Origin of the sequence: Luteimonas sp. gir (assembly GCF_037198055.1) — a bacterium.
GTDB classification, from domain to species: Bacteria; Pseudomonadota; Gammaproteobacteria; order Xanthomonadales; family Xanthomonadaceae; genus Luteimonas; species Luteimonas citri_A.
The window spans coordinates 170,406-285,748 of the sequence record NZ_JBBAXQ010000003.1 but is presented as its reverse complement, the minus strand read 5'-3'; the positions used below and the strand labels follow the sequence as shown (position 1 = coordinate 285,748).

Below are 115,343 nucleotides of genomic sequence, written 5' to 3'. Positions count from 1 at the left end.
GTCGCTCGACCGCAACCCAGACCGCGACCTCGTCGCCCACGGGCACGCGCGTCGCACGCGCATCGCCGGCCAGCGCCGCCAGCAGCGCAGGCCAATGCGCGAGGGCCGCTGCCTCATCCTCGGCGATGGCGCCCAGCATCATCAGCGCGTCGTGCATCTCGTCGGGCGTCGCCGCTTCCGGCCACGCCTCCTCGCGTACCCGCGCGATCGCCGCCGGGTCGAGCCGCCCCAGGTCGTCCGCCGCCGGATCGTCCCAGCGACGCCGCTGCACCGCCTGGGTCCGACGTTCCTCCAATGGCGCATCGTCGAGAAAGGCATAGGGGCGCGCGTTGATCGCCTCGGCGGCCAGCGGCGACGGCGCGGTCAGCTCGCAGGCGCGCACTGCGATCCGGCCGGCCTCAATGTCGCGCAGCACCGCCAGCCAGCCTGACGCGTCCATCGCGACTTCCAGGCAGTCATACAGCGTCTGCGCGACCAGAGGATGTTCGGGAATCTCGCGCTGGCCGACGATGTTCTCCAGGCACGCGACCTGGTCGGGGAATACTGCCGCAAGCAGGTCCTCGCTCTTCATCCGCTGCAACTGCGGCGCGACCTTGCGGCCGCCGGCAAAACGCGGCAACGCGAGCGCGGTGGTCGCATTCCAGCGCCAGCGCACGCCGAACAACGGCGCGTCCAGCAACGCCTGCACCAGCACCTCACGCGCGCGCGCTGCGCGCAGATAGTCCATGACCTCGGCCAGCGGAAAACTGTGGCTGGTCGAGAGCGACAGCACGATCGCGTCCTCGGTCGCCGCCGCCTGCAGTTCGAAATTGAACTTGCGGCAGAAGCGCTTGCGCAGCGCCAGGCCCCAGGCACGGTTGATGCGGCTGCCGAACGGCGTATGCAGCACCAGTTGGGTGCCGCCGGTGGCGTCGAAGAAGCGCTCGAGCACCAGGCACGACTGGGTCGGCAGCGCCCCGAGGGCATCGCGTGCACGCGCCAGGTAATCGACCAGTTGCGTGGCCGCTTCGGCCGATAGACCCGCCTCATCCTGCAGCCAGGCGCAGGCACGCGGATGTCCCGATGCCTCGCCCGGCGCGTCGAGCAGGGCCTCGACCTGCGCACGCAGCCGCGCCACACCCGCCGACAACGCGTCCGTGCGACCGGGTGCCTCGCCGATCCAGAACGGGATGTTCGGCGGCAGGCCCTGCGCATCCTCCACACGCAACCGCCCTGCTTCCACCCGCAGGATCCGGTAGCTGGCATTGCCCAGCTGGAACACATCGCCGGTCAGGCTTTCGACCGCGAAGTCCTCGTTGACGGTGCCGATCGACTGCGACTCTGGCTCGAGCAGTACGGTGTAGTCGCCGGTGTCGGGGATCGTGCCGCCGGACATCGTCGCGACCATGCGCGCGCCCTTGCGCCCACGCAGCCGACGATGCACCGCGTCGCGATGCACGTGGCCGGCGCGCGGTCCGTGGCGCCCGACAAAGCCCTCGGCGAGCATGCGCACAACCGCGTCGAAATCCGCGCGCGCCAACTCGCGATATGGCCACGCCCGGCGCACCAGCGCGAACAGCGCGTCCTCGTCCCAATCCTGCATCGCAGTTTCGGCGACGATCTGCTGCGCCAGCACGTCGAGCGGCGCCGGCGGGATGCGCAATGTGTCCAACTCGCCGCGGCGCACGCAGTCGAGCAAGGCTGCGCACTCGACCAGCTCGTCGCGTGTCGTCGCCAGCAGCCTGGCCTTCGGCACGCCACCGACCTGATGTCGTGAACGGCCCGCCCGCTGCAGAAACGCGGCGATCGAACGCGGCGAGCCGATCTGGCACACCAGGTCGACATCGCCGATGTCGATGCCCAACTCCAGTGACGCAGTCGCCACCAGCACGGTCAGCTCGCCGCGCTTGAGCCGTTGCTCGGCGTCGAGCCGCGCCTCGCGCGCGAGGCTGCCGTGGTGCGCCGCGACGCGCTCGCGGCCCAGCAGTTCGCCGAGGTGACGCGCCGCCCGCTCGGCCATACGCCGCGTGTTGACGAACACCAGCGTCGTCCGGTGCGCCTGCGCCAGGTCGGCGATGCGCCGATAGAGCTGCATCGCCTGGTCGTTGGACAGCACCGCCGACAGCGGCGTCGGCGGCAACTCCAGCGCCAGGTCGCGCGGCCGGTCCAGTCCGACCTCGACGATGGTGCAGCCGCTGTTCTCCGGCTCCACTGTGCTAGCCACGACCTCGCCCTCCCCCGCATGCGGGGCCGAGCCAGGCTGGGCCTGCGCAGTCGCTGCGCGATCCCCACCGCGCTCGCCGACCAGGAACCGGGCCACCGTGTCGATCGGCTTCTGCGTCGCCGACAACCCGACCCGCTGCAATCGCCTGCCGCACAGCGCCTGCAGGCGTTCTAGCGTCAGTGTCAGATGGCTGCCGCGCTTGTCGCCGGCGACCGCATGGATCTCGTCGACGATGACGCTACGCACGTCGCCGAGCATCGCCCGCCCCGAGGCCGAGCCCAGCAGCACGTACAGCGACTCGGGCGTGGTCACCAGGATGTGCGGCGGCCGTCGGCGCATGCGCGCGCGCTCGGCCTGCGGCGTATCGCCGGTTCGCACCGCTGTGCGGATCGCCACCTCCGGCAGCCCCATCGCCGCCAGCGCCGCGCCGATGCCCGCCAGCGGCGCCTCGAGGTTGATGCGTACGTCGTTCGACAGCGCCTTGAGCGGCGACACATAGACCACTCGCGTCGCGTCCGCCAGCGTGCCGCCGGCCTCGAGGCCCTCGCGCACCAAGCCATCGATCGCGACCAGGAATGCGGTCAGGGTCTTGCCCGAGCCTGTCGGTGCCGACACCAGCACATCGCGCCCGACCGCGATCGCCGGCCACGCCGCGACCTGCGCCGGCGTCGGCGCCGCGAACGTGTCGCCGAACCACTGCGCGACCGCGGGATGGAGGGTGTCAAGGGGCATGGCGCACATGATCGCGGTGGCGACCGGGCGGACGGGTCGGCGGCTACAAGATCCACGATATGCGCCCGCCGCGCGCCTGCTTCAACCGGCGCCGCAGTGCGTGTTCAGCAGTGCCGCAGGATGCCCAAGGGCTGCTGTGCAGCGGGTCTGCTCATCGCGACCCGTGCACCGCGCCGGCGATCGTTTTCTGGATGCTGTCACTGCGTGTACCCCAGTCGGGGTGATCACCATCGCTCTCGTGACCGGCCAGCGCCTGCCTTGCGCCATCCAGGATCGTCTCGCACGACAAGCCCAGTACGCACAGCGCCAAGGCGGCGAATGCATCGGCGAACAGCTCCGCAGCGCGCATGTCCGTATGGTCCGAACGCCGGATCGCTTGCTTGACTGCAGCGGGGACCGTCGCCTCATGATCGATCGCGTGCCCGAGCTCGTGAAGCATCGCGAACCGCGTCGTCGTCGGCCCTTGCTCGATCACGTCCCGGGCGATATTGATCCGCCCGTTCTCGATTCGAGTGCTACCGCCGATCTCCACCACCAGGCGTTCGGACAACGTGGCCAGCACGTCGGCCAGGGCATCGCGATCCTCGGGCAACAAGTCCTCGAATACCGACAACCCGTCGATCGCCGAGCAGATCACACGCAGGTCGTCCTGCCATCGGTCGACCACATGCTGCGACCCGACCACTGCCTGCGCGATGGGCAGATAGTCGTCGACGATGTCGTCGATCGTGAGCGTGTCGTCGCAGAGCGTCTCGCGAAAGTAGTGGACGATATCGTCCAACGCGGCCTCGCCAACCACGCCTCCCTGGTAACGCACGTAGGCGGCCAGCGCATCGACGGCGGGCTGACGGGAATCGGAGGTGTCTTGTCGGCGGGGCATCTCGGCGTCTCCATGGCAGGTGGAAACAGCCTGAGCGCAGGCGACAGCGGATACGATCGGACCCGAACTGATTCGGCCCTCGGTCGTTGTCCGATCTGCGCGGCGTCAACAGCACGCATCGCGCTGCATCCAGACGGCCAGAACGTTTCCAGAGCGCCGGAGATCTCGTCGACGGAATGGTGGGTCGTGATGGATTCGAACCATCGACCAGCGGATTAAAAGTCCGATGCTCTACCGACTGAGCTAACGACCCATCGACGGGCGGTGTACCACCCGGTCAGCGCCTCCTGGCCACCAGGGTGGCGGAGGATGCCTGCCGCCTGTGGCGGCACCGGCACCAGGCCGGAGACGCATTGTACCGGACAGGAGCCGCCGTCTGCAGCGGTGCGCCACCGGGCGTGCTCTAGGCGTGCGGACCGCCGACGAGCTCGCGCCCCTGCTCGGTCAAGTCGATGTCGCCGTCCTCGGCCAGCACCGCGTAGCCGGCACGCACGGCCCAGTCGGTCTCGGCCTCGGTGATCGGCGTGGTGGCGTCGATATCGCGCAGGATCCGCAACTGGTCGTCGGTCAGGGGCATCGGGGGGGTGTCCGTGTGTGGAGTTCATGCCCACGGTACGCACGCGCCGTGACAGGCACGTCGCGGTTGCATAGCGTGGAGCATGCGGACGCGGCGGCATCCCCCGCTCGTCGGTCCCTGCAACGCAGCCGAGGAATGCGCGCATCGGCGATACCCACATGCCGTCAGGATCGGCGAAGACCTCGCCGACAGGCCAGCAAGACGCCGCGGATTGGCGGCTCAGCCGGCCACGGTGGGCACGTAATGGGTCGGATCAGCCGCGCCCGCGGCGGCGAAGCCATCGGCGCGCAATCGGCAGGCATCGCAATGGCCGCACGCCCGGCCCTGCGCATCGGCGCGGTAGCACGACACGGTCAGTCCGAAGTCCACGCCCAGCCGCAGGCCCTCGCGGACGATATCGGCCTTGCTCATCTGCTGCAGCGGCGCGTGGACGCGGATGCCGGCGCCCTCGACGCCAGCCTTGGTCGCAAGGTTCGCCAGCCGCTCGAACGCAGCGACGAACTCCGGCCGGCAGTCCGGATAGCCCGAGTAATCGACCGCATTGACGCCACAAAACAGGTCGGCCGCGCCGATCACCTCGGCCCAACCCAGGGCCAGCGACAGCATGATCGTGTTGCGGGCCGGCACGTAGGTCACCGGAATGCCGGCACTGCCGGCCTCGGGAACCTCGATGTCGTCGGTCAGCGCCGAGCCGCCGAACGCACGCAAGTCGACATCGACGGTCTTGTGCGCGACCGCGCCCAGAGCGGTGGCCACGCGCGCGGCAGCGTCGAGCTCGGAGGTATGCCGCTGCCCATAGCGCACGCTCAACGCATGCACGGCGAAACCCTGCTCGCGGGCGATGGCGACGACGGCGGCGGAATCCATACCTCCGGACAACAGGACGACGGCGTTTTTCATGGCGTTTGTGTTTCGTACTTCGTGAGTGATCACAGGCTAGCGCATCGAGCACATCCCACGGCTGCGGATCGCCCTGCCCCGTCGCGATAAACGGCGCCGGCTACCGCCCCGGCTCGTCGTTCCACAGCAGCTTGTGCAACTGCATCTGGAACTTGACCGGCAAGCGGTCGGCGACGATCCAGTCGGCGAGGTCGCGTGCGGAAATCTCGCCCTTGCTCGGTGAGAACAGCACATCGCAGCGCTGATGCAGGCCCCGCTCAAGGACAAGATCGCGGGCCCATTCGTAGTCGGCGCGCGAGCAGATCACGCACTTGATCTGATCGTGCGCAGTCAGCAGCGCGAGGTTGTCCCACAGGTTGCGGTGCGCCTCGCCCGAGCCCGGCGTCTTGATGTCGACGACACGGCTCACGCGCGGGTCGACGTCGGAGACATCGAGCGCGCCCGAGGTTTCGAGCGAGACCTGGTAGCCGGCATCGCACAGCCGCTCGAGCAGGCCGATACAGCGCTTCTGCGCCAGCGGCTCGCCGCCGGTCACGCAGACATGCCGCACGCCCTGGCGCGCGACCTCGGCGAGGATCGCGTCGATCGTCCACCACTCACCGCCGTGGAAGGCGTAGGCGGTGTCGCAGTAGCCGCAGCGCAGCGGGCAGCCGGTCAGACGGACGAACACCGTGGGCCAGCCCGCGTCACGGGCCTCGCCCTGCAGCGACAGGAAGATCTCGGTGAGCTTGAGCCGGTCGGCCGCGGATGCGGCGACCGCATCGGGCGCGACGGCGGTCATCGGGTCAACGCAGGCGCGAGAGCTGGATCGCGCGCAGCCGGTCGGCTGCCGTGCGGGCCGCATCGGTGCCCGGATACTGTGTGCCGACCTCGGCCAGCGTGGCCTCGGCCGCGTCCAGATTCTTCAGCCCGTACTGCGACAGGCCGACCTTGAGCAGGGCGCCGGGCGCCTTGTCGCTAGTGGGATAGCGCTGCAGCAGCGCGCGGAACTGCTCCTCGGCCAGGGCGTAGTTCTGGGTGACGTAATAGCTCTCGCCCAGCCAGTACAGCGCATTGGGCGCATAGCTGCCCTGCGGATGCTGGGCCAGGAAGGCCTGGAACAAGGTCGCCGATTCGGCGTAGTCGCCATTGCGCAGCGCGGCGAACGCCTGCTCGTAGGCGCCGCGCTCGTCGGCCGGCGCCTGCGCCGTCGTCGGCGTGGCGGCAGGCGGCGGCGTGACCCCACCTTGTGACGCCGGCGCGGGCGCGGACCCGACGGCCCCGCGCCCAAGCTCGGGCAGCTCCATGCCGCCGGCACCACCGGTGCCACCCGCACCGCCTCCAGCGCCCTCGAGCCGGTTGAGCCGGCCGTCGATATCCAGGTACTGGCTACGGTTGCTGTTCTTGAGCTGTTCGTTCTGCTGCTGCAGTTCCTCGACCTGCGAACGCAGGGCGACGAGTTCCTGCCGCAACTGGTTGACCTGATTGAGCAGGTCCATGTTCGCGCTGGTGTCTCCCGAGCGGGCCTCGAGCGCGGCGACGCGGTCGGCCAGGCTCGCGCGCTGCGCGGACGCGGGCGCGGCGACCACGAGGGTCGCCGCGAACGCAACTGGGAGTACCAGCCATTGACGCATCGAAAGCATCAGCGGGCGGTGTAGATGATCTCGACGCGACGATTGCGGGCCCAGCAATCCTCGTTCGACTCGGTGCACACCGGACGCTCTTCGCCGTAGCTCACGACAGCCAGCTGGGCAGACGAACCACCGTTGGCCTGCAGCGCCGAGGACACGCCGTTGCCACGGCGCTCGCCCAGGCCCTGGTTGTACTCGCGGCTACCGCGCTCGTCGGCGTGGCCTTCGAGCGAGATGCGCGCCGAGCTGCGGTCACGCAGGTACTTGGCGTGGCAGCTGACGATGGCCTGGAACTCCGGACGCAGCGAGTCCTGATCCAGATCGAAGTACACCACGCGCTGGCGCAGGCAGGCATCGCTGTCCAGGTCGGCCGGCGTGTAGGCACCTGCGGTCGACGGGGTCGGCGCGACCGTGCCGGTGGACGGACCGGTGTCGACCGGCGCTTCTTCCTTCACCTTCTTGGAACACGCGACGGCGGCGGTGCAGAGCAGCGCTGCCAGCATCACACGGGTGGTCGTCTTCATCTCGTCGATCCTTGGTTATGTCGAATCAGGGCAGTGAGTATTGTTGTTAAGGACGTGCAGGCAGCGTCAGCGCTGTTCCCGGAACGGACCCCATGCCGGTTCGCGCACATCACCATCGGCGAGGACGAGGCGCTGGCGTACCCGGCCATCCGAAGAGACCGCGTACAGCACACCCCTACGCCCCTCGCGCGCCGCGTACAGGACCATGCCGGCGTTCGGAGCGAAACTCGGCGATTCGTCGAGCGATCCGGGCGACAGCGTGGACCAGCGGGGCGACCCCAGGCTGCGATCCAGCAGTGCAATACGGTACACGTTGCCCGACCCTTGCGCCACGACGATTTTCTTGCCATCGAAAGAAACCGACGGGTCGGCGTTGTAGCTGCCCTCGAAGGTCACCCGGGTGGCGTTGCCGCCGCTCGCCGGCGCCTGATAGACCTGCGGCCGGCCGCCCCGGTCGGAGATGAAGTACAGGCTGGCACCATCGGGCGCCCAGACCGGCGAAGTGTCGATCGCGAAGTGGTTGGTCACCTGGGTCAGCGCCTTGCTGCCCAGGTCCATCACGTAGATCTCGGGGTTGCCGCTGCGCGAGAGCGACAGCGCCAGACGCCGGCCATCGGGCGAGAACGCCGGGGCGCCGTTGATACCGCGGAAGCTGGAGACCAGCTCCCGGCCGCCGGTCGAAATGTCCTGGATGTAGATCGCCGAATTGCCGCGCTCGAAGCTCACGTAGGCGATGCGGCGACCGTCCGGGCTCCAGGCTGGCGAGAGCAGCGGCTCGTTGGAGCGCACCACGGTCTGCGGGTTGTGGCCATCGGAATCGGCGACGACCAGCGCATACCGGGCGCTCTGCCCCAACCCGGTCTGGGTCACGTAGGCGATCCGGGTCCAGAACGCGCCGCGCACGCCGGTGATCTTCTCGTAGATCGCGTCGGCCATCTGGTGGGCGACGTCCCGCATCGCGTTGGCGCGGGCGGTCATCGCCAGGCCGAGCATGCGTTCCTGCTTGGCGACGTCGAACAGCTCGTACTCGACCCGGTAGCCACCGCCGCCGGCGTCGACGACCCGGCCCACGACCAGGAAGTCCTGGCGCAGCGCGCGCCACGTCGGGTACTGGACCTCGCTGCCGCGGGTCGGGCGCTCGACGATGTCGCGGTCGGGCAGCGTACGGAACTGCCCGGAGCGGTCGAGGTCGGCGCGGATCACTGCGGCCACGTCGGTGTCGGGCGCGGTGCCACTGCCCTGGTAGGGCATCGGGACGACCGCGATCGGCATCGCCTGCGCGCTGCCGCCGGTGATATCGATCTCCAGACCCTGCTGTTGCGCGCTGGCCATCATCGGCAGTGCGAGCGCGAACAGGGCGATCAGACAACGGATCAGGATGGGTTTCATCGGCCTACCGGACATGGAAATGGAGAGAGACCCGCGCAGCTTGGCCGCTGCACGGCGCAACAGGATGAATCCGGGCGCAATCATGGCGCGCCGCTGGTGAAGGTGATGACGAGCTGGCGCTCGAACACCCGCTCGAAACCCGCGTACGGCAATGGGGAGGCCCGGTACACCGCCTCGAGCAAGGATTGCCGGGCGGTTGCATCGAATCCGCACTCGAGCACGGGCTCGACCGACACCACGTCACCGCCGGGCAACTGCCGGACCAGTACCCGGCAGCGCACATCCTCGGCGATGTCGGGCTTGCGCCACTGGCTCTGCACGGCCTGATGCAGCGCCATCCGATAGCGAGTCTCGAGCGCGTCGTCAGCGCGGCCGGCGCCCGGTGTCGCCAAGCCGCACAGCGCCAGAGCACCCGCTACGAAGGCCGCCTTGGCCGTCGAAACCGCAGCCGGCATCGGTCAGTCCTGCGCGGTAAAGTTGAAGTTGAGGCGGCGGTTGAAGACCGATTCGAAGCCGGCGTACGGCAGCGGTTCGGCGGCACGCACCGCGGCCTCGACCGAGCGCCGCCCCTGGGCGTCGTACGGGCACGATGGGTCGAACTCGACGCTGATCACCTCGCCGCCCGGCAACTGGGTGATGTACAGGCGACAGCGCTGGCCCAACTGGACATTGTCGGGCCGGCGCCAGTTGCGACGCACCGCTTCCTGGATCGCCGCCGCGTACTTGGCGGCCAAACCGCTGTCGCCCTCGGGACGGCCGGGCGGCGGGCTCGCCGCCGACGACGCTGCAGACGCGGCCGCACGCTCGGCCGCCTGACGCGCCTCGCGGTCGGCGATCTGCTTGAGCCGCTGTTCGGCCAGGCGCGCCTCGCGCTGGGCCTTCTCACGCTCGGCGCGCAGCTTCTCCAGTTCCTGACGGGCAAGCCGGCGCTTCTCTTCGGCTTCCTGCTGCTTCTGCTGTTCGGCCAGCTCGATCTGCGCCTGCCGGCGCTTCTCTTCCTGCTCTCGTTCACGCGCCTCGGCAGCCTGCGCTTCGCGACGCACGGCATCCTGGGACACGGTGTCGGGCTTGGGCACGACCTCCTGCGGAGCCGGCTGGCGGGGCTCGACCGCATCCTCCGGACGCGGTTCGGGCAGCGGCTGCGGCGGCGCGGCGACCGGTTCGGGCTCTGGTTCGGGCAGCGGCTCGACCACGGGTTCGGGCGTGGGCTCTTGCGCCGGCTCCGGTTCGGGCACGGGCTCGGCGACCGGCTCGGGGCGACTGGCAAGCGCGCGCCGGTCGGCCGCGCTCAGCGCGTTGGGGTCGATGACGTCCGCCGAGACCGGCGAGCCGGCGGCCGAGGTCGGGCGCGACGACGCGCTCCACAGCGCGCCGAGCAGGATCAGCCCGAACAGCAGCACGTGGACCAGGATCGCCAGTCCGACTGCGATCGCGTCGTCGGAGCGCGATTCACGCATTCAGTTCGCGCCCTCCTGCGGGCGGCTGATCAGACTGACCTTGGAGATCCCGGCTTCGTTGATGAGGTCGATGGCGTTCATGATCCGCTGGTAGCTGGCGGCGCCGTCGCCGTTGACCAGGATCGTGGCTTCCGGGTTCTGGGTGTGGATGCCGCGCAGGCGCGCGACCAGATCCTCACGCGTGACCGAGGTGTTCTGCTGCTCGACCATCAGTGCCAGCTGGCCGTCGGGATAGACGCTCACGACCACCGGGTCCTTCGGCGTGCCGAGCGACTTGGCGCGCGAATCGGGCAGGTTGATGTCGGTGCCCAGGTTCATCAGCGGCGTGGTGACCATGAAGATGATCAGCAGCACCAGCATCACGTCGATGTAGGGCACGACGTTGATTTCGTTCTTGAGCTTGCGCCGCTTGGCACGGCGAAGGGAGATCGACGACATGGTGGGGTCCGGGTTCGTGGACGGTCCAGCGACCGCCCGGCGCGGCTGGGGTCAGTCGGCGCCGGTCTGACGTTCGAGGATCGAGGAGAACTCGTCGGAGAAGGCCTCATAGCGCGTGGCGATGCGCTCGACCTTGGTCGCGAAGCGGTTGTAGGCCCACACCGCCGGGATCGCCGCGAACAGGCCCATCGCGGTCGCGATCAGCGCCTCGGAGATACCGGGCGCGACGGTGGCGATAGTCGCCTCCTTGACGCTGGCCAGGCCGTGGAACGAGATCATGATGCCCCACACCGTGCCCAGGAGGCCGACGTACGGCGCGATCGAGCCGACATTGGCCAGGAATTCCAGGTTGCGCTCCAGGCCGTCGAGCTCGCGGGCACCGGCCACGCGCATGCCGCGCTGGGCGCCCTCGAGCTGGGTGCGGCTGTCGATGCCGCGGCGCTGGCGCTGGCGCGAATACTCGCGATAGCCGGCCTCGAAGATCGCTTCCAGGCCTTCGATCTCACGGCTGCGTTCGGTCGCCGAACTGTAGAGCTTGCCGATCTCGGCGCCCGACCAGAAGCGTTCCTCGAAGCGGTCGGCCTCTTTCTCGGCGCGGTCGAGCATGCGCTTCTTGCGGAAGATGATGACCCACGAGGAGATCGACGCCAGCAACAGCAGCAGCATCACCAACTGGACCGGGATCGAGGCATGCACGATCAGGTCGAGGATGCTCAGGTCGTTGGGCAGCGGCGCGGTCGCGGCGGCAGCCGCACCGGTGTTCGCCAGATCGGTGGCGCTGGCGGCCGCCTCCTCGGGCAGCGCCTGCACCTGGGTGGCGGACTGCAACAGCACGGGCATGGGGCTCATCCAGGATTACTCCGCTGACGTTTCGAGTGACTTGAGTTGGGTGTACAGCGCATCGGGCAGCGCGCGCGGACGGAAATCGGCCGTGCCCAGCGCCGCCACGCGCACCTCGGCATCGACCAGCAGCACGCCGTCCCGGCGGATCCGCTGGACGAACACCGCGCTCGCGCGTCGGCACTCACGCAGTACCACCTCGACCTCCAGCGCATCGTCGAGGCGTGCGGGGCTGCGGAAATCGATCCGCATCGCGCGCACCGCGAACAACGTGCCGTGCGCCTCCTGCAATGTGCTCTGGCCATGGCCGTGGGCACGTAACCACTCGCTGCGTGCGCGCTCCATGAAGGCGACGTACTGCGCGTGATAGACGACACCGCCGGCGTCGGTATCTTCCCAGTAGACGCGTGTCGGCCAACTGAATGCAGGCGAACCGGAATCGGGCATTGGTGATGGGGCGCTCATTGGGTCGGCTGACGGTTGGTGGCGTGCGGATGGCTGGCGGACACTCAGAACAAGGCCCCGGATTCCCCACTGCCCAATGCAGGTTCCTTGGGCTTGAGCCCCAGATGCAGGTAGGCCTTACGGGTGGCCATGCGGCCACGCGCAGTGCGCACCAGAAAGCCCTGCTGGATCAGATAGGGTTCGATCACGTCCTCGAGCGTGCCGCGTTCTTCGCTGAGCGCGGCGGCCATCGACTCGACGCCGACCGGGCCGCCGTCGAAATTCTCGATGATCAACTGCAGCAGGCGCCGGTCGAGCTCGTCGAAGCCCTCCGGATCGACCTTGAGCATCTGCATCGCGGCATGCGCGACGGCATGATCGATGCGGCCGCCGGCCCGGACCTGGGCGTAGTCGCGCACCCGCCGCAGCAGGCGGTTGGCGATGCGCGGGGTGCCGCGCGCGCGCCGCGCGATCTCGGCCGCGCCTTCCGGCTCGCAGGCCATGCCCAGGATCTGCGCCGAACGCCGGACGATGCGGGTCAGTTCCTCGGTGCTGTAGAACTCCAGGCGCTGGACGATGCCGAAGCGATCGCGCAGCGGGGCGGTCAGCAGGCCGGCGCGGGTCGTCGCGCCGATCAGCGTGAACGGCGGCAGGTCGATCTTGATCGAGCGCGCAGCCGGCCCCTCGCCGATCATGATGTCGAGCTGGAAGTCCTCCATCGCCGGATACAGGACTTCCTCCACGACCGGCGACAGGCGGTGGATCTCGTCGATGAAGAGCACATCGTGCGGCTGCAGGTTGGTCAGCAACGCGGCCAGGTCGCCGGCCTTCTCGATCACCGGGCCCGAGGTCACGCGCAGCGCCACACCCAGCTCGTTGGCGATCACATGGCTGAGCGTGGTCTTGCCCAGACCGGGCGGCCCGAACACCAGCACATGGTCCAACGCCTCACGGCGCTGCCGGGCGGCTTCGATGTAGATCGCCAACTGCTCGCGGACCGGTTGCTGGCCGAGATAGTCGTCGAGCCGCTGCGGCCGGATGCTCGCCTCGACGGCGTCGTCCTCGCGGGTGGCGTCGGCGGCGATGATGCGATCCTGGGTCATCCCGGCATGATCGCACGCCGCCGCCCCGAACCAGAACCGGGGTCAGTGTGCATTTTTCCTCGGGCCTCGATCAGCCCAGGCCCAAACCGGGGTTGGAGCGCGTTTCTTCAAAAAAATGCACGCTGACCCCGGTTCTTGAGGTCAGCGGCGCATGGCCTCGACGGCCAGGGCGAAGCTGTGGCGACGGGCGTCGTGGTCGAAGATGTTGGCGGTGAGCATCAGTTCGTCGGGCCGGTGCCGGGCGACGAAGTCGGCGATGCCTTCGCGCACGTCGGCCGGATCGCCGACCACCGAGCTGGCCAGAACCTGGGCCACCATGGCTTTTTCCGCCGGGTTCCAGAACGCCTCGATGTCGTCGATCGGCGGCGGGATCAGGCCCGGCATGCCACGGCGCAGGCGCACGAAGCTCTGCTGCTGGGTGGTGAACAGCCGCTGGGCCTCGGCGCGCGTATCGGCGGCAACGACGTTGAGCGCGAGCATCGCATGCGGCTGCTGCAGCCGCTTGGACGGGCGGAAGTCCCGGTGATAGAGCGCGAGCGCCTCGGTCATCGCGGCCGGTGCGAAGTGCGAGGCGAACGCATACGGCAGGCCGAGCGAGGCGGCCAACTGCGCGCCGAACAGGCTTGAGCCGAGGATCCAGACCGGTACGTCCAGCCCGGCACCAGGCACGGCCTGCACCGGTTGACCCGGCTTGGCGGGCTCGAAGTAGCGCAGCAGCTCCATGACGTCGGACGGGAACGCGTCGGCGCCCGCGTAATAGCGCCGCAGCGCCTGGGTGGTCGCCTGATCGGTGCCCGGTGCGCGCCCCAGCCCCAGGTCGATACGCCCTGGATACAGCGAGGCGAGCGTGCCGAACTGCTCGGCGACCTGCAGCGGCGCGTGGTTGGGCAGCATCACGCCGCCAGCGCCGACCCGGATCGTCGAAGTCCCCCCGGCAATATGGCCGATCAGCACGGCGGTCGCGGCGCTGGCGATGCCGGGCATGTTGTGATGCTCGGCCAGCCAGTAGCGTCGGTAGCCCAGCGCCTCGGCGTGACGGGCGAGATCGAGCGAGCGGGCGAACGAGTCGGCGGGCGTCGAGCCCTCGGTGACAGGCGCGAGGTCGAGAACGGAATACGGAATCATCGGTGGGCCTGGAGGGGGCATGCCCAGAGACATGGGGCCAGGGTCGGCGAACTCCATGGAAGGCAGGTGGAACGCTGCCGTGCGGTTGCCGTAACGGCTGTCGGCTGGGTACCGCGTGCTGCATCCGGCCGCATCGCGGGCCCTTTTCTCAGGCCCGACGCAGGACGAAGTGCGCGAACCGCGCCGCGAGCGCATCGGCGGCATGGAGCTGCCATTCCTCGGCCGGGTAGCCCGGACCACGGCATTGCTGCAGCGACCAGTGGCGCACGCCGCGCGCAGCGAGCGCATCTGCCAGCCGCAGCAGTTCGTCTTCCGGATACAGCCGCGGGTGCCAGGTCGTGCGGCACTCGTAGGCGATGCCGCTGTCGAGGACATGATCCAGCGACCGCCAGACGCGCTCGCCGCTGCCGGCAGCCGTTGTGACCTCGGCATTGCGCGCTGGCAGGGCCTTGATGTCCAGACCGATCCAGTCCAGCGCCGGCAGCAACGCAGCCAACCGCGCCGGATACATGCCACCGGTATGCAACGCGGTCTGGAACCCCAGACCGCGGACCGCGGCGACCGCGTCCCCGAGTGCCGGCTGCAGCGTCGGTTCACCGCCGGAGAAGACCACGCCGTCGAGCAACCCCCGGCGGCGATGGAGGAAGGCCTCGACCGTCGACCAGGGGATCTCGACATCGCCACGCGCCGGCAGCAGATCCGGGTTGTGGCAGTACCCGCAGCGCCACGGGCAGCCCTGCAGGAACAGCACAGCCGCCAGCCGACCGGGAAAGTCGATCCCGGTCATGGCGGTCATGCCGCCGATGCGGATCACGCGGCGCGCGCCGGGCGTCCAGGCTCGGCGAAGAAGCGGCGCTCGGCGTGCTCGCCGCGCTTGCCGATGTTGAAGCTGGACACGGGCCGGTGATAGCCCATCACGCGGGTCCAGACCTCGCAGCGCTGGCGCTCGTCGTCGCGCAGGGAGGTGGTGGCAGCAGGGGCGACATGGGACATACAAAACACTCCTTGGAGGTCATGGGTAGGCAGTGGTGCAACGAGGTTAGGAAGCGGGGTCAGAGTCGATTTTTCGATGCCCGGACATCCCGCTGACCCGGTTCTGGTATTTGAAATTCGACTCTGACCCGGTTTTGGGGTCAGGCGGTGGCGCGGCCCCTCTCGGCCAGGCGTTCGTCGTCGCAGCGCGGGCAGAACGGATGCTCGCCGGCGAGGTAGCCGTGGGTCGGGCAGATCGAGAAGGTCGGGGTCACGGTGACGTAGGGCAGCCGGAAGCGGCTCAGCGCGCGCCGCACCAGGTCCCGGCAGGCATCGCCGCTCGACAGTCGCTCGCCCATGTACAGGTGCAGCACGGTGCCGCCGGTGTAGCGCGACTGCAACGCCTCCTGGCGCTCCAGCGCCTCGAACGGGTCGTCGGTGAAGCCGACCGGCAACTGCGAGGAATTGGTGTAGTACGGCTGGGCATCGGTGCCGGCCTGCAGGATGTCCGGCCAGCGGCGGCGGTCTTCCTTGGCGAAGCGGTAGGTCGTGCCCTCGGCCGGCGTGGCCTCGAGGTTATACAGGTGACCCGTCTGTTCCTGGAACTCCACCATCCGTGCACGCACGTGATCGAGCAGGCGCACGGCGAATGCATGACCCCAGTCGCTGGTCAGGTCGTGTGCATCGCCGGTGAAGTTGCGGATCATCTCGTTGATGCCGTTCACGCCCAACGTCGAAAAGTGGTTGCGCAGCGTGCCCAGATAGCGCTTGGTGTACGGGAACAGACCGTCGTCGATCAGCCGCTGGATCACCTCGCGCTTGATCTCCAGGCTGCGCCGGCCCAGCTCGAGCAGGGCGTCGAGCCGCTCAAGCAGCGCTGTCTCGTCGCCGCGATGCAGGTAGCCCAGTCGCGCACAGTTGACCGTGACCACGCCCAGACTGCCGGTCTGCTCGGCGCTGCCGAACAGGCCGTTGCCGCGCTTGAGCAGTTCGCGCAGGTCGAGCTGCAAGCGGCAGCACATCGAGCGGATCATTCCCGGATCGAGCTCGGAGTTGATGAAGTTCTGGAAGTACGGCAGGCCGTACTTGGCGGTCATGTCGAACAGCCGCTGCGCGTTCTCCGACTCCCACGGGAAATCGGCCGTGATGTTGTAGGTCGGGATCGGGAAGGTGAACACCCGGCCCTTGGCATCGCCCGCGCTCATGACCTCGATGTAGGCGCGGTTGATCATGTCCATCTCGACCTGCAGCTCGCCGTAGGCGAACGGCATCGGCTCGCCGGCGATCACCGGCACCTGCGTGCGCAGATCCTCGGGGCACACCCAGTCGAAGGTGAGGTTGGTGAAGGGCGTCTGCGTGCCCCAGCGCGAGGGCACGTTGAGGTTGTAGATCAGTTCCTGGATGCACTGGCGCACGTCGTCGTAGGACAGCGCGTCCTTGCGCACGAACGGGGCCATGTAGGTGTCGAACGATGAGAACGCCTGCGCGCCGGCCCATTCGTTCTGCAACGTGCCCAGGAAATTGACGATCTGCCCGACCGCCGAGGACAGGTGCCGGGGCGGGCCGGCTTCGACCCGATTGGGCACGCCGTTGAGGCCTTCATGCAACAGCGTGCGCAGCGACCAGCCGGCGCAATAGCCCGACAGCATGTCGAGGTCATGGATGTGCAGGTCGCCCTCGCGATGGGCGCGGCCGACCTCGGGCGGGTAGACCTGCTCGAGCCAGTAGTTCGCGGTGACCTTGCCGGCCACATTGAGGATCAGTCCGCCCAGGGAGTAGCCCTGGTTGGCATTGGCATTGACCCGCCAATCGGCCCGGCTCAGGTACTCGTCGATCGAAGCGACCGGATCGATCAGGGCGGGCGCCCGGGTGCGTGCCATCGGCATTGCTTTCTTCCTCAACCACAAGATGTGGTGCGTATTTTGATTTTGATCACCACATATTGGATTGACCTGGATCAAGCACCGCACAGATCGCCTGTTCCCGCATGACTGGGTTCGGATCGGACACGTACCTGACGCGGATCAAGGCGGCGACCGCGTGGCGGTGGCACCGTGGCTCGCCTGGCGGCCCCTGACCGCCCCGTCGGATCGAGGAGCCTTGCGATGTCCGTGTCGTTGCAGCGGGTTGCGCCGCCACCGGTGCCGGGCGCATGAGTGGCGACATCGCCATGCCCAACAGCCATGGCCGCCCTGCTCCGCCACTGGCCGCGATCGCATTGGAGGCGGCGCGCCACGGCATCGACCGCATCGATGCAGCCCTGATCGCATTGCTGGCCGCGCGCCGCGGCGCTGCGGCACTGGCCGGTGGCATGAAGCGCGCGCTGGACCGCCCATTGCGCGATGCCGGCCGCGAGGCCCAGGTCCGGGCGCACGCACATCGGATCGCCGCGCGCCTGCACGTGCCCGGCGACACGGTGGACCGGCTGGCCACGCTGCTGATCGCCGACGCCTGCGACCGGCAGTCCCGCTCCACCTTTCCTCCTTCCCCACCGGCCCCCGCCATGACCGCGACCGCTTCTGCCTTCGATCCAACCAATCCCTCCCCGGCCGCCGCGCTGCTGCGCCTGCTCCCCCCGCCCGCGCGCTGGAAGCCGGTGCTGCGGCGCCTGCCACAACCGGTTGTCGAGGCCCCGCTCGAACGCGCGTTATCTCAGGTGTTGCAGACCGCGCAGATCGGGCCTGCGCTCGACCTGGTCGCCGGTCGGCGGCTGGGCATCGAGGTCGAGGATCTCGGCATCGCCGTGGTTCTGAGCTGGACGCAAGGCCGACTGCGGGCCGTACCTGGTCCGGCCGAGGCCAGCGTCCGCGGCCGCGCAACCGACCTGATGTTGCTCGCCAGTCGCCTGGAGGATGCCGACACGCTGTTCTTCCAGCGCCGACTAGTGCTCATCGGCGATGTCGAGCTCGGGCTGACCGTGCGCAATCTGCTCGACCGCATGCCCTGGGACACGCTGCCACTGGGCCTGCGCATCGCGCTGCAACGCAGCGCCCGAATCGCACGCGCCGCCCGCAAGGCGCATCGCTCGGCCTGAGGCGACAGCGCGCTGCCACGCAAACACAAGCCGGGTGAGCGATCCGCCCCGCGCGACGGGCCGAACGGCTGTCCTGCGGCACGTTGCAGGCGCTGCGCGCATGCGCACCCCGCAACGAGATGCGCCGCACGGCAGCGGCGCGATCGCGCGTTGACAAGAATCGGCATCAGGCCGGCTGTGCGGGCAGCGTCCCCAGGCCCGGCATGCCGTGCCAGTAGCCGTTACGGGCGCCCATGGGCGCGGGTGGCTCTGGTGCGTCGAGCATCGTGCGGAAACGCTCGACGATGGCTGCCATATCGCCGACCTGCGGTGACAGGCGCAGTACATCGACACCACAGGCGTGCAGCGCGTCACGCTCGGGCGCCATGTCGATCACATCGGTGCCCTGGATCTGCACGCCGTTGATCGTCAGGAACGGGTCACCCTCGCGCGTGTGCAACGGCAGCCCGTCGGGATGCTCGATGCAACGCAGGCCGCAGCGGTCCTTGGGCAGGTCGAGCGCGCGGGCGGTGAAGCAGCGCGCCGAGTACGACAGCGGCAGCCGGCCCCAGGCCAGCACCTCGAGTTCCGGCATTGTGCCGCCGTCGGCCTGGAGCGCGGCACGCAATTCGGTCAGCAGCGTGCGCCCCTGCTCGACACCCGGTACCCAGCGCTGCAGACCGTCCTCGACCAGCATCGCCAGCGCACGATGGTTGTAGACGTTGAGCGTCGGGCCACCGACGAACGGCAGTCCACGCTCGCGGCACAGTTGCACGGCTGACAGATCGTTGGCCTCGATCATGAAACGGCCGTTCTCGACCAGGCGCTGCATTGCACCGAGCTCGGACTCGGCCTCCAGCAACGCCAGCGTCGACAGCACGACCGCCTTGCCCGCCTCGGCCAGCGTGCCGGCCAGCGCCAGCCAGTCGGCGCCGCGCAACTCGCGGCGCTTGCTGCATACAGTTTCGCCCAGGTAGACGATGTCGACCGGCCAGGCAGTAACATCTCGATAGAACGCGAGTGTGGTCGCGCGCGGCCAGTAGTACTGCAACGGTCCAAGGCTGAGCTTCATCGAATCAATGCCAGGCACGGTGATAAGGCCCCAACGTGGTCTGCTGGCCTTCGGCATGCGCTGACAGCGCACGTTGCCAGTCGGGCTCGGTACGCCAGCGCTGCGGATCGTCGCGGTGACGGTCCAACGCCCGACGCCAGGTCTGCGCCACTGCGCGCACATACGCCACACCACGCTGGCGCCCCTCGATCTTCAGCGCCGCGACGCCGGCCTGCGCCAGCCGCGGCAGCAGTTCCAACGTGTTGAGACTGGTCGGCTCCTCGAGCGCGTGGAAGATCTCGCCGCCGACGTCGTAGCGGCCCTTGCACACGGTCGGATAGCCGGCCGGTTCGCCGTCTGCGAAGCGGTCGATCAGCATGCCGTTCACCCGCACGCTGCGGCTGAGGTCCGCGTGTTCGTCCCAGCGCACGAAGGCCGCGGGCGAGCACACACCGTGGCGGTTGGGCGACTGCCCGGTCACATAGCTCGAGAGCTGGCAGCGGCCCTCGACCATGATGCACAGGCTGCCGAACGCGAAAACCTCCAGCGGCACTGGCGACGCCGCGCACAGGCGCTCGACCTGCTGCACCGACAACACGCGCGGCAGCACCGCGCGCGCGATGCCGAAGCGCTCGTGGGCGTAACGCAACGCGGCCGCGGTGGTCGCCGATCCCTGCACCGACAGATGCCGGGCAAGCTGCGGATAGCGGCGCGCGGCGTAGTCGAGCACCGCCATCTCGGCCGCGATGATGGCGTCTGCGCCGAGCGCCGCCGCGCGGTCCACCGCGCGCAGCCACTGCGGCAGCCGAATGCTGTCTGGATAGGTGTTGAGTGCAAGGTAGACCTGACGACCGCGCGCATGCGCATAGGCGATGCCTTGGCCCAGTTCGGCCTCGTCGAAGTTCAGCCCCGGAAACGCGCGCGCGTTGGTCTGGTCGCGCAGGCCGGCGTACACCGCGTCGGCGCCGGCATCGATCGCCGCCTGCAGCGCGGGCAGGTTGCCCGCTGGACACACCAGTTGCATCGCTCGTCCTCGTCATTGCGCAGGGGCTTGCATGCTAGGCGCCGCCCCTGCACGGCTCATTGACCCAGGTCAGGCGCTGCGTGCATCGCGCAATGCCTCCCACAGCCGCCCCACGCGTGCGGCGACCTGCGGGTCGGGCACGATCGGTCGGCCCCAGTCGCGTGCGGTCTCGCCGGGCCACTTATTGGTCGCATCGAGCCCGAGCTTGGAGCCGAGCCCGGCGACCGGGGATGCGAAGTCGAGGTAGTCGATCGGCGTGTTGTCGACCAGCATCGCATCGCGCGCAGGATCGACCCGGGTCGAGATCGCCCACAGCACCTGGCCCCAATCGCGCGCGTCGATGTCGTCGTCGACCACGATCACGAACTTGGTGTAGGTGAACTGGCGCAGGTACGACCAGATGCCCATCATCACCCGCCGCGCATGGCCAGCGTACTGCTTGCGGATCGAGACCACCGCGACCCGGTAAGAGCACGCCTGCGCCGGCAGGTGAAAGTCGACGATCTCCGGAAACACCTTGCGCAGGATCGGCACAAAGACCTCGTTGAGCGCGATCGCCAGCACCGAAGGCTCGTCCTGCGGCGCACGCCCCATGTAGCTGCCGTGATAGATAGCACCGCGACGCAGACGCATGCACTCGATCGTAAACACCGGGAACGCATCGCGCGCGTTGTAGTAGCCGGTGTGGTCACCGAATGGGCCCTCGGGCGCGGTGTCGCCGGGATGGATGAAGCCTTCGAGCACGATTTCCGCACCTGCCGGCGCGTCGAGCCCGGTCAGCGCGCTGCGCCACACCCGCGTACGCGCACCTCGCAGCAGACCGGCGAACTCGTACTCCGACAGCGTGTCGGGCACCGGCGCGACCGCGGCAAGCAGCGTCGCCGGATCGGCTCCGATCGCGACCACGACCGGAAATGGACGGCCGGGGTGCGTGCGCTGCCAGGCTGCATGATCCTGCGCACCGCCGCGATGCGGCAGCCAGCGCATGATCACGCGGTTGCGCCCAATCGGTTGCTGGCGGTAGATCGCCACGTTCTGCCGCGCCTGTTCGGTGCCGCGCGTGACGACCAGGCCGAAGGTGATCAGGCGGTCGACGTCGCCGGGCCAGCAGCGCTGGATCGGCAGCCGTGCCAGATCGATGTCGCCACTGTAGACGACCTCCTCGCAGAACGCCGCCTCCTCCACGCGGCGCGGCGCGACATGCGCCAGTTGCGCCAGCCCCGGCCAGGCCTCGAGCGCGCCCCGCAGCGACGACGGCCAGCGGGGTTCCTTGAGCTCGGCGAGCAGTTCGCCCAGTTCGCGCAGCGAAGCCAGTGGCCGCTCACCGAGCGCCAGTTCGATGCGTCGACGATGCCCGAACAGGTTGCCGAGCATCGGGTGTGCCGATCCGACCGACCGGCGCATCAGCAGCGCCGGCCCCTGTTCGCGAAGCGCATGGAGCGACAACGCCGTGCTCTCGAGCTCAGGATCGACCGGCGCGCCGACCTCCCACAGCTGGTCGTGCCGGGTCAGGCGGTCGAGGAACTGACGCAGATCGTGCAAACGGGGGCTCCGGCGCGGACGCTCCCGGCCGGGAGACGATGCCGGCAAGGCTAGGCAGCGGCCGCAGCGGCTGCGATGACGCAGGTCAAGCGCATCGAATGCAGCATTGGCGCGCCTGCATGGCGCGCCGCGCAATCAGCCGGCCACCACCACTCGGTTGCGGCCGCCGGCCTTGGCCAGATAGAGACGACGGTCGGCCTCGGCCAGCAGCCGGTGCAGGTCGTCGCTGGTGGAGGCCGCGCACACGCCGATGCTGACGGTCATCCGTAGATCGCCGCCGCGCACCGGCACCCGCAGATCCTCGACGCTGGCGCGCAGGCGCTCGAAGTACGCGGCCAGCGCGTCGGCATCGAGCCCGGGCACCAGCAGACAGAACTCCTCGCCACCGAAACGCGCGATCAGGTCCTGTGGGCGCGCGTGCGCCGACAGCGCGGTCGCCAGCGCACGCAGCGCATGGTCGCCGGTCTCGTGCCCCCAACTGTCGTTGATGTGCTTGAAGTGGTCGACATCGAGGATCGCCATCGCCACCGGCGTGCCGCCGTCCTGCAGTGCCGGCAGTTGCTGCTCGGCGCGCTCGAGGAAGCAGCGCCGGTTGGGCAGGCCGGTGAGGAAATCGCGCGTCGCCAGGTCCTGCAGGCTGCCGATGAGCTCGAGCTGGTCGACGTTCTGCGAGACGCGGCAGAAGAACTCCTCGCGCGAATAGGGCTTGCGCAGGAAATCGTTGGCGCCGTTCTTGAGGAAACGCGCGACCAGGTCGGCATCCTCGCAGCCCGACACGCCGATCACCGCGACCCGGTCGCGGGCGCGCAGCGCGCGCAGGCGCCGTGTTACCTCCACGCCCTGCATGCCCGGCATTTCCTCGTCGATCAAGGCCAGGCGGATCGTCGGGTCGGCTTCGAGCGCACGCAGCGCGGCATCGCCTTCGGCAGCCTGCACCACCCGGTAGCCGAACATCTCCAGCAACCAGGCGGTGCGCTCGCGCGCGGAGGCCGAATCGTCGACCACCAGTGCCGAGATCCGCCGGTTGCGCTCCAGACGCTGCACCAGCCAGACGATGTAGTCCAAGCTGCCCGGCGTGCTCTTGAGCACGAAGTCGATCACTTGCCGGCGCAACAGGCGGTCACGCAATTCGCGGTCATAGACGCCGCTGACGACGACCGTTGCCAGGCCCCGCGCCAAGAAGAAATCGACGACCGAGTCGCGATCGCCGTCGGCCAGCACCAGTCCGGTCAACACCAGGAACCAGTCGTCGTGCGCGTCGAGCGCCCGCTTGGCCTCGGCCAGCGATCCGGCGACGGTCACCGGCAGTTCGAGCCGGCTCTCGATGGTGCCGGCCACGGCCTGGGTGTAGGCACGCGAGTTCTCCACCAGCAGCACACGCTGTGGCAGGGGCGAGGTCGGGATCCTGGGCAGGAGCGCGTGCATGCGGTTCGGCGTCCGGCGGTACTCGCCGACGTTATCGACCGCCGGCGGGCCGACTTGACTGCGACGCAGCGTCGCACCCGCCCTGTGGACGCGCTTCCCCAGGCTAGATATGCACCTGCGATCCTAGCTCGACCAGGCGATTGCCGGGGATGCGGAAGAAGCCCGTGGCCGGCGCCGCGTTGCGGTGCATCAGCGCGAACAGCTTGTCGCGCCAGACCGGCATGCCGCGCCGCGGCGTGGCGACCACGGTCTCGCGGCTGGTGAAGTAGGTGGTGTCCATCGGGTCGATCACGATGCCGCCCTCGACATCGCCGCAGCGCATCAGCGCCATCGGCACGTCCGGCGTCTCCATGAAACCGAAGCGCAAGGTGATGCGATGGAAGTCGTCGCCGACGTGTTCGATCCGCATTCGCCGCGATGGCGCCGCATAGGGCACGGTGAGCGTTTCGACCGTCAGGAACACGTTGCGCTCGTGCAGCACCTTGTTGTGCTTGAGGTTGTGCATCAACGCCTGCGGCACCACGCCGCGATCGGCGGTCAGGAACACCGCGGTGCCTGGCACCCGCACCGGCGGAGCGAGCATCAGACCCGGCAGGAAGGTATCCAGGCGAATGCCCTCCTTCTGGATCTCGTCGCGCAGCAACTGGCGGCCGCGCCGCCAGGTCCTGAGCAGCGTGAACAGCGTGATGCCCAGCACCAGCGGGAACCAGGCTCCCTGTAGCACCTTGGCGCCGTTGGCGATCACGAAGGCGATGTCGATCAGGATGAACACCGCGCACGACGGCAACACCCAGCGCCGCCAGCGCGGCCACAGCGCGCGCGCCACCACGATCAGCAGCAGCGTGTCGATGAGCATCGTCAGCGAGACCGAGATGCCGTAAGCGGCCGCGAGCGCCGAAGAGGTTCGGAACGTGAGCACCAGCGCGATCACCACCACCGCCATCGCCCAGTTCACGCCCGGGATGTAGATCTGGCCGATGGTGTCGCTGGAGGTGTGGCGCACGTGCATCCGAGGGATGTAGCCCAGCTGCATCGCCTGCCGCGCAACCGAAAAGCCACCAGTGATCACCGCCTGGGACGCGATCACCGTCGCCGCGGTCGCCATCACGATCATCGGCCAGCGCGCCCATTCGGGCACGCCGACATAGAACGGGTTACGGATCGCCGCCGGGTCCTCAAGCACCAACGCGCCCTGCCCCAGATAGTTGAGCATCAGCGCCGGCAGCACGAAGAAGTACCAGGCGTAGCGGATCGGCCGCGCACCGAAGTGGCCCATGTCGGTGTAGATCGCCTCGCCACCGGTCACCGCCAGCACCACCGCGCCGAGGATGAACACCCCGCCCCAACTGTGCTCGACGAAGAAGCGCCCCGCCCACCACGGATTGAGCGCGTGCAGCACCTCGGGCGCGTGCAGGATGTTGAGCACGCCCAGCATCGCCAGCGAAGCGAACCACAGCATCATGATCGGGCCGAACACCCGCCCCACCTTGGTGGTGCCGAAGCGCTGGGTCGCGAACAGGATGCCGAGCACGAGCACGGTGATCGGAATGATCCACGCGTGCAGGCCCGGCGCCACCACTTCCAGGCCCTCGACTGCCGACAGCACCGAGATCGCCGGGGTGATGACGCCGTCGCTGAAGAACAGCGAGGCGCCGAAGACGCCGAGGATGCCGATCAGATACGCAGACTTCCCGCCCTTGGCGAGACAGCGCTGGGCAAGCGCCATCAACGCCATGATGCCGCCCTCGCCATCGTTGTCGGCACGCAGGATGATGGTGACGTACTTGTAGGTCACCACGATCGTCAGCGACCAGAAGATCATCGACAGCACGCCGAGCACGGTGTCGTGATCGGCCACCAAGCCGTAATGCGACGAGAACGCCTCGCGCAGGGTGTACAGCGGACTGGTGCCGATGTCGCCGAAGACGACGCCGATCGCGCCGGCGACCAGCCCCGCCAGGCCGATCTGGCCATGGGTCTGGCCGTGCCCGGGCGGACTGCGCGGATCGGGCGCCGCCTGGCGCGTGGACTGGGTCATGACGTGGGGCCCCTGACGGGCGGAGGGTCAGCGAAGCGCGGACTGTAGCGCTTTGCGGATGATGATTTCGGCCGCATCGCCATCACGCGCCGCGGCCTTCGCCATCTTGGCCGCCTCGGCCGGCTTGTAGCCCAGTTGCTGCAGGGCGACGGTCGCCTCCGACAGCGGATCGGCCGGCCCGGTGCGTCCGCCCATCGCCCCGCCCACGCCGCCGAGGTCGGCGACGCGATCGCGCAGTTCGACCACGATCCGCTCGGCGGTCTTCTTGCCGATGCCCGGGATCCGGGTCAGTGCGGTGACGTCGCCGGCCTGCACCAGTTGCGCGAACGCATCGACGCTGACCCCCGACAGCACCGCCAGCGCGATCTTGGCGCCGATGCCGCTGACCTTCTGCACATCGCGGAACAGCCGGCGCTCGGACTCGTGCAAAAAGCCATACAGCGAGACGGTGTCTTCCTTGTGCGCGTAGTGCGTGAACAGCGCGACCTCGCGCCCGACCTCGGGCAGGTCGTAGAACGTGCTCATCGGGGCTTCGAGCTCATACCCCACCCCGCCCACGTCGACGACCAGCCAGGGGGGGGCCTTGTGCACGAGCTTGCCGCGCAGTCTTCCGATCATCGGGCACCTCCGGCCGCGGGCCGGTCATGGAACGTGGGAAGGGGGGCGGACAGGGCCGCGATGTCGCTCATTTCCTGCTCCAGGCCTGGCGCGCGTCGAGCCCCAGCCGGCCAGCCGTCGCGCGCACGTGGGCATGGGTGATCGCCACCGCCAGCGCATCGGCGGCGTCAGCCTGCAACTTGCCGGTCAGCCCGAGCATCAGGCCGACCATGTGCTGGACCTGGCCTTTCTCGGCACTGCCGCGGCCCACGACCGCGAGCTTGATCTCGCTGGCCGCGTACTCATGCACCGGCAGGTCGCGCAGCACCACCGCACCGATCGCAGCCCCGCGCGCCTGGCCAAGCTTGAGCGCCGAGTCGGGATTGCGCGACATGAACACCCGTTCGATCGCGACCTCGTCGGGCCGGTGCAGCTCGACCAGTTCACCCAGCCCCACCAGCAACCGACGCAGCCGCGCCGGAAAATCGCCGGCCGACAGCAATGACAGCGGCGCGTGATGCACATGCGTGACGCGGCCGGCCGCATCGACGTCGATGATGCCCACGCCCGTGCGCTGCGAGCCGGGATCGATACCGAGGATGCGGGTCATCGGGCGACGGATCACCGGCGCCGTCAGGCGCCGTCCAGCGAGGCCTGGTCCACGTTCGAGTAGACGTCCTGTACGTCGTCGAGGTCCTCGAGCAGGTCCAGCAGCTTGCGGACCTGCTGCGCGGTCTCGGCATCCACCGCGACATCGTTGTCGGCGCGGAACGTCAGCTCGGCGTGCTCGGGCGCCAGGCCCGCGGCGGTCATCGCCTCGCGCACCGCGGCGAAGTCCTCAGGCGCGGTGACCACGTCGATCGCGCCGTCCTCGGGATAGACGATCACGTCGTCGGCCCCGGCCTCGATTGCGACCTCGGTGATCCGTTCTTCATCGGCGCCGGCGTCGTAGCTCAGCACGCCCAGGCGCTTGAACATGAAAGCCACCGAGCCATCGGTGCCGAGGTTGCCGCCGCACTTGCCGAAGGCATGACGCACGTCGGCCACGGTGCGGACCTTATTGTCGGTCAAGGCGTCGACGATGACCGCCACGCCGCCAGGCGCGTAGCCCTCGTAGCGGATCTCCTCGTACTCGACGCCTTCCAGCTCGCCGGTCGCCTTCTTGATCGCGCGCTCGACCACGTCCTTGGACATGTTCTGCGCCATGCCCTTGTCGATGGCGGCGCGCAGGCGCGGATTGTTGGCCGGATCACCGCCGCCGGCCCGGGCGGCGACCCCGATCTCGCGGATGATCTTGGTGAAGATCTTGCCGCGCTTGGCGTCGGTCGCGTTCTTGCGGGCCTCGATCGAAGGTCCTCGTCCCATGGTCGTTCTTTTCAGGCGTCGAAGGCGCGATTTTAGCGCGCGAAGCGCCCTGCGCGCAGGAAGGCGGCCGTCTGGACCACCGCCTGCGAGGAGAACAGCAGGCCGCTGTGGCTGGCCTCGACGACCACGTGGTCGGCCAACCCCGGCGCGCGTGTTTCGGCCACCGCTACGGTGCCGTCATGGGGACCCTCGAAGCGCGCAAACAGCGCCCCCAGCCCGCGCGGCACCCGGCCGGCGACCATCCCGACCTCCACCTGGGGCGGCCACTGCGCGCAGCCGGTGAGCAGGATGTCGGCGCTCCGCCCGAAGTACAGCCGCGAGATCGGCCACCGCGACAGTGCGGCAGCCGCGCCGCTGCCGCACACCGGCGAGCCCAGGCAGACCACGCGCCCGACCGGCAGGTCCGGCGCCTGCGCCAGCGCCTGCAGTGCGATCAGGCCCCCGAGGCTGTGTCCGACCAGATGCGCCGGCCCGCCGCGATGCAGCTGCGCGAGCAGGCCATCCACCGCCGCCTGCGGCCCGCCCGTGATGCTGGGATACCCGAAGATCTCCGGCGCGAACCCCATTGCCTCCAGACGCTGCGCGAAGCGCCGCATCGTCAGACCGACCATCCAGATCCCATGCAGCAGAACGACACGCTGCGGCCCGCCGCTCATGCGACCGCGTCCCGCAGACCCATCGTCTGCCGCCAGGCCCTGGGCGACAGTCCACTGCGAGCCTTGAACGCCCGCGACAGGGCCGCCTCGCTGCCGTAGCCGACTTCGTCGGCGATCACCTTCAGTGGCCGGCCGCGCCGCAGCGCCCGCTGCGCGAGCGCGATTCGCCAGTCCTGCAGGTACTGGCCCGGCGTCTGCCCGAGCGCCTCGCGAAAACTCTGCGCAAAGGCGCTGCGCGACATCCCCGCAGCCTGCGCCAGCGACGCCAGCGTCCAGTCGCGTGCCGGCGCTTCATGCAACGCGACCAGCGCGCGTCGCAGTCGCAGGTGCGCCATGCCCGCCAGCAGACCGCCGCGCAGACCACCCGACTCCATCTGCTGGCGCAGCACCTGGACCAGCAAGGCCTCGATCAGCCGATCGAGCAGCACCGTGCGCCCGCAGCGGCTGTCGAAGGCCTCCTCGAACACCAGCGCGAACAGCCCGGCCGAGCTCGGCACTTCATCGGCGGGCAGCCACAACACGGCGGGCAAGGCCCGCACCAGCGGGTTGTCCGCGCCGCCCTCGAAGCGCAGCCGCGCGGCGAGCACGCGCGTCCCGGGCTCGGCGACGACCGTGTCGGCCAGGGCGCGCTGCGGGGCGAGCAGAAGGCCGGGGCCGACCACCGGCTGCGACTGCGCGGCCACGCGCAGCGCGCCGGACGCCACCAGCCACAGTGCGCCGTCGTCGTGGCCGCCGACCTCGCCGGGGCCAGCGTCGACATCGGCGGTGATCCGGAACCGATCCAGCAGCACGGCCAGACGATCGACCATATCAGGACTCCTGGCTAAGTTTTATGGACTTGGCATGCCCAAAAGTATCAACGAACCGCGCACAGTGTCGATACCGCAGCGGCATCCCGCGGCTGCCACCCCGGAGACTTCTCAAATGTCCCTCGACACCGTGCTCTACACCGCGACCGCGACCGCCACCGGTGGACGCGAAGGCCGCGCCGCCTCCAACGACGGCGCCCTCGACATCGCCCTGTCCACGCCGCGCGAACTGGGCGGCGCCGGCGGCCCGGGCACCAACCCCGAGCAACTGTTCGCCGCCGGCTATGCCGCCTGCTTCCTGGGTGCGCTCAAGCTGGTCGCCGGCAAGCAGAAGGTCAAGCTGCCCGCCGACACCACGATCACCGGCGAGGTCGGCATCGGCCCCATTCCGACCGGCTTCGGCATCCAGGCCACGTTGACGATCCGCGCCCCTGGCGTGCCGCGCGAGCAGTTGCAGCCGCTGGTCGACGCCGCGCACGCGGTCTGCCCCTATTCGAACGCGACCCGCGGCAACATCGACGTGACCCTGGTCGTGGCCTGAACACACCGGCCGGGGGCCGTCGCAGGCGCCTGGCTCAGCGCTGCACGGGCCGACGCAGGATGAATTCCAGATCCTGCGTCGCGCCGACCGGAAACAGGTACTCGCCGACCTTGCCGAAGCCGTAGCGGGCATAGAACCGCTGCGCGCCGAGGTTCTCCGACCACACGCCGACCCACAGCGTGCGCGGGCCGTCGCGCAGCAGCCAATCCATCGCGGCCCGCATCATCCGGGTGCCGAGCGCGGCCCCCTGCAGGCCACGGACGAGATACAGCCGCTTGAGTTCGCCATCGCCCGGTGCGACCTCGGCGTGTGGCAGGCCGCAGGGACCGGCGGCGGCATGGCCGACGGCCTCGCCGTCACGCTCGAGCAGCCAGACCGCGTAGTCGGGATGGCTCAGCACGATGCGCTGGCGCTCAACGGCATAGGCCTCGTCGAGGAAGGCCTGCAGGTCATGGCGGGGATACAGATGCCCGAAGGTTTCGGTGAACGTCCGCGCTGCGAGGGCGGACAACCGCGCCGCATCGGCTGCGACGCCGCGGCGCAGTACGAAGCCCGGCGGCAGCGGCGGTTCGGCAATGGGTTCAACAGTCATTGCGCGATTGTCGCAGTAACCCCGCGCCGGCCTCCAGCGGTGGCCGGCGCCGACGTCGCGTTGCGTCAGTGCGCGGTGTGGGCCGCCGGCACCGGCTGCACGCCCTGCTGCACACCGGTCATGTCGGGCAGCCGGTGCGCGATGCCCTTGTGGCAGTCGATGCACGTCGCCTGCCCGGTCGCCAGGTACGTGCGGTGAATCTGCGCCGCCCGGCTCGCCTGGCGGGTCAGGTCCATCGAGTCGTAGTCGTGGCAGTTGCGGCACTCGAGCGAATCGTTGGCCTTCAGTCGCGCCCACTCGTGCTCGGCCAGCGTCAGACGCATGTCCAGGAACTTCTCGCGCGTGTTGATCGTGCCGAAGATCTTGCCCCAGACCTCCTTGGAGGCCTGCATCTTGCGGCCGATCTTGTTGGTCCAATTGTGCGGGACATGGCAGTCGGGACAGGTCGCGCGCACGCCCGAACGGTTGTTGTAGTGGATGGTGGTCTTGAGCTCCTCGAAGACGTTGTCGCGCATCTCGTGGCAGCCGGTGCAGAACTCCTCGGTGTTGGTGACCTCGAGCGCGGTGTTGAAGCCGCCCCAGAAGATCACCCCGGCAATGAACCCGCCCAGCGTCAGAAAGCCCAGGCTCAGGTGGACTGCCGGCGAGCGCAGCGTCTTCCAGAACGACCGGACCGTGGTCGCAACCCGCCCGAACGCCTTCATTCCGACGGCTCCGCGCGCTCGGACCGCAGCACGCTGTCGATGTCGCGGAAGCCGTTGGCGACCAGCGGCTGCGCGTCGGTCTGCACGACATGGCACTGCAGGCAGAAGTAGCGGCGCGAGGACACCTCGGCCAGGAACTGGTCGTCGCGATCCATGTAATGGGTCACGCTGATCTCCGGCGCCTGGAACTGCGCAGCGTTGCTGCGCGCGTGGCACAGCATGCAGCGGTTGGAGTTCTTGTCGACCTGGTAGCCCTCGATGCTGTGCGGCACGGTCGGCGGCTGCATCGGGTAGGCACGGCCGCGGCGACGGTCGAAGTTCTCGACCCGCGCCATCGGCAGCGGCGTGATCTCGGCGGTGATCGGCACGTTGCGGCGCAGATTGTCGATGTCCTGGGCGGGATTGCCACGCGCACCGACTTCAGGCGCCGGTGGCACGATCTCGGGCTTGGGGTCGCGGTCGCCGCACGCGGCCAGCACGAGCGTCAACACGATGGCGAGGATCTTGCGCATGTCAGGCCACTCCCACCGCGGCGACCTTGGCCGCGCATTTCTTGAAATCGGTCTGCTTGGAGATCGGGTCGGTCGCATCGAGCGTGACCTTGTTGATCAGCTGGGCGGCATCGAACCACGGCACGAAGATCACCCCGCGCGGCATCCGGTTGCGGCCGCGCGTCTCCACGCGCGTGCGCATCGCACCGCGGCGCGACGATACCGAGACCTCATCGCCGCGCTTGAGGCCACGCGCGCGAGCGTCGTCAGGATGCATGAACACCACCGCCGACGGGAATGCGCGATACAGCTCGGGAATGCGCATGGTCATCGAGCCCGAGTGCCAGTGCTCGAGCACCCGCCCGGTCACCAGCCACAGGTCGTACTCGTCATCGGGCGATTCGGCCGGCGGCTCGTAGGGCAGCGCCCAGATCACCGCGCGGCCGTCCTTGTTGCCGTAGAACTGGAAGCCCGTACCCGGCTTGACGTACGGATCGGCGCCCTCGCGGTAACGCCAGCGCGTCTCCTTGCCGTCGACCACCGGCCAGCGCAGGCCGCGCTCGCGGTGGTACATGTCGAACGGCGCCAGGTCGTGCGCGTGGCCGCGGCCGAACTCGGCGTACTCCTCGAACAGACCCTTCTGCACGTAGAAGCCGAACGCATCGGCCTCGGCGTTGGCGTAGCCTTCCTCGATCTGCTCGACCCCGAACGCATCGACCTTGCCGTTGCGATAGAGCACGTCGAACAGGGTCTTGCCGCGGAACTGCGGGTTCGCCGCGAGGATCTCTTCGGGCCAGCATTCGTCGGTGGTGAAACGCTTGGAGAACTCCATCAGCTGCCACAGATCCGAGCGCGCCTCGCCCGGCGCGTGCACCAGCTGATGCCAGAAGTGGGTGCGGCGCTCGGCATTGCCGTAGGCGCCCTCCTTCTCCACCCACATCGCCGAGGGCAGAATCAGGTCGGCGGCCTGGCAGGTCACCGTCGGGTAGGCGTCGGAGACGACAATGAAATTGTCGGGATTGCGGTAGCCGGGGTAGCCCTCTTCGAGCATGTTGGCGCCGGCCTGCATGTTGTTGTTGACCTGCACCCAGTACGCGTTGAGCTTGCCGTCGCGCAGCGCGCGGTTCTGCTCGACCGCGTGGTAGCCGACCTTGTCCTTGATGATCCCGTGCGGGATCTTCCAGATTTCCTCGGCGTGGTGGCGGTGCTCGGGGTTGGTGACCACCATGTCGGCCGGCAGGCGGTGGCTGAACGTGCCTACCTCGCGCGCGGTGCCGCAGGCCGAAGGCTGGCCGGTCAGCGAGAACGGGCTGTTGCCCGGGGTCGCGATCTTTCCGGTCAACAGGTGGATGTTGTAGACCATGTTGTTGGCCCACGTGCCGCGCGTGTGCTGGTTGAAGCCCATGGTCCAGAACGACATGACCTTGATCTTCGGATCGGCGTACAGCTCGGCCAGTTGCTCGAGCCACGCGCGCTCCACGCCGGTCATCTCGATGGTGCGCTCGAGCGTGTACGGGGCAACGAAATCGGCGAAGGCCTGGAAGTCGATCGGCGTGCCGCCGTTGGGGTCCTGCGCGTTCTTGGCCGCGACCTCCAACGGGTGCTCGGGCCGCAGGCCGTAGCCGATGTCGTCGTTGCCGCGCTTGAAGGTCGTGTGCTTGTCGACGAAGTCGCGGTTGACCCGGCCGGTCTTGATGATGTGGTTGGCGATGAAGTTCAGGATGACCAGGTCGGTCTGCGGCTTGAACACCATCGGGATGTCAGCCAGCTCGAAGCTACGGTGCTCGTAGGTCGACAGCACGGCGACCTTGACGTGCGGATGGGTGAGCCGGCGATCGGTCACGCGCGTCCACAGGATCGGATGCATCTCGGCCATGTTCGAGCCCCACAGCACGAACGCATCGGCCGCCTCGATGTCGTCGTAGCAGCCCATCGGCTCGTCCATGCCGAAGGTGCGCATGAAGCCGGTCACCGCCGAGGCCATGCAATGGCGTGCGTTCGGGTCGATGTGGTTGCTGCGGAAGCCGGCCTTCATCAGCTTGTTGGCCGCGTAGCCTTCCCACACGGTCCACTGCCCGGAGCCGAACATGCCGATGCCGTCGCCGCCCTTGGCCTTGAGCACGGCGCGGAACTTCTCGGCCATGACATCGAAGGCCTCGTCCCAGCTGACCGGAGTGAAATCGCCGTCCTTGGCGAACACGCCGTTGCGCTTGCGCAGCATCGGCGTGGTCAGGCGGTCGGCGCCGTAGAGCACTTTCGACAGGAAGTAGCCCTTGACGCAGTTCAGGCCGCGATTGACCTCGGCATGCACGTCGCCGTGGGTGGCGACGACCCGCCCATCGCGCACCGCGACGTTGATGCCGCACCCGGTGCCGCAGTAGCGGCACGGTGCCTTGCTCCACTTGAGCTGACCGTCGCCCTCGGTCATCGCCTCGGCCAAATGGGCGGGCACAGGCATGCCGGCGGCGGCCGCGGCGCTGGCGATGGCGGTGTTGCGGATGAACTCGCGGCGGCTGGTCATGCCGTTGCTCCTGTCGTGTCTTGTGTACGGGTGTCGGCCGGCGCGAGGTCGCGATCGATCGCGGATGTCGGCTCGGCATGGTGGTAGACGAGGTTGACGGCCATCACCCCGGCCACGGCCTGCAGGACATCGATGCTCGCCATCAGGCCGCGCGTGCCGTCGCTCTCCTGCAGCAGCACACTGCAGGTGTCCTCCTGCATCGCGAGCTCCAGGCCGTCGGTGGTCGCGACCGCAGCCGCCAGCGCATCGCGCGCCTCGGGACGGTGGCGGACCACCAGGCTGGCGACATGCCATTCGGGACGGGGGTCAGACATGGGCGGCGTCCTCAGAGGTAACGGGCCGCAGCGAGATCGCGGCCGAAGGGCAACCGGCGACACAGGCGCCGCAGCCGGTGCAGCGGTCCGCGGCCACGACCGGCGTGGGCACGCACGAGGTCACCGGAAAACGGATCGCCGATTCGCCGCAGGCATCGCGGCAGCTCGAACACACGATGCCGTGCAGCGTCAGGCAGGTCTCGGCGACGCGCGCCTGCAGCGCCCAGGCGGCATCTTGAGCCGGGCGGAACGCGTGGGCCTCACAGGCGGACGCGCAATCGGTGCAGAACGTACATTCGCCCAGCGCCGGATCGAACACCGGCAGGCGCCCCTCGCCGATCACCAACACACGCTCGGGACAGGCCGCCACGCAGGCGCCGCAGCCGGTGCAGGCATCGACGAACGCGCGCTCGTCCAGCGCCCAGGGCGGGCGCAGGGGATGCGGGGTGTGCAGACGACCGCGCAGCAGCGCGCGTCGGCGCGGATCGGGCGGTCTGGTGGCGGCGGCTACCATGACGAAGGCGGCCTAGTGCGTGGGTGGGCCAGTGAACATCTGCCAGAACCACACGGAGAACCCGTAGCTGGCGACGATCAGCACCGACAATATCGGGAACATCACCACCGTGATGAACAGGAACAGCAGCAGTTCCTTGCGCTTGGCCCGGCGCGGATCGACCGGCTCGGCCGGTTCGGCGGGGGCGGTCAAGAGGGCAGCCTCCTGCGCTTCGGGCTTCATGGGCGGTCCTGTCGAAGAAGAAGTCGCGCTCGGAGGATACCCAACCGGCGCGACAGATGTGTTGATCGCGGTCAACAATGGGCCGCTGCGCGATACCGGACGCGCAGCGATGGGGGCCGCGCGGTCATTCCGCGCGGGCGCGCACCTGGATGTGGACCTCCGCCAGCTGCGCATCGGTGATCGGCGACGGCGCGTCGGTCATCAGGCACTGCGCGCCGGTGGTCTTGGGGAACGCGATGACATCGCGGATCGACTCGGTGCCGGCCAGCAACGCCGCAAGACGATCGATGCCGAACGCGATGCCGCCATGCGGCGGCGCCCCGTACTTCAGGGCATCGAGCAGGAAGCCGAACTTGGCCTGCGCCTCGTCGGCGCCGATGCCGAGCAGGTCGAACACCGCCGACTGCATCGAGGCGCGATGGATGCGGATCGAGCCGCCGCCGACTTCGTTGCCGTTGAGCACCATGTCGTAACCGCGCGAGACCGCGGTCGCCGCATTGGCCCGCAGGTCGGCCTCGTCATCGACTGCCGGCGCGGTGAAGGGATGGTGCAAGGCGACGTAGCGCTGCGCCTCGTCGTCCCATTCGAACATCGGAAAATCGGTGACCCACAGCGGCTTCCAGCCCTCGGCGACCAGGCCGAAGTCCTTGCCGGCCTTGAGCCTGATCGCGCCCATGAAGTCGCTGACGGTCGTGTACTTGCCTGCGCCGAAGAACACCAGGTCGCCGTTGCCGGCACCGACGTGCGACAGCAGCGCGGCGAACGCCGCCTCGTCGAAGAACTTCTGGATCGGCGAGCTGATCTCGCCGGACTCTGCGATCTTGATGTACGCCAGACCCTTGGCACCGTACTTGGCCGCGTGGGCGGCGTACTCGTCGATCTGCTTGCGGCTCAGCGACGCGCCACCGGGAATGCGCAGCGCGCAGACGCGGCCGTTCGCCTCGTTCGCAGGACCCGCGAACACCGAAAAGCCGCAGTCCTTGACCAGCTCGGCGACGTCGACCAGCTCCAGCGCGATGCGCAGGTCCGGCTTGTCGGAGCCGTAACGGCGCATGGCTTCGGCATAGGTCATGCGTGGGAACTGCGCGTCGAGCTCGACCCCGGCGACCTCATGGAACACATCACGGATCATCGCTTCGACCGTGTCCTGCACATCGCGCTCGGAGACCCAGGCGAACTCCATGTCGAGCTGGGTGAATTCCAGCTGGCGATCGGCGCGCAGCGCCTCGTCGCGGAAGCAGCGCGCCACCTGGTAGTAGCGGTCGAAGCCGGACATCATCAGGATCTGCTTGAACAGCTGCGGCGACTGCGGCAACGCGTAAAACTCGCCCGGATGCATGCGTGCAGGCACCAGGAAGTCGCGCGCACCTTCCGGCGTCGCCTTGGTCAGGATCGGGGTCTCGATGTCCTGGAAGCCGCGCGCATCGAGCCAGTGGCGCAGCGCGCTGACCAGCTTGGTGCGCGTGCGCATGCGGCGCTGCATCTGCGGATGGCGCAGATCCAGATAGCGGTACTTGAGCCGCGTCTCCTCGCCCGGGTTCTCGTGGTGATGGAACGGCAGCGGCTCGGCCTTGTTCAACACCTCGATGGTCTGCGCGACGACCTCGACCTGGCCGGTCCGGATCTTCGGGTTGACCGAATGCCGGCGACGGACGACGCCGGTGATGCGCAGGCAGTCCTCGTAGCCCACCTGCTCGGCCAGGGACAGCACCTCCGCGTTGCCCGGCTCGGCCGACGGCTCGGCGACGACCTGGACGATGCCCTCGTGGTCGCGCAGATCGATGAAGCAGACGCCGCCGAGGTTGCGGGCGACATCGGCCCAGCCGCACAGGGTGACGGTCTGGTCGATCAGCGCCTCGTCGACGAGGCCGCAGAAATGGGTACGCATGGACACTCCGAACGCGGAAAAGACACGGGATACCGACCGCCCGGCGGGCGGAACCCGATAGTGTAAGGCGTGCGCGGCGGTCCGCGCGCGCCTGCGTTGGGAGCGGCGTCGGCCGCGTGGCGTCAGTCGGCCGCGGCGGCGGGCTTGGCGGCCGGCTTGGTCTCGGCCTTGGGTGCGGGTGCGTCCGACTTGGCCGCCGGTGCCGGGCTCGCGGCGGCGTCGCCGGCAGGCTTGGCGGATTCGCCGCCTTCGGCCAGGTTGCGCTTCTTGTCGCCGTCCTTCTTGAAGTCGGTCTCGTACCAGCCGCTGCCGGCCAGACGGAACGCAGGCGCGGTGAGCTGGCGCTTGACGGCCGCCGCGCCGCAGGCCGGACAGGTCTCGGGATCGGGATCGGAGAGCTTCTGCAGACGGTCGAAATCGTGGCCGCAGTCGGCGCAGCGGAAGGCGTAGATCGGCATGGTGGGAAAGAAGGAACCTTGACTGGGCGTGGACATGGGGGCGCCGGCGACCGGATCAAGCCCGCCGCACACCGTCACGGCGCGCTCGCACGATCCCACCCGACCACTTGTCGGTTCCCGTCCACGGGCCTCCGCTCGCCTTGGACGCTACGCGCTGCGCACCTGGGCGAGCGCCAGCTCGCTGGCGCGACGCAGCACGGCATCGCGCGCCGCGCCAGCGAGCGCCGAGCCCTGTAGATAGCAGGCCAGCAGCCACGACCGGCCGCCATCGGCAGGCCATAGCACCGCGATGTCGTTGCTGATGCCGCTCGCGGTGCCGGTCTTGTCGCCGACCCGCCAGGCGGCGGGCGCACCGGCGCGGATGCGCGCATCGCCGGTGCGGTTGCCGATCAGCCAGTCGGTCAATTGCAGGCGCGAGGCTGGCAGCAGCACGTCGCCGAGGACGAACCGTTGCAGATTGCCGGCCATCGTCAGCGGCGTGGTGGTGTCGCGCGGATCGCCGTCCGCGAACAGGTTGACCTCCGGCTCATTGCGGGCGCAGATCGTGACCGTGTCGCCCGCGGCGCGTAGGAACGCGGTGAGTCCGGCCGGGCCGTCGACCAGCGGCAGCAGCAGGTTCGCCGCCGGGTTGTCGCTCCAGACCATCGTGGCCTGGCACAGGTCGCGCACGGTGAGGTCGCGTCCGACATGCCGGGCGGTCACCGGCGCATGCTCGAGCATGTCGGCCTGACGCACCGCAAGCCGCCGGTCCAGCGACAGCGCGCCGCGATCGACGCGGGCGAGCACCGCCGAGGCCAGCAGGCACTTGAAGGTGCTGGCCATCGGGAAGCGCTCGTCGACCCGGTGCCCGACACGCACGGCAGGGTCGCCGTCGCGCAGCAGGGCCACGCCGAGCCGGCCACCGCTCGCCGCTTCGAGCGCGGCCAGGTCCGGCGCCGTGGCGATCGTGTCGGGGCTCGCCTCCCGCCCCGCGGCACGCGCCGCCGGCACTGCGGCCATCGGCAGCGACAGGGCGGACAGGCCGGCGAGTTTCAACAGCGCGCGTCGCGATGCCATCGGGCGGTCTCCGAGATTGGGTGAGCGCCGATTCTCGAGGCTGCGCGGCGGCGTCCACCAGCGCGAAGAATCAGGGGCAGCCATAAGCGGATTCGATGACAGGATCGCGATTGGCGCCATTCGGCGCCCGGAATGCGATCATCGATCGATCCCGCTCACCCCTGCTACCCATGTCGCGTCCGCCGCTGCCGCTCAATGCACTGCGCGCCTTCGAGGCCGCCGCGCGCCACCAGAACTTCACCCGTGCCGCGCTCGAGCTGTGCGTGAGCCAGGCCGCCCTCAGCCATCAGATCCGCAGCCTGGAGGATCGCCTGGGCGTGCGCCTGTTCCATCGCCTGCCGCGCGGCGTCGCGCTGACCGACGAGGCCAGCGCGCTGTATCCGGTCCTCCACGACGCCTTCGACCGCATCGCCACCGCGGTCCAGCGTGCCGGCGGTACCGCCGAGCGCCAGATCCTGAGCCTGGGCGTGGTCGGCACCTTCGCCACCGGCTGGCTGCTGCCGCGCCTGCCGGCGTTCGAGGCCGCGCATCCGGAACTCGAGCTGCGTCTGCAGACCCACAACAACCGCATCGACCTCGCCAGCGAAGGGCTGGATGCCGCGGTGCGCTTCGGCGACGGCGACTGGCAGGGCCAGGCCTGCACGCCGATCGTCGATACGCTGTTCGCACCTGTCTGTGCGCCCGCGCTGGCGCGCCGCTTGGCGAGCCCGCGCGACCTCGACCGCACGACGCTGCTGCGTTCCTACCGCGGCGACGAATGGCCGCGCTGGCTGCAGGCGGCCGGCGCCGACGCGATCGACGCCCGCGGGCCAGTCTTCGATTCGTCGCTGGCGCTCGCCAGCGCCGCCGCAGCCGGCGCCGGGGTGGCGCTGCTGCCGCTGGCGATGTTCGAACGCGAACTGCGCGAGGGCCGTCTGGTGCAGCCCTTCGACACTGGCATCGCCCTGGGTCGCTACTGGCTGACCCAGTTGCGCTCCCGACCGGAACCGGCGCCGCTCCAGCAACTACGCGCATGGCTCCTGGCGCAGCGCGCGCTCACACTTGACCGCGCGCCTTGATTGGAGCCTGTCACGGCCCACTGCCGTGCGCTTCCATCGATGATGGCGCCACAGCGAGGGCCTTGCGTGGCGCAGCTCCCACGCATCGACGCTGTTCGGCAGGACACCGGCAACGCGCTGGTCACCACCACCCCAGGTAAGCCAGAAGGCGAGGCAACCCGGTCATCAAGATGACGCAGGTGCTGAACCCAAACGCGAAGAAGCGTAAAGCACGCTGCGTTGGCTCGCTCAGACGTCTAACAAAGTACCCGGCCGCCACTCCAAAAATGATGGCCAGGACAAGAGGCAGCAAAAGCCAGAAAGTCTTACCCACGCTGCATCACCACCTTCTAAACGCCGCACCCTGCCCGTACCGATCCAACAGGTGGACAGGGCAGGCAGAGTGTGGATCAACCGGTCTTCAGTAGCCCCAGGGCGTCGGCGGGGCCGCGACGGTCTTGGTCAGGTCGAATTCGACCTGGAACTTGCGCCCGCCGGGACGGGTGAGTTCGTAGACGAAACGCTCGCCGGGATGGATTTCCATCGCCCAGGTGTTGGTAACCGAGTCGTTCAGGCCTTCCTTCTCGAACAGTGCGATCGACTCGGCGTCGACCGGGAATTCCTGGCGCTGGTCGGTGCCGGCGTTCTGGGTCTCGCCGCCGTACATCGTCACCGGATCCTCGCTGCCGTCGGGCTTGCGGTGGTCGTGCTTGAGCTGCAGGCCGTGCTCGGTGCGGGTCAGGATCCAGGTGCGCGAATGGTCGTCGCCGACATGGAAAGGAATCCGCAGTTCGCGCGTCTTGTCGCTGCAGCCGCGCACGTGCATCACCAGTTCCTTGCCCTCGAAGGGATCAGGCGCGGCATCGGCGGCCGGCGCGGGCTCGTTGGCGACGATGCGGCCGGCAAAGGCCTCGCCGCAGTGGCGCGCGATCGCCGCCAGGAATGCGTCGGCGGGCACATGCTCACGCGCGGCGGCCTCGGCGGCCGCAGCCGCGGCAGCATCAGCGGTCGGATTGGCCGGTGGCGGACGGGTGTCGGCGGCCGGTTCGGTGTTGCCGCAGGCGGCGAGCACGAGGGCGGCGGCCAGGGCGGTCGGGATCAGGAGTCGGTTCATCGCGCCACCCTACCCGCCCATACCGCGCAACGGCAACCCGGGTCCGCCCGGGTTGCCGATCAGGCGTCGTAGAGGGCCAGCAGTTCGGCCTCGGCCGTCTCCAGCTCGTCGCGCAGCGCCGCCTGCTGCTGGCCCAGCTCGGCCACGCGCGGGCCATCGGCATAGGTCGCCGGGTCGGTCAGCATCGCCTCGATTCGGGCCAGTTCAGCCGCAAGTTCGGAGACCCGCGTCTCGACCTTCTGCAGCCGATGCGGATTGACCTTGGTGCGCGGCGGCGGCGGGGCCGGCGACGCCTCGGCGACGGGCGTGGCGGCCGGCGTGCGCAACTCGCCGGCATTGCCGCGCGCGCGCAGCCACGCTGCGTATTCGTCGAGGTCGCCATCGAAGGGCACGACCTGGCCATCGGCAACGCGCCAATAGAGGTCGCTGACCAGGCCGATGAGGTGGCGGTCGTGCGAGACCAGCACGATCGCGCCGGGGAAGTCGCTCAACGCCTCGGCCAATGCCTCGCGCATCTCCAGGTCCAGATGGTTGGTCGGCTCGTCGAGCAGCAGCACATTGGGCTGCAGCCAGGCGATCAGCGCCAGCGCCAGTCGCGCCCGCTCGCCGCCGGAGAAACCGTCGATGCTCTCGAACGCGCGGTCGCCGGGAAAGCTCCATTTGCCCAGGAAGTCGCGGAAGGCCTGGGTGGCGACGTTGGGCGAGAGTTCGCGCAGGTGGTCGATCGGCGACGTGCCGGCAACCAGCGACTCGACCGTATGCTGGGCGAAGTAGCCGATCCGCAGGTCCGGATGCGCGTAGCGCTCGCCGGCCAGCAGCGGCAGGTCGCCGACCAGCGACTTGACCAAGGTGGATTTACCGGCGCCGTTGGGACCCAGCAGGCCGATGCGGTCACCGGCCTCCAAACCAAAGCCCACCTTGTCCAGAATCACCACCTGTCCGTCAGCCGACGGATACCCGCAGACGCCGTCGTTGATGCGCAGCAACGCGTGCGGCAGCTTCAGCGGCTGCGGGAAGTCGATCCGCACCTCGCGCTCGGCGCGCACCGCTTCGGTGTCGGCGAGCTTGGCCAGGCGCTTGACCCGCGATTGCGCCTGCTTGGCTTTCGCCGCGCTGGCCTTGAAGCGATCGATGAACTTCTGCAGGTGCGCGCGCTCGGCCTGGGTCTTTTCGTGGGTGATCTGCTGCAGGCGCAACTGCTCGGCGCGCTGACGCTCGAACGCGGTGAAGTTGCCGGTGTAGAGCTTCGCGCCGCCGCCGTGCAGATGCAGGGTGTGGGTGCAGACGTTGTCGAGGAACTCGCGGTCGTGGCTGATCAGCAGCAACGTGCCGGGGTATTTGAGCAGCCACTGCTCCAGCCACAGCACCGCATCGAGGTCGAGGTGGTTGGTCGGTTCGTCGAGCAGCAGCAGGTCGCTGGGCGTCATCAGCGCGCGCGCCAGATTCAGGCGCACGCGCCAGCCGCCGGAGAACGTGGCGACCGCGCGCTGGTGAGTCTCAGCCGGAAAGCCCAGGCCGTGCAACAGCTTGCCGGCGCGCGCCGAGGCGTCGTAGGCGCCGAGCTCGGCCATGCGCACATGGGCCTCGGCCACGGCCTCCCAGTCCTCGGCGGCCATTGCATCGGCCTCGGCCTTGAGCACGCTGGCGACCGCAGCATCGCCGCCAAGCACGAACTCGATCGCCGGATCGGGCAACGACGGCAGTTCTTGGGCGATGCTCGCCACGCGCAGCCGGTTGGGCAGGTCGAGGTCGCCGCGGTCGGCTTCGACTTCGCCGCGCACGGCCGCGAACAGCGACGACTTGCCGGCGCCGTTGCGGCCGACCACGCCGGCGCGCCAGCCCGAGTGCAGGGTGAGGTCGACGTCGGACAGCAGCAGGCGTTCGCCGCGCCGCAGGGCGAAATTCTTGAAGGAGATCATTGGTTGATTTTACAGGAGCGCGACCCGGAACCCGCCGACCCGTGCCGTCGTTTCATAAACGGAACAATCGAAACCTATTGCTGGCTGCATTGACGCCTTTGAAACGCGCCTGTTAAATCGGCATTAACACCGCCTCCCCTTCCCCCAAAGCTCGAGGTCTGCCATGTCCCGCCATCGCCTCACCCTCGCCGTGCTCGCGGCCCTGCTGCCCGTCGCTCCCGCCGCGCTCGCGCAGGACGCCCAGCCGCAGACCCGCACCTCCACCCTCGACACACTGATCGTCACCGGCACCCGGGTCAGCGACCGCACGGTGGCCGAATCGCAGTCGCCGATCGATATCATCACCGCCGAATCGCTGCAGGCCACCGGCACGACCGAACTGGCGACCGCACTGGCGCGCGCGCTGCCGTCGCTGAACTTCCCGCGCCCGGCGCTGGTGGACGGCTCCTCGGCGATCCGTCCGGCGCAGTTGCGCGGTCTGTCGCCCGACCAGGTGCTGGTGCTGGTCAACGGCAAACGCCGCCACGCCTCTTCTCTGCTCAATCTCAACGGCACGATCGGTCGCGGCTCGGCCCCGGTCGATCTCAACACGATCCCGGTCTCGGCGATCGAGCGCGTCGAGGTATTGCGCGACGGCGCTTCGGCGCAGTACGGCTCGGACGCAATCGCCGGCGTGGTCAACATCGTGCTCAAGGGCGCCTCGCAGGGCGGCAGCCTGGCGGTGAATCTGGGCCAGTACTCGGCCGGCGACGGCACCCAGCACCAGATTGCCGGCGACACCGGCCTGGCCCTGGGCGAGCGCGGCTTCCTGCACCTGTCCGCCCAAGTCGGCCAGCAGGAGGCGACCAACCGCGCGCGGCCGTTCGCCGGCACGCCCGGCCCGACCCAGCCCGCGCTCGGGCAGAAGGCGTTCGTGATCGGCGAGCCGGAGGTCGACTTCGGTGCCGTCGGCTTCAACACCGACATCGCGCTGACCGATGCGATCAGCGTCTATGGCTTCGGTACCGCCAGCAACCGCGATGTCACCTCGTTCGCGTTCTTCCGCGCCCCGGCCAACCCGACCCAGAACATCCGCAGCATCCATCCCGATGGTTTCCTGCCCGAAATCAACAATATCTCCAAGGATCGTTCGATCGTCGCCGGCCTCAAGGGCCATACCGCCAGCGAATGGAACTGGGACCTGAGCTACAACTACGGCTACAACCGGCTGGAGTTCTATACCCGCAATTCGCTCAACGCGAGCCTGGGGCCGGATTCGCCGACTTCGTTCTATGACGGCGCGTTGGAGACCACGCAGAACATCATCAACTTCGATGTCAGCCGGCAGTTCGACTGGGGTCTGGCCTATCCGGTGACGCTGGCCTTCGGTGCCGAGGGCCGTAACGAGAAGTGGAACCAGTCGCCGGGCGAGCCGGGCTCGTACATCGACGCGGGCGCGGGCGTGCCCGGTGCGGCCGCCGGCGCGCAGGGCTTCGGCGGCTTCGCACCGGGCATCGCCGGCGCCTACGACCGCGACAGCCACGCGGTCTACGCCAACCTGGAAGCCGATCTGACCGAGAAGTTCTCCAGCGGCGTGGCCGCACGCTGGGAGGACTACGACGACTTCGGCAGCCAGCTGTCGGGCAAGCTGTCGGCGCGCTATGCGTTCACCGATGCGGTCGCGCTGCGCGGCACGGTGTCGAGCGGCTTCCGCGCGCCGTCGCTGGCCCAGCAGTACTTCCAGACCGTGAGCACGGTGTTCCTGCCGGGCATCACCACACCGTTCGAGATCCGCACGTTCCCGGCCAGCAGCGCGGTCGCACGGGCCTTCGGCGCCGAGCCGCTCAAGCCCGAGGAATCGCTGTCCTACAGCCTGGGTCTGGTGCTGCAGCCGGTCGACAACCTCTACGTCACCGTCGATGCCTATCAGATCGACGTCGACGACCGTATCGCGCTGTCGTCGAACCTGACGGGCGACGCGGTGCGCGCGCTGCTCGAGTCGCAGGGGATCTTCGGCGTCAACGGTGGCCGCTACTTCACCAACGCCATCGACACCCGCACCCGCGGCGTGGACGTCGTCGGCACCTATCGCTGGGACCTGACGGCCGGCAGCCTCGACCTGACCGCCGGCTACAACCATTCCAAGACCGAGATCACCCGCATCGCCGACAACCCGGCCGCGCTCGAGGCGATCGGCGTGGATCTGGAGCGCATCGATCGCGTCGAGGCGGGCCGCATCGAGCAGGGTTTCCCGCGCAATAAGCTGCTGCTGGCCGGCACCTGGAATGCCGCCGACTGGGGCTTCTCGCTGTCGACCACCCGCTACGGCAGCGTGCGCACCACGCCCAACAACCCGGCGCTGGACCAGAAGTACGGGGCCAAGTGGCTGGTCGACGTGTCGGCGACCTACAAGCCGGGCGAGAACTGGGCATTGACGCTGGGCGCCGACAACGTGCTCAACGAATACCCGGACGAAAACATCTTCGGCAACTCGACCAACGGGCAGTTCCCGTACAGCAATCTGTCGCCGTTCGGTTTCGGCGGCGCATTCGGCTACGCCAAGATCGCCTACACCTGGTGATCCACGGTCCGGCCCCTGCATGGCGCCGGACATCCAATGCGCCGTCGTCGTGCAGGCGACGGCGCGCCGATGTCTGCGCTCGCAGCCGTGATGGCACGCATCGCCGCGCCCGTTGGCTTGCGGGCGCGGGTTGCCTGGATACGGACGCGTCGGCGACACTGCAATACTTGTCCCCCACACTTCGCCGATGCCGCACAACACCGACCTGATCAACATCGTCGCCGTCGGCCTGGGCATGGCCTTCGTGTTCGGCGCGCTCGCCAACCGGCTCCGGCTCTCGCCGCTGGTGGGCTATCTGGTCGCAGGCATCCTCGTCGGACCGTTCACGCCCGGCTTCGTCGCCGACCAGGCGCTGGCCGACCAGTTGGCCGAGATCGGCGTGATGCTGTTGATGTTCGGCGTCGGCCTGCACTTCTCGCTCAAGGACCTGCTCGACGTGAAGTCGATCGCGATCCCGGGCGCGTTGACCCAGATCACCGTGGCCACCCTTCTGGGCTGGGGACTGGCGGCGCTGATGGGATGGCCGACCGTCCAGGGCATCGTGTTCGGCTTCGCGCTGGCGACCGCCAGCACGGTCGTGCTGCTGCGGGCGATGGAGGAGCGCCGGTTGCTCGACACCACGCGCGGCAAGATCGCGGTCGGCTGGCTGATCGTCGAGGACCTGGCCTGCGTGATCGCCCTGGTGCTGATGCCGGTGCTGGCCGATGTGATGCACAGCACCGGCGGCGAGGAGACCACGGTCGGCTCGGTGCTGCTGAGCGTCGGCTGGACGCTGCTCAAGGTCGCGATGTTCGTCGCGGTGATGCTGCTGGTCGGGCGGCGCGTGATCCCGTGGGTGCTCGAGCGGATCGCCGGCACCGGTTCGCGCGAACTGTTCACGCTGTCCGTACTCGCGATCGCGCTGGGCGTGGCGTTCGGCTCGGCGGCGATCTTCAGTGTGTCGTTCGCGCTCGGCGCGTTCTTCGCCGGCATGCTGCTCAACGAGTCGGAGCTCAGCCACAAGGCCGCGAACGATTCGCTCCCCCTGCGCGACGCATTCGCGGTGCTGTTCTTCGTCTCGGTTGGCATGCTGTTCGACCCGCGCATCCTGTTGGTGCACCCCTGGCAGGTGCTGGCGACGGCGCTGATCATCATCTTCGGCAAGTCGGCGGCCGCGTTCCTGATCGTGCGCGCGTTCAAGCACCCGACCAGCACCGCACTGACGATCTCCGCCAGCCTGGCGCAGATCGGCGAGTTCGCCTTCATCATCGCCGGGCTCGGCGTGGCGCTGGACATCCTGCCGCCCGATGGCCGCTCGCTGGTGCTCGCCGGCGCGCTGATCTCGATCATGGCCAACCCGCTGATCTTCGGCCTGCTCGACAGCTGGCAGGCGCGTCGCGCGGCCGCCACGGCGGCGTCGGCACCCGAGCCGGCCCAGCCGATCCAGGTGATTCCGGCCGACCTGCGCGGCCATGCCATCCTCGTCGGCTACGGTCGCGTCGGCCGGCAGCTGGCCGAACTGCTGCAACAGCGTGAAGTGCCGCTGGTGATCGTCGAGGACGATCCGGACCTGGTACGCAAGGCCCGCGATCGCGGCCTGCTGGTGGTGCGCGGCAACGTCGCCTCCGAACCGGTGATGCGTGACGCCGCTCCCGAGCGCGCGGCGCTGGCGATCTTTGCCATCCCACAGGCACTGGAAGCCGGCGAGGCGATCGAGCGCATGAAAGCCATCAATCCGGGTATCACGGTGCTGGCACGCGCGCACAGCGACGGCGAAGTCCGCCATCTGCTCGAGCACGGCGCAGACGGCGCGGTGCTGGCAGAGCGCGAACTGGCCTATTCGCTGGCCGAGATGGTCATGTCGACGCCGCCGTTCCGACCGGTACGTCCGGGCAGCGACGCGGCCACACCGCCGGCGCCGCAGCCGGGCTGAGCGCAGACCTGGGTCAGCGCAGTTCGGCGTCGAGATAAGGCGCCAGGCGCGGCCACGCGAATTCAAAGCCCGAGGCCAGCAAGCGCGCCGGCAACACGCGCTGTCCGTCCACCAGCAGCGTGGCCATCTCCCCCAGGCCCAAGACGAGTGCGCGCGCCGGTACCGCCAGCACCACCGGCCGCCGCAGGGCATCGGCCAGCGCGCGGGTGAAACCGGTGTTGTCCACCGGCTCGGGCGCCGTGAGATTGCACGCGCCGACCGGCGCCTGCGGCTCGCCGCGCAGATGCGCATACAGTAACGCAAGGACGGCCGCCACCCAGTCCTCACGTGCGATCCAGCTCAGCATCTGGCGGCCGTCTCCGAGCCGGGCGCCAAGGCCGAGCCGGAACGGCGGCAGCAGCCGCTGCAGCATGCCGCCGTCGGGATGCAGCACCACACCGGTCCGCAGCCGCACCACCGGCACGCGGTCCTCGGCAACGCGGGCGGCGGCCTCCCATTCCTCGCACAGACGATGCTGGAACTCGTCGTGCGGCGCGCGCCCCTCGTCCAGCGGCAGGTCGCCCTGGGCGCCATACCAGCCGACCGCCGAGCCGCTCAACAGTACCTTCGGCGGGACATGCGCCGAGCGAATCCAGTCGACGAGGACACGCGTCGGGATCAAGCGGCTGTCGCGCAGCACCTGCTTGCGCGCGGCGCTCCAGCGGCGTTCGGCAATGCCGGCGCCGGCCAGATTGACCACCGCATCGAAACGGTCGTCCGACCACAACGCGGCGTAGTCGCGGACCTCGACGCCGTCCGGGGCCGGGGTCGAGGCCCGGCGCGAAAGCCAGGTCACACGCGCGCCATCGCGCTGCAGCGCGCGGGTCAATGCGCTGCCGAGAAAACCGCTGCCGCCGGTGATCAGGATGTGCATGCCGAAGGCCCTGCCGCGTTGCGGGGATGCTCGCGCGGCGGTGGGGAAGCGAGCGTCAAGGTCATGGCGAACCGCGCTTCGGCGGGTCGAAGGACGGTGTATCGGGAGGGCCCGTGCCCCACCCGGCGCGCCAGGGGCGCGCCGACCTCCCCCGCGCGCGGGGGAGGTGTCTGGATGACCTTGTACATGTCCAGATTGAACAGCGGCCTCCCCTCGGGCGGGGAGGTGTCCGTATTCGCTCGCGCCGAGACCACGCGACGGCTGGAGAGGTGCAGCCTGCGGGCGCGTCAGCGGGGGTCAGGCCTTCTTGAAGCCCAGTTCACCGCCGGCCGCGTCGACCACGATCGTGTCGCCGCTGGCGAATTCGCCGGCGAGGATGCGCGAGGCCAGCGGGTTCTCGAGCTGCTGCTGGATCGCGCGCTTGAGCGGACGTGCGCCGTAGACCGGGTCGAAGCCGACGTTGCCCAGCAGGTCGAACGCCGCGTCCGAGACCTCGATGCGCAGCCCGCGCTCGGCCAGGCGCTTTTCCAGCCCGCGCATCTGGATCTTCGCGATCTCGCGGATCTGCGCCTTGCGCAGCGGGTGGAACACGACGATGTCGTCGAGCCGGTTGATGAACTCGGGCCGGAAATGCGCCTGCACCACGCCCATCACCGCGGCCTTCATCTGCGTATAGGCCTCGGCCGAATCGTCGCCGGCCAACTCCTGGATCTGGTGCGAACCAAGGTTGGAGGTCATCACGATCACCGCATTGCGGAAATCGACCGTGCGGCCCTGGCCATCGGTCAGACGGCCATCGTCAAGCACCTGCAGCAGGATGTTGAAGACGTCGGGATGCGCTTTTTCGACCTCGTCGAGCAGGATCACGCTGTAGGGCCGACGGCGCACCGCCTCGGTCAGGTAGCCGCCTTCCTCATAGCCGACGTAGCCCGGAGGCGCGCCGATCAGCCGGGCGACCGAGTGCTTCTCCATGAACTCGCTCATGTCGATGCGCACCATCGCGTCCTGGCTGTCGAACAGGAACTCGGCGAGTGCCTTGCACAGCTCGGTCTTGCCGACGCCAGTCGGCCCCAGGAACAGGAACGAACCGGTCGGACGATCGGGATCGGACAGCCCGGCGCGCGAGCGGCGCACCGAATCGGACACGACCTTGATCGCCTCCTCCTGGCCGACCACGCGCGCATGCAGCTGCGACTCCATCGCCAGCAGCTTCTCGCGCTCGCCCTCGAGCATCTTGCTGACCGGAATACCGGTCCAGCGCGCGACGACCTGCGCGATTTCCTCGGCGGTGACCTTGTCCTGCAGCAGTTGGAAGCCCTGGGTCTCGGCCTCCTGCGCCGCCTTGAGCTGCTTCTCCAGTTCCGGGATGCGCCCGTACTGGATCTCGCTCATGCGCGCATAGTCCTGCGTACGTTGCGCCGATTCGAGATCGAGCTTGGCGGCCTCGATCTGCTCCTTGATCTTGGTCGCGCCCTGCACCGTGGCCTTCTCGGCCTTCCAGACTTCCTCCAGGTCGTTGTACTCACGCTCCAAGGTGCCGATCTCGGCCTCGAGGTCGGACAGGCGCTGCTTCGACTCGGCGTCCTTCTCCTTCTTCAGCGCCTCGCGCTGGATCTTGAGCTGGATCAGCCGGCGCTCCTTGCGGTCGAGCTCCTCGGGCTTGGAGTCGATCTCCATGCGGATGCGGCTGGCCGCCTCGTCCATCAGGTCGATGGCCTTGTCGGGCAGTTGGCGGTCGGCGATGTAGCGGTTGGACAGCGTGGCCGCGGCGACGATCGCCGGATCGGTGATCTCCACGCCGTGGTGCACCGCGTAGCGCTCTTTCAGTCCGCGCAGGATCGCGATCGTGTCCTCGACACTGGGCTCGCCGACGAACACCTTCTGGAAGCGGCGCTCGAGCGCGGCGTCCTTCTCGACGTACTTGCGGTACTCGTCGAGCGTGGTCGCGCCGATGCAGTGCAGCTCGCCACGGGCGAGCGCGGGCTTGAGCATGTTGCCCGCGTCCATCGCGCCGTCGGCCTTGCCGGCGCCGACCATCGTGTGCAGTTCGTCGATGAACAGGATGATCTGGCCCTCGTTCTTGGCCAGGTCATTGAGCACGCCCTTAAGGCGCTCCTCGAATTCGCCGCGATACTTGGCACCGGCGATCAGCGCGCCCATGTCCAGCGAGAGCACGCGCTTGCCGCGCAGGCCTTCGGGCACCTCGCCGTTGACGATGCGCTGGGCCAGGCCCTCGACGATCGCGGTCTTGCCCACCCCGGGCTCGCCGATCAGCACCGGATTGTTCTTGGTGCGCCGCTGCAGCACCTGCACCGTGCGGCGGATCTCCTCGTCGCGACCGACGACCGGGTCGAGCTTGCCGCTCTCGGCGCGCGCGGTCAGATCGATCGTGTACTTCTCCAGCGCCTGGCGCGCGTCCTCGGCGTTTTCGTCCTGCACGCTCTCGCCGCCGCGGATCTTCGCAATCGCGGCCTCGAGCCGGGCCTTGTCCGCGCCGGCCGCCTTCAGCGCCTTGCCTGCGTCGCCGCCGTCGTCGAGCGCGGCCAACACGAACAGTTCGGAGGCGATGAAGGCATCGCCGCGCTGCTGGGCAAGCTTGTCGGTGACGTTGAGCAGGCGCGACAGGTCGTTGCCGACCGACAACTGCCCGGCCTGTCCGGTCACCTTGGGCATGCGCTCGAGCGCCTCGGTCAGCCGCTCGCGCAGCACCGGCACGTTGACGCCGGCCTGGCCCAGCAGCGGCCGGGTACCGCCGCCCTGCTGGTCGAGCAGCGCCAGCAGCAGGTGCGCCGGCTCGATGAAATTGTGGTCGCGGCCCACGGCCAGCGACTGCGCGTCGGCCAGCGCCTGCTGGAAACGCGACGTGAGCTTGTCCATCCGCATGACGGGTGTCCTCGAAGAGAGAGGCCGGCGCCTGCCGGCGATGTCCACCAGATGCGGCCGAAGCGGCCGGTTGCAAGCGTCCGCCGGCGTTCCGTTGGCCCCGAGCCGGCGAACGGTCGCCGTGTCCTCACCCGGCGCAGGCACCGCGCCCGGCAGGATGCGGGGCGATCCCGCCTGGAGCACGCCCATGCAGTACCGCCTGTATTACTGGAACGGCCTCCAGGGGCGCGGCGAGTTCGTTCGCCTGGCGCTAGAGGACGCAGGCGCCGACTACATCGACGTGGTGCGCGAGCAGGGCGATACGGCGATGGACTCGTTCCTCGCTGGCCAGGCGAGCGGCCTGCGCCCCTTCGCCGCTCCGTTCCTGGAGGCCGGCGGCCAGGTCATCGCCCAGGTTGCGGCAATCCTGCACTTCCTCGGCCCGCGGCTGGACCTGGTGCCCGACGATGCGGCGGGCCGGCTGCAGGCGCTGCAACTGCAGCTCACGATCGCCGACCTGGTGACCGAGGTCCACGACAGCCACCATCCGATCGCCAGCGCCGCGTACTACGAGGACCAGAAGGAGGCCGCGGCGCGCCGGGCGGCCGACCTTCGCCAGCACCGCCTGCCGAAATTCCTCGGCTACTTCGAAGCCGTGCTCGGCCAGGCCGGCGGTGCGCACGCGCTCGGGCGCCACTCCTATGTCGACCTGTCACTGTTCCAACTGCTGCGCGGCCTCGACTACGCCTACCCCGAGGCGATGGCGTCGCTGTCGCCGACACTGCCGCGGCTGCGCGCGCTCGAGGCACGGATCGCCGAGCGCCCGAACCTCGCAGCCTACCTGGCCTCGACGCGTCGGCTGCCGTTCAACGAACAGGGCATCTTCCGCCACTACCCCGAACTCGATGGCGCGATTGCACGCTCGAGCCTGTGACACGCTGGGCGGATTCACATCGGTTTATCGCTGCGCAGGCAATCATGCTGCGATGCGCCAATCACTGGAAGCCACCGCGCCCTCGTCCCCCACCCCCGCCCCGCACCGCGGGCCGCCTCCGCCTCCCGCCGACGACTGGGCCCTGTTCCTCGATGTCGACGGCTGCCTGCTGCCGTTCGCCAAACGTCCCGATGCGGTCTCCGTGCCCGCCACGCTGCTCGCGCAGTTGGTCGCGCTGCGTGCTTCGCTGGGCGGCGCACTGGCGCTGGTCAGCGGGCGCAGCCTGACGACGCTCGACCGGCTGTTCGCACCCGAACGGTTCACCGCCGCCGGCCTGCACGGCGTCGAGCGGCGCCGTGCCGATGGCATCGGTCACGGCGCGCCGTCGCCGGCGGCACTGGCGGCGATCCGGGACGAGGCCGTGGTGGTCGCACGTCGCTATCCGGGCGCCGTGGTCGAAGACAAGGGCGCGGCGCTCGGCCTGCACTGGCGCGGCGCGCCGCAGGCCGAGGTCGCACTGCGCACGTTCGCCCAGGCCATGCTGCCGCGGCTGCCCGGCTACCAGCTCCAGCCCGGCGACCATGTCGTCGAACTGCGTCCCGAGCATGCCGACAAGGGCAGTGCGATCCTCGCGTTCCTGGAAGAGCCGCCGTTCGCCGGCCGCCGTCCGGTGTTCGCAGGCGACGATCTGACCGACGAGACCGGCTTTGCCGCGGTCAATGCCCGTGGCGGCATCAGCGTGCTGGTGGGCGACCGCGCTGCCTCGGCCGCCCAGTTCGCGCTGGCCGACCCGGCCCAGGTGCACCGTTGGCTCGGCGTGCCCGCCTCCCTTCCCGCCCCGCCCCCGGAGATCTCCCGATGACGCCAGCCGACACCTCCACCCTCAACCTGGGCCTCGTCGGCAACGGCAGCTTCGGCGCGCTGTTCGACGCGAAGGCCCGGTTGGTCTGGTCGTGCTTGCCGGCCTTCGACGGCGATCCGACATTCTGCGCCCTGCTCTCACCCAAGGCCGGCCATGGCGACTGGTCGATCGAACTCGACGACTTCGCGCGCAGCGAGCAGGCCTACATCGAGAACACCGCAATCCTGCGCACGGTGTTGCACGACCGCCACGGCGCCTCGATCGAGATCCTCGACTTCGCACCGCGCTGGCGCCAGCACGGGCGGTTCTACCGCCCTGTCATGCTGACGCGCCGGGTCCGCCTGCTCTCGGGCAGCCCGCGCATCCGCGTGCTGCTGCGCCCGCTCGCCGAGTGGGGCGCGCGCACGCCGGAAAGCACCTGGGGCAGCAACCACATCCGTTTCCTGCTGCAGGACTTCGCGCTGCGCGCGACCACCGACATGCCGATCCGGCTGCTGCGCGAAGGCCTGGCGTTCGTGCTCGACCGCGACCTGCACTTCGTGCTCGGCCCGGACGAAACGCTGACCCAGCCGATCGCCGAGTTCGTGCGCGACGCCCTGCACCGCACCACCGACTACTGGCGCGAGTGGGTGCGCTACCTGTCGATCCCGCTCGACTTCCAGGAGGCGGTGATCCGCAGCGCGATCACCCTGAAGCTGTGCCAGTACGAGGACAGCGGCGGCATCATCGCCGCGATGACCACCTCGATCCCCGAGGCACCGGGCACCGCGCGCAACTGGGACTATCGTTACTGCTGGCTGCGCGACGCGGCGTTCGTCGTGCGCACGCTCAATCGCCTGGGGGCGACCCGGACGATGGAGGAATACATCCGCTACATCTTCAACCTGGCAGTCAGCGACGACGGCGACATGCAGCCGGTCTACGGCATCGACTACGCGCACGAGTTGACCGAGGAGGAGATGCCGGCCCTGGCCGGCTACCGCGGCATGGGCCCCGTGCGTCGCGGCAACCTGGCCTATGTGCAGCGCCAGCACGACACCTACGGAAGCGTGGTGCTGGCCTCGGCCCAGCTGTTCTTCGACCGCCGCCTGGAACACCCGGGCGATGCGGCGACCTTCGCCAAGCTCGAACCGCTCGGCGACCTGGCCTGGAAGCTCTACGACCAGCCCGATGCCGGCCTGTGGGAATTCCGCGGCAAGGCCCACGTGCACACCTATTCCAGCGCGATGTGCTGGGCGGCCTGCGACCGGCTGGCACGGATCGCGGTGCAGCTCGGCCTGGACGCGCGCGCCACCCACTGGCGCGAGCGCGCCGATACGATGCGCACGCGGATCCTGGCCGAAGCCTGGAACGCCGAACTCGGTCATTTCGCCGATGCCTTCGGCGGCGACCGCCTCGACGCCTCGCTGCTGCTGCTTGCCGATCTGGGCTTCGTGACGCCCGAGGACCCGCGCTTCATCGCCACCGTCGATGCGATCGGACGCACGCTGCGCCATGGCGACGGCCTGTTCCGCTACGTCGTCCCCGACGATTTCGGCGCGCCGGAAACGAGCTTCACGATCTGCACGTTCTGGTACATCGACGCGCTCGCCTCGATCGGGCGCCACCACGAAGCGCGCAGCCTGTTCGAGACCATGCTCGCGCGACGCAACCATCTGGGCCTGCTGTCAGAGGACATGTCGTTCGAAGACGGCGAGGCCTGGGGCAACTTCCCGCAGACCTATTCGCATGTCGGCCTGATCATGGCGGCGATGCGGCTCTCGCGTTCCTGGCAGGAGGCGGCATGAGCCGCCTGGTCGTCGTCTCCAACCGGGTGGCGCTGCCGGACTCGGACCAGAACGGCGGCCTGGCGACCGCGCTCGATGCCGCGCTCAAGGAGGCCGGCGGCCTGTGGTTCGGCTGGAGCGGCAAAGTCGCCCGCGCGCATTCGGGCGAGGTGCACCGCGCCACGCACGAGAACATCGACTACCTGACCATCGACCTGTCGCGGGAGGACTACGAGGGCTACTACAACGGCTTCTCCAACCGCACGCTGTGGCCGCTGCTGCACTTCAGGCTGGACCTGGTCGACTACAACGCGTTGACCCAGGCCGCCTACCGCGGCGTCAATGCGCTGTTCGCCGAGAAGCTGGCCAAGGAGATCCGCGACGATGACATCGTCTGGGTCCACGACTACCACCTGCTGCCGCTCGCGCAGGAACTGCGCCGACGCGGCGTGCGCGCGCGCATCGGTTTCTTTCTGCACGTGCCGTTCCCCTCGGCCGACATCGTGGCAGGGCTGCCGCACCACGAAAAGACCTTCGGCGCACTGGCTGCCTACGACCTGGTCGGCTTCCAGACCGAACGCGACCTGGAGCGATTCCAGGACTACATCCGGCTGTTCCGTGGCGGCAGCGTGGCCACGCGCGGAACGCTGCGCGATCACGATGGGCGCAGCTTCCAGGCCGACGCTTTCCCGATCGGCATCGATGCCTCGGCGATCGCGACGCTGGCGGCCAACGCCGCGCGCAACCCGGCAGTGCGCCGGATGCAGGCCAGCCTCACGGGGCGCGCGCTGGCGATCGGCGTCGATCGCCTGGACTACTCCAAGGGCCTGCCCGAGCGCTTCCGCGCGTTCGAGCGTGTGCTCGACAAGCACATCGACCTGCGTGGCCAGCTGACCTATCTGCAGATCGCCCCGGTCTCGCGCGGTGGCGTTGCCAGCTATCGCGCCCTGCGCCGCGAGCTCGAGCAGTACGCCGGCCACATCAACGGCGCCCACGCCGACCCGGACTGGACGCCAGTGCGCTACGTCAACCGCACCTACCCGCACGCGACGCTGGCCGGCTTCTACCGGCTGGCGCGCATCGGCCTGGTCACCCCGCTGCGCGACGGCATGAACCTGGTCGCCAAGGAATACGTCGCCTCCCAGGATCCCGAGGACCCCGGCGCACTGGTGCTGTCGATCTTCGCCGGCGCCGCCCGCGAACTCGACGGCGCCCTGCTGATCAATCCGTTCGACAGCGACGGCGTCGCCGATGCGATCGCTGCGGCCCTGAAGATGCCGCTGGACGAACGCCGCGAGCGTTGGCAGTCGATGATGCAGCGCATCTCCAGCTACGACATCCACGCCTGGCGCCGCGACTTCCTCGACCGCCTCCAACAGACCCGCTGAAACCGGGGTCAGAGTCGCTTTTCCTGCGATTTTTTTCGACGCCCTCAAGCGTTCCTACGCGAAAAGCGACTCTGACCCCGGTTGGCTTGTTTTAGAGCGGGGCGGGCTGGATGATCTCGACCCAGTAGCCGTCGGGGTCCTTGATGAAGGCGATCGAGCGCATGCTGCCGTCGCTGAGCCGCTTCTGGAACGGGACCTGCAGCGCTTCGAAGCGGGCGCAGGCGGCGCGGATGTCGGGCACGCTGACGCAGATGTGGCCGAAGCCGCGCGGGTCACGGTTGCCGTCGTGGTAGACGGGGCCGTCCTGGTGTTCGGTGCCGTGGTTGTGGGTCAACTCAAGCACGCCACGCTGCTCGGCCAGCCACTGGCGGCGCGCTTCGTCGTCGTCGGGCAGGACGCCGGCGTCGTCGATCAGGACCAGGAAATACAGCGAGAACTTCGCGTCGGGAAAATCCACCTTGCGCGCGAGGGTGAACCCGAGCACGCGGGTGTAGAAATCCAGCGATGCGACCGGATCCTTGACCCGCAGCATCGTGTGATTGAAGACGAAGTCGCGCGTGGCGGTGTCGCGTTCGGCGGCGACGCCGGGGACCTGGGCGAGTGCGGCACGGGTCTGTGCGGTCATGGCACGGCATCCAAAAGGCGGGGGATGCATCATTATCGGCGATCGGCCGGTTGCCTGCGGCGAGCGCGCGCAACGCTGCGTCGCGGGCCCGCGCGCCCACGCTGTCGCCGTCAGTCCTCGCCCGTCTCCGGTTGCAGCCAGCCGCGCGCCCGGAATACCGGACCGACCAACGGCAGCACCGCCTCGACCTGGAACACGCAGCGCCCGTCGACCTCGCGCTCGTTGCCGCGCACGTCCGCCAGCAGCCGCGCCGGCAGCGGCAGTACGCCGAGCACGCGCGCGCCGACCACGTTCCAGTACAGCGTCCCGCCATGATGGTGGAGGACGCAGCGCAGTTGCAGCGCGCCGCGGCGCAACCGCAACTGGCCGTTGCGGTGCCACAGCCGCCAGCGCGCCTGGGCCCGTCGCGGCGTCGTGTCCAACTCGCGCAGCCAGATCTCTCCGCGCGGCCCGGTCGTGCAATCCAGGGTCAGTGCCGCGTCCGTGGTGGCGCCGGGGACGCCGGCCAGACGCGCGCACAGCCGCGCCAGCAGCCCCCGACTGCGCTCGATCGTCATCGCGCCGGCATGGCGCGCCTGCCCGCGCACGCCGTGCAGCGTGCGCAGCGCATCGGGCATCCGGAAGAACGCGGCGCCGAGCAGGGTCTGGAACAGCGTCGGCGCCATCGCGCGGCCTGGAACGGATCGGGCGCGCAGGATAGCGCTTGCGCGCCTTGCGTTCAGCCCGGATCGATCGCCTCGGCCGGTCGTCGCTGCAGGCCGAGCAGGCCGATCGCCACCGCCAGGACCGCGTACGCGGCCGCAAACTGGAACGCGATCCCCTGGCGCAGCCCCTCCAGTTGCCACGGCAGCACCAGCGCACCGGCCGGGTGCACCGAATGGATCACCCCGAACAGGGTCGCGACCGCAGCCACCAGCAGCGTCGCCACGGCCGTGCCCGGGCGCCGATCGACCAGCGCGACCAGCGCCGTCGCCCACAGCATCGCAGTGATGATGAAGCCGTTGCCGAGCACGACGATCGTCGCCATCTCGGGCAGGCCATGGCCGGCATCGACCTGCGCATACAGCGCGGCCATCCGCGCAGGATCGATCCAGGCCGGATTGCCGAACTTGATGTTGAGCAGGTAAGCAATGGCCGGCAGGAAGGCGAGCGCCACCGCGATCGCGTGCTCGCGTCGGGTGCTGTGGAAGGCCTGCACGGTGATGTCGATCCCGACGAACACGATGATCGGTGCCAGGACCGCGACCGGCAGCCACTGCACCAGTCCCGACACCAGGCCGAGCATGCCACCGACGCCGATGAACAGTCCCGTCAGCAGCGTGTAGCCGCTGCGCGCGCCCATGTGTTTGTAGGCCGGCTGGCCGATGTAGGGCGTGGTCTGGGCGACACCGCCGCAGACGCCCGCGACCAACGTCGCGATCGCCTCGACCAGCAGCACATCGCGCGTGCGGTAGTCGTCGCCGGCCGCGCGTGCGCTTTCGCTGACGTTGATGCCGCCCACGACCATCAGCAGGCCGAACGGCAGCAGCAGCGACAGATACGGCAACGTGGCAGGCAGCCCGGCGACGAAACCGAGGTTCGGCCACGGCAGTGCAGGCGCTGGCCAAGTCGCGTCCGGCAACGCGAAGCCCGGCGAGAGGCCGGCGAGACCGAGGCCGTAGTACAACGCGAGACCGACCAGCAGCGCGAACGGCACACCCGGTAGACGGAACGGCACGGGGCCGCGTGCGACCAGCACGTAAAGTAGCAGGCCCAGCGTCGCGATCCCCGCGACCGGTGAGCGCAGCGTTTCGATCAGCGGCAGAAAACCAAGCAGCATCAGCGCCGCGCCCCCGATCGAACCCAGCAGTGCTGCGCGCGGCACGACGCGCGTGATCCAGTCGCCGGCGAAAGACAGCGCGAGCTTCAGCACGCCCATGACGACCAGCGAGGCCATGCCCAGCTGCCAGGTCGCGATGCCGGCGGCGTCGGCGTCCATCCCCTGCCGGCCGAACGCGAGGAACGCGGGACCCAGCACCAGCAAGGCCATGCCGATGCTGGTCGGGGCATCCAGGCCGAGCGGCATCGCGGTGACGTCATCGCGGCCGCTGCGCCGTGCAAGACGACGCGCCATCGCCGTGTACAGCAGATTGCCGATCAGCACGCCGAGCGCGGTGCCCGGAAACATGCGACCGAACACGATGTCGGCGGGCACCCCGAAGATTCCGACCAGCGCGGCGGCGATGAAGCCGAGGATCGAGAGGTTGTCGACGACAAGGCCGAAAACGCCGTTGATGTCGCCGGCGACGAACCAGCGAAGACGAGAGCGGGGAGCGGCAGCGGTGGACATCGGCATTCCGGAAAAACGGGGGGATCGAGCGCACGGTCACCGCGACAGACGCCGACGCATCCGTCGTAGGAGACCCATGCCGACAGGCTGCGCGCGTGCGCCGACATCGCGATCTTGCGGCGCCTGCCGGGAGACGGCAACGGGCGGGCGCGCCCCATGGCGCGCCCCACGCCGGAGCCCGCCGCGCCATCGGCGACGGGCCGGGTCGGGCTTTAGAACTTCGCCATGAACTCCACGCCCCAGGTCCGGGGCTCGTTGACGAATCCGGTCAGGTTGTTGAAGTCGATGCCACCGACGATGCGCGTGCTGTCGGTGATGTTGCGACCGAACACGGCGAGATCGTAGCGGCCCTGGTTCCAGTTCGTGCCGACGCGCAGGCCGCCTTCCAGCGTCGAACGGCCGCGGAACTCAGGCGACTCGTAGAGGAAGAAGTTGACCTGTCCACGGTACGCCCAGTCGGTGTAGACGTAGAACTCCGCGTCGTCGCCGACCGGCACGCCCCAGCGCGCGGTGAGGTTGTGAATCCACTTCGGTGCCTGCGGCAAGGCATTGCCGTCCACGCGCGCGAAGGTCTGCCCGTCGATGACCACCGTGGGATCGGTGACCGTGCAACCGCCACCGCAGATCGCGACCGCGAGGTTTGGATCGCGGATCTCGGTGTCGTTGTAGCTCGTGCCCCAGGTCACCAACAGGGTGTCGGTGAGCCAGGCCTGGAGGTCGAGCTCGACGCCCTGACCGATCGATTTGTCGGCGTTGAGTAGGATCGCCTGGTTGGTCGCGCCGCCCACGGCGATCAGCTGCTGGCCGTCGACGTTATAGCGGAACAGGTTGAAGCCGATCCGGCCGCGGCGGTCCCACAGGTCCGCTTTGATCCCGACCTCGTACGAAATCACTTCTTCCGAATCGGCGACCGAGATGCCACCGAATGCCAGCCGCCCCTGGATCGAGGGCGCGCGGAAGCCCTTGGCGACGCGGCCATAGACGTTGACGTCCTCATTGAGCTCGTAGACCGCGCTCGCATCCCAGCTGATGTCGTCGACATCGGTGTCGGCGAAATAGGGGCCGCCGACCGGCGTGCCGAACGGCACCGCCTGCAGCACACTGGCGCTGAAGTCCTTCTTGTCTTGGGTGTAGCGCAGGCCGCCGCGCAACTTCAGACGCTCGGTCGCGGCGTATTCGCCGGACGCGAACAGCGCCCAGGCGGTATTGCGCTGCTGCTGCACGGCATGGCCGGTCTGCGGATTGCCGGGGCTGAGCGAATCGTAGTTGAGGCTGTCGACGGTCAGTTCCTCGCGGAACCAGAACGCGCCCGCCTGCCAGTCGAACGGGCCGTCGAGATTCGATTCCAGGCGCACTTCCTGGCTGATCTGCTTGTGATCGGGAATGCCGTCGGCCGATTCGGACGAAAAGGGAATCAGTCCCGGCCCCGAGTCGGGCAGGAAGGCGGCGCCGTAGCCGCCGTCGATGTCGCCGCGGTTCAACGACTCCAGGGTCTCGTAGCCGGTGACCGAGTACAGGCTGTACTGCCCGAAGTCCCAGCGCAGCCGGGCGCTGGCGCCCCAGGTTTCGAGATCGGAGAAATTGACGCCATCGAGCGCGACGCGGTCGCGGTCGAAGCCGGGACGGAAGCGGTTGCTGCCGGGCGAGACGAGGTTGGCGCGGAACAACCGCGCCGTGCCATTGAGATCGCGCCTGTGCAGGTTGAACAGCCCCTCGAAGCCGTCGCCCTCATACAGGAACTGCACGCGCGCGGCCGATTCGTCGTAGCCCTCGAAGCCGTCGTTGGGCGCACCGGCCAGAGTGTTGCGCACCGAGTCGTCGCGGCGCTGGTAGAGCGCCGACACGCGCGCCGACCAGCGCTCGGTCAACGCGCCGCCGACCGCGCCCTCGAAGTTCCACATGTTGTCGCTGCCGTAGGCGAGCTTGCCGTAGCCCTCGAAGTCCTGGCTCGGGCGCACCGAATCGAACTTCACCACGCCGGCCGGCGTGTTGCGGCCGAACAGCGTGCCTTGCGGGCCGCGCAGCACCTCCACGCCGGCGATGTCGAACACCGGGAAACCCTTCAGCAGCGGGTTCTCCAGCACCACATCGTCGTAGATCAGCGACACCGGCTGCGAGGCGTTGAGATCGAAATCGGTGTTGCCCAGGCCGCGGATGTAGAAGCGCGGAAATGCGCGTCCGTAGCTCGACTCGATGTTGAGGCTGGGCACGCGGCCCGACAGGAACCGGATGTCGGTGCCGCCACTGCCCAGCACCCCGAGCTTCTCGGCATCGAGGGTGGTGATCGAGACCGGTACGTCCTGGATGTTCTCCACGCGCCGCTGCGCGGTCACTTCGACCGCATCGAGCGTGGCGGCCGTCGTCGGCGGCGCGTCGGTGACCTGGGCGAAGGCGGCCAGCGGCAGGGCGCCGGCAAGCGCCACGGCGAGCTGCGAACGGGACGGACGGCGCGGCTGGCGGAAGGGCTTGAGCGACATGGCAGGATCTCGGGCAGGAAGGGGAAGAACGGCTGGAAACGACAGGTCGACGCGCGGCCATGCGCGACGTCGCGCAGCCGACGCCGGGCGGCTCGGACAGCAGACGCACAACGGGCACGGCAGAACGATCGTCGGCAAGGCGGGGCGCGTCCCGGAACCGGGGCGCGCCGCCTCACTGTATTGCGATCTCCGGATAGGCGCCTGAACCGGTTTTGCAGACCTAGTCGCCGATCCAGGCGAGCGTCGCGATCCGGCCACTGCGGCCGTCGCGCCGATGCGAGAAGAACGCCGACGGCTCGGAGATCGTGCAGCGTCCGCCACCGTGCAGGGCGCCGGGCCGCAGGCCCGCGGCGACCAGCCGGCGGCGCGCCAGCGCGAACAGGTCGACCCGCCAGTGGCCCGGCCGGGTGGCGACGAAGGCCGCCGCCGCGCCGGCGTCCTGCCCGACGAAGGCATCGTGTACCTCGGCGCCGACTTCATAGGCCCGCGGGCCCGCCGCCGGGCCCAGCCAGGCGCGCACGTCGCCGGGCGGGGTGCGCATCGCGCCGAGCGTGCGTTCGAGCACGCCGGCGGCCAGGCCACGCCAGCCCGCATGCGCCGCGGCGACCTCGCGGCCGTCGTCGGCGGCGAACACCACCGGCAGGCAGTCGGCGGTCAGAATCGCCAGCACGGTACCGGGCACCGACGTCACCGCCGCATCGGCTTCGGGTTCGGCATCGATCGACCTGGCGCCGGTGGCCGGCGCCTCGAAGCGCAGTACGGTCGTGCCGTGCACCTGGCGCAGCCAATGTGGCGGCGACGGCAGCGCGAGCAGCTGCGTCAGCGCGGCCCGGTTGCCGTCGACGACCGCCGGGTCGTCACCTTCGGGCGAAGAACGGTTGCCGAGATTGAACTGGTCGAACGGCGGCGCCGACGCGCCCGCGCCATGACGCAGCGTGGTCCCCGCGCGCACGCCCCGCGGCGCGGGCCAGTCGGCCGGCAGCCAGACACTCATCGGCGCGCGAGGTCGCCGTGCTCTGCGGCGTCGGCACGCAACGCTTTGAGCAAGGCCTGCATGTCGGCCGGCAGCGGCGCACTGCAGCGCACCGCTTCGCCGGTCGTGGGATGGCGGAACTCCAGCGTCTCGGCATGCAGCGCCTGGCGGCGGAAGCCGCGCAGCATCGCCGCGGTCTCCTCCGACGCGCCCTTGGGCAGCTTCAGCGCGCCGCCGTACAGAGGGTCGCCGAGGATCGGATGGCGCAGATGCGCCATGTGCACGCGGATCTGATGGGTGCGGCCAGTCTCGAGCCGGCACTCGAGTGCGGTGTGCGCGCGGAACCGCTCGCGCAGGCGGTAATGGGTGACCGCCTCGCGGCCGTCCTCGCGCACGGCCATGCGCAGCCGGTCGCGCGGATGCCGGTCGATCGGCGCGTCCGCGGTGCCGCCCGAGACCAGCGCCCCGACGACGACCGCCAGGTACTGGCGATGCACGTCGCGCGCCGAGAGCTGCTCGACCAGCGCGTTGTGCGCCTCGAGCGTGCGCGCGACGACCATCACGCCCGAGGTGTCCTTGTCGAGTCGATGGACGATGCCTGCACGCGGCAGCGCGGTCAGCGACGGATCGCGGAACAACAGCGCATTGACCAGGGTGCCGTCGGGGTTGCCGGCGCCCGGGTGCACGACCAGGCCGGCCGGCTTGTCGATCACGAACACCTGGTCGTCCTCGTACAGCACCGACAGCGGGATGTCCTGCGGCAGCGCCTCGGTCTGGACGTCGAGGACGACGTTCAGGCGGACGGTCTCGCCGCCGACGACCGGGTCGCGGGGGCGCGGCACGGCCCCGTCGAGCAGGACATCACCGGCCTTGATCCAGGCGGTGAGGCGGGAGCGCGAGAACTGCGGGAACAGCTCGGCCAGGACCGCGTCGAATCGGCGTCCCGCGGCGGCGTCGGGCACTTTGGCGGTGCGCTGGTCGGGAAGGTCGCTGGGGGCTGGCTGCATTGGACGGCTCGGATTCAGGCGTGGGCGACGGGCGCGGGGCCCGGACTGGTATTATCCGCGGTTCGTGCCCCGACCGCCCATCGCCTCCATGACCCCACGCCTTGCATCGACGACCCGCGCCCTGGTGTGCCTGCTGCTGGCCGTGCTGGTCGCCACTGGCTGTTCCCGCGGCAAGACCAAGGATGACGAGAACGAGGGCGTGCCGGTCACCGAGCTCTACGACAAGGGCCATGCATCGATGCGCATGGGCAACTGGAGCAACGCGGCGACGACCTTCCGCCGCCTGGTCGCCCAGTACCCCTACGGGCCGCATACCGAGCAAGCGCTGATCGAGATCGCCTACGCGCAGTACAAGATGGGCAACAACGAGGAAGCGATCTCCAGCATCGACCGCTTCATCCGGACCTATCCCACGCACCGCAACATCGCCTACATGTACTACCTGCGCGGGCTGGTGAACTCCAACCGTGACACGGTGTTCCTGCAGCGGGTGTGGAGCCTGGACAGCAGCCGCCGCGACCTGGCCTCGCCCAACCAGGCCTACGCCGACTTCAACACCGTCACCGAGCGCTTCCCCAACAGCCGCTACGCCGCCGACGCGCGCCAGCGCATGGTCGCGCTGCGCAATATGTTCGCGCGCCACGAGATCGAGACTGCGCTGTACTACCTGCGCCGCGGTGCGTACGTCGCCGCGACCGAGCGGGCGACCTACCTGCTGGAGACCTATCCGCAGAGCGAGTACCAGAACGATGCGGTCGCCGTGCTGGCGCTCGCCTACGACCGGCTCGGCAACGACACACTGTCGGCCGACGCGCGCCGGGTGCTGGAGCGCAACGAACCCGATCACCCGTATCTGACCGGGTCGTGGCCGAACGAGCCCTGGCGCATCCGCCGCCTCAACCCGTTCGCGACCGAGCGCACCGCGATCGACAGCGACCGCGACTGACGATCCCAACGCCGCCCTCCAAGGCGGCGTTCTTCGTTCGGGGGCCCGGGCGCTTAAACTCCCCGGATGCCCGCCTTGCTCGCCCGCCTGCTGTACCTGCTCGCCACGCTGGTCGGCCTGTTGCCGCCTGTCGTGCAACGCGCGATCGCCAGCGCCGTCGCCACCCTCGGTCGCCTTGCCGGCAGCCGCGAAAGCCGCGTCGCGCTGCGCAATCTCGAACTCGCCTATCCCGAGCTTTCGCCCGACGAGCGCGAGGCCTTGCGGCGTGCGGTGCTGCGCACCACTGCGCTGCAGACGCTCGAGACGCTGCGACTGTGGACCCGCCGACCGGCGCAGAACCTGCGCATGATCCGCGAGCAGCACGGCGTCGGGCTGTTCGATGCGGCGCTGGCCTCGGGCCGCGGCCTGATCGTCGTCGCGCCGCACTACGGCAACTGGGAACTGCTCAACCAGTGGCTGGCCGCACGCACGCCGATCTCGATCCTCTACCGCGCCCCGGAATCGGCGGTCGGCGAAGCCTTCCTGCGGCTGGCGCGCGCACGCGCCGGTGACGACAGCCGTGTGACCCAGGTGCGCGCCGAAGGCCCGGCGGTGCGTCAGTTGTGGAAGACCCTGCGCGACGGCGGCGTGGCCGGCATCCTGCCCGACCAGCAACCCAAGGCCGGCGACGGCGAGTTCGTGCCGTTCTTCGGTCTGCCGGCGCTGACGATGACCCTGGTGCCGCGGCTGGCCGAACGCACCGGCGCGACCGTGCTCTACGCCTACTGCGAGCGCATCGACGACGGCCCCGCGTTCGCACTGCGCATCGAACCCGCGCCCGACGGCATCGCCGATGCCGACGTGCCGCGCGCGACCGCCGCGCTCAACGCCGGCGTTGAGCACATCGCCCGCCGCGACCCGGCGCAATACCAGTGGACCTACAAGCGCTACAAGGCGCGGCCGTCGGGTTCGCACGACGACAACCCCTATCTCGACCTGGAGCGCCGCCGATGACCCTGCCGACCGAGGGTCGCGACGACACGCCGGCCGATCCGTCGCCACAAACGTTGGTGACCAGTGCCGCGGCCCCGATCGAGACCGGCGCCTGGCAGCCGCTGCCGGTCGCCGCACGCACGCTGTCGACGATCACCGCATTGATCGGCACGTTGCTGCCGCTGGCGGCCCTGCTGGTGCCGGGGCTGCTCACGTTCGGCCGCTCGCCACTCTCGCTGGCTGCACACGCCGGCGCGCTGGTGCTGCTGCCGGCATGGACGGTGTGGATCGCACGGCGGCGTTGGCTGCGCACACGTTGGCGGCTCGACGACGATGGCCTGGGCATCCGCCGCGGGCACCTGTGGCGCAGCGACGTACGCGTGCCGGGCAACCGCGTGCAGCATCTGGACATCCGGCGCGGGCCGCTGGAACGCGCGTTCGGCCTGTCGACGCTGACCGTGCACACGGCCGGCACCCGCAACAGCGCGGTGGCGCTGTCGGGTCTGGATCACGCCCAGGCCGAGCGGCTGCGCGATGCACTGGCCGCGCGCGCAGCCCGCGACGACGACCATGACGACGCCTGAGCCGCCGCCGCTAGCGCCCCTGCCCCCTGCCGCAGGGCCCGGCGATGCCGAGCGCCGGCTGCACCCGGCCTCGTGGCTGTTCGTGCTGCTGCAGAACCTGCGCCAGTTCATCGTGCCGCTGATCGTGCTGCTGGTCGCCGGCCGGCGCGCCGACGACGGGCCGGCGTGGTTGCCGCTGATCGGCATCGGCGCGCTGGTCGCGGTGTCGGTGTGGCAGTACCTGACGTTCCGCTATCGCATCGCCGACGACCGCCTGGTGGTGCGCAGCGGCCTGCTCGAGCGCAGCGTGCGCCAGATCCCCTACTCGCGCATCCACAACGTCGCGATCCATCAGTCGCTGCTGCATCGCCTGGTCGGCGTGGCCGAGGTCCGGCTCGAGTCGGCCGGCGGCACCCGCCCCGAGGCGCAGATGCGGGTGTTGCGCCTGCCCGAGGCGCTGGCGCTGGAGCAAGTGATCCGCGACCGCGGCCGGACCAATGATGCGCGCGCGCCGCAGCCGGCGTCGGCGACCGCGCCCGGCGACACCCTGCTGGCGCTATCGACGGCCGAGGTCGTCAAGCTCGGGTTGATCTCCAATCGCGGCATGATCGTCGTCGCCGGTGCGCTGGCGCTCGCGTTCCAGGCGCTGCCCGACCGCACCGCGGGACGCTGGCTGGTTGAGGGCGGGCGCGAGGCGTTCGGCTACGCCAACGCCTTCGCCGCGACCTGGATGGCGAAGACGCTGGTGCTGGCCGGCGCGGTGGCGCTGGCGCTGCTGGCGATCCGCGCGTTCTCGGTGGCACTGGCGCTGGTGCGCTACCACGGCTTCCGGCTGCAGCGGCAGGGGCGGCGATTGACCGTCGAGCGCGGTCTGCTGAGTCGGTCGCGCAGCTCGGTGCCGCGCCGGCGCATCCAGGCCTGGACGCTGCGCGAAGGCGTGCTGCATCGGCTGTTCGCGCGGCGCACGCTGGAGATCGACACCGCCAGCGCACGCGGCAGCGACGGCCAGGGGCAGCAGGATGGCCGCGGGCTCGATGCGCTGGCGCCGATCGCGACCGCCGCGACCTGCGACGCGATCGTCCGCGATATCGCCGCCGTCGCGAGTTGGCCGCCGACGCAATGGCGGCCACTGCACCGCCGGGCCTGGCTGCGGTTGGCGCTCGGCGCATGGTTGCCGACCACCGTGCTGTGCCTGGTGCTGGGCTGGTTCTTCGGCCGCTGGGGCCTGCTCGGGCTGCTGTGGCTGCCGTGGTCGGCGTTCGTCGCGCATCGCCATGCGGCCCGCGCCGGCTATGCGATCGATACCGCCATGGTCGCGGTGCGCGAGGGCTGGTGGCGCCGGCACTGGCGCTTTGCCGAGATCGGCAAGCTGCAGGCGGTGGAGTTGCGCCAGTCACCGCTCGACCGTTGGACCGGCATGGCCGCGCTGTGGCTCGACACCGCCGGTGCGCAGCCCCTGGCACCGCCATTGCGTTTGCGCTTCGTCCCGCTCGCCGAGGCCGAACGCCTGCATGCGGCGCTGTCGCGTGAGATCGCCCGGCGGCCGCTGCGCTGGTAAGCGGGACCGCACCCCATTCAAAATGAGAATGGATGTCATTTATACTGGGCGACTGCATCCCGACGCCCAGGCCCCGCGTGCCTTCGATCCCTCGCTTCCGCCCGCTCAGCAAGTGGCTGATTGCCGCCCTTGCCGTCCCCTCTCTGGCCGCCGCGGCCGAGCCGCCGCAGGCCACTGACCTCGACGCGGTGCACGTCGTCGGCCGCGCGCAGGCGCTTTACCGCAGCGACGATGCCGCGGTCGCGACCCGCACCGGCACGCCGCTATCGCAGGTCCCGGTCTCGGTCCAGGTCCTGCCGCGCGAGCTGATCGACGACCAGGCCGCCTACGAGGTCACCGATCTGTACCGCAGCATCAGCGGCGTAAGCTTCTTCAGCTACGCCGGCGTCACCCTGCGCGGCTTCCGCCAGGAGAACGTGCTCTACGACGGTCTGCGCGGCGACCCCTACGCGGGTTTCTCGGTGCCGCAGTTGTTCAATATCGAACGGCTGGAAGTGCTCAAGGGGCCGGCCGGCGCACTCTACGGCGGCGGCGAGCCCGGCGGGATCATCAACTACGTGACCCGCAAACCGCAGCGTCGGGCGTTGCGCCGGGTCGAGCTGGCGGCCGGCAACGCCGCGTTCGCGGCCGGCTCGTTCGAAGCGACCGGCCCGCTGTCCGAGCGCGTGCGCTACCGGGTCGGCGCGCATGCCGACGGTGACGAGGGCGTGCGCTGGAACGCCGACAGCGAGAGCCGGATCGGCGATGCGTCGCTGGCCTTCGACATCGGCGACACCGGCGAGCTGACGCTGCAGGTGACCGACATCGAGCAGAACCTGGGCGGCAACCGGCTGCGCGGCGTGCCGGTCGACGACAACGGCGTGTTCCTGACCGATCGCCGCTGGAACCACAACGAGGCGACCGACTTCCTCGACATGGATGCACGCGTGGCGCTGGTGCAATACCGCGCTTCGCCGTCGGCGGACTGGGACGTGGACCTGTCGGCACGCTGGTTCGAGAACGGCGAGCACCAGATCTACCACGAGCCGATGGGGCTGATCGACCGCGACGGCGACGGCCGCGCCGAATGGATGACCCGGCAGTTGCGCAACCAGTTGCGCGACAACGAAGGACTGACGGTCGCCGGCAACGCGGTCTGGCGCTTCTCGACCGGCGCACTTGGCCACACGCTGCTGTTCGGGGCCGATGGCTATCGGCTGGATGCCGACTTCAGTGCGCAGACCGCCAACAGCGCCGACCTCGCCCGTGGCGCCGGCCCGGTGCCGGGCATCGACCTGGACGCACCGGTCTACGGCCGCAGTGGGTACTTCAACTATGGGCTCGACGCCCTGCCCTGGCGCAGCACCCGCACACGCGGCTTGCGCTACGGCGGCTACGTCCAGGACGAGATCGCAATCACGCCGCGCTGGCAGGTGCTTGCCGGGCTGCGCTGGGACGGCTTCGAAGACGAAGACCGCATCGGTGGCAGCCGGATCGAGGGGCGCGACCTGAGCTGGCGTCTGGGCAGCACGGTGACGCTGCGCGACGGCATCAATGCCTATGCCAACGTCGCCAGCGGTTTCCTGCCGCAGGCCACGTCCAACCAGGACCCGGCAGCGGGCGGCCCGTTCGACGCCGAGCGCAGCCGGCAGTGGGAGGCCGGGCTCAAGACCGCGCTGGCCGACGGCCGCGTGACACTCGGCACCGCGCTCTACCGCATCGAGCGCAGCAACATCGTGCAGGCCACCGGTGAGATCGTCGACGGCGTCAACCAGCTCGCCCCGTTGGGCCTGGTGCGCAGCGAAGGCCTGGAGGTCGACCTGCTCGCCGACCTGACCCCTCAGTGGGTGCTCAACATCGCCTATGCCTACAACGACGCCCGGGTGATCGATGCCGGCAGCAACGGCATCGTCAATGCCGCCGGCGACCGCTTCGCCAATGCGCCGCGCAACAAGCTCGGCGTGTGGACGCGCTATGACCTGCCGGCGCTGGCCTCGGCGATCGGTTTCGGCCTGGATCACACCGGCGAGCGCCTGAGCCTCGATGGCCAGCGGGTCAGGCCGTACACCGTCTTCGATCTGAGCTGGCAGACGCATTGGCAGCGCTGGAAGTTCCAGGCCAACGTCAAGAACCTGTTCGACAAGGTCTACGCGGCCAGCGGCTTCACCGAACGCACCGGCCATTTCCCCGGCGAGCCGCGGCGGCTGTACCTGCAGGCTGCGTACACGTTCTGAGCCGATGCCCGCCGACGCGCCCCCCCATCGCCAGCGCCCACCCGCCGCCGCGAAGAAGACCGGCGGCCGCCGGCTGTGGTTCGACCTGCACAGTTGGGTCGGACTCAAGCTGTCGCTGCTGATGGGCTTCGTGTGCCTGACCGGCACCTTGGCGACGGTGTCGCAGGAGATCGACTGGCTGGCCTTCCCCGAGGCGCGGGTGGCGCCGTCCAGCCAGCACGCGAGCTGGGGCACGTGGGTGGCTGCGGTGCAGCGCGCCTATCCGACGTGGACGCTCGAATCGCTGGCCGCTCCGCACGCATCGCGCTTCGCCGCGCGCGCGGTGATGCGCTTGCCCGACGGCGAGCGCCGCTTCGTCTGGGTCGACCCGGGCAGCGGCCGGGTGACCGGCGACACGCCCTGGTTCAATGCCCAGCGGATCCTGCGCAACACCCATCGCCATCTGATGCTGCCGCTCAAGATCGGCGTGCCGCTGGTGACGGCGCTGTCGCTGCCGCTGCTGCTGTCGCTGGCCACCAGCCTGGTCATCTACAAACGCTGGTGGCGCGGATTCGGCGCCTGGCCGCGCGGCGACCGGCCCCGCCGGCTATGGGGCGATGTGCATCGGCTGGCCGGTGTCTGGAGCCTGTGGTTCATCGCGCTGATCGGGCTGACCGGCGGCTGGTATCTGGTCGAATCGCTCGGCGGCGATGCCGGGCCCGCGGCGAAGATCGCGCTGCCCGAGGCTCCCACCCCAGCGCCCGCCGATCCGGCGGCGATCGACCGCGCGATCGCCGAGGCGGCGCGACGCTGGCCGCAGTTGCGGATCCGCGGCGTGCACGAGATTTCGTCCGCATCGCTGCTGGTCGACGGACAGGCGCAGGCCTGGCTGGTGCGAGACCGTGCGAACGCGATCGGGTTCGATCTGCGCGACGGCACGGTCGCCGGCCTGCGCGACGGCCGCGACATGGGCCTCCACCAGCGCATCGCCGAACTGGCCGACCCCTTGCACTTCGGCACCTTCGGCGGCTGGCCGGTGCGCTGGCTGTGGTGTGCGTTCGGCGCGCTGCTGACCGCCTTGTGCGCGACCGGTGTCTACCTTTACGGCCTGCGCGTGGCCGATGCCCTGCGTTCGGCGCAGCGCCGGAGGCCGACGTGAAGTCGCCCGGCCCCTGGCGGACCGCCTGGCGCGGCATGGGCCACTGGCGCTGGGCGTGGCTGGCGTTGCTGGCGCTGTGGCTGGCGCTGCTGGCGGACGCCTTGCGGACGGTGTAGCCGATAAACAGACGCCGACCGCTGCCCATCAGGCGGGCGCTCGTGTCGGATTCGGCCAGCCATTCTTCAGCTGGGCGTGGCTACGGTGTGCTCGCCCGACACCCCATTCGAAGGACCCATCATGTCAGCAAGTCTTCGCACCGCACTTGTACTTGCAGCGCTGTCCCTTGTCGGTACGGGCACCGCGCAGGCGTTTCAGGATGGCGATCGGTACGAATACGACCATCGCCACGCGTATGACGATCGAGACGAGCGGTGGGCTCGCCGCGAGCGTGACGATCGAGACGAGCGCTGGGGACGCGAACGACGCGGTCCGCGTTCCGACCGCTACGGTCCGTCGATCACGGTGTACGAACACGCCGATTTCAAAGGCCGCATGCAGTCGTTCAGCCAAGGCATTCGCGATATGCGAAGTGTCGGCATGAACGACATGATCAGCTCGGTCGAGGTGCGCGGCGCATGGGAAGTCTGCGAGCACGCGGATTTCCGCGGCCGCTGCGAAATCATCGATCGGGATGTACGCAATTTCGAACGCATGCGCATGAACGATCAGATCTCATCGCTGCGGCCCATCGAGTCTCGCCGACGCGGTTGGTAACTCATCCCTGCCGACCCGAGCCTCACCTCATCGACGCGTGGCGCCTGCAATCGCCAGGCACTGCGGTACCAGCGTGTTGCGGAAGCGCGCGTCGCGTTCCAGGAAGCGTCGACGCGCGCCGGCGCGCCGGCGTTCAAGTTCGGCGTCATCGAATGCCAGCGCCCGGGTCACCCCTGCTTCGATTGCAGCGACATCGACGATGAACCGTTCTGCCAGCCCTTCCGGGATACGCGCGCTTGGCGTGAGCAATACACCGTCATCAGCCGACACCAGCTCGTTCATCGGCGCGCCATCTGTCGTCAACACGATTGCGCCGACGGACATCGCCTCGTTGAGGTAATGCCCAAAGCCCTCCATCTCGGACGGACACAGGTGGAAGAGGCTCGCGTTCTGCAACTGGCGCAGTTCGTGCGCCCCCAGGTACTCGAGTCGGTGCGAGACATTCGCACGCGCCATCCGCCTGACTGCAGTCTTCGGGTTCTGCACGACCACCAGTTGCGGCCATTCGGGGTGCCGCTCCCAGGCGTCAAGCACGACCTGGGTGCCCTTCGCGCTGCTTCTGCCGGCCAGGTGGAAGAACTGACGCACGCGGGCGACCCCGGGATCGAAGACATCGTCGCTGGTGAATCCGATCTCGCGCACCTCGCAGCCCAGGGCCGCGAAGGCGTGTGCACCATGCTGGGTTTTGCACAGCACCGCATCGAAGCGGGGCAAAAACCGCTGCCAGGCAGGCTGGAACCACTCGGGATTGGGGATCAGGAGGTTGCAGTCCGCCAACGACAGGAACCGGTGATACACGCGTTCGAGGAAGATCTGCATGTCCACGCGCCGGCCCAGTGCATGCCGCACACGGTGTCCGATCTCCATGCAGCGATCCAGGGTCCGATTGCCGCCGTAGGCGACGACCTCCACCGCATGCCCGGCGTCCCGGAACAAGGCCGCGACCAGCGCCATATCCCGGCTGAGTCCGACCCCGTTGTCGCGGGAAATGATGCGGATGTTCGCCATGCCCTGCCGGTTCACTGAGGATCGAATCGAGACAGGATGCATGATGCGCCCTGGCAATGCGATTCTAGACAATCGCACTTACCTCGATGTGCCTGCCCTATGTCCGCCCCGCTTCCCCTCTCCGGCGTCGTCATCACCCGCAATGAGGCCGACCGCATCGGCCGCTGCCTCGATTCGATGCGCGGACTGTGCGCAGAACTGCTGGTCGTCGATTCGGGCTCGACCGACGATACGGTCGCGGTTGCAGTCGCGCACGGCGCCCGGGTCGTGCACCAGGACTGGCTGGGCTACGCCGCGCAGAAGACCTTCGCCAACACGCTGGCCACGCACGACTGGCTGCTGCTGCTCGACGCCGACGAATGGCTTTCGCCCGGCACCGCGGACACGATCCGCGCCTTGTTCGCCGACGGCCGCGTCGAGCAGGCCGATGCCTGGCTGCTGACCCGCCGCAACTGGTTCCTCGGCCATCGCCTGCGCGGCGGCGAACCGATGGAACGGCTGGTGCGCGCCGGCTGGCGCTACCTGCCCTCGCAGGTGCACGAACGACCGGACCTCGCCGGCAAGACGGTGCGCGCGCTCGCTGCCGACTTCGAACACGACACCTCGCGCAGCCACGCCGAGCACGTCGCCAAGCTCTCGCGCTATGCCCAGCTCTGGGCCCAGCAGCGCTTCGACGCCGGCAAGCGCGCCGGCCCACTCGACGGCCCATTGCACGCCGCCGCCTACCTGCTCAAGCAATACCTGCTGCGCGGCGCCTGGCTCGACGGCGCCGCCGGCTGGCGCTTCCACCGCGCCCAGGCCGGCTACGTGCTCGAGAAATACCGCCGTCTGCGCGCACTCGCCCGGTGAACACCGGGGGCAGAGTGCCTTTTCCTAAACCGAGGTCAGCGTCGTATTTCCTCTTGGGACGTCTGAGGCTGTCGCGCAACTCTGCCCTGGAAATACCACTCTGACCCCGGTTTCAGGGCGGTGGGCCGGGGATGAGGCCGTAGTCGGTCCAGGTGCGGCGGCCGGCTTTGACGGCATCGCGGATGGCCTGGTTGGCCGCTTTCATCTCCGGCTTGACGTAGCCGCGGGCGTGGTCGAGGTGCACGCACACCGCCGAGAAGCGGATCTGCTTGCCGGTCACGCCGGCGTTCGCCAGGCGTTCGCCCAGTTCCAGGTCCTCGCCACCGTAGGTCATGCGCTCGTCGAAGCCGTTGACGCGGATCAGGTCGGCCTTCCAGCCCGAGGCGTTGTTGCCGGCCCAGCGTGGTGGCGTCGGGGTGACGGCGTTGAGCAACCGCTCACGCCAGCCAGGCCGTGCCCACAGCTTGAGCGAGCGCTTGTTGCGCGGCAGACCGTTGGCCTTGAGCCAGTCCAGATCGGTATGCAGACCGCGCACGATGACCTCACGGTCGATCTTCAGGCTCACGTCCATCGGCAGCTTGCAGTAGCCGCCGCCCAGGTAACGGCCCGGCTCGCGCAGGCGCAGGTGCTGGGAGACGAAATCGGCCCGCGGCACGCAGTCGCCGTCGGAGAAGATCAGGTAGTCGGATCGGGCGTCCTCGATCCCGCGGTTGAGGATGGTGCACTTCCGGAAGCCCGCGTCCTCGTGCCAGACATGCCGCAGCGGATACGGCAGCGTCGGCGCCATCGCCTCTAGCATCGTGCGCGTCGCCGGGCCGGAGCCGTCGTCGGCGACGACCAGCTCGAAATCCAGGCGGTCCTGCTGCGCATAGCCCCACAGACAGCGTTGCAGCCAGTCGGTGTTGTTGTAGGTACTGATGATCAGGCTGGCGGCAGGCGTCGTCATGCCGGTGATTCTAAGCGAGCGCCTGCGCGGCCGCGGTGCTCAGCGCCCGCGGCGCAGCCGCGCGTAGAAGAAGCCGTCCATGCCGTCTTCGCCCGGCAGGCGCTGGTGGCCGGCACCGGTATCGCGGCCGAAGCCCGCGTCCAGCGGCTGCACTGCGAAGTCCGGATGCCGGGCCAGGAACGCCTCGACCTGCGCGGCATTCTCGCGCCGCAGGATCGAGCAGGTCGCGTACAGCAGCACGCCGCCGGGCGCGACCGTCGGCGCCAGGGCGTCGAGCAGGCGCGCCTGCAGCGCCACCAGCGCCTCGAGATCGGACGCACGCCGGTGCAGTAGCACGTCGGGCTGGCGACGCACGACGCCGGTCGCCGAGCACGGCGCATCGAGCAGCACCGCATCGAACGGCGTGCCGTCCCACCAGTGGCCCACCTCGAGCGCGTCGACCGTGCGAAGCGACGCCTGCTCGCCCACGCCGAGCCGGGCGAAGGTCGCGGCAATCCGCGCCACGCGCGGCGCGGCGACATCGAGCGCGGTCAGCCGCAGCGCCGGATCGCGCTCGAGCAAGTGGGCACTCTTGCCGCCAGGCGCGGCGCAGGCGTCGAGCACGCGCGCCCCCGGGGCCGGCGCCAGCGCGGCGGCGACCTGCTGGGCCGAGCCGTCCTGCACCGAAAACAGACCGTCGGTGAAGCCGGGCAACGCGGCCACCGCGAACGGCGCATCGACCCGCAGCGCATCGGGCAGCCCGGGAACCGCGACCGCCTCGACGCCCACCTCGGCGAGCGCGGCAATGCAGGCCGCGGGCGTGCTGCGCCGACGGTTGACCCGCAGCCAGGTCGGCGCCTGCGACGCGCTGGCCTCGAGGATCGCCTCCCAGGCATCCGGCCAGTCCTCGCGCACCTGCGTCAGCAGCCAGGCTGGCCAGCCGTCGCCGGGCGCCGGCGGCGGCAGGCCGTCGCGCTGGGCCCGGCGCAGCAGCGCATTGACGAGCCCAGCCTGGTGGCTGCGGCCCATCGCACGCGCGGCCTCGACCGTCGCCGACAGCGCAGCGTGCGCCGGCAGACCGAGCGGATCGAGCTGGGCGAAGCCCACATGCAGCAGCGCACGCAGCGAGGCATCGCGACGTGGCAGCGGACGCGGGATCCAGGCCGCGAGCGCGCGGTCATAGCGGGCGGCGCCGCGCAGCGCGCCGAAACAGATCGCCTCGAGCAAGGCGCGATCGCGCGGATCGGCGAGCGTGGGCAGCGCCGTGGCCAGCGCGGCCTTGAGCGAGGTACCGCGGTGCGCGACTGCATCGAGCACCTGCGCGGCCTGCACACGGACCGTGGCGCCGGGCGCGCCCATGTCAGTCCTGTCCCGCCGGGGCGGCGACCAGCGCCTTGAGATCCTGGCGGGCGTTGAGATAGTCGGCCGCGGCGACGACCTTGCCGCCGGCGCGCTGCAGCCGCAGCACGCGCAGCGCACCGTCGCCGCAGGCAATGTCGAGCCCGTCGCGACCGGCTGCCAGCAAGGTGCCCGGCGCACGGTCGTGGGCGAGCGGCAACGCCTGCGCCGCATGCACGCGCACGCGCTCACCGGCGATGTCGGCCTCGGCGATCGGCCAGGGGTCGAACGCACGCACCGTATCGGCCAGTGCGCGCGCCGGACGCGTCCAGTCGAGCCGGGCCTCGGCCTTGTCGAGCTTGTGGGCGTAGGTCGCTCCGGCCTCGGCCTGCACCTCGGGCACCGGCCGGATGCCGGCGCGCAGCAGGCCCAGCCCGTCGGCAAGCACCTGCGCGCCGAGCTCGGCCAGGCGGTCGTGCAGCCGGCCGCCGGTGTCGTCGGGCGCGATCGGCGTCGATTGCCGCAGCAGCACCGGCCCGGTGTCCAGGCCCTTCTCCATCTGCATCAGGCAGACGCCCGTCTGCGCATCGCCGGCCTGGATCGCACGCTGGATCGGCGCCGCGCCGCGCCAGCGCGGCAGCAAAGAGGCATGGACGTTCCAGCAGCCCAGGCGCGGGATGTCGAGCACCGCCTGCGGCAACAACAGACCGTAGGCGACAACGACCATCAGGTCGGGTTCGAGCGCGCGCAGCGCATCGAGGACCTCGGCGCCGCGCAACCGCTCGGGCTGACGCACGATCAGCCCGCGGTCGAGCGCCGCCTGCTTGACCGGCGAGGCCGTCAGCGCGCGTCCGCGCCCGGCCGGCCGGTCGGGCTGGGTGTAGACGGCCACGACCTCGCGCCGCGCATCGGCGGCGAGCAGCGAGGGCACGGCGAAGTCCGGGGTGCCGGCGAAAACGATTCTCATGGGACGGCGTGGAGATCCGGGAACGGGGGCGGGAACGCGAGTCGAAACCGGCGGACTCGTAGGAACGGGAAACGGGTTCGGCGCCGTGGCGCCTGATCCTGCCGGCCTAGTCGCGGCCCTTGCGCAGCTTCTCGAGCTTCTTGAGCGCGCGGTCGCGCTTGAGCGGCGACAGATAGTCGATGAACAGCTTGCCGTCGAGATGGTCGATCTCGTGCTGCACGCAGGTCGCCAGCAGGCCGTCGACAGTCAGCTCGAACGCCTTGCCGTGACGGTCGAAGGCCTCGACGACGATGCCGTCGGCGCGGGTCACATCGGCAAACACGCCGGGGATCGACAGGCAGCCCTCGGTATGCACGCGCAGGTCGGCCGAGCGGTCGCGGATCGTCGGATTGACGAACACCAGCGGCTGGTCGCGCGTCTCGGTGACGTCGATGACCATGAAACGCTCGTAGGTGTCGACCTGGGTCGAGGCCAGCCCGATGCCCGGCGCCTCGTACATGGTCTGGAACATGTCGTCGAGCAGGCGCTGGAACGCCGGGTCGGCGAAACGGTCGACGGGCACGGGCGCTGCGACCTTGCGCAGGCCGGTGTCGGGGTATTCGAGGATCGGGAGCAGGGCCATGGATTGGACGGCGTAGGTGGCAAGCGCAGGCGGAAGCCGGGCATTGTAACGCGGCGCGCAGTTGCTTCCGTTTCGCGGTTTCAGGCTATATTGCGGCGCTGCAAGGGGAGAAACCCAAGGGGAGCTGTAGATGGCCGGCACGCTTGAACGCCTTTCCGGAACGCTCCGCACGGTGTGTGCCGTCGCGCTGCTGACCGTGACCACGTATGCCGCGGCCCAGCAACTGCGCGGCGACCATCCCGACACCTACGTCGTGGTGCGCGGCGACACGCTCTGGGACATCGCGGGCCGCTTCCTCGACCGCCCGTGGCTGTGGCCGGAGATCTGGCAGGCCAACCCGCAGATCGCCAACCCGCATTTGATCTATCCGGGCGACGTCATCAGCCTGGCGTACCTCGACCGGGTCACCGCGACCGTGCGCCCGGGGCCGCGCACGACCGCGCAGGCGCCGATCGATGCGGTCTCGCTGTCGGACATCGAGCCGTTCCTGAAGAACCGCAGCATCGTCTTCAAGTTCGACCACCTGCCCTACGTGCTCGGCAGCGAGGGCACCCGCCTGCGCGGCAGCATCGACCGCGACATCTACGTCAAGGGCCTGGAGAACGCGCTGCCGGGCCAGCGCTACGCGGTGCAACGACCGGCGACCGAGTTCTACGGCGCGCGGCGCGCACGCGACCTCAACTACCGCGGCAAGCGCGTTGCCGGCGAAAGCCACCTGTGGCGACAGACGCTGCCGCGCCTGCGCGGCCAGGACGCGTTCCTGGGCGTGGAGATGGTCCAACTGGGCGTGGGCACCGTGGTCTCGGGCCCCACCGAGGACACCGACACCACCACGATCGCGCTCGATGGCGGCGGTTTCGAGGCCCGCCCGGGCGACCGCGTGGTGCCGGTCGACCCGCAGCCCTACGACCTGCAGTTCTTCCCGCATGCGCCGGCCGCCGATGCGATCGCCGCCGATGTGCAGGTGCTCGCGGTCGCCGACACGCTGATCACCGGCGGTCCGCGCGACGTGATCGCGATTTCGGCCGGTCGCGCGTCGGGGATCGACAACGGCACGGTGTTCTCGATCTGGAACAGCGGCGACTACGTCGTCGACCGTGTGCGCCATCCCAACACTTCGCGCATCGACGCCGCGCCCGACCGCGGCTCGCGCCGCGACCGGCTGCCCGACGAGTACGCCGCGCACGCGATGGTGTTCCGGACCTTCGACCACGTCAGCTATGCGCTGGTCATGGAAGGCACCAAGCCGGTCCAGATCGGCGACCGTCTCAAGCACCCCGACGCGACCCACTGACCCGCGTTGCGGGGCCACGCGCCCCGCATCGTCGCGCGCGGGCATTTCCGACCCGCACGCGCGGTTTGCGCCGACGGCCGGCGCGCCCGGGCGCGCCTAGCCTGGGCGCATGCCCGACACTGCCCACACCGATGCCGACGCGCTGCTGCAGCTGATCCACGCCGCCGGTCCGCTGGCGCCGCGCCGCGCCCTGCTCGACCGCCACGGCGGGCCTGCCGCCGCCCTCGCCGCCGGCGCCGACGCCTGGCGCGAAGCCGGCCTCACCCCGGCGCAATGCCGTGCGCTGCGGATGCCCGATCCCGCATGGCGCCGCTCGCGCGCCTGGCTGCAAGCCGCCCCCGGGCGCCACCTCGTGGGCTGGCACGACCCCGACTACCCCGCGCTGCTGCGGCGCACGCCCGGTCCGCCGCTGGCGCTGTTCGTCGACGGCGATCCCGCGCTGCTCTGGCATCCGGGGGTCGCCGTGGTCGGCAGCCGCGCGCCGACAGCCGCCGGGCTGGACACCGCCGCCGCGTTCGCCCGGCGGTTCGCCGCGCAGGGCCTGGCGGTGGTCAGCGGCCTGGCCGGCGGCATCGACGCTGCGGCCCACCTGGCCGCGCTCCAGGCCGGCGGCGTCACGGTGGCGGTGCTCGGCAGCGGTATCGACGTGCCCTATCCGCGTTGCAACGCCGGCCTGCACGCGCGGATCGCGGCGGAAGGCGCGGTGGTCAGCGAGTACCCGCCCGGCACCCCGGCGCGGCGCACGCAGTTCCCCAGCCGCAACCGCATCGTCGCAGGCCTCGCGCTTGGCACCCTGGTCGTCGAGGCGGCCTACCGCTCGGGCGCCTTGATCACCGCGCGCCTGGCCGGCGAGGCCGGCCGCGAGGTGTTCGCGATCCCCGGCTCGATCCGCAACCCCAAGGCCCGCGGCTGCCATCGCCTGCTGCGCGACGGGGCGATGCTGGTTGAATCGCCGGACGAGGTGAGCGCCGCGCTCGGCCCGGTCGCCGCCGACCTCGCCGATGCCTTGCGCGGGCGCCTGGCCGCCCCCATCGAAGACGGGACGGCGGCCCCGGCGCCCGCTGTCCCGAGCTCGGACCCCGACTACAACCGCTTGTGGCAGGCCCTGGGCCACGACCCAAGCGGTATGGATGAACTGATCGCCCGCACCGGATTGACGGTCGCCCGTGCGTCGGCCATGCTCCTGGCCATGGAGCTGGATGGACGCATCGACGTCGCGCACGGTCGCTATTGCCGAAAGTCCTGAATGACGCGCCCCTTGGGGCGCAGGCCGGGGAACATGAAAGAAAGCATCCTGGATGTCCTGCTCTATCTGTTCGAGCACTACTTCACCGAGGACGCGGACCTGGTCCGCGACCGCGACTCGCTGCAGAGCGGTCTGCTGCAGGCCGGGTTCAGCCCGGCGGAGACCAGCAAGGCCTTCGATTGGCTCGATGCCCTGGCCGAGCAGCGCCCGGCCGTGTCGGACGTCCGTGCGAACGGGCCCACCCGCGTGTACTCGGCCCCCGAGATCGACAGGTTGGATGTCGAGGGCCGCGGCTTTCTGATGTTTCTTGAGCAGCACGGCGTGCTCGATGCCGACCAGCGCGAGCTGGTGCTCGACCGCGTGATGGCGCTCGACCAGGACGAGCTCGACCTCGACGACCTGAAGTGGGTCGTGCTGATGGTGCTGTTCAACCAGCCCGGCAGCGAGGCCGCCTACGCCTGGATGGAAACCCAGATGTTCATCGACGAGCCCGAGCCGGTGCACTGATCGGGCCAGCTGCGGGCCTGACTGCCGACGATGACCCGCCCCCGTCCCGCCGCCGCGGAACGGGGCAAAATCGCGCCGCACGGGTTAGCATGCCGCCCACGACGCCCGCACGGCCGGCCAGGCCAGCGGCCATCGCGTTGCAGGGGGCAGGACGTCCGGCGGGTCAGCCATATCGTATCCATGGCCTCCGACGTTGGGCGATGCATGCCACGCGTGCTGCCGATGCTCACCGCCCGCAACGCGATGTGGCCGATGGCCTGCCTGCGTGTGCGGATGCAGCGTCGCCCCCTCGTTTTGCCGCAGCTGCGGCACCGCTCCCAGCACAGGATCCGCCCCGATGACCGACTGGTTCTACGCCGACGCCACACATGTCCGCCGGGGGCCGGTCCCGGCCACCGAACTGCTGCGCCTGTACCAGGCCCGCCAGATCGACGACCGGACCCTGGTCTGGCGCGACGGTCTGGCCGAGTGGGTGCCGCTGGATGCAGTGCGCGGCGAGTTTGCCAGCGCGGGCTCCCCGGCCCCGGCGGCATCGGAATGGACCCTCGAGGCGCTGGCGCCGACACAAAGCGACGTCGACAGCGCACCGGCGCCCGGCGATGCCTGGCGGCCGGTCACCGAGAGCGCCCATGCCGCCGCGATCACGGCGGCCGGCCCGGCAGCCAGTGGCTCTCCGTACGCGCCCCCGACCGCCCCGGTCGCCCGCGTCGATACCGTCGTACACGGTGGTGAGGTGGTCTACGCCGGCTTCTGGAAGCGGGTGGCGGCCTATCTGATCGACGGCCTGATCGTCGGCGTCATCGGCATGGTGATCGGCGGGCTCGCTATCGCCGTGCTCGGCGGCATCATCGCGGTCGGCTCGGATTCGGCTACGGGCATCGCGATCGTGCTGGTCCAGCTCCTGTCCAACCTGCTGTCGATCGCCGCCGGCGCGCTCTACTACGCCTGGTTCCACGCGTCCGCCTCGATGGCCACGCCGGGCAAGATGGCGGTGGGCATCAAGGTGGTCCGCACCACCGGCGAGCGCATCTCGCTGCTGCGCGGCATCGGCCGTTATTTTTCGACCATCCTCAGCGCGCTGATCCTGATGATCGGCTTCCTGATGGCCGCTTTCACCCAGCGCAAACAGGCGCTGCACGACATCGTGTGCGACACGTTGGTGGTCGACAAGTGGGCCTTCACCGAGCGTCCCGAGCTGCAGCGGCGCGAGCTCGGCACGGTGACGGTCGTCGTGCTGGCGATCTTCGGCGCCCTGTTCGGACTGGTGCTGGTGGGCGTGATGATCGCCATCGGGTTCGCTGCGATGTGAACCCCGGCAGGGCCTGCGCTTGACAGCCCTGCCCGCGCGTGATTCCACTATAAAAGCAACCGACCGCCCGGGGCCTCCTCGGGCGGCGGCGTCTTCACACCTTTCGGGGCGCCGGGCCAACGGCGCACCCACGGATGTCGCCCACCATGGCCAAACACCTCCTCATCGTCGAGTCGCCCGCCAAGGCCAAGACGATCAACAAGTACCTCGGCAACGACTTCCAGGTCTTGGCGTCCTATGGTCATGTGCGCGATCTGATCCCAAAGGAAGGTGCGGTCGACCCCGACCACGGCTTCGCGATGCGCTACGACCTGATCGAGAAAAACGAAAAGCACGTCGAGGCGATCGCCAAGGCCGCGCGGGGCGCGCAGGACATCTTTCTGGCGACTGACCCGGACCGCGAGGGTGAGGCGATCAGTTGGCACATCGCCGAGATCCTGAAAGAGCGCGGGCTGCTCGAGGACCGGTCGCTGCAGCGCGTGGTGTTCACCGAGATCACGCCGCGGGCGATCAAGGAAGCCATGCAGAAGCCGCGTTCGATCGCCGGCGATCTGGTCGATGCACAGCAGGCACGTCGCGCGCTCGACTACCTGGTCGGCTTCAACCTCTCGCCGGTACTGTGGCGCAAGGTGCAGCGCGGACTGTCGGCCGGCCGCGTGCAATCACCGGCGCTGCGCATGATCGTCGAGCGCGAGGAGGAGATCGAAGCCTTCATCGCCCGCGAGTACTGGTCCATCGAGGCTGCGCTCGCCCACCCCTCTCAGCCGTTCAATGCGCGCCTGACCAAGCTCGACGGGCAGAAGTTCGAGCAGTTCACCGTGACCGATGGCGACACGGCCGAGGCCGCGCGCGCGCGCATCCAGGCGGCCGCCCAAGGTGCGCTGCACGTGACCGACGTCGGCGCCAAGGAGCGCAAGCGTCGCCCCGCTGCGCCGTTCACCACGTCCACGCTGCAACAGGAGGGCGCGCGCAAGCTCGGCTTCACCACGCGCAAGACCATGCAGGTCGCGCAGAAGCTCTATGAGGGCGTGGCGATCGGCGATGAAGGCACGGTCGGCCTGATCACCTACATGCGTACTGACTCGGTCACCCTGTCGCAGGATGCGGTGGGCGAGATCCGCGACGTCATCGCACGGGACTATGGCACGTCCTCGCTGCCGGACAAGCCCAACATCTACACCACCAAGTCCAAGAATGCGCAGGAGGCGCACGAAGCGGTGCGTCCGACCTCGGCGCTGCGCACGCCCGCGCAGGTGGCGCGCTTCCTCACCGATGACGAGCGCCGCCTGTACGAGCTGATCTGGAAGCGCGCCGTCGCCTCGCAGATGATCCCGGCCACGCTCAACACCGTCTCGGTCGACCTGGCCGCCGGCAGCGAGCACAGCTTCCGCGCCTCGGGCACGACGGTCGTGGTGCCGGGCTTTCTGGCCGTCTACGAGGAAGGCAAGGACACCAAGGGCAAGGACGACGAGGACGAGGGCCGCAAACTGCCGCAGATGAAGCCGGGCGACCGTGTGCCGCTCGACCGCATCATCGCCGAGCAGCACTTCACCCAGCCGCCGCCGCGCTTCACCGAAGCGGCGCTGGTCAAGGCGCTCGAGGAGTACGGCATCGGCCGGCCATCGACCTACGCCTCGATCATCCAGACCCTGCTGTTCCGCAAGTACGTCGAGATGGAAGGCCGCAGCTTCCGTCCCAGCGATGTCGGCCGCGCAGTGTCGAAGTTCCTGTCCAGCCACTTCACCCGCTACGTGGACTACGACTTCACCGCCAAGCTCGAGGACGAGCTCGATGCGGTCAGCCGCGGCGAGGAGGACTGGATTCCGCTGATGGAAAAGTTCTGGGGACCATTCAAGGAACTGGTCGCCGAGAAGACCGAATCGGTCGACCGCACCGAGGCCACCGGTGCGCGCGAACTGGGCGTTGACCCCAAGACCGGCAAGCCGGTCAGCGTGCGGCTCGGCCGCTTCGGGCCGTATGCCGCGATCGGCAGCACGGCCGAGGATGCCGAGGAGAAGCCCAAGTTCGCCTCGCTGCGCCCTGGCCAGAGCATGCACACGATCACGCTCGAGCAGGCGCTCGAACTGTTCCTGATGCCGCGCATCCTCGGCGAGGACAAGGGCGAGCAGGTCAGCGTGGGCATTGGCCGCTTCGGCCCCTTCGCCAAGCGCGGCAGCACCTATGCCTCGCTGAAGAAAGAGGACGATCCGTACAAGATCGACCTGGCGCGCGCAGTGTTCCTGATCGAGGAGAAGGAGGAGATCGCGCGCAACCGGATCATCAAGTCCTTCGACGGCAGCGACATCCAGGTGCTCAACGGCCGGTTCGGGCCGTACATCAGCGACGGCAAGCTCAACGGCAAGATCCCCAAGGACCGCGAGCCCGCGTCGCTGACATTCGAGGAGGTTACCCGCCTGCTCGAGGAAACCGGCAAGCCGGTGCGCAAGGGCTTTGGTGCGAAGAAGGCCGCCGCCAAGAAGGTCGCGACGAAGAAGGCCGCGCCCGACAAGAGTCCGACCGCGAAGAAAGCCGCGACCAAGAAGGCGCCTGCGAAGAAGACCGCCAAGAAAACGGCGAAGAAGGCGACCAAGAAGGTCGCCAAGCAGGCAGTCGCAGCGCCCGAGCCGGCGAAATCGTTGCTGACGCCGGCCAAGGTCGCGCCGGGCAAGAAGCGCGTGGTCAAGGCCGCGTCCGACGACGCCGCGCCGTTCTGACCCGCGGTTGGTCTTGCGCATGTCCGCCATCGCGCGTCTGGACATCGCCGCCGCGGCCGCCGTGCTCGCGCGCGGCGGCGTGATCGCCTACCCCACCGAAGGCGTGTGGGGGCTGGGCTGTGATCCCTTCGACGCGGCCGCAGTCGGGCGCGTGCTCGACATCAAGCGCCGGCCGGTCGACAAGGGCGTCATCCTGATCGCCGGCGACACCGCGCAACTGGCGAACATCGTCGACTGGTCCGGGCTGGATGCCGACCGTCAGGACGCGGTGCACGCCGCCTGGCCGGGCCCGCACACCTGGATCGTGCCGACGCTGCCCGGCGTTCCGGCCTGGCTGACCGGGGCGCATTCCGGCATCGCGGTGCGCGTCAGCGCCCATCCCGGCGTCGTCGCGCTGTGCGCTGCCTTCGGCGGGCCGCTGGTATCGACCAGCGCCAATCTCTCGGGCGAACCGGCCGTGCACGAAGCGTCCGCGCTCGACCCGCGACTGCTGGCGCAGATCGACGGCGTGGCGGCCGGCGAGACCGGCGGTCGACGCGAGCCGTCGACGATCCGAGACGCGGCCACCGGACGCGTGCTCCGCGGCTGACCGCTGCGTCCAGGACGCGCTTGCACCAGTGCCGGTGCTGCGTCGCAATGGTTGCATCAGAAACGTCCGAAGCGCCGCAAATCGCGTATTGCCGCACTGCACAAACTGTGCTCTAGTCGATGGCCCGACGTGGACGCGTTGCGAGACCGCCACACGCTCCGATCCCCACGCCGGCTCTGCTCCCCTGACCGGATGGCAATGACGACGATGCGGGAATCCCCGGTGCGCGGGCTGTACGACCCCGCTGACGAACGCGACGCCTGTGGCTTCGGCCTGATCTCCACGATTGGCGGCGAGGCCTCGCGCGACATCGTCGACGGCGCGCTGCAGGCGCTGTCGCGGATGGCGCATCGCGGCGGCATCGCCGCCGATGGTCTCTCCGGCGATGGCTGCGGCGTCTTGCTGGTCGGCATCGAGGCCTTCGTGCGCACGCTTGCCGCCGAGAGCGGCTTCGTCGTCACCGGTACTCAACTCGCTGCCGGCATGGTGTTCCTACCGCATGACGCGACAGCGGCGGCGCAGTGCCGCGAGACACTGTCCGCGCAACTGGCGGCGCTGGACGTGCGCACGCTCGGCTGGCGCGAAGTGCCGCTCGACACCGCCGCGCTCGGCCAACTGGCGCTGTCGTCGCTGCCGCGCGTGGCCCAGGTGTTCGTCGAAGCCGATGGCGACGATGCACCGGCATTCGAGCGCGCGCTGTACCTGGCGCGGCGACGCGCCGAGCAGGCGCTGCGCGAGGTCGCCGATTTCTACGTCGTCGGCCTGACGCCGGGGCTGCTCGGCTACAAGGGCATGGTGCTGCCGCGCCATCTGACCCAGCTGTTCCCGGACCTCGCGCGCCCCGACCTGGCCGCGGTCACGGTGGTGTTCCACCAGCGCTTTTCGACCAACACGCTGCCGCGCTGGCCGCTGGCGCATCCGTTCCGCCGGCTGGCGCACAACGGCGAGATCAACAGCATCGAAGGTAACCGGCGCTGGGCCCAGGCGCGCCGCGGGGTCTGGGCCTCGCCGCTGCTCGACATCGGCGAGTTCGACGCGCCGGTCACGATGCACGGCTCCGATTCCCAGACCCTCGACAACATGCTCGAGTGGCTGCTGCTCGGCGGCATGGACCTGCTGCAGGCGATGCGCATCCTGATGCCGCCGGCGACCCAGTCGCTGGAGTACAAGGACGCGGATCTGGCCGCGTTCTACGAGTACTACGCGATCAATTCCGAGCCGTGGGACGGCCCGGCCGGCGTGGTGATGTGCGACGGCCGGTACGCGGCCTGCACGCTCGACCGCAACGGCCTGCGCCCGGCGCGCTGGACGCTGTCGCATGACGGTATCTTCGTGATCGCCTCCGAGACCGGCGTGTGGGACGTCGCGCCCGAGCGCGTCAAGGCCAAGGGCAAGCTCGGGCCCGGCGAAATGATCGCGATCGATCTAGCCGCCGGCACGCTGCTCGACAACGACGCGATCGATGCGGTCAACCGCGCACGCGCGCCGTACAAGCAATGGCTCAAGCGCGGCATGAGCTATCTGCACACCGAACTGATCGACCCGGCACTGGCCGCAGAGCCTTTCCCGGCCGACACCTTGCTGGCGTTCCAGAAGCTGTTCCAGCTCACCCGCGAGGAACAGGAATCGGTGCTGCGGCCACTGGCGCAGACCGAGCAGGAAGGCATCGGCTCGATGGGCGACGACGTGCCGATGGCGGCGATCAGCCAGCGCGTGCGTCCGCTCTACGATGGCTTCCGCCAGGCGTTCGCGCAGGTCACCAATCCGCCGATCGATCCGCTACGCGAAGGCGGAGTCATGACCCTGGCCACGCAGATCGGACGCGAGGGCAACCTGTTTCTCGACCGCGCCGAGAACGTGCACCACGTGCTGTTGAACTCGCCGGTGCTCTCGCAACGCAAACTGCGCCAGTTGCTTGCGTTGCCACGCTTCGAGCATGCCAACCGGCTGCTGCACCTGTACTTCGGCCAGGACGAGACGCTCGAGGCCGCCCTGCACCGGCTGTGTGCCGAGGCCGAAGCCGCGGTGCGCGAGGGCGTGGAGATCCTGCTGCTGAGCGATCGCTATCCCAAGCGCGGCACCGCGCCGGTGCATGCGCTGCTGGCGACCGGCGCGATCCACTTGCATCTGGTGCGCGCGGGACTGCGCTGCGACGCCAACCTGCTGGTGGAAACCGGCACTGCGCGCGACCCCCACCATTTCGCCTGCCTGATCGGCTTCGGCGCGACCGCGGTCTATCCCTATCTCGCCTACCAGACCCTGCACGGGCTGGCGCGGCGCGGCGTGCTCCCGACCCAGAGCGGTGACGAAATGCTGCAATTGGGTCGCAGCTACCGCCGCGGCGTGCGCAAGGGCCTGCTGAAGATCCTGTCGAAGATGGGCATCGGCAGCATCGCCAGCTATCGCGGCGCGCAGCTGTTCGAGATCGTCGGGCTCGATGCCGAGGTCGTCGCGCTGTGCTTCGAAGGCACGCCGTCGCGCATCGGCGGCGCCGGCTTCGCGTGCCTGGAAGCCGACGCCTGGGCGCTCGCCGCGCAGGGCTGGGACGACACCGCACTGCCCGAACCCGGCGGCCTGCTGCACTACGTGCACGGCGGCGAGTACCACCAGTTCAATCCCGACGTGGTGCAGGCCCTGCAGCGCGCGGTCGCCACCGGCGCGCGCGAGGACTGGCGCCGCTACTCGGGCTTCGTCGACACCCGGCCACCGGCCGCACTGCGCGATCTACTGCGCCCGCGTGCTGCAGCTGCGCCGGTGCCGCTCGACGAGGTCGAGCCGGTGTCGTCGATCGTGCGCCGGTTCGACTCGGCGGCGATGAGCCTGGGCGCACTGTCGCCCGAGGCGCACGAAGCGCTGGCGATCGCGATGAACCGGCTGGGCGGGCGCAGCAACTCCGGCGAGGGCGGCGAGGATCCGGCGCGCTACGGCAGCGAGCGGCGCAGCAAGATCAAGCAGATCGCCTCGGGGCGCTTCGGCGTGACCCCCGAGTACCTGATCAACGCCGAGGTGCTGCAGATCAAGGTCGCGCAGGGCGCCAAGCCCGGTGAGGGCGGCCAATTGCCGGGCAGCAAGGTCGACGCGCTGATCGCGCGCCTGCGCTACGCCAAACCGGGCATCGGCCTGATCTCGCCGCCGCCGCATCACGACATCTACTCGATCGAGGACCTGGCGCAGCTGATCTTCGATCTGCGCCAGGTCAACCCGCAGGCGCTGATCTCGGTCAAGCTGGTCAGCCATGCCGGGGTTGGCACGATCGCCGCCGGCGTAGTCAAGGCCGGCGCCGATCTGATCACGATCTCCGGCCACGACGGCGGCACCGGCGCCAGCCCGCTGGGCTCGATCCGCTACGCCGGCGCGCCATGGGAACTGGGCCTGTCGGAGGCGCGCCAGGCGCTGCAGTTCAACGACATGCGCGACCGCGTGCTGCTGCAGACCGACGGCGGCCTGAAGACCGGCCTGGACGTGATCAAGGCCGCGTTGCTGGGCGCCGACACGTTCGGCTTCGGCACCGCGCCGATGATCGCGCTGGGCTGCAAGTACCTGCGCATCTGCCACCTCAACAACTGCGCCACCGGCGTGGCGACCCAGGATCCACGGCTGCGCGAGCACCACTACAAGGGCCTGCCCGAGCGCGTGGAAGCGTTCTTCCGCAATGTCGCCGAGGACGTGCGCGAGCATCTGGCAGCGCTGGGTGCGCGCTCGCTCGACGAGATCGTCGGCCGCACCGACCTGCTCGAGCAGCACCTGCGCCGCACCCGCGACCACGTCGACATCGACCTGTCGATGCTGCTGCGCCGCGATCCCGACAAGCCGCTGGGCTACTGCGGCGCACCGGCGCTGCAGGCGCCGCCCGACGGCCTGGCGGCCACGCTGGAGGCACGCGTGTCCAAGGCGATCGCACGCGGCGACGGTGGCAGCTACGACTTCGAGATCCGCAACACCGACCGGAGCATCGGCACGCGCCTGTCGGGCGCAATCGCGCGCGTGCACGGCAACACCGGCATGGCCGACCGGCCGCTGACGCTGCGCCTGCACGGTACTGCGGGCCAAAGCCTGGGTGCCTTCAACGCCGGCGGCCTGCACCTCGAGCTCGAGGGCGAGGCCAACGACTATGTCGGCAAGGGCATGGCGGGCGGCCGGATCGTGTTGCGCCCACCGGCCGGCAGCGCGTTCGAGTCGCGGCTCACGCCGATCCTCGGCAACACCTGCCTGTATGGCGCGACCGGGGGTGAGCTGTATGCCGCGGGCCGTGCAGGCGAGCGCTTTGGTGTGCGCAACTCCGGCGCGGTCGCGGTGATCGAAGGCGCCGGCGACCACTGCTGCGAGTACATGACCGGCGGCGCGGTCGCGGTGCTGGGCCGCACCGGCCTGAACTTCGGTGCCGGCTTCACCGGCGGCATCGCCTATGTGCTCGACCTCGATCGCGACTTCGTCGACCGTTACAACCACGAACTGATCGACATCCTGCGCGTCACCCCGGAAGCCTTCGACAATTACCGCTCGCACCTGCGCGATCTGATCGAGACCCATGCCCGCCTGACCGGCAGCGCCTGGAGCGCGCGGATCCTCGACGAGTTCCGCGACTTCGTCGGCAAGTTCTGGCTGGTCAAGCCCAAGGCTGCGAGCCTGGCAGCGCTGGCCGAAGACCTGAGGCGGGCGGCATGAGGCCTGTGCTGCGCACCTTCGTCTCCACGCTCTGCTTCGCCCCTCGCGCAACGGAGTCCACCCCATGACCAAGCGCGATGTGTTCCGGTTTCTCAAGGAGCCGCGCGAGATGCCGGGCAAGGTGCCGCTGGCGCTGCGCACGGCCGGCGACTGGAACGAGCTCTACGGCGGCTTCGGGCCGAGCGAGGCCGCGCACCAGGCCGATCGCTGCCTGGACTGCGGCAATCCGTACTGCGAAGCCAAGTGCCCGGTGCACAACTACATCCCCAACTGGCTGAAGCTGGTGCAGGAAGGCCGTGTGCACGAGGCCGCGGCGCTGTGCCACGAGACCAACCCGCTGCCGGAGATGTGCGGCCGCGTCTGCCCGCAGGACCGGCTGTGCGAGGGCGCGTGTACGCTCAACGACGGCTTCGGCGCGGTGACCATCGGTGCGGTCGAGAAGTACATCGTCGACACCGCATTCGCCCAAGGCTGGCGACCGGATCTGTCGAAGGTCGTGGCCACGGGCCGGCGGGTTGCAGTGATCGGGGCCGGCCCCGCGGGACTGGCCTGCGCGGACAGACTGGTGCGCGCGGGCATCGAGGCGGTGGTGTTCGACCGCTACGAGCAGATCGGCGGCCTGCTGCAGTTCGGCATCCCCAGCTTCAAGCTCGACAAAACCGTCATCGCCACCCGGCGCGCGGTGCTCGAAGGCATGGGCGTGAGGTTCCGGCTCGGCGTCGAGATCGGGCGCGACGTCGCACTCGACACGCTGCTGGAAGACTTCGATGCGGTGTTCCTGGGCACCGGCGCCTATCGCTACACCGACGGCGGTCTGGCCGGCCAGGATCTGCCGGGCGTGCTGCCGGCGCTGCCGTTCCTCGTGCACAACGGCCGCCTGGTCACTGGCAGCGACACCTGGGGCCGGCCGATCGCCGGCTGGGAGGACACACTCACGCTGCCGGCACTGACTGGCAAGCGCGTGGTCGTGCTCGGCGGCGGCGACACCGGCATGGACTGCGTGCGATCGGCGGTCCGTCTGGGGGCTTCCAGCGTCACCTGCGCCTACCGACGCGACGAGGCCAACATGCCCGGCTCGGCGCGTGAGGTCGCCAATGCCCGCGAGGAAGGCGTCCAATTCCTGTTCAACCGCCAGCCGCTGGCGATCGAGGCCGATGCGAATGGCAACGCGGCCGGCGTGCGCATGGTCGAGACCCGGCTCGGCGAGCCGGACGCGAATGGCCGCCGCGCCGCCGTCCCGGTCGCGGGCAGCGAATCGACGCTGGCGGCGGACGTGGTGATCATCGCCTTCGGCTTTTCGCCGGCGGTGCCGGCCTGGCTCGACCCGCATGGCGTCGGGGCCCAGGCGCCGGGCAGCGGCCGCATCCGCGTCGGCGGCGAGCGGCGGCTGCCCTACCAGACCGCGCACGACCGGGTGTTCGCCGGCGGCGACGCGGTGCGCGGCGCCGACTTGGTGGTGACCGCGGTCCAGGAAGGCCGCGACGCAGCCGCGAGCATCGCCCGCATGCTGCGCCGGCAGGCCGGCGACACGACCCGCGCCGCGCTCGACGCGATCTGAGCAAGCCGGGGCGCTGCCGCGCAGGTGGCCCCGGGACACGCTGCAAGGCAGAACGGGGCCCGAAGGCCCCGTTCTGTTTCCTCATCGATGCAGGGTGGGCTCAGAACTTCAGGCCCACTTCCACCGTCAGCGTGCGCGGGAAGTAGAAGATCCCGCCATTGCGATTCACCGACACGTAGCCAGTATCGAGCTGGCCGTCCTGGCCGAAGTAGTTGTTGACACCGTTCGGGCCGCCGTAGACGTAGCTGTCGTAGTTCTTGAAGTTGAACGCGTTGAGCAGGTTCACGCGCGCAGTCAGCCGCGTGTCGCCACCCAGCACGAACTCCTTGGTCGCCTGCAGATCCACGGTGCGGTAGCTCCAGATGTCGCCGCCGACGAGGAACTTGCCGTTGCCCGGCGGCACGAAGCCGACCAGCTGGCAGGTCGAACCGTCCCAGCCCTCGACGCCGTAGCAGGCCACGGTGTTGATCGGGTTGGCGGTCTCGAGCACCAGCTTGGCGCCGTAGGTCACGCCCCACGGCCCGTCGACCGAGGCCGAGGCGGTGAAGCGATGCTTGGGCTGGTTGCTGGACTTCACGAACGGGAAGTACTGCAGCCGCGCCTTGTCGAAGTAGTCGAACTGGCTGTCGTTGTTGCGGCTGTTCTGGCGCGCCTGGGTGTGGGTGTAGGCGATGTTGGCGCCCCAGCCCGATTCCCGGGTGTATGGCTTGTCGGCCGCCAGCAGGATCTGCGTGCTGCGCTGCTCGACGCCGTTGTCGCCCAGGATCACACCGCCGAAGCCCGGCGGCACGCGGTCGGACGCGCCCCACGGCGGGCTGCCGCCAGGGCTGAAGAACGCCCCATCGGGATAGCGGTTGCCGAGCGTGTAGCCGAAGCCGTCGCGGGCGAGGATGCGCTGCACGGTGACGTCGGTCAGCCACTGGCCGACCTGGTTGCTCATGCCCAGGCTGAACTGGTCGCTGTAGGGCGTCTTGAGCCGGTTGTTGAGCATGAACGCCTCGGCGGCATCGCGCGAGCCGGTGATGCCGGCGAGCACGTCTGCGCCGCCCAGGTAGGCCGGGTCCCAGGCGACACAGCGCGATCCGGTGATCGCCACGCACTCGCCGGTCGTGGGATCGGCGAACTCCAGGCGCACCAGCGAGATCGAGCCCTTGTGGCGCTCGAACGCGAGGTCGCGGAACAGGTTGCGGTCGTAGGACCGGCCGGCACCGCCGTGGATCACGTGGCGCTCGTCGGCGCCCAGGTCGTAGGAGAAGCCGAAGCGCGGTGCCCAGGCGTCCTTGAAGTTTTTGCGGTTGCTGCCGGTGCTGATGTAATCGAGCGGATTGATCGCATCGATGCCGCCGTTGAGCCAGCGGTCGACCCAGCGCTGACTCGTATTCTGCGGATCGGCCGCGTAGAGCGCGTCGACGAAGGCCTTCGGAGTGACGTGGTCGGTGTAGGCCGGCACGTCCTCGTAATCCCAGCGCACGCCGAAGTTCAGCATCAGGTGCGGGTTCACCTGCCAGTCGTCCTGGATGTAGAAGCCGTACTGCTTGGCGGACGTTTCCACGCGCGGGGTCAGGCCCGGGGTCGCGAACGGCGCGATGAACTCCACGCGGTAAGGCTGCGCGGCGACCTGGCCGGTGGCCGGGTCGAACTCCCACGAGAACTGCGGATTGAGCGGCTCGCCGTCGCTCGATTCCAGGTCGATGTCGCGGTAGTTCACGCCGACCTTGACGGTGTGGTCGCCCTTGAACTCGAAGCTGTTGAAGGTCAGGTCGTTCTGCAGCGACCAGCCCTTCTGGCGCTGCGACTGCAGGCTGAAGCCGCTGGCCGGACCGACCTGCAGCAGCGTGGCCTCGGTCAGCGGCTCGCGGCGGTCGATCACGGTGTAGATGGCGCCGTTGCCGAACGAGACCGGGGTCTTGGAGTTCTGCGAGTCCTGGGTGCTGACGATCAACTCGTTGTAGAAGCGCTGGCCGTAGTGCATCCACTTGAGGTTGACGCGCTTGTCTTCGTTGATGCGCGCTTCGCCGTGCTCGGGCGTGCTGACGCCGCCGACGCCGCCGACCACGTCCTCGTCGCGATACTGGCCGCTCAGCTCGAGGCGGTCGTTATCGCCGATGTCCCAGCTGAGCTTGGCGAAGTACAGGTCTTCCTCGAACGGCAGCGTGGTCGCGCCGTAGTAGCTGCGCAGGTTCTGGGGCAGGCGCAGGTAGGCGTCGCCGGAGGCTGCGTCGGGCTGCACCGAACGCGCGTAGATGTTCTCCTTGCCCTCGTAGGCGACGAAGAAGTGCATGCGGTCCTCGATGATCGGACCGCCGAACGCGAAGCCGTACTCCTTGACCTGCGAGTCGTCCTTGTCGGTCTCGTCGGGCCGCTTGGCGCGCATGCGCTCGTTGGTGTAGCGATAGAACATCTCGCCTTCGAACTCGTTGGTGCCCGAGCGCGTGGCGGCGGTGATCGCCGCACCACTGACCTGACCGTACTCGGCCTTGTAGTTGGAGGTGATAACCTTGTACTCGCCGATCGCCAACTGCGGGAACGGGTTGCCGGGGCTCTCGTTCTGGCCGGCAATGCCACCCTGCTGCACGTAGCTCTTCTGGCTGACGCCGTCGATGTAGAGGTTGGACGAGCTGGTGTTGGTCGCGCCGGCGCGCAGCGTGGCGCGGCCCTGGGCGTCGATCTTGAACTGCATGCCCGGCACGGTGTCGGCGAACTCAAGGAAGTTGCGCGTGGCCTGCGGCAGCTGCTGGATCTGGCGCAGCGAGATCGTGTTGCCGACCTCGGACGTGCGCACGTCGCGCAGCAGCGGGGCGGTCACGGTGACGCCGTTGATGTCGGTGACCGGGCCGTCGGCCGGCGCGCTTTCGGCGGCCGCCCCCTGGATATCGAGCGTTGCGGTCGAGGCCACCGACAGCGTCACCGTCTGCGGCTGGCCACCGGCGTCGACGCGATAGGTACCCGGCGGCAGGCCGACCAGCGTATAGGCGCCGCCGGCGTTGGTCTGTACACGGCGCACCGCACCGGTGGCGACGTTGGTCGCGGTCACCGTGGTGCCGGCTTCGGCCGAACGCACCTGGCCACGCAGCGTGGCGCTGGTGGATTGCGCGAAGGCGGGCGCGGCGAACGCCAGACAGGCAGCCAGCGCACAGGCCAGCAGAGCGGGTTGGGGCACACGGGGCGAACGGGTTGCGTTCATGACATCCCCTCCAGGGGGCTTTTTGATGAGTGGAAAAAGCTCGGGACAACGTGGAACGGCACCGCACAACAGCGCATCCATACGCGGGCATGCGCCGATCCAGGAACGGCACATGCCGGAACACGAACAGCCGGACCATCGGCGGGCCGGCGGCCGACGCGCCACGCGTGCTGCGCCTGCCAGCGCGCGTGGCGGACCTGTACCTGCCGCGTGCCAGACGCCAAGAACATCGCGGGACAGAGCGCGATGCATCGCTGCAGTCGCTCCAGGCCGGACCGGTCTCCACCGATCGCACAGGCCGTGGCGCGCTGGGGCGCGTCGCGACGAACGCCGGGGACCGTGGCATCGCCCGCCCGGCTTTGCGCAGAGCGAATGGAGGTCACGATCCGGCGCGCATCGTAATCCTGCCGTCGAACCGCGTCCATGGGCCGGCAGCGCCGCGAATCACGCCCCGGCCCCGGCCTGCGACCCGCTGTCGCGGCGGCCGTGACGTCCGCCTGTCCGCTTCCCGATGCCGCAGGTCGCCAAGGGCCAGCATCGGGCGGCCCCCCGATGCCGTCGGGGCGCCCGCCCAACGGTTTCGCCCGGGCCTCTGTCGTCGCATCATGGCGGCATGCGCCGCGTTCCGAGCCTCCTCGTCCTGACCGCATGCCTGACCGCCGCCTGCCCCCCGGCGGCGGCCCGCGACGACGTCGTCGTATACCGGTGCACGGATGCGCGCGGACAGATCACGCTGCGCGACTCGCCGTGCGCCGACGGCCATCGCCAGGAGGTCCGCACAATGATCCGCCCGGTCGATGCCGCACCCGCGCCGCGACCGTCGCGGCCGGCGCCTTCGGCCGAACCGGCCGCCGCCCCGGCGGCGCCGCAGATCGTCGTCGTCCGCCCAGCGCAACCGATGTACCGCTGTGTACGTCCAGACGGCAGTACGTACACCAGCGATTCGTCCGCAGGCAATCCGCGGTGGGTGCCGCTGTGGACACTGGGATACGGGCCGCCGCTGCGCGGTCCCTCGACCCGGATCGGTGTCGAGGCCGGCCAAGGCGGCGGCCGAGTGGACGTGGACATCGACGCGGGCACACGGCGCGGGTGGCGCGGTGGCACCGGCGGGGCCGGCACCTGGGTCCGCGACGACTGCAGCCCGCTGCCGCAGGCCGAGGTCTGCAGCCTGCTGGCCGAGCGCCGCGAAGAGATTCGGCGCCGGTTCTTCAACGCCCAGCCCAGTGAACGCGCGCGCCTGCGCGGCGAGGAGACCACGATCAACGCCCGCCTCGGACAGGACTGCGGCCGATGACGCGCGGCCTGCGCGCGGCCGTGGCGCTCCTGCTGTGGGCCGTGGCCGCCGGCACGGCCGCCGCCGACACCGTCATCTACCGCTGCACCGATGCCGATGGCGCGGTGACATTCCAGAACGGCCGCCCCTGCGCGCCTGGGCAACAGCAACAGCGGCGCGTGGTCGAGATCGCGGCGCCCCTGCCCGCCTATGTCCCGCCCGCACGCCCGGCACCGGCAGCGACACCCGCATCGACGCCGCGCACGCCCCCGGACGTCGCCGCCGAGCCGCCGGCCCTGCGCGCCCCGCCACCAGCGCTGTACGCCTGTCGCAGCTACGACGGCACCATCGACTGGCGCGAGGACGCCACCCCACCCACGCGCTGCCGGCCGATGCAGACCGTCGGCATCGGCGGGTTGCCTGGCCTCGGTGCCGGCCAGGCCTGCGAGCGGGTCGAGGACAGCTGCGAGGCGGTCGCCACCGATGCGCTGTGCGCGGCCTGGGAGGCCCGGCTGCACGAAGCGGAGTTCCGCTGGCGCTACGCCGACAGCGCGAACAGCCCGGCGCTGCGGCAAGCCTACGAGCGGATGCGTGCGACCTGGGACGGAAGCACGTGCGTGGCGGACGCGCCCTGATGCGAGCGGGTCGCCTCCGCCCTCAGAACCCGTAGCGCAGGAACCCACCGTCGACGGCGATGCATTCGCCGGTGATGTAGCCCGCCGCCGGCAGGCACAGAAAGGCGACCGCCGCCGCCACTTCCTCCGGCTCGCCGATGCGCCCCATCGGCGTACGCAGCAGTACTTCGTCGAGATAGTCGGGATCGGCCAGCGGTCCAGAGGTCCGCCGGGTGCGGATGTACCAGGGCGCCACCGCATTGACGCGCACCCCGTCCTCGGCCCATTCGGCCGCGAGGTTGCGTGTCATCTGATGCAGCGCGGCCTTGCTCATGCCGTAGACCGCGCCGGTGCGCACGTGGGTGATGCCCGACACGCTGCCGACGTTGACGACGCTGGAACTGGCATGGCGGGTGAGCAGCGGATGCGCCAGGCGGGTGAGCTCGAATGCACTGAACACGTTGATCTCGAAGATCTCGCGCCACTCGTCCTCGCCGTACTCGGTCGCCGCGCGCGGCAGGTTGCCGCCGGCGTTGTTGACCAGGATGTTCAGGCCTTCGCCCTGGTCCTCGACCCAGTCGAGGATCTCGCCGCGCTGCTCCTCGTCGACGACATCGGCGATCAGCGCGCGGATATCGGCCTGCGGGAGTTCCTCCAGCAATTCCTCTCGCGCAGCCTCGAGCGTGTCGCCGTTGCGGCCCACGATCAGCACCGTGGCACCAAATCCGGCGAGTTCGCGGGTGATCGCCCGTCCGATGCCGGCGCTGCCGCCAGTCACCAGGGCAAGTTGGCCGTCCAGGCGCCAGCGCTGCGGATCCATCGACATGTCCTCGATTCGACTGCGCGTAGGATACCGTCGAGCCTGCCATCGGCGAGAGCGCCGCGGTGCCGATACGTGCGGGGAAGCGCCCCCATCCCAACCTTCCCCCGTGCTACGGGGGAAGGGGCTAAAGCCAGGACGCCGCAGTGGAGTCACCTCCCCCGCCTGCGGGGGAGGTCGACACGCAGCAATGCGTGTCGGGTGGGGGCTTGGGCCTGCCGCGGAAAAGCGCCCCCATCCCAGCCTTCCCCCGTGCTACGGGGGAAGGAGCGGCGCGGCGCGGCAACGCAGTGTGTCGCTATCTCACCTCACCCGCACGCGGGGAGGAAGGGCAAAAGCCAGGACGCCGCGGTGGAGTCACCTCCCCCGCCTGCGGGGGAGGTCGACACGCAGCAATGCGTGTCGGGTGGGGGCTTGGGCCTGCCGCAGTGTTCGCTCAGCGTCGCACCGGCCGGTAGACGATGAAGATCACCAGGTCCTCGTCGCCGACCTGGTCGAGCGCATGGCGGTCGCCGTCGCGGGTCAGGATCGCATCGCCCGGGCCGACCTCGCGCACCGTGTCGCCGAGCAGCAATCGCCCGCGCCCGGACAGCACGTAGTAGATCTCGTCCTTGTCGTTGACATGGTCGCCGATGGTCGCGCCCGGATGCAGGGCGCGCTTGCGAAACACGAGGTCCAGGCCGGTGGCATCACTGAAGAACGGATAGGCCGTGGTCGTGCCGGCACCTTCGTGCGGCCCAGGCTGTTCGATCGCGATGTCGCGCTCCTGCACGACGACCGACGGCGACACCGAAGCGGGCGGCGGTGCCGGCAATGCGTTGCAGTCGGCCGCGCTGACAGGCTTGACCGGTGCATCGGCATCGAGGCCGCGCCAGCCCGCTGCGACCAGACAGGCGACCGCATCGGCACCGGCCTCGCTGAAATGGGTGCCGTCGGCCTTGCCCTGCGCCGGCACGTGCATGAAGTAGGGCTTGGCGCCGTCTTCGCCATGCGCACGGATCCAGTCGCTGGACGCGGCATTGAGATCGATCAGCGCCACGTTCTCGCGGGTCGCCAGGACCTGCATCGCCAGCGTGTAGCGGCCATGCGTGTCGATGAGCGAACGGAAGTCGTAGAGCAGCCGCGCGACCGGCGTGATGAGGATGGGCGTGGCGCCCTGCTCGCGCGCCACGTCGATATAGCGCTGGAGCAAGCGCGGGTAGTCGGTCGCGGGATCGGCGTAGCGCGTCGGATCCTCGCGCTTGGCATCGTTGTGGCCGAACTGGATCAACAACACATCGCCGGCATCGATCTCGCTGGCGATCGCGTCCAGCCGACCTTCGTCGATGAAGCTGCGGGTGCTGCGCCCGCCCATCGCATGGTTGCGCACTTCCCAGCCGCCGGCGATCCAGCGCGGCAGCGCCTGGCCCCAGCCAGCCTGCGGCGCCCGCTCGGGGCCGTAGCTCGCCGCGGTCGAATCGCCAGCAATGAAGATGCGATGCGGTGCGGGCGATGCGGCAAACGCGGTGCCCACGACCCCCAGGCACAGCAGCGACAGCAGACGTTTCATCGTGGCGACGCTCCGCATGGCATTTCGGATCGACCCGCAGGCCGCCGCACTCTGGCGGCGGCCTGCGTCGTACAGCGACGGGGGATTACCGGCCCAGCACGCCCTTGACGTAGGCGACGATCGCCTCGTCCTGCGCGTTGTCAAAGAACGCCTTCTGGAAGCGCACGCCGCCCACGGCCTGCTTGACCAGGTCCTGGTCGATCGCCTTCAGGCCCTCGACGAAGTCCTTCGACGCACCCTGCTTGACCTGCGCCAGGATGCCGGCGTTGGTCATCTGCGATTCCTTGCGCTCGGCCGGGTAGCCCTGGCCGCGCTCGCCGGCGAAGGCCTTCTCGAAGATGTAGCGGATGTTGATCTCCGCGCCCCAGCCGTAGCCCTTGGCGAACGGCAGCGCCAGCGCGTTGCCATTGTTGACCTGCGCGAACAGGAAGGCGTCGGTCGGCTCGATGCAGTAGCCGCAGTAGACCCCCGGCCAAGCGTTGAGCGACATCATCGCGCCCTGACCGGTGCCGCAGCCGGCGACGACGAAGTCGACCGCCTTGGCATTGAGCAGCAGCGCGGCGCAGATCCCTAAGTGGATGTAGGTCAGGCGGTGGTCGTTGTCGCCGTCCATGCCGACGTTGAAGACGGTGTGTCCCTGTTCGCCGGCCACCGTCGTCAGTTGTTCCAGCACGACCGGGTTCTTCGCGGCCTGGCTGAATTCCTGCATCAATGCGATTTTCATTGCGCGTCTCTCTTGCGTGTTCGAAGGGGAACGCGGGCCGCCCGGGCGGCGACCCGCGAAAAGAAAGCGAAGCGGATCAGCGCGCCAGCCAGCCGCCGTCGACCGGGATCACCGCGCCGTTGACGTAGTCCGAGGCGCGGCTGGCCAGGAACACCGCCGCCCCGCCCAGATCCGAGGGCTCGCCCCAGCGGCCGGCGGGAATGCGCTCGAGAATGGCCTGGTTGCGGGCCTGGTCGGCGCGCAACTGCGCGGTGTTGTCGGTCGCCATGTAGCCGGGCGCGATGGCGTTGACGTTGATGTGCTTGCCGGCCCACTCGTTGGCCAACAGGCGCGTGATGCCGGCAATGCCGGACTTGCTGGCGGTGTAGGACGGCACCCGGATGCCGCCCTGGAACGACAACATCGAGGCGATGTTGATGATCTTGCCGCCGCCGTTGGCGATGAAGTGGCGGCCGACGGCCTGCGACAGGAAGAACGCCGACTTGATGTTGACGTTCATCACGTCGTCCCAGTCCTGCTCGCTGAAGTCGACCGCGTCGGCGCGGCGGATCAGTCCGGCGTTGTTGACCAGTACATCGAGGCGGCCCAGGCCGTCGAGCGTTTCGCGCAGGATGCGATCGACCGGCTCGATGCTGATCAGGTTCGCCTCGATGGCGACGAAGCGCCGGCCCAGCGCCTCGACCTTGGCCTGCGTCTCGCTCGGCGGCTGGATGCCGGCGGCGGCGATGTCGGCGCCGGCCTGCGCGAGCGCCAGTGCGATGCCCTGCCCCAGACCGGTGTTGGCGCCGGTGACCAGCGCGACCTTGCCTTCGAGGCTGAACGGATTCGTCATGGTGGAACTCTCCTGTGGAGCGATGGCGAAAATGCCGCGCATGGCGCGGCGGGAACGTCACTTGAGCTGGCAGATGTCGAGCACGTGCATATCGGTGTAGTCGAGGTTCTCGCCGCCCATGGCCCAGATGAAGCAATAGTTCGAGGTCCCGGCGCCCATGTGGATCGACCACGGCGGCGACACCACGGCCTCGCTGTCCGCCACCACGAGGTGGCGCTGCGCGTGCGGCTCGCCCATGAAGTGATAGACGCGATCGTCGGTGCCCAGATCGAAGTAGAAATAGACCTCGCTGCGCCGGTCGTGCAGGTGCGGCGGCATCGTGTTCCAGACGCTGCCCGGCTTGAGGATCGTCAGGCCCAGCAGCAACTGCGAGGAGGCGCACGTGGCGGGCACGATGTACTGGTAAATCGTGCGCTCGTTGCTGGTCGCAAGCGCTCCGCGCTCGAGCGGCACCGCCTCGGCGATCGAGATCTTCTTGGTCTCGAAACGCGCGTGTGCCGGCGTGGACGCCAGATAGAACTTCGCCGGCACGGCCGCATCGTCCGACGCGAACACCACCTCGGCGCTGCCCATCGGTACGTACAGGCCGTCCTTGGGTGCGAGCGCGTACGCGGTGCCGTCGACGGTCACGGTGCCCGGTCCGGCACCGACGTTGACCACGCCGAGCTCGCGCCGCTCCAGGAACGGCCGCCCCGCCGCGGATGCGGGCGCGGTCTGCACGGGCAGCGACAGCGGGCCGGAGATCGGCGACGCACCGCCGATGACGAAACGCTCGTAGTGCGTGTAGCTCAGGCGGATCGCATCGTCGGCGAACAGAGCGTCGAGCAGGTACAGATCGCGCAGCGCGTCGTTGTCGATGCCTTGCATCACGCCCGGATGGGTCGCGTGGTAGGTCTTCTGGTACATGGCGGCTCCGAGCGGCGGAACGTCGGGAACAGGCATTCTAGGCCTTTCGGTAACCGGTGTCATACCGCGGCGCGGCAAACGGGCCGGTCTGTGTTGCGGCGTGGTCGACGCGGCTGGACGACCTCAGCATGCAGTGTGCGGCAGGCGCGCGATCACGCCACGCGCGGTGGGTGGCCGCGCGCGCGGCGTCGCGGCCCTGCCGGGATCGGCCGGCGCCCTCAGTCCGGCGGCTGGCAGGAGTCGCGGACCACCAGATGCGGCCGGACGCTCGCCAACGGGCGTGGTGCGCCCTCGGGCTGGAGGAGCATCGCGGCCGAGATCCGGCCGGTGTCGCGGGTGTCGCGGCGGACCGAGGTCAGCGGTGGCCACAGCCGGGAGGCCAGCGGGCTGTCGTCGTAGCCGACCACCGACAGTTGCCGGGGAATGCTGATGCCTGCGCGCATCGCCACGCGGTAGACGCCGGCGGCCATCTCGTCGTTGCCGCAGAAGATCGCCGTCGGCCGCTTCTTCGCGCCGAGCAGCTTCTCGGCTGCGGCCACGCCCGATTCGAAGGTATAGCCGGCCTCGACGATCCGCGATTTGGGCATCGCCACGCCGCGCCGCTCAAGCGCGGACACAAAGCCGGTCGAACGCTCGATCGAGGAGCGGTAGTCGCGGGGCCCTGTGATCATCGCGATGTCGCGATGCCCCAGCGACTGCAGGTAATCGGCGACCTCGGCCGCGCCGTCATGGTCGTGGGTCACGACCATGCGCTCGGGCGTGTCCATCGACACCGCAGCGATGCGCACGTAGCGGCAGCCGGTCTCGGCCAGCATGTCGGCCAGTGCCTGGTCCTCGGACACGCGCGGCACCAGCATCACCCCGTGCAGCTTCTGCTGCTGCACGAACCGGCGCACGCCGTCGATGTAGTTCGGACTGCGGCTGTCGCAGGGATGGACGACCAGTTCGTAGCCCGAGTCGCGCAGCGTGTCGAGCGCGCCGTACTGCATGTTGACGATGAACTGCGCGGTCGGATTGTCGTAGACCATGCCGATCAGGAACGAGCGACGGAACGCCAGACCGCGCGCCAGTGGGTCGGGCACATAGCCGACCTCGCGCATCAGCGCCTCGACCTTCTCGCGCGTGTCCTGCCGCACCAACGGCGAGTGGTTGATGATGCGCGAAACGGTCTTCTTCGAGACCCCCGCCAGGCGGGCGATGTCGTTGATCGTGGCCGCGCGCGGCATCGTACCGCCGCCCCGGATCGTCTTGTTCTCTGTGGGCATCCGTGGTCCCCCAGGGGCCGGTTGTCGTGCGGTTTCCATTCTAGCGACAGTTGTGCGCCCCCGCCCTCCACGCCCCGGCCATGTTCAGTCCAGGGCCCGGAAGCGGAAGTCGCGGAAATGGACCTTGCCCTCGCCGGCGGCATAGAGCGCAGGCTTGAGCGCCAGGAAGCCGCCAGCGACATTGTGGTGGTAGCCCGAGACCTCCATCTGCACCGGGTACTTCTCCCAGCTGCGGCCGTCGGCGCTGGTGTGGATGGTGACGATGTGGCGGTCGTTGGTCACCCGCAGCCACAACCGGCCGCCCTGGCCCGCCGGCAGCCCGCCGCTGGGACGCTCCAGCCCGTAGCGGTGCATGACCATGCGCTCGCCGTTGCTGCCGACGCCCACATACAACCGGTCGCTGTAGAACAGCAGCGCGCCGCCGATCGCGCCGGGCTCGATCTCCATCTCGACCTCGAACTGGTAGGCCTTGTCGCCGGCGATCACCGTCAGCGGCGACGCATCGCGCGGGGTGCGGCCCTTGCCCTGCAGGGTCAACGTGCCGTCGCCGAAGGCCAGCCGCGCATACTCGTCGGGCGCTGGATCGAAGAACGCCCACTGGTGGCCCAGGCGGCCGCTGCGGAAATCGTCCGACAGCGCCATGCCGTGCGCGCCGACCGCGCTGCCGGCCGGCTTGGCCAAGGGTTGGCCGAGGTCGCCGCCGCGGGCCACAAACCAGCCATCGTCGGTCCATTCGATCGGCTCAAGCAACGCCTGCCGGCCAAGCGTCCAGTAGCCGTTCTCGTAACCGTGGTAGATCATCCACCACCGATCATCGGTGCCCTCGATCACCGTCGCATGGCCACGCGACCACCATGGCTCGCTGCGATCGACCGTGCGCACGATCGGGTTGTAGGGCGAGTTCTCCCATGGCCCGTGGATCGAGCGCGCGCGTGCGGTGATCACCATATGCCCGGTCGGCGGGCCAGCGGTGCCGCCGACCGCGGTGGTCATGTAGTACCAGTCGCCGCGCTTGTGGATCTTCGGGCCTTCCTGCGCATAGGCCTCGACGTCCCAGTCCTGCGGGTACTGCCAGCCGTCGTAGACATGCCGGGGCTCGCCGACGACCGACAGGCCGTCGTCGGACAACTGCACGTAGTCGCCGCCGCTCAGGAACAGGTAGCGCTTGCCGTCCTCGCCGACCGCATGACACGGATCGATGTAGCGACTCAGGCCGATCTCGACCGGCTCGCTCCACGGCCCGCGGATGTCGTCGGCCCAGACTACGTAGTTGCTGCGTTCCGCGCCCTCGGTGCCACCGGAGCGGGCCGGGAAATAGATGTAGTAACGCCCATCGTGCTTGACGATGTCCGGCGCCCAGATCGAGCCGACATTCTTCGTGATCGCATGCCCCAGCGGCTGCCAGTTCACCAGATCGCGCGAATGCCAGAGCGGCAGGCCGGGATAGGCGTCGAACGAAGACAGCGTGAGGTAGTAGTCCTCGCCGTCTTTGAGCACCGAAGGATCGGGCCGGTCGCCGGCGAACACCGGATTGAGAAATGTTCCGTCGCCGAGGTCGGCCTTGCGCTGGTGTTCGATGCCGCGCGCCCAGCCCTGGCTGGCAGGCGCGGTGGACGGCGTAGGCGAATCGGGCGGCGCGGCGGCAGCGCTGGCGGCGAACAACAGCCCGGCGACGCAGACACCGAAAAGCCGCGGGGAACGGCGCGGATACATGCGCATCTCCTTGGGGAACAGGACGAGGCGCCAGCACGCTGCAAGGCGATGACACCGATGGTCACCCGACCGTAGCAGAGCGCGTGCCGATACGCATTCCGCAATGCGGCAGACAGCGTGGCGCGTGCTAGCGTGCACACCTTCGCCGCTGCCACTGTGCTTTCGATGCGACTCGGACTTGCCGCCAACCGACGCCACCATGCCGACCGCGAGGCCGCCCTGTTCCGCTGGCTCAAGGCCAGTGGCGCGGGCATCCGCGAACTGGATATCGCGCTGCATGTCGTCGGCCGCACCTTCGACGCGATCACCCGCCACGGCGCGCTCGACGGCCATACCCGGATGCAGCGTTACCCCTACGGCCGCGAGGGCGGTCTGATGAAGCTGGTCGCCGAAGTCGTCGGGCTGGGCGACGGCCGCACGCTCGACGGTGTGGTCTACCTGATCGACCCGGTGGACCCCTCGTCGATCTTCCCCGAGGCGGTCGCGCTCAAGCGCCAGTGCGTGATCCAGGGCAAGCCCTTCCTGTCGACGGTGGCCTCGGCACGCGACTGGATCGAGTGCGAACGCCTGCACGCCGGCCTGCCGCCCGATCCCGGCGCCGACGACCTGCATGCCTTCGAGACCCAGACCGTCGCACTGATCGCCCACGACGCGATGAAGCCGCAGATGCTCGACTTCGCCGACCGCCATTTCGAACTGCTGTCGCGCTTTCGCACCCGCGTGGCCACCGGCACCACCGGCCAACGCCTCAACGAACTGGCCTGGCGCCGCGGCTGGCCGGTCGGCGAGGCCTGGGCGCAGCGCTTCAACAGCGGCCCGCTCGGCGGCGACGCACAGATCGCCGATCTGGTGCTCGACCGCCAGTGCCGGCGCGCGATCTTCTTCGAGGACCCGCACGTCGCCCGTCAGCACGAGGCCGACATCCAGTTGCTCGAACGCGCGGTGACCACCGTCACCGACGACGTCGCCTGCCTGACCTCGCCCCAGGTCGCCGAGCGCTGGGCCCAGGCCGCCGAAAAACGCGCCCCCCCGTTAAAACCGGGGTCAGAGTCGAATTTCTCCCGTCCACCAACAACGGCGCGCAATGCCGGGGCGCCGCGACGGCCTTTAGCCGGCGCGCAGCACCGCCGGTAGCCACAGCGACAGGCTCGGGAACAGGGTCACGATCAGCAGCACGCCCAGGCCCGCGAACCAGAACGGCCAGATCGTGCGCATGCTCTGCCCGACGGTGATCTTGCCGATCGCCGTCCCGATGAACAGCACCGAGCCGACCGGCGGCGTGACCAGGCCCAGGCCGCCAGTGAGCACCAGCACCAGTCCGAAGTGGATCGGGTCGATGCCGTAGGCACGCGCCACCGGTAGGAAGATCGGGGTACAGATCAGGATCAGCGGGGCCAGGTCCATGAATGTGCCGAGCAGCAGCAGCATCAGCACGATCATCAGCAGCACCGCCAGCTTGCTGTGCGCGAACGACTGCAGGAATTCCACCGCGGCGCTGGGCACCTGGAGATAGGCCAGCAGCCAGCCGAACACCGAAGCGGTCGCGATCACGAACAGGATCACGCCAGTGCTGCGCGCGGCATGGGTGATCGTTTCGACGAACTCGCGCACACGCAATTGGCGATACAGCACGATCGTCACCAGCAACGCGTAGACCACCGCGATCGCCGCACTCTCGACCGCGGTGAAGATGCCGGCGCGAATGCCGACGAAGATCAGCGCGACCAGGCCCAGGCCCGGCAGCGCCGAGACCGTGCGCAGCAGCACCGCGCGCCAGCCGGGGAAGATCTCCACGCCGTAGCCACGGCGGCGCGCGACCAGATAGCCGGTGATCATCAGCGCCAGCGTCATCAGCAGCGCCGGCACGATGCCGGCGGCGAACAGATCGGCGATCGACAGCCCGCCGCCCGCGGCGGCCGAGAACAGGATCAGGTTGTGCGAGGGCGGCACCAGCAACGCGACCAGCGCGGCGGTGATGCTGACGTTGACCGCGAAATCGCGATCGTAGCCGCGCTTGACCATCTGCGGGATCATCGTGCCGCCCACTGCCGAGACGTCGGCGATCGCCGAGCCCGACACGCCGCCGAAGAACAGCGACGACAGGATCGACACCTGGCCCAGGCCGCCGCGCATGCGTCCCACCAGCGACGAAGCCAGGGCGATCAAGCGCTCGGAGATGCCGCCACGCATCATGATTTCGCCGGCGAAGATGAACAACGGAATGGCGATCAGCGAGGCCGAGCCGGTGCCGGCCGAGATCTGCTGCACGAGCACGATCGACGGCAGGTCCAGATACAGCAGTGTCGCCAGCGCAGCGGCCGCCAGTGCGAACGCGACCGGGACGCCGAGCACCAGCAGCGCGGCGAAGACGATGAACAGGATCGCGATCGCCATGTCAGCGGACCTCCTCTTCGACGCGCGGACGCAGCGCCAATGCGAAACGGTTGAATGCGAAGACCACCATCAGCGCGCCGCCGATCGACAGCGGCAGGTAGTTGATGCTCTGCGGCATCGCCGCCCCCGCAGCCTTGATATGCAGCCCGTCGAGCAGCAACAACGCGCCCCACCAGGCGATGACCGCGCCGATCGCGGCGATCACCAGCGGCACCAGCAGATCGATCCCGCGCCGGACCGCCGGGCGTACGTGGTCGTGCAGCAGGTAGAAGCCGAAGTGCCGGTTGGTGTGCACGCCGGCGGCCGCGCCCAGGCTCATCGCCGTGCTCAGCAGCAGCAGCGTGACCGGCTCGGTCCAACTGGGCGAATCGTTGATCACATAGCGGGCGAACACCTGCCAGCCCTGCACGACGACCAGCCCGAACAGGGCCGTGGCGGCGATGGCGATGGCGAGATGGGCGATCCGCTCGAGCAGGCGCCCGGCGGCGCCCAGCGGCGGGAGAGTCGAGGCTTCGGACATCGCGGGGTCCCCGTGTGTCAGGCGAAGTCGCGGATGCGACGGTAGAGGGTCTGGAGTTCGGGCTGGCGCAGGTAGCGCTCGCGCAACGGTGCAGCTGCCGCACGGAACGCGTCCATGTCGACCTCGTTGAACGCGATCCCGTAATCGCGCACGGCCTGGCGCGCCGCTTCCTCCGACGCGTCCCACAGCCGGCGCATCACCGGCACCGAGGCGCGCGCGGTGTCGATCAGCAGGTCACGATCGGCCGGCGCCAGCGCGTCGAGCGAGCGGCGCGAGATCAGCAGGATGTCCGGCGCGTAGGAGTGCTCGCTCTGCGACCAGAACCGCGCCGCCTCGAAATGGCGACTGGAATGGAAGCTGCGCATGTTGTTCTCGGCGCCGTCGATCATGTGCGTCTCCATGCCCGAGAACGTGTCGCCGAGCGACATCGGCGTGGGATTGGCGCCGAGCAGCCGCATCAGGTCGATGAACATGTCCGACGAGGCCACGCGCAGCTTCAGGCCATGGAGATCGGCGGGTGTGCGGATCGCGTGCCGCGTGTTGTAAAAGCAGCGTGCGCCGCTGTCGTAGACCGCCAGCCCGACCAGGTCGCGACTGCCGAAGCCGTCGAGCACGGTCTGTGCGATGCCGCCGTCGAGCGCATGACGCAGATGCGCGACGGAGTCGAATGCATACGGCAGGCACAGCGCAGTGGTCAGCGGGAAAGCGTTGTTGAGCGCGCCGGCGTAGACGCGGGTCATGTCGATCGCGCCGAAGCGGGCCATGTCGATCGCTTCGGCCTCGCGGCCCAGCTGACCGGAGTGGTACTGGCGCAGACGCACCCGACCGCCGGTCTCGCGCTCGAGTGTCTCGCCGATCCACTTCACCGCCTCGACGGTCGGATAACCGGCGACGTGCACGTCGGTGGCGGTCAGTACGGTCGCGCCGTCGTCGGCATGCAAGGCCGCGGGCAGCAACGGCGCGGCGCACACTGCACCGAGCCCGGCCAGAAAGCGCCGACGCGAGGTCATGCGACCGTCCCCGGCGCCTGGGGCGCGGCGGCCTCGACATCGACGGTGATCGTGCCGTGGCCGTCGAAGATCACCTCGGCGCGCTGGCCGGGCGCGATCTCGTGGATACCGGTGGCATTGCCGGTCGCGATCAACTCGCCGCGGCGCAGCGGACGGCCGCGTCGCGCCGAGCGCGCCAGTGCGAACGCGAAGGCCGCGCGCAGACCGCCAGGCAGCGTGGTCGCACCGCCGCTGCCCACGACTACGCCATCGATGCGGCTCTCGACCCGCAGGCGCGCCTCGTCCACGCCGGTCCAATCGGCGATCTCGTCGCCGACGACCAGGCCGTTGTTGTTGCCGAAATCGGAGATCACCACGCGCGGGCCGAGCACGTTGATCGTCGCCAGCGGGCTGCTCGCGACCTCCAGCCCGATGAACAGCGTGGCCGGGTGCGCGGCCGCCTCGTCGGGGCTCCAGTCGAGCTTGTCGGAAGGCGCGTCGGCATCGAGGCGCAGCACGTACTCGGCCTCGATCGCGCCGAAGCCCCCGGCGAACACCGCGATGCGCGTGGCCTGCCCCGCCTGCTGCAGGTTGCGCCGGAAGATCGGGCCGAGCAGGCGGTCGTCGCCGGAGACATCGCGCCGCTCGGCGGCGATGTAGCCGACCTTCCAGCCGACCACCGCATCCGGCCAGGCCGCGATCGCGGCGTCCTGCACGGCATAGGCGTCGACCAGCGTCTCGGGAATGGCCCCTGGGAAGTCGGGAAGCGCAGCGCCGTTGCGGCGCGCGTGCCCGAAGGCGTCGACGATGCCCTGGATCGGGTCCGCAGGATCGTCCTGCGCGGTCGGATGCGCGGTGCCGTTGTTCAAACTCGATCTCCTGACCTGGTCGTTGCTGCGCCGCAGATCGCGGCCGCTGGGGATGTCTTGTATGGTAAACCGGTGTCATCTTCAATGTGCAGTGCGGCAAAACGCATCGCACGCCACGCCCATCATCGGAACGCTCTTCCATGCAGTGCAGGTCCATCCGCCCGCTGTGCTGTGCGCTGTTGCTACTCGGCGCCGCCGGCCTCGGCGCCGTGCAGGCCGCCCCGATCGCAGAGAAGACGCGCATCGACCTGTGGCCAGCGGCTGAGGCATCGAACGGCGGCGACCGGGTCACCGAGCGCAGCCAGGACCCGGCGCGCCCGGACCGGATCGTCGAGGATGTGCGTACGCCCTATCTCGCGATGTACGCGCCGGCACGTCCCAATGGCAAGGCACTGCTGGTCGTGCCCGGCGGCGGCTATGCCCGTGTGGTGCTCGACAAGGAGGGCACCGCCTTGATTCCCGCCTTCGTCGACGCGGCCGGCATCACGCTGTTCGTGCTGCGCTACCGCCTGCCCGACCGGCGCCATGCTGAAGGGCCCGACGCCCCGCTTGCCGATGCCCAGCGCGCGTTGCGGATCATCCGTGCCCGCGCCCGCGACGACGGCATCGACCCGGCACGCATCGGGGTGATGGGGTTCTCGGCCGGCGGCCATGTCGCCGCCCGACTGGCGACCCATCCGGCGCCGGCGTACACGCCGGTCGATGCGATCGACCGGATCAACGGGCGCCCGGACTTCACGCTGCTGATCTACCCAGTGATCTCGATGCACGACGGCCTCGCGCATGCCGGGTCGCGCGATCGCCTGCTGGCCGCGAGCGACACCCCCGCCGAGGTCGCACTGGCGCGCCTGTCGCCCGAGCGCCATGTCGACGCACGCATGCCGCCGCTGTTCCTGCTGCACGCACAGGACGACCCGGCGGTGCCGGTCGGCAACGCGCTGGCGATGCACGCTGCGGCCCTCGCGGCGGGCGTGCCCACGTCGCTGCATATCTTCCCCACCGGCGGCCACGGCTTTGGCGTGCGCGATGCGCACGGGCCATTGGCGCGTTGGCCGCTCCTCGCCCTCGACTGGATCGACAGCCTGCCGCCACGCCCATGACCGACACCCCGACCGATCTCCACCGCCGTCGCCTGCTCCAGGCCGGCGCGTTCGCCGGCGCCCTCGCCGCCCTGCCCGCTGCCTTCGCCGCCGCGCCCCGCACCAGCGTCGCGCGCGTGGCCGGCGGCCGCGTCGGCGGTGCGATCGAGGACGGCGTGCACGTCTTCCGCGGCGTGCGCTACGGCGCCGACACCGCACCGCGGCGGTTCATGCCCGCCGCGCCCGCGCCGGCCTGGCGCGGCGTGCATGACGCGTTGGCCTATGGCGCGTCCGCACCGCAGCGCGGCGGCGAAGGCCCGGGCAGCGAGGACTGCCTGTTCCTCAACGTCTGGACACCCGGCCTGCGCGACGGTGCGCGCCGGCCGATCCTGGTCTACATCCACGGCGGCGCATTCTCGACCGGATCGGGCAGCGATCCGCTCTACGACGGCGGCCCCCTGTGCCGCCGCGGCGATGTCGTGGTCGTCACCGTGAACCATCGCTTGAACGCGTTCGGCTACCTGGCGCTGCGCGACCTCGGCGGCCCGGCGCTGGCACAGTCGGGCAATGTCGGTCAGCTCGACCTGGTGCAGGCGCTGCAGTGGGTCGCGGCGCATGCCGCGGAGTTCGGCGGCGACGCGGGCAACGTGACGCTGTTCGGCCAGTCCGGCGGCGGTGCGAAGATCGCCACGCTGATGGCGATGCCGTCCGCGCATGGGCTGTTCCACCGCGCCTGGACGATGAGCGGGCAGCAGGTCACCGCGGCCGGGCCGCGCGCCGCCGACCAGCGCGCGCGGCTGTATCTGGACGCGCTGGGCGTGGCGCCCGCGGACGTCGAGCGGCTGCGTACGCTGCCGATGCAGGCCCTGCTCGACGCGCAGCGCGTCCGCGACCCCTCACGCGTGGAGGACAGCAGCCTGTACTTCGGCCCGGTGGTCGACACGGTGACATTGCCACGCCACCCGTTCTGGCCGGATGCGCCACCGCAGTCGGCGCAGATCCCGATGGTGATCGGCAACACGCGCGACGAGACCCGCGCCTTCCTCGGCCACGATGCGGACAACTTCAGCCTGGACTGGGAGGCGTTGCCGGCCAAACTGCGCACGCAGCAGTTCGTCGATCTTGACCCCGCGGTCGTGATCGCCGAGTACCGGCGGCTGTACCCGGACTACACGCCATCGGAGGTGTTTTTCGCCGCCACCACCGCCGGCCGCTCGTGGCGCGGCGCGGTCGAAGAGCTGGAAGTGCGCGCCGCCCAGGGCCACAACACCTGGGCCTATCAGCTCGACTGGTATCCACACGGCGGCGAGCGGATGCGCGCCTTCCACACGCTCGACATCCCGCTGGTGTTCGGCACGATCGACCGTGCCGGCAGCCGCACCGGCGAGGATGCGCGCGCGCGCGACATGGCGGCGGCGATGCAGGGCGCCCTGCTCGCCTTCGCGCGTTCGGGGAATCCGAACCATGCCGGCCTGACGCACTGGGCGCCGTACAGCCTGGCGCGCCGCGAGACGATGGTCTTCGACACGCCTTCGCGACTCGAGGACGACCCGCGCGGCGGCGAGCGCCGGCTCTACCGCCAGGCGCCCTTCGTGCAGCGCGGCACGCAATAGCCGGGTCGGGCGCCCGGCGCATGCCGGACGCCCCCAAGCGCCGCGCGCACGTCAGCGCACCGGCGCGACGTTGTTCAAGCGCGTGACTTCTTCGGTATCGCCCGGCAGCGCGATCCGCACCTGTGCGCCTGCGGGCAGGCGGCCCGCAGGCTGCAGGCGCACGGTCGCGGTGCGCGGACGCAGGTCCCGCGGCGCCGCGAGCGGCGGCAGGTCCGCCCGCGCGAGTTCGCGCCCATCCGCAGTCTCGAGGATCGCCACGCCGCCCGGCACATCGGCATGGCCGAGACTGTGCACCGTCGCCTCGACTGCACCGTCGACCACACGCACGTCGCCGCGGCCGATGCCGATGTCGGGCCGGCCTTCGACTGGCGTGCCGGCCTCGATGCGTTCGAACTCGAACACCTGGGTCTGGCCGGGCGCGAACGTCAGGTCGACCGATGCACTCGATTCGACCCGGAGCTCGCGTGTCTGCGCACGGCCGTCGATGGTCTCGTCGCCATTGCGGTCCACGCCACTGACCATCCGCCAGCGCCCGGGGGCGACATTCCAGCCGGTCATCGTCGCGTGCGCGGTGCGCGTGCCAGTGTTGTGCGCGATGACCTTGAAGCGTTCGCGCGAGGGCGCCGAGACCAGCAGCGCGACAGTTTCCGCCTGGGTGTCATCGGCGAAGCGCCAGCTCACGGTGTGCCCGGGATAGGTCGTATTGCGCTTGAGCGCGAGCCCGCCCAGCCGTGCGCGCTGCAGGAACTCGCTCGGCGCCTCCACCCGGTCCGACCACCAATGGCCTTCGGTGTTCATGTATTCGCGCTGCGCCTTGGCCTGGATGCCGTCGGCGTGCAGCGCCTCGAGATAGCGTTTGTCACCGGTCTGCTGCCAGGCGAACACGCTCTGCACGCCGGTCTCGCCGCTGTCGGCGGACTGCTGCAGACGCTGGCCCCAATCCGCGCGCCGGTCGAGCGCATCGACATAGTTCTCCGCCAGATTCGACAGACCGGCCGGGCCGCTGCGGTCCACCCGGTACTGCAGCGGACGCAGGTATTTCGCATCGCCGGTCCACCGCCACGCCGCCCAGTACAGGTGCATGGTGTCGGCGCCACCCGAGCCGTCGAACAGATCGCCGCCGCGCCGCTCGCCGGTCGCCCAGTGGATTTCGTTGGGCAACTGCCAGGCGCCCTTGTCATCGGTGTAGGCATGGGCCAGATAGCCGTCGGCCAGTCCGGTGATCATGTTCCGGCTGGTCGGGTCGGCGTTGAACACGCCGAGCACGAAGGCCGGGTGCAGCACCGGGAACGAGTACGGCTTCTGCCACTGCCAGCGCGGCTCGCGGTAGACCTTGCGCCCGCCAAACCAGTTGCTCGAGAACAGTCGATGCCCCTGCGGGTTGCGCAGCACGATCTTCTCGTCGAGGTCGCGCACGGTCTCCATCAGCCGGGTCATCGTCAGCGGATCGCCCCAGTTGAGCAGGGCCATCGCACTGTTGGTGTTGATGCCCTCCTCATAGGCATGCAGTTCGTCGGTCTCGATCGTCGACAGGCCGCCGGTGAACATGCCGTTGGCATAGGCCGCGTCGGCCAGCGCGGTCAGCGAGGCATTGAGCTTGTCGGGCAGCACGCCCATCAGCGCAAGACCCGGCCACTGCTGCAGCAGATCGCTGTCGTCGGAGATGCCACCGCCGAAGTCGCCGAACGGCACCTGGCGCTCATCGATCCACCATTCGACGAAGCGCCGGACCGCCTTGAGGTCCTCGAGCTGGCGGAACGCCCACAGCGGCACACCGGCCGGCGGCTCGGGCTGCGCGAACGGCGGCCGGCCCTGGCTGTTGTAGCTCATGTAGTTCCAGTACAACCGGCCCAGCGCGTGGTCGGGATCGACCCGCAACAGATCGCTGATGTCGGCGTAGGCGCGTGCGTAGAGCCGCTGGCGCTTGGAGGTGGTGTGCTCCTCGACCAGGAAGCCCCAGTTGTCGCGCACCTGGTTGAAGCGGTCGGCGACGTGCTCGACCAGCGCCTCGGCGCGCGGCTTGTAGACCATGCGGATCTGCGCCCCGTCGAGCGCGGCCGCATCGAAACCCGGCGCCGCCGAAGCGATGCTGATCCACAGGCTGTCGTCGCTGAGAATGCGATCGCGCAGGTCCAGCCACAGCGTGCGTGCCTGGCCCGGGCGCACCGAGACTGAGACATCGATCATGTCGCGCGCCGGCCAGATCGGGTCCTTGATGCGGATGTTGAGCGGGATCGCCCCGGTGCCGTCGACGGTATGCGTGGCCGGCAGGTCGAGCGCAGGCAGGTCGATCGCGATGCCATCGAGCCCGTCGTACATGTTCTCCCAGCTGTGTGCCCAACTGCGGATCAGCGGCTGCGCGGCCGGCGCATCGCCGATGCCCGAGGGAATCAGCACATGCACGACCGGCTGCCGCGGCGCATCGGCCGACGCCGACTCGCGCTTGCGATACGCCGCCCGCCCGGGCAGCGCGATCACGGTGCTGCGTTCCTCCGGTGCGAACCGGCCCTCGATATAGCCGCGCAGTTCGGCGAGATTGGTGTAGTCGACCTCGGCGTCGCTGCGCACGGTGTAAACCTGCCGGACCGAGCCCGCAGGCTCGTCGGCGGCCTCGACGCGATAGGCCCAGATCTCCTGGATCGGGGTTTCCTGCGCGACGTTCTCGAAGCGCAGGTGCCCGCCACGGCGCAGCGGAAAGTCGTCGACGCTGCGCACGATGCCCTGCGGCCGTTCGAACAGCGGCTGCAGACTTTCCACATCGTCGCCGGCCAGGACGCGACCGTAGGCAGCGCCGCGGATCTCGACCCGGTTGACCGGCTCGTCGGGCAGGGTCAGATCCAGCGCGCGGCCGCCCTCGACGTAGGTGTTCCAGTCCGGCAGTTGGAAATAGTCATCGCGCCCGCGCAGCCGCGAGCGGTTGTAGACGCCGGGCCAGGTGGTCTCGGCGATGCCGTCGGTGGCCTTCCACATCCACTGCTTGAGATCGCGTGTGTCGGCGAACTCGACCTTGCGGATCGACGTGGTCGGCGCATCGAGCAGCGGCGGCGCCGCGCCATTCTGCCAGCCGTGGCGGAACAGCCAGGCGGCCTGGCGCTGGGCGGGCGCGACCGACGAGGTCGGCTTGGCGAACGCGCGCACGGCCTGGACCGCGGCCGCATCGAGCATGCGGTCGTGGATGCGGATGTCGTCGACATCGCTGCCGCGCAGGAAGTTGTAGCGGCTCTGCACCTGGTGCGGCGCAAGCACACGCGCGGCCAGCCCGAACTGGTCGAGGCCGGCGTCGTAATCGAAGCTGGCCTGGGTGTTCGCCGGCCGGTCCTCGCGCGCGACCTCGCGCCCGTCCACGTACAAGCGCACCCCGAGCGTCTCATCCCAGCCAAACGCGATATGGGTCCAGGCGTCGGCCGCGGGCGGCGTGTCCATGCGGAACGACACCCGCGAACGTGCGAGGTTGGCATCGGTCACGAACGCATCGAAGCCGTGCCCGTTCCAGTCGATCCGGAGCCACGCCATGTCCCAGCTCGAATGGTCGGCATAGCCGACGCGGAAGATCACGAACGGCGCCTCGCCCAGCGGATCGCGCGCACGCCAGAAGAAGCTCAAGGTGCCGCGCTGCGCGTCGATATTGCCCGGCGCATCCCACGACAGCACCCCATCGTCATCCCAGGTGATCGCGCTGCCGCGCACGCCGTCTTCGACCAGACGCACCTTGTCCTGGAAGTTCGGCACCGGGTCGCCGGCAGCGACATCGGCCACCAGCCCCTGGTCGGCCGAGACATGGAACAGCAGCCGGGGCGCCTGGGCATGTGCGGCGGCGGACAGGCCCAACGCGCACGCGGCGGCCAGGACTCGGATCGACATCGGGTTCAAGCGGTTGCCTCCCTCGACAGATGCGCCGGCCGCAGCTGGCGCGTGTACGGATTGTCGGACGATGCCGCGCCGGCCGCACGCGCTCGATATGCCGACGGTGATGCATCGGGCGTGTCGCCGCAGCCGACGCGGTGTGGGCTCAGAAGCGATACCGGGCACCGACGTAGTACTGCCGCCCGGTCACCGTGTAGCGGTCGGGTAGCATCAGATCCGAATCGACATAGCGCCGGTCGGCGGTGTCGAGCAGGTTGATCGCCTCGAACGTCAGACTGAGCTTGTCGTTGACGCGATAGGACATGTTGAAGTCGACGTTGCGCACGCTGTGCTTGCCAGTCACATCGGCCGTGGCGAACTGGTTGCCGTCCAGGTCCCAGACGTTCTCGCGGCTGAGCACCTCACCGATGTACCCGTCGCGGTAGCTGGTGGAGGCGCGTGCACTGAAGCGGCCGTCGTCGTAGTACAGCGTGGCGTTGTACGAGTTTGGCGAGAGGTTGACCAGCTGGTTCTCGGTCACCTGGGTCACCACCGAGGCATTGCTGTTGGCCGCGGTGCTGAACACGTATTCGATGTCCGAATCGACGTGGGTGTAGTTCATCTGCACGCCGAAGTTGCGCCAGAACCCGGGCAGGAACGAGAACGGCTGCTGGTAGGTCAGCTCCCAGCCCTTCAGCGGGCCACCTGGCGTGTTGTAGTAGCTCTGCACGTTGAAGATCGTCTCGGGTGTGAAACCCGGCGGCAGCA

Annotated in this window: 96 protein-coding genes, 1 tRNA gene and 1 pseudogene (2 of these 98 cut by a window edge); 30 read left to right on the top strand and 68 right to left on the bottom strand. The window is 69.4% G+C overall.

Features of this window, described 5'->3' with window-relative positions; all coding sequences use genetic code 11:
- The 19 genes from WAF18_RS07735 to WAF18_RS07645 form a co-directional block, all read right to left on the bottom strand.
- On the bottom strand, positions 1–2,935 hold the 5' portion of the coding sequence (locus tag WAF18_RS07735) for a DEAD/DEAH box helicase (RefSeq protein WP_337244573.1). 1,496 nt of this gene lie to the left of the window's left edge; 2,935 of the gene's 4,431 nt are visible here — the first part of the coding sequence; the start codon lies at positions 2,933–2,935; the stop codon falls past the left edge of the window.
- Positions 2,936–3,086: 151 nt separating this feature from the next.
- Positions 3,087–3,815, bottom strand: coding sequence for a hypothetical protein (locus WAF18_RS07730; protein ID WP_337244572.1), 729 nt, complete (start codon positions 3,813–3,815; stop codon positions 3,087–3,089).
- A gap of 177 nt (positions 3,816–3,992) precedes the next feature.
- Positions 3,993–4,068, bottom strand: a tRNA-Lys gene (locus WAF18_RS07725).
- 150 nt (positions 4,069–4,218) lie between these two features.
- Positions 4,219–4,392: a hypothetical protein gene (locus WAF18_RS07720; protein ID WP_241944073.1), complete on the bottom strand. Its 174-nt coding sequence runs from the start codon at positions 4,390–4,392 to the stop codon at positions 4,219–4,221.
- Positions 4,393–4,611: 219 nt separating this feature from the next.
- Complete coding sequence (queC, locus tag WAF18_RS07715) at positions 4,612–5,292, bottom strand: 7-cyano-7-deazaguanine synthase QueC (protein WP_337244571.1); 681 nt, start codon at positions 5,290–5,292, stop codon at positions 4,612–4,614.
- 100 nt (positions 5,293–5,392) lie between these two features.
- Positions 5,393–6,073, bottom strand: coding sequence for a 7-carboxy-7-deazaguanine synthase QueE (gene queE / locus WAF18_RS07710; RefSeq protein ID WP_183426649.1), 681 nt, complete (start codon positions 6,071–6,073; stop codon positions 5,393–5,395).
- 4 nt (positions 6,074–6,077) lie between these two features.
- Entirely contained in the window at positions 6,078–6,905 is an 828-nt protein-coding gene (gene ybgF / locus WAF18_RS07705; protein ID WP_337244586.1) for a tol-pal system protein YbgF, read from the bottom strand.
- An 8-nt stretch (positions 6,906–6,913) separates the two neighbouring features.
- A complete protein-coding gene (gene pal / locus WAF18_RS07700; protein WP_337244570.1) occupies positions 6,914–7,426 on the bottom strand; it encodes a peptidoglycan-associated lipoprotein Pal in 513 nt (170 codons plus the stop codon).
- Between the two features lie 66 nt (positions 7,427–7,492).
- Positions 7,493–8,815, bottom strand: coding sequence for a Tol-Pal system beta propeller repeat protein TolB (gene tolB, locus WAF18_RS07695; protein ID WP_183426647.1), 1,323 nt, complete (start codon positions 8,813–8,815; stop codon positions 7,493–7,495).
- Positions 8,816–8,895: 80 nt separating this feature from the next.
- The gene (locus WAF18_RS07690) at positions 8,896–9,270 is read right to left on the bottom strand and encodes a cell envelope integrity protein TolA (protein ID WP_337244569.1); all 375 of its coding nucleotides are present in this window, start codon (positions 9,268–9,270) and stop codon (positions 8,896–8,898) included.
- Between the two features lie 3 nt (positions 9,271–9,273).
- Complete coding sequence (gene tolA, locus WAF18_RS07685; protein WP_337244568.1) at positions 9,274–10,272, bottom strand: cell envelope integrity protein TolA; 999 nt, start codon at positions 10,270–10,272, stop codon at positions 9,274–9,276.
- Positions 10,273–10,710, bottom strand: coding sequence for a protein TolR (gene tolR / locus WAF18_RS07680; protein WP_241944079.1), 438 nt, complete (start codon positions 10,708–10,710; stop codon positions 10,273–10,275). It abuts the gene before it with no gap.
- 51 nt (positions 10,711–10,761) lie between these two features.
- Positions 10,762–11,559 carry a protein TolQ gene (gene tolQ / locus WAF18_RS07675; protein WP_337244567.1) on the bottom strand — a complete coding sequence of 266 codons (798 nt, stop codon included), beginning with the start codon at positions 11,557–11,559 and terminating at the stop codon, positions 10,762–10,764.
- A 6-nt stretch (positions 11,560–11,565) separates the two neighbouring features.
- A complete protein-coding gene (ybgC, locus tag WAF18_RS07670) occupies positions 11,566–12,015 on the bottom strand; it encodes a tol-pal system-associated acyl-CoA thioesterase (protein WP_337244566.1) in 450 nt (149 codons plus the stop codon).
- Positions 12,016–12,059: 44 nt separating this feature from the next.
- Positions 12,060–13,097 carry a Holliday junction branch migration DNA helicase RuvB gene (ruvB, locus tag WAF18_RS07665; RefSeq protein WP_183426641.1) on the bottom strand — a complete coding sequence of 346 codons (1,038 nt, stop codon included), beginning with the start codon at positions 13,095–13,097 and terminating at the stop codon, positions 12,060–12,062.
- Positions 13,098–13,238: 141 nt separating this feature from the next.
- Entirely contained in the window at positions 13,239–14,222 is a 984-nt protein-coding gene (locus WAF18_RS07660) for an LLM class flavin-dependent oxidoreductase (protein WP_337244585.1), read from the bottom strand.
- 148 nt (positions 14,223–14,370) lie between these two features.
- Entirely contained in the window at positions 14,371–15,018 is a 648-nt protein-coding gene (locus WAF18_RS07655; RefSeq protein WP_337244565.1) for an anaerobic ribonucleoside-triphosphate reductase activating protein, read from the bottom strand.
- A gap of 14 nt (positions 15,019–15,032) precedes the next feature.
- The gene (nrdD, locus tag WAF18_RS07650; RefSeq protein WP_183426638.1) at positions 15,033–15,215 is read right to left on the bottom strand and encodes an anaerobic ribonucleoside-triphosphate reductase; all 183 of its coding nucleotides are present in this window, start codon (positions 15,213–15,215) and stop codon (positions 15,033–15,035) included.
- Positions 15,216–15,355: 140 nt separating this feature from the next.
- The gene (locus tag WAF18_RS07645; RefSeq protein WP_337244564.1) at positions 15,356–17,164 is read right to left on the bottom strand and encodes a ribonucleoside triphosphate reductase; all 1,809 of its coding nucleotides are present in this window, start codon (positions 17,162–17,164) and stop codon (positions 15,356–15,358) included.
- Positions 17,165–17,346: 182 nt separating this feature from the next.
- On the opposite strand from WAF18_RS07645, the gene WAF18_RS07640 reads away from it, so the two are divergent.
- A complete protein-coding gene (locus tag WAF18_RS07640; protein WP_337244563.1) occupies positions 17,347–18,228 on the top strand; it encodes a chorismate mutase in 882 nt (293 codons plus the stop codon).
- 166 nt (positions 18,229–18,394) lie between these two features.
- On the opposite strand, the gene WAF18_RS07635 is transcribed toward WAF18_RS07640, so the two are convergent.
- From WAF18_RS07635 to WAF18_RS07590, 10 genes are all read right to left on the bottom strand, one after another.
- Positions 18,395–19,279, bottom strand: a complete 885-nt coding sequence (locus WAF18_RS07635) for a U32 family peptidase (protein WP_337244562.1) — start codon at positions 19,277–19,279, stop codon at positions 18,395–18,397.
- Between the two features lie 4 nt (positions 19,280–19,283).
- Positions 19,284–20,282: a peptidase U32 family protein gene (locus WAF18_RS07630; protein WP_337244561.1), complete on the bottom strand. Its 999-nt coding sequence runs from the start codon at positions 20,280–20,282 to the stop codon at positions 19,284–19,286.
- 69 nt (positions 20,283–20,351) lie between these two features.
- Entirely contained in the window at positions 20,352–21,824 is a 1,473-nt protein-coding gene (locus WAF18_RS07625) for a UbiD family decarboxylase (protein WP_337244560.1), read from the bottom strand.
- Positions 21,825–21,959: 135 nt separating this feature from the next.
- The gene (locus WAF18_RS07620) at positions 21,960–23,249 is read right to left on the bottom strand and encodes a diguanylate cyclase (RefSeq protein ID WP_183426633.1); all 1,290 of its coding nucleotides are present in this window, start codon (positions 23,247–23,249) and stop codon (positions 21,960–21,962) included.
- Between the two features lie 103 nt (positions 23,250–23,352).
- Positions 23,353–25,215: a potassium transporter Kup gene (locus WAF18_RS07615; RefSeq protein ID WP_337244584.1), complete on the bottom strand. Its 1,863-nt coding sequence runs from the start codon at positions 25,213–25,215 to the stop codon at positions 23,353–23,355.
- 99 nt (positions 25,216–25,314) lie between these two features.
- Positions 25,315–25,905 (bottom strand): Holliday junction branch migration protein RuvA, encoded by a 591-nt coding sequence (gene ruvA / locus WAF18_RS07610; RefSeq protein WP_183426631.1) that lies wholly within the window; start codon positions 25,903–25,905, stop codon positions 25,315–25,317.
- Between the two features lie 67 nt (positions 25,906–25,972).
- Complete coding sequence (ruvC, locus tag WAF18_RS07605; protein ID WP_183426630.1) at positions 25,973–26,494, bottom strand: crossover junction endodeoxyribonuclease RuvC; 522 nt, start codon at positions 26,492–26,494, stop codon at positions 25,973–25,975.
- A gap of 23 nt (positions 26,495–26,517) precedes the next feature.
- Positions 26,518–27,249: a YebC/PmpR family DNA-binding transcriptional regulator gene (locus WAF18_RS07600; protein WP_183426629.1), complete on the bottom strand. Its 732-nt coding sequence runs from the start codon at positions 27,247–27,249 to the stop codon at positions 26,518–26,520.
- 32 nt (positions 27,250–27,281) lie between these two features.
- The gene (locus tag WAF18_RS07595; RefSeq protein WP_337244559.1) at positions 27,282–27,905 is read right to left on the bottom strand and encodes an alpha/beta fold hydrolase; all 624 of its coding nucleotides are present in this window, start codon (positions 27,903–27,905) and stop codon (positions 27,282–27,284) included.
- The gene (locus WAF18_RS07590) at positions 27,902–28,714 is read right to left on the bottom strand and encodes an AraC family transcriptional regulator (protein WP_337244558.1); all 813 of its coding nucleotides are present in this window, start codon (positions 28,712–28,714) and stop codon (positions 27,902–27,904) included. Before WAF18_RS07590 ends, WAF18_RS07595 begins: the two co-directional genes overlap by 4 nt.
- Positions 28,715–28,829: 115 nt before the next feature.
- Between WAF18_RS07590 and WAF18_RS07585 the strand changes: the two genes are divergently transcribed.
- Entirely contained in the window at positions 28,830–29,255 is a 426-nt protein-coding gene (locus WAF18_RS07585) for an organic hydroperoxide resistance protein (protein ID WP_337244557.1), read from the top strand.
- Positions 29,256–29,289: 34 nt separating this feature from the next.
- On the opposite strand, the gene WAF18_RS07580 is transcribed toward WAF18_RS07585, so the two are convergent.
- From WAF18_RS07580 to bla, 10 genes are all read right to left on the bottom strand, one after another.
- Complete coding sequence (locus WAF18_RS07580; RefSeq protein ID WP_337244556.1) at positions 29,290–29,847, bottom strand: GNAT family N-acetyltransferase; 558 nt, start codon at positions 29,845–29,847, stop codon at positions 29,290–29,292.
- A 65-nt stretch (positions 29,848–29,912) separates the two neighbouring features.
- Positions 29,913–30,551, bottom strand: coding sequence for a cytochrome c3 family protein (locus tag WAF18_RS07575; protein ID WP_337244555.1), 639 nt, complete (start codon positions 30,549–30,551; stop codon positions 29,913–29,915).
- Positions 30,548–31,063, bottom strand: coding sequence for a nitrate reductase cytochrome c-type subunit (locus WAF18_RS07570; protein ID WP_183426623.1), 516 nt, complete (start codon positions 31,061–31,063; stop codon positions 30,548–30,550). Before WAF18_RS07570 ends, WAF18_RS07575 begins: the two co-directional genes overlap by 4 nt.
- A gap of 1 nt (position 31,064) precedes the next feature.
- Positions 31,065–33,563 carry a periplasmic nitrate reductase subunit alpha gene (gene napA / locus WAF18_RS07565; RefSeq protein ID WP_337244554.1) on the bottom strand — a complete coding sequence of 833 codons (2,499 nt, stop codon included), beginning with the start codon at positions 33,561–33,563 and terminating at the stop codon, positions 31,065–31,067.
- Positions 33,560–33,877, bottom strand: coding sequence for a chaperone NapD (locus WAF18_RS07560; protein ID WP_183426621.1), 318 nt, complete (start codon positions 33,875–33,877; stop codon positions 33,560–33,562). The genes napA and WAF18_RS07560 overlap by 4 nt, the downstream gene beginning before the upstream one ends.
- Positions 33,870–34,391: a ferredoxin-type protein NapF gene (gene napF, locus WAF18_RS07555; RefSeq protein ID WP_337244553.1), complete on the bottom strand. Its 522-nt coding sequence runs from the start codon at positions 34,389–34,391 to the stop codon at positions 33,870–33,872. Before napF ends, WAF18_RS07560 begins: the two co-directional genes overlap by 8 nt.
- 12 nt (positions 34,392–34,403) lie before the next feature.
- The gene (gene napE, locus WAF18_RS07550) at positions 34,404–34,613 is read right to left on the bottom strand and encodes a periplasmic nitrate reductase, NapE protein (RefSeq protein WP_183426619.1); all 210 of its coding nucleotides are present in this window, start codon (positions 34,611–34,613) and stop codon (positions 34,404–34,406) included.
- Positions 34,614–34,737: 124 nt separating this feature from the next.
- Positions 34,738–36,501: an aspartate--tRNA ligase gene (gene aspS, locus WAF18_RS07545; RefSeq protein ID WP_337244552.1), complete on the bottom strand. Its 1,764-nt coding sequence runs from the start codon at positions 36,499–36,501 to the stop codon at positions 34,738–34,740.
- Between the two features lie 122 nt (positions 36,502–36,623).
- A complete protein-coding gene (locus WAF18_RS07540) occupies positions 36,624–36,959 on the bottom strand; it encodes a zinc ribbon domain-containing protein (protein ID WP_337244551.1) in 336 nt (111 codons plus the stop codon).
- 147 nt (positions 36,960–37,106) lie between these two features.
- Entirely contained in the window at positions 37,107–38,015 is a 909-nt protein-coding gene (gene bla / locus WAF18_RS07535; RefSeq protein WP_337244550.1) for a class A beta-lactamase, read from the bottom strand.
- 170 nt (positions 38,016–38,185) lie between these two features.
- Here bla and WAF18_RS07530 point away from each other — a divergent pair, with 170 nt between their 5' ends.
- On the top strand, positions 38,186–39,073 hold the full coding sequence (locus WAF18_RS07530) for a LysR substrate-binding domain-containing protein (protein ID WP_337244549.1): 888 nt from the start codon (positions 38,186–38,188) through the stop codon (positions 39,071–39,073).
- A 400-nt stretch (positions 39,074–39,473) separates the two neighbouring features.
- Here the strand turns inward: WAF18_RS07530 and WAF18_RS07525 are convergent, their stop codons facing one another.
- Positions 39,474–40,166 (bottom strand): hypothetical protein, encoded by a 693-nt coding sequence (locus WAF18_RS07525; protein WP_183426613.1) that lies wholly within the window; start codon positions 40,164–40,166, stop codon positions 39,474–39,476.
- Positions 40,167–40,225: 59 nt separating this feature from the next.
- The gene (locus tag WAF18_RS07520; RefSeq protein ID WP_337244548.1) at positions 40,226–42,085 is read right to left on the bottom strand and encodes an ABC-F family ATP-binding cassette domain-containing protein; all 1,860 of its coding nucleotides are present in this window, start codon (positions 42,083–42,085) and stop codon (positions 40,226–40,228) included.
- 163 nt (positions 42,086–42,248) lie between these two features.
- Between WAF18_RS07520 and WAF18_RS07515 the strand changes: the two genes are divergently transcribed.
- Positions 42,249–44,645: a TonB-dependent receptor gene (locus WAF18_RS07515; RefSeq protein ID WP_337244547.1), complete on the top strand. Its 2,397-nt coding sequence runs from the start codon at positions 42,249–42,251 to the stop codon at positions 44,643–44,645.
- A gap of 187 nt (positions 44,646–44,832) precedes the next feature.
- Entirely contained in the window at positions 44,833–46,557 is a 1,725-nt protein-coding gene (ybaL, locus tag WAF18_RS07510; protein ID WP_337244546.1) for a YbaL family putative K(+) efflux transporter, read from the top strand.
- Between the two features lie 13 nt (positions 46,558–46,570).
- Here ybaL and WAF18_RS07505 read toward each other — a convergent pair whose 3' ends face one another.
- On the bottom strand, positions 46,571–47,470 hold the full coding sequence (locus tag WAF18_RS07505; protein ID WP_337244545.1) for a TIGR01777 family oxidoreductase: 900 nt from the start codon (positions 47,468–47,470) through the stop codon (positions 46,571–46,573).
- A gap of 297 nt (positions 47,471–47,767) precedes the next feature.
- Positions 47,768–50,353 (bottom strand): ATP-dependent chaperone ClpB, encoded by a 2,586-nt coding sequence (gene clpB, locus WAF18_RS07500; protein WP_337244544.1) that lies wholly within the window; start codon positions 50,351–50,353, stop codon positions 47,768–47,770.
- Between the two features lie 187 nt (positions 50,354–50,540).
- Between clpB and WAF18_RS07495 the strand changes: the two genes are divergently transcribed.
- The 4 genes from WAF18_RS07495 to otsA are packed head-to-tail and all read left to right on the top strand — an operon-like array spanning position 50,541 to position 55,282.
- Positions 50,541–51,266, top strand: coding sequence for a glutathione S-transferase (locus tag WAF18_RS07495; RefSeq protein ID WP_337244543.1), 726 nt, complete (start codon positions 50,541–50,543; stop codon positions 51,264–51,266).
- A 52-nt stretch (positions 51,267–51,318) separates the two neighbouring features.
- On the top strand, positions 51,319–52,128 hold the full coding sequence (gene otsB, locus WAF18_RS07490) for a trehalose-phosphatase (protein WP_337244542.1): 810 nt from the start codon (positions 51,319–51,321) through the stop codon (positions 52,126–52,128).
- Positions 52,125–53,915 (top strand): glycoside hydrolase family 15 protein, encoded by a 1,791-nt coding sequence (locus WAF18_RS07485; protein WP_337244541.1) that lies wholly within the window; start codon positions 52,125–52,127, stop codon positions 53,913–53,915. The genes otsB and WAF18_RS07485 overlap by 4 nt, the downstream gene beginning before the upstream one ends.
- A complete protein-coding gene (otsA, locus tag WAF18_RS07480) occupies positions 53,912–55,282 on the top strand; it encodes an alpha,alpha-trehalose-phosphate synthase (UDP-forming) (RefSeq protein WP_337244540.1) in 1,371 nt (456 codons plus the stop codon). The genes WAF18_RS07485 and otsA overlap by 4 nt, the downstream gene beginning before the upstream one ends.
- A gap of 91 nt (positions 55,283–55,373) precedes the next feature.
- Here the strand turns inward: otsA and gloA are convergent, their stop codons facing one another.
- From gloA to rluD, 6 genes are all read right to left on the bottom strand, one after another.
- Entirely contained in the window at positions 55,374–55,907 is a 534-nt protein-coding gene (gloA, locus tag WAF18_RS07475; protein ID WP_337244539.1) for a lactoylglutathione lyase, read from the bottom strand.
- Positions 55,908–56,017: 110 nt separating this feature from the next.
- On the bottom strand, positions 56,018–56,572 hold the full coding sequence (locus WAF18_RS07470; protein WP_337244538.1) for a DUF4166 domain-containing protein: 555 nt from the start codon (positions 56,570–56,572) through the stop codon (positions 56,018–56,020).
- 53 nt (positions 56,573–56,625) lie between these two features.
- Positions 56,626–58,236 carry a hypothetical protein gene (locus tag WAF18_RS07465; RefSeq protein ID WP_337244537.1) on the bottom strand — a complete coding sequence of 537 codons (1,611 nt, stop codon included), beginning with the start codon at positions 58,234–58,236 and terminating at the stop codon, positions 56,626–56,628.
- 212 nt (positions 58,237–58,448) lie between these two features.
- Positions 58,449–60,713: a TonB-dependent receptor gene (locus tag WAF18_RS07460; protein WP_337244536.1), complete on the bottom strand. Its 2,265-nt coding sequence runs from the start codon at positions 60,711–60,713 to the stop codon at positions 58,449–58,451.
- A gap of 220 nt (positions 60,714–60,933) precedes the next feature.
- Positions 60,934–61,707, bottom strand: coding sequence for a peptidoglycan editing factor PgeF (gene pgeF / locus WAF18_RS07455; RefSeq protein ID WP_337244535.1), 774 nt, complete (start codon positions 61,705–61,707; stop codon positions 60,934–60,936).
- Positions 61,704–62,693 (bottom strand): 23S rRNA pseudouridine(1911/1915/1917) synthase RluD, encoded by a 990-nt coding sequence (gene rluD / locus WAF18_RS07450; protein ID WP_337244534.1) that lies wholly within the window; start codon positions 62,691–62,693, stop codon positions 61,704–61,706. The genes pgeF and rluD overlap by 4 nt, the downstream gene beginning before the upstream one ends.
- 88 nt (positions 62,694–62,781) lie before the next feature.
- On the opposite strand from rluD, the gene WAF18_RS07445 reads away from it, so the two are divergent.
- From WAF18_RS07445 to WAF18_RS07415, 7 genes are all read left to right on the top strand, one after another.
- The gene (locus WAF18_RS07445) at positions 62,782–63,639 is read left to right on the top strand and encodes an outer membrane protein assembly factor BamD (protein ID WP_183426597.1); all 858 of its coding nucleotides are present in this window, start codon (positions 62,782–62,784) and stop codon (positions 63,637–63,639) included.
- A 66-nt stretch (positions 63,640–63,705) separates the two neighbouring features.
- Positions 63,706–64,632: a lauroyl acyltransferase gene (locus tag WAF18_RS07440; protein WP_183426596.1), complete on the top strand. Its 927-nt coding sequence runs from the start codon at positions 63,706–63,708 to the stop codon at positions 64,630–64,632.
- Positions 64,629–65,195 (top strand): PH domain-containing protein, encoded by a 567-nt coding sequence (locus tag WAF18_RS07435; protein WP_183426595.1) that lies wholly within the window; start codon positions 64,629–64,631, stop codon positions 65,193–65,195. Before WAF18_RS07440 ends, WAF18_RS07435 begins: the two co-directional genes overlap by 4 nt.
- Positions 65,182–66,732, top strand: a complete 1,551-nt coding sequence (locus WAF18_RS07430; protein WP_337244533.1) for a PH domain-containing protein — start codon at positions 65,182–65,184, stop codon at positions 66,730–66,732. Before WAF18_RS07435 ends, WAF18_RS07430 begins: the two co-directional genes overlap by 14 nt.
- Before the next feature lie 86 nt (positions 66,733–66,818).
- Positions 66,819–68,945: a TonB-dependent receptor gene (locus WAF18_RS07425; protein WP_337244583.1), complete on the top strand. Its 2,127-nt coding sequence runs from the start codon at positions 66,819–66,821 to the stop codon at positions 68,943–68,945.
- A gap of 4 nt (positions 68,946–68,949) precedes the next feature.
- Complete coding sequence (locus tag WAF18_RS07420) at positions 68,950–70,083, top strand: PepSY-associated TM helix domain-containing protein (protein ID WP_337244532.1); 1,134 nt, start codon at positions 68,950–68,952, stop codon at positions 70,081–70,083.
- A gap of 237 nt (positions 70,084–70,320) precedes the next feature.
- The gene (locus WAF18_RS07415) at positions 70,321–70,797 is read left to right on the top strand and encodes a beta/gamma crystallin-related protein (RefSeq protein WP_337244531.1); all 477 of its coding nucleotides are present in this window, start codon (positions 70,321–70,323) and stop codon (positions 70,795–70,797) included.
- 27 nt (positions 70,798–70,824) lie between these two features.
- Here the strand turns inward: WAF18_RS07415 and WAF18_RS07410 are convergent, their stop codons facing one another.
- Positions 70,825–71,805, bottom strand: coding sequence for a glycosyltransferase (locus WAF18_RS07410; RefSeq protein WP_337244530.1), 981 nt, complete (start codon positions 71,803–71,805; stop codon positions 70,825–70,827).
- Between the two features lie 99 nt (positions 71,806–71,904).
- On the opposite strand from WAF18_RS07410, the gene WAF18_RS07405 reads away from it, so the two are divergent.
- Positions 71,905–72,654 (top strand): glycosyltransferase family 2 protein, encoded by a 750-nt coding sequence (locus WAF18_RS07405; RefSeq protein WP_337244529.1) that lies wholly within the window; start codon positions 71,905–71,907, stop codon positions 72,652–72,654.
- Positions 72,655–72,766: 112 nt separating this feature from the next.
- On the opposite strand, the gene WAF18_RS07400 is transcribed toward WAF18_RS07405, so the two are convergent.
- The 4 genes from WAF18_RS07400 to def form a co-directional block, all read right to left on the bottom strand.
- The gene (locus WAF18_RS07400; RefSeq protein WP_337244528.1) at positions 72,767–73,600 is read right to left on the bottom strand and encodes a glycosyltransferase family 2 protein; all 834 of its coding nucleotides are present in this window, start codon (positions 73,598–73,600) and stop codon (positions 72,767–72,769) included.
- Positions 73,601–73,639: 39 nt separating this feature from the next.
- Positions 73,640–74,938: a 16S rRNA (cytosine(967)-C(5))-methyltransferase RsmB gene (rsmB, locus tag WAF18_RS07395; RefSeq protein WP_337244527.1), complete on the bottom strand. Its 1,299-nt coding sequence runs from the start codon at positions 74,936–74,938 to the stop codon at positions 73,640–73,642.
- A gap of 1 nt (position 74,939) precedes the next feature.
- Positions 74,940–75,884 carry a methionyl-tRNA formyltransferase gene (gene fmt, locus WAF18_RS07390; protein ID WP_183426587.1) on the bottom strand — a complete coding sequence of 315 codons (945 nt, stop codon included), beginning with the start codon at positions 75,882–75,884 and terminating at the stop codon, positions 74,940–74,942.
- A 106-nt stretch (positions 75,885–75,990) separates the two neighbouring features.
- Positions 75,991–76,506, bottom strand: a complete 516-nt coding sequence (def, locus tag WAF18_RS07385; RefSeq protein ID WP_337244526.1) for a peptide deformylase — start codon at positions 76,504–76,506, stop codon at positions 75,991–75,993.
- Positions 76,507–76,636: 130 nt separating this feature from the next.
- Between def and WAF18_RS07380 the strand changes: the two genes are divergently transcribed.
- The 8 genes from WAF18_RS07380 to WAF18_RS07345 all read left to right on the top strand — a co-directional run bounded on the left by WAF18_RS07380 (position 76,637) and on the right by WAF18_RS07345 (position 90,388).
- Positions 76,637–77,800 (top strand): LysM domain-containing protein, encoded by a 1,164-nt coding sequence (locus WAF18_RS07380; RefSeq protein WP_337244525.1) that lies wholly within the window; start codon positions 76,637–76,639, stop codon positions 77,798–77,800.
- Positions 77,801–77,909: 109 nt separating this feature from the next.
- Positions 77,910–79,046, top strand: coding sequence for a DNA-processing protein DprA (dprA, locus tag WAF18_RS07375; RefSeq protein ID WP_337244524.1), 1,137 nt, complete (start codon positions 77,910–77,912; stop codon positions 79,044–79,046).
- 33 nt (positions 79,047–79,079) lie between these two features.
- Positions 79,080–79,553 (top strand): DUF494 family protein, encoded by a 474-nt coding sequence (locus tag WAF18_RS07370; RefSeq protein ID WP_183426583.1) that lies wholly within the window; start codon positions 79,080–79,082, stop codon positions 79,551–79,553.
- A 337-nt stretch (positions 79,554–79,890) separates the two neighbouring features.
- On the top strand, positions 79,891–80,862 hold the full coding sequence (locus tag WAF18_RS07365) for an RDD family protein (protein ID WP_337244523.1): 972 nt from the start codon (positions 79,891–79,893) through the stop codon (positions 80,860–80,862).
- Between the two features lie 146 nt (positions 80,863–81,008).
- Positions 81,009–83,576, top strand: a complete 2,568-nt coding sequence (locus WAF18_RS07360; protein ID WP_337244522.1) for a DNA topoisomerase I — start codon at positions 81,009–81,011, stop codon at positions 83,574–83,576.
- Between the two features lie 19 nt (positions 83,577–83,595).
- Entirely contained in the window at positions 83,596–84,165 is a 570-nt protein-coding gene (locus WAF18_RS07355) for a Sua5/YciO/YrdC/YwlC family protein (RefSeq protein WP_337244521.1), read from the top strand.
- A gap of 207 nt (positions 84,166–84,372) precedes the next feature.
- The gene (gltB, locus tag WAF18_RS07350) at positions 84,373–88,830 is read left to right on the top strand and encodes a glutamate synthase large subunit (protein ID WP_337244582.1); all 4,458 of its coding nucleotides are present in this window, start codon (positions 84,373–84,375) and stop codon (positions 88,828–88,830) included.
- 64 nt (positions 88,831–88,894) lie between these two features.
- Positions 88,895–90,388, top strand: a complete 1,494-nt coding sequence (locus WAF18_RS07345) for an FAD-dependent oxidoreductase (RefSeq protein WP_337244520.1) — start codon at positions 88,895–88,897, stop codon at positions 90,386–90,388.
- 100 nt (positions 90,389–90,488) lie between these two features.
- Here WAF18_RS07345 and WAF18_RS07340 read toward each other — a convergent pair whose 3' ends face one another.
- Positions 90,489–93,572: a TonB-dependent receptor gene (locus WAF18_RS07340; RefSeq protein WP_337244519.1), complete on the bottom strand. Its 3,084-nt coding sequence runs from the start codon at positions 93,570–93,572 to the stop codon at positions 90,489–90,491.
- Positions 93,573–94,353: 781 nt separating this feature from the next.
- On the opposite strand from WAF18_RS07340, the gene WAF18_RS07335 reads away from it, so the two are divergent.
- Both WAF18_RS07335 and WAF18_RS07330 read left to right on the top strand, forming a co-directional pair.
- Positions 94,354–94,866 carry a hypothetical protein gene (locus tag WAF18_RS07335; protein ID WP_337244518.1) on the top strand — a complete coding sequence of 171 codons (513 nt, stop codon included), beginning with the start codon at positions 94,354–94,356 and terminating at the stop codon, positions 94,864–94,866.
- Positions 94,863–95,480 carry a DUF4124 domain-containing protein gene (locus WAF18_RS07330; RefSeq protein ID WP_337244517.1) on the top strand — a complete coding sequence of 206 codons (618 nt, stop codon included), beginning with the start codon at positions 94,863–94,865 and terminating at the stop codon, positions 95,478–95,480. The genes WAF18_RS07335 and WAF18_RS07330 overlap by 4 nt, the downstream gene beginning before the upstream one ends.
- A gap of 22 nt (positions 95,481–95,502) precedes the next feature.
- Here WAF18_RS07330 and WAF18_RS07325 read toward each other — a convergent pair whose 3' ends face one another.
- The 7 genes from WAF18_RS07325 to WAF18_RS07295 form a co-directional block, all read right to left on the bottom strand.
- The gene (locus tag WAF18_RS07325) at positions 95,503–96,279 is read right to left on the bottom strand and encodes an SDR family oxidoreductase (protein WP_337244581.1); all 777 of its coding nucleotides are present in this window, start codon (positions 96,277–96,279) and stop codon (positions 95,503–95,505) included.
- Between the two features lie 436 nt (positions 96,280–96,715).
- Positions 96,716–97,828: a GDSL-type esterase/lipase family protein gene (locus WAF18_RS07320; RefSeq protein ID WP_337244516.1), complete on the bottom strand. Its 1,113-nt coding sequence runs from the start codon at positions 97,826–97,828 to the stop codon at positions 96,716–96,718.
- An 85-nt stretch (positions 97,829–97,913) separates the two neighbouring features.
- Positions 97,914–98,552, bottom strand: a complete 639-nt coding sequence (locus tag WAF18_RS07315) for an RpiB/LacA/LacB family sugar-phosphate isomerase (protein ID WP_337244515.1) — start codon at positions 98,550–98,552, stop codon at positions 97,914–97,916.
- A gap of 76 nt (positions 98,553–98,628) precedes the next feature.
- Positions 98,629–99,384, bottom strand: a complete 756-nt coding sequence (gene kduD / locus WAF18_RS07310; protein ID WP_337244514.1) for a 2-dehydro-3-deoxy-D-gluconate 5-dehydrogenase KduD — start codon at positions 99,382–99,384, stop codon at positions 98,629–98,631.
- A 57-nt stretch (positions 99,385–99,441) separates the two neighbouring features.
- Positions 99,442–100,290, bottom strand: a complete 849-nt coding sequence (kduI, locus tag WAF18_RS07305) for a 5-dehydro-4-deoxy-D-glucuronate isomerase (protein ID WP_337244513.1) — start codon at positions 100,288–100,290, stop codon at positions 99,442–99,444.
- 218 nt (positions 100,291–100,508) lie between these two features.
- Positions 100,509–101,555 carry a LacI family DNA-binding transcriptional regulator gene (locus tag WAF18_RS07300; protein ID WP_183426570.1) on the bottom strand — a complete coding sequence of 349 codons (1,047 nt, stop codon included), beginning with the start codon at positions 101,553–101,555 and terminating at the stop codon, positions 100,509–100,511.
- Positions 101,556–101,639: 84 nt separating this feature from the next.
- Positions 101,640–103,268, bottom strand: a complete 1,629-nt coding sequence (locus WAF18_RS07295; protein WP_337244512.1) for a family 43 glycosylhydrolase — start codon at positions 103,266–103,268, stop codon at positions 101,640–101,642.
- Positions 103,269–103,433: 165 nt separating this feature from the next.
- Between WAF18_RS07295 and WAF18_RS07290 the strand changes: the two are divergent.
- Positions 103,434–104,282: pseudogene (locus WAF18_RS07290) on the top strand (methylglyoxal synthase); the annotation flags it as partial.
- A gap of 93 nt (positions 104,283–104,375) precedes the next feature.
- Here WAF18_RS07290 and WAF18_RS07285 read toward each other — a convergent pair.
- The 4 genes from WAF18_RS07285 to WAF18_RS07270 are packed head-to-tail and all read right to left on the bottom strand — an operon-like array spanning position 104,376 to position 107,989.
- Positions 104,376–105,662 (bottom strand): TRAP transporter large permease, encoded by a 1,287-nt coding sequence (locus WAF18_RS07285; RefSeq protein WP_337244511.1) that lies wholly within the window; start codon positions 105,660–105,662, stop codon positions 104,376–104,378.
- Position 105,663: 1 nt separating this feature from the next.
- Positions 105,664–106,182 carry a TRAP transporter small permease gene (locus WAF18_RS07280; protein ID WP_337244510.1) on the bottom strand — a complete coding sequence of 173 codons (519 nt, stop codon included), beginning with the start codon at positions 106,180–106,182 and terminating at the stop codon, positions 105,664–105,666.
- 17 nt (positions 106,183–106,199) lie between these two features.
- Complete coding sequence (locus WAF18_RS07275; RefSeq protein WP_337244509.1) at positions 106,200–107,192, bottom strand: TRAP transporter substrate-binding protein; 993 nt, start codon at positions 107,190–107,192, stop codon at positions 106,200–106,202.
- Positions 107,189–107,989 (bottom strand): 2-keto-4-pentenoate hydratase, encoded by an 801-nt coding sequence (locus WAF18_RS07270; RefSeq protein ID WP_337244580.1) that lies wholly within the window; start codon positions 107,987–107,989, stop codon positions 107,189–107,191. The genes WAF18_RS07275 and WAF18_RS07270 overlap by 4 nt, the downstream gene beginning before the upstream one ends.
- Before the next feature lie 191 nt (positions 107,990–108,180).
- Between WAF18_RS07270 and WAF18_RS07265 the strand changes: the two genes are divergently transcribed.
- On the top strand, positions 108,181–109,140 hold the full coding sequence (locus WAF18_RS07265; RefSeq protein WP_337244508.1) for an alpha/beta hydrolase: 960 nt from the start codon (positions 108,181–108,183) through the stop codon (positions 109,138–109,140).
- Positions 109,137–110,732, top strand: a complete 1,596-nt coding sequence (locus WAF18_RS07260) for a carboxylesterase/lipase family protein (protein WP_337244507.1) — start codon at positions 109,137–109,139, stop codon at positions 110,730–110,732. Before WAF18_RS07265 ends, WAF18_RS07260 begins: the two co-directional genes overlap by 4 nt.
- Positions 110,733–110,783: 51 nt before the next feature.
- On the opposite strand, the gene WAF18_RS07255 is transcribed toward WAF18_RS07260, so the two are convergent.
- Together WAF18_RS07255 and WAF18_RS07250 are read right to left on the bottom strand one after the other, a co-directional pair.
- Positions 110,784–114,593, bottom strand: a complete 3,810-nt coding sequence (locus WAF18_RS07255) for a LamG-like jellyroll fold domain-containing protein (RefSeq protein WP_337244506.1) — start codon at positions 114,591–114,593, stop codon at positions 110,784–110,786.
- 148 nt (positions 114,594–114,741) lie between these two features.
- Positions 114,742–115,343, bottom strand: the end of a protein-coding gene (locus tag WAF18_RS07250) for a TonB-dependent receptor (protein WP_337244505.1). The gene runs 2,536 nt beyond the window's last position; only the last 602 of its 3,138 coding nucleotides appear in the window; its start codon lies beyond the right edge, outside the window; its stop codon occupies positions 114,742–114,744.

Bases quoted from the DNA above. Each gene is read 5' to 3' on its own strand.
- WAF18_RS07730 (WP_337244572.1), bottom strand. From the start codon at position 3,815: ATGCCCCGCCGACAAGACACCTCCGATTCCCGTCAGCCCGCCGTCGAT.
- WAF18_RS07720 (WP_241944073.1), bottom strand. From the start codon at position 4,392: ATGCCCCTGACCGACGACCAGTTGCGGATCCTGCGCGATATCGACGCC.
- queC (WP_337244571.1), bottom strand. From the start codon at position 5,292: ATGAAAAACGCCGTCGTCCTGTTGTCCGGAGGTATGGATTCCGCCGCC.
- queE (WP_183426649.1), bottom strand. From the start codon at position 6,073: ATGACCGCCGTCGCGCCCGATGCGGTCGCCGCATCCGCGGCCGACCGG.
- ybgF (WP_337244586.1), bottom strand. From the start codon at position 6,905: ATGCGTCAATGGCTGGTACTCCCAGTTGCGTTCGCGGCGACCCTCGTG.
- pal (WP_337244570.1), bottom strand. From the start codon at position 7,426: ATGAAGACGACCACCCGTGTGATGCTGGCAGCGCTGCTCTGCACCGCC.
- tolB (WP_183426647.1), bottom strand. From the start codon at position 8,815: ATGAAACCCATCCTGATCCGTTGTCTGATCGCCCTGTTCGCGCTCGCA.
- WAF18_RS07690 (WP_337244569.1), bottom strand. From the start codon at position 9,270: ATGCCGGCTGCGGTTTCGACGGCCAAGGCGGCCTTCGTAGCGGGTGCT.
- tolA (WP_337244568.1), bottom strand. From the start codon at position 10,272: ATGCGTGAATCGCGCTCCGACGACGCGATCGCAGTCGGACTGGCGATC.
- tolR (WP_241944079.1), bottom strand. From the start codon at position 10,710: ATGTCGTCGATCTCCCTTCGCCGTGCCAAGCGGCGCAAGCTCAAGAAC.
- tolQ (WP_337244567.1), bottom strand. From the start codon at position 11,559: ATGAGCCCCATGCCCGTGCTGTTGCAGTCCGCCACCCAGGTGCAGGCG.
- ybgC (WP_337244566.1), bottom strand. From the start codon at position 12,015: ATGAGCGCCCCATCACCAATGCCCGATTCCGGTTCGCCTGCATTCAGT.
- ruvB (WP_183426641.1), bottom strand. From the start codon at position 13,097: ATGACCCAGGATCGCATCATCGCCGCCGACGCCACCCGCGAGGACGAC.
- WAF18_RS07660 (WP_337244585.1), bottom strand. From the start codon at position 14,222: ATGATTCCGTATTCCGTTCTCGACCTCGCGCCTGTCACCGAGGGCTCG.
- WAF18_RS07655 (WP_337244565.1), bottom strand. From the start codon at position 15,018: ATGACCGCCATGACCGGGATCGACTTTCCCGGTCGGCTGGCGGCTGTG.
- nrdD (WP_183426638.1), bottom strand. From the start codon at position 15,215: ATGTCCCATGTCGCCCCTGCTGCCACCACCTCCCTGCGCGACGACGAG.
- WAF18_RS07640 (WP_337244563.1), top strand. From the start codon at position 17,347: ATGAGTGGCGACATCGCCATGCCCAACAGCCATGGCCGCCCTGCTCCG.
- WAF18_RS07635 (WP_337244562.1), bottom strand. From the start codon at position 19,279: ATGAAGCTCAGCCTTGGACCGTTGCAGTACTACTGGCCGCGCGCGACC.
- WAF18_RS07630 (WP_337244561.1), bottom strand. From the start codon at position 20,282: ATGCAACTGGTGTGTCCAGCGGGCAACCTGCCCGCGCTGCAGGCGGCG.
- WAF18_RS07620 (WP_183426633.1), bottom strand. From the start codon at position 23,249: ATGCACGCGCTCCTGCCCAGGATCCCGACCTCGCCCCTGCCACAGCGT.
- ruvA (WP_183426631.1), bottom strand. From the start codon at position 25,905: ATGATCGGAAGACTGCGCGGCAAGCTCGTGCACAAGGCCCCCCCCTGG.
- ruvC (WP_183426630.1), bottom strand. From the start codon at position 26,494: ATGACCCGCATCCTCGGTATCGATCCCGGCTCGCAGCGCACGGGCGTG.
- WAF18_RS07600 (WP_183426629.1), bottom strand. From the start codon at position 27,249: ATGGGACGAGGACCTTCGATCGAGGCCCGCAAGAACGCGACCGACGCC.
- WAF18_RS07595 (WP_337244559.1), bottom strand. From the start codon at position 27,905: ATGAGCGGCGGGCCGCAGCGTGTCGTTCTGCTGCATGGGATCTGGATG.
- WAF18_RS07590 (WP_337244558.1), bottom strand. From the start codon at position 28,714: ATGGTCGATCGTCTGGCCGTGCTGCTGGATCGGTTCCGGATCACCGCC.
- WAF18_RS07585 (WP_337244557.1), top strand. From the start codon at position 28,830: ATGTCCCTCGACACCGTGCTCTACACCGCGACCGCGACCGCCACCGGT.
- WAF18_RS07580 (WP_337244556.1), bottom strand. From the start codon at position 29,847: ATGACTGTTGAACCCATTGCCGAACCGCCGCTGCCGCCGGGCTTCGTA.
- WAF18_RS07575 (WP_337244555.1), bottom strand. From the start codon at position 30,551: ATGAAGGCGTTCGGGCGGGTTGCGACCACGGTCCGGTCGTTCTGGAAG.
- WAF18_RS07570 (WP_183426623.1), bottom strand. From the start codon at position 31,063: ATGCGCAAGATCCTCGCCATCGTGTTGACGCTCGTGCTGGCCGCGTGC.
- napA (WP_337244554.1), bottom strand. From the start codon at position 33,563: ATGACCAGCCGCCGCGAGTTCATCCGCAACACCGCCATCGCCAGCGCC.
- WAF18_RS07560 (WP_183426621.1), bottom strand. From the start codon at position 33,877: ATGTCTGACCCCCGTCCCGAATGGCATGTCGCCAGCCTGGTGGTCCGC.
- napF (WP_337244553.1), bottom strand. From the start codon at position 34,391: ATGGTAGCCGCCGCCACCAGACCGCCCGATCCGCGCCGACGCGCGCTG.
- napE (WP_183426619.1), bottom strand. From the start codon at position 34,613: ATGAAGCCCGAAGCGCAGGAGGCTGCCCTCTTGACCGCCCCCGCCGAA.
- aspS (WP_337244552.1), bottom strand. From the start codon at position 36,501: ATGCGTACCCATTTCTGCGGCCTCGTCGACGAGGCGCTGATCGACCAG.
- WAF18_RS07540 (WP_337244551.1), bottom strand. From the start codon at position 36,959: ATGCCGATCTACGCCTTCCGCTGCGCCGACTGCGGCCACGATTTCGAC.
- bla (WP_337244550.1), bottom strand. From the start codon at position 38,015: ATGGCATCGCGACGCGCGCTGTTGAAACTCGCCGGCCTGTCCGCCCTG.
- WAF18_RS07530 (WP_337244549.1), top strand. From the start codon at position 38,186: ATGTCGCGTCCGCCGCTGCCGCTCAATGCACTGCGCGCCTTCGAGGCC.
- WAF18_RS07525 (WP_183426613.1), bottom strand. From the start codon at position 40,166: ATGAACCGACTCCTGATCCCGACCGCCCTGGCCGCCGCCCTCGTGCTC.
- WAF18_RS07520 (WP_337244548.1), bottom strand. From the start codon at position 42,085: ATGATCTCCTTCAAGAATTTCGCCCTGCGGCGCGGCGAACGCCTGCTG.
- WAF18_RS07515 (WP_337244547.1), top strand. From the start codon at position 42,249: ATGTCCCGCCATCGCCTCACCCTCGCCGTGCTCGCGGCCCTGCTGCCC.
- ybaL (WP_337244546.1), top strand. From the start codon at position 44,833: ATGCCGCACAACACCGACCTGATCAACATCGTCGCCGTCGGCCTGGGC.
- WAF18_RS07505 (WP_337244545.1), bottom strand. From the start codon at position 47,470: ATGCACATCCTGATCACCGGCGGCAGCGGTTTTCTCGGCAGCGCATTG.
- clpB (WP_337244544.1), bottom strand. From the start codon at position 50,353: ATGCGGATGGACAAGCTCACGTCGCGTTTCCAGCAGGCGCTGGCCGAC.
- WAF18_RS07495 (WP_337244543.1), top strand. From the start codon at position 50,541: ATGCAGTACCGCCTGTATTACTGGAACGGCCTCCAGGGGCGCGGCGAG.
- otsB (WP_337244542.1), top strand. From the start codon at position 51,319: ATGCGCCAATCACTGGAAGCCACCGCGCCCTCGTCCCCCACCCCCGCC.
- WAF18_RS07485 (WP_337244541.1), top strand. From the start codon at position 52,125: ATGACGCCAGCCGACACCTCCACCCTCAACCTGGGCCTCGTCGGCAAC.
- otsA (WP_337244540.1), top strand. From the start codon at position 53,912: ATGAGCCGCCTGGTCGTCGTCTCCAACCGGGTGGCGCTGCCGGACTCG.
- gloA (WP_337244539.1), bottom strand. From the start codon at position 55,907: ATGACCGCACAGACCCGTGCCGCACTCGCCCAGGTCCCCGGCGTCGCC.
- WAF18_RS07470 (WP_337244538.1), bottom strand. From the start codon at position 56,572: ATGGCGCCGACGCTGTTCCAGACCCTGCTCGGCGCCGCGTTCTTCCGG.
- WAF18_RS07465 (WP_337244537.1), bottom strand. From the start codon at position 58,236: ATGTCCACCGCTGCCGCTCCCCGCTCTCGTCTTCGCTGGTTCGTCGCC.
- WAF18_RS07460 (WP_337244536.1), bottom strand. From the start codon at position 60,713: ATGTCGCTCAAGCCCTTCCGCCAGCCGCGCCGTCCGTCCCGTTCGCAG.
- pgeF (WP_337244535.1), bottom strand. From the start codon at position 61,707: ATGAGTGTCTGGCTGCCGGCCGACTGGCCCGCGCCGCGGGGCGTGCGC.
- rluD (WP_337244534.1), bottom strand. From the start codon at position 62,693: ATGCAGCCAGCCCCCAGCGACCTTCCCGACCAGCGCACCGCCAAAGTG.
- WAF18_RS07445 (WP_183426597.1), top strand. From the start codon at position 62,782: ATGACCCCACGCCTTGCATCGACGACCCGCGCCCTGGTGTGCCTGCTG.
- WAF18_RS07440 (WP_183426596.1), top strand. From the start codon at position 63,706: ATGCCCGCCTTGCTCGCCCGCCTGCTGTACCTGCTCGCCACGCTGGTC.
- WAF18_RS07435 (WP_183426595.1), top strand. From the start codon at position 64,629: ATGACCCTGCCGACCGAGGGTCGCGACGACACGCCGGCCGATCCGTCG.
- WAF18_RS07430 (WP_337244533.1), top strand. From the start codon at position 65,182: ATGACGACGCCTGAGCCGCCGCCGCTAGCGCCCCTGCCCCCTGCCGCA.
- WAF18_RS07420 (WP_337244532.1), top strand. From the start codon at position 68,950: ATGCCCGCCGACGCGCCCCCCCATCGCCAGCGCCCACCCGCCGCCGCG.
- WAF18_RS07415 (WP_337244531.1), top strand. From the start codon at position 70,321: ATGTCAGCAAGTCTTCGCACCGCACTTGTACTTGCAGCGCTGTCCCTT.
- WAF18_RS07410 (WP_337244530.1), bottom strand. From the start codon at position 71,805: ATGGCGAACATCCGCATCATTTCCCGCGACAACGGGGTCGGACTCAGC.
- WAF18_RS07405 (WP_337244529.1), top strand. From the start codon at position 71,905: ATGTCCGCCCCGCTTCCCCTCTCCGGCGTCGTCATCACCCGCAATGAG.
- WAF18_RS07400 (WP_337244528.1), bottom strand. From the start codon at position 73,600: ATGACGACGCCTGCCGCCAGCCTGATCATCAGTACCTACAACAACACC.
- rsmB (WP_337244527.1), bottom strand. From the start codon at position 74,938: ATGGGCGCGCCCGGCGCCACGGTCCGTGTGCAGGCCGCGCAGGTGCTC.
- fmt (WP_183426587.1), bottom strand. From the start codon at position 75,884: ATGAGAATCGTTTTCGCCGGCACCCCGGACTTCGCCGTGCCCTCGCTG.
- def (WP_337244526.1), bottom strand. From the start codon at position 76,506: ATGGCCCTGCTCCCGATCCTCGAATACCCCGACACCGGCCTGCGCAAG.
- WAF18_RS07380 (WP_337244525.1), top strand. From the start codon at position 76,637: ATGGCCGGCACGCTTGAACGCCTTTCCGGAACGCTCCGCACGGTGTGT.
- dprA (WP_337244524.1), top strand. From the start codon at position 77,910: ATGCCCGACACTGCCCACACCGATGCCGACGCGCTGCTGCAGCTGATC.
- WAF18_RS07370 (WP_183426583.1), top strand. From the start codon at position 79,080: ATGAAAGAAAGCATCCTGGATGTCCTGCTCTATCTGTTCGAGCACTAC.
- WAF18_RS07365 (WP_337244523.1), top strand. From the start codon at position 79,891: ATGACCGACTGGTTCTACGCCGACGCCACACATGTCCGCCGGGGGCCG.
- WAF18_RS07360 (WP_337244522.1), top strand. From the start codon at position 81,009: ATGGCCAAACACCTCCTCATCGTCGAGTCGCCCGCCAAGGCCAAGACG.
- WAF18_RS07355 (WP_337244521.1), top strand. From the start codon at position 83,596: ATGTCCGCCATCGCGCGTCTGGACATCGCCGCCGCGGCCGCCGTGCTC.
- gltB (WP_337244582.1), top strand. From the start codon at position 84,373: ATGCGGGAATCCCCGGTGCGCGGGCTGTACGACCCCGCTGACGAACGC.
- WAF18_RS07345 (WP_337244520.1), top strand. From the start codon at position 88,895: ATGACCAAGCGCGATGTGTTCCGGTTTCTCAAGGAGCCGCGCGAGATG.
- WAF18_RS07340 (WP_337244519.1), bottom strand. From the start codon at position 93,572: ATGAACGCAACCCGTTCGCCCCGTGTGCCCCAACCCGCTCTGCTGGCC.
- WAF18_RS07335 (WP_337244518.1), top strand. From the start codon at position 94,354: ATGATCCGCCCGGTCGATGCCGCACCCGCGCCGCGACCGTCGCGGCCG.
- WAF18_RS07330 (WP_337244517.1), top strand. From the start codon at position 94,863: ATGACGCGCGGCCTGCGCGCGGCCGTGGCGCTCCTGCTGTGGGCCGTG.
- WAF18_RS07325 (WP_337244581.1), bottom strand. From the start codon at position 96,279: ATGGATCCGCAGCGCTGGCGCCTGGACGGCCAACTTGCCCTGGTGACT.
- WAF18_RS07320 (WP_337244516.1), bottom strand. From the start codon at position 97,828: ATGAAACGTCTGCTGTCGCTGCTGTGCCTGGGGGTCGTGGGCACCGCG.
- WAF18_RS07315 (WP_337244515.1), bottom strand. From the start codon at position 98,552: ATGAAAATCGCATTGATGCAGGAATTCAGCCAGGCCGCGAAGAACCCG.
- kduD (WP_337244514.1), bottom strand. From the start codon at position 99,384: ATGACGAATCCGTTCAGCCTCGAAGGCAAGGTCGCGCTGGTCACCGGC.
- kduI (WP_337244513.1), bottom strand. From the start codon at position 100,290: ATGTACCAGAAGACCTACCACGCGACCCATCCGGGCGTGATGCAAGGC.
- WAF18_RS07300 (WP_183426570.1), bottom strand. From the start codon at position 101,555: ATGCCCACAGAGAACAAGACGATCCGGGGCGGCGGTACGATGCCGCGC.
- WAF18_RS07295 (WP_337244512.1), bottom strand. From the start codon at position 103,268: ATGTATCCGCGCCGTTCCCCGCGGCTTTTCGGTGTCTGCGTCGCCGGG.
- WAF18_RS07285 (WP_337244511.1), bottom strand. From the start codon at position 105,662: ATGGCGATCGCGATCCTGTTCATCGTCTTCGCCGCGCTGCTGGTGCTC.
- WAF18_RS07280 (WP_337244510.1), bottom strand. From the start codon at position 106,182: ATGTCCGAAGCCTCGACTCTCCCGCCGCTGGGCGCCGCCGGGCGCCTG.
- WAF18_RS07275 (WP_337244509.1), bottom strand. From the start codon at position 107,192: ATGACCTCGCGTCGGCGCTTTCTGGCCGGGCTCGGTGCAGTGTGCGCC.
- WAF18_RS07265 (WP_337244508.1), top strand. From the start codon at position 108,181: ATGCAGTGCAGGTCCATCCGCCCGCTGTGCTGTGCGCTGTTGCTACTC.
- WAF18_RS07260 (WP_337244507.1), top strand. From the start codon at position 109,137: ATGACCGACACCCCGACCGATCTCCACCGCCGTCGCCTGCTCCAGGCC.
- WAF18_RS07255 (WP_337244506.1), bottom strand. From the start codon at position 114,593: ATGTCGATCCGAGTCCTGGCCGCCGCGTGCGCGTTGGGCCTGTCCGCC.